This is a genomic window from Micromonospora sp. NPDC048986 (assembly GCF_040649335.1).
Classification (GTDB): Bacteria; Actinomycetota; Actinomycetes; order Mycobacteriales; family Micromonosporaceae; genus Micromonospora; species Micromonospora alfalfae.
Genome location: NZ_JBEZFJ010000011.1, coordinates 115,344 through 229,085 on the forward strand (window position 1 = coordinate 115,344; position 113,742 = coordinate 229,085).

General features: G+C 71.8%; 104 protein-coding genes and 2 riboswitches (2 of these 106 running past the window's edge). Of the genes, 53 read left to right on the forward strand and 51 right to left on the reverse strand.

Translation table 11 applies throughout. The annotated features are described in order from the left end of the window. A protein-coding gene (locus tag AB0B94_RS22500) for a family 16 glycosylhydrolase (protein ID WP_357283253.1) crosses the window boundary here: on the reverse strand, positions 1-865 show its 5' portion. 395 nt of this gene lie to the left of the window's left edge; the window shows 865 of its 1,260 coding nt (coding positions 1-865); the start codon lies at positions 863-865; its stop codon lies off the left edge, out of view. Between the two features lie 379 nt (positions 866-1,244). Between AB0B94_RS22500 and AB0B94_RS22505 the strand changes: the two genes are divergently transcribed. Continuing rightward, positions 1,245-1,643, forward strand: a complete 399-nt coding sequence (locus AB0B94_RS22505) for a hypothetical protein (RefSeq protein WP_357283255.1) — start codon at positions 1,245-1,247, stop codon at positions 1,641-1,643. Between the two features lie 18 nt (positions 1,644-1,661). Here the strand turns inward: AB0B94_RS22505 and AB0B94_RS22510 are convergent, their stop codons facing one another. From AB0B94_RS22510 to AB0B94_RS22520, 3 genes are all read right to left on the reverse strand, one after another. Continuing rightward, on the reverse strand, positions 1,662-3,128 hold the full coding sequence (locus tag AB0B94_RS22510) for an aminotransferase class V-fold PLP-dependent enzyme (protein WP_357283258.1): 1,467 nt from the start codon (positions 3,126-3,128) through the stop codon (positions 1,662-1,664). Then, positions 3,118-4,800 (reverse strand): ATP-binding cassette domain-containing protein, encoded by a 1,683-nt coding sequence (locus AB0B94_RS22515; protein ID WP_357283261.1) that lies wholly within the window; start codon positions 4,798-4,800, stop codon positions 3,118-3,120. The genes AB0B94_RS22510 and AB0B94_RS22515 overlap by 11 nt, the downstream gene beginning before the upstream one ends. Before the next feature lie 112 nt (positions 4,801-4,912). Next, positions 4,913-5,533 carry a TetR/AcrR family transcriptional regulator gene (locus tag AB0B94_RS22520; protein WP_238669265.1) on the reverse strand — a complete coding sequence of 207 codons (621 nt, stop codon included), beginning with the start codon at positions 5,531-5,533 and terminating at the stop codon, positions 4,913-4,915. A 68-nt stretch (positions 5,534-5,601) separates the two neighbouring features. Between AB0B94_RS22520 and AB0B94_RS22525 the strand changes: the two genes are divergently transcribed. Both AB0B94_RS22525 and AB0B94_RS22530 read left to right on the forward strand, forming a co-directional pair. Beyond that, positions 5,602-6,318: an SDR family oxidoreductase gene (locus AB0B94_RS22525; protein ID WP_357283264.1), complete on the forward strand. Its 717-nt coding sequence runs from the start codon at positions 5,602-5,604 to the stop codon at positions 6,316-6,318. A 30-nt stretch (positions 6,319-6,348) separates the two neighbouring features. Beyond that, on the forward strand, positions 6,349-6,579 hold the full coding sequence (locus AB0B94_RS22530) for a 4-oxalocrotonate tautomerase family protein (RefSeq protein WP_357283267.1): 231 nt from the start codon (positions 6,349-6,351) through the stop codon (positions 6,577-6,579). A 106-nt stretch (positions 6,580-6,685) separates the two neighbouring features. Here AB0B94_RS22530 and AB0B94_RS22535 read toward each other — a convergent pair whose 3' ends face one another. After that, positions 6,686-7,519, reverse strand: a complete 834-nt coding sequence (locus AB0B94_RS22535; protein ID WP_357283270.1) for an alpha/beta hydrolase — start codon at positions 7,517-7,519, stop codon at positions 6,686-6,688. Continuing rightward, on the reverse strand, positions 7,516-8,100 hold the full coding sequence (locus AB0B94_RS22540; RefSeq protein ID WP_357283273.1) for a TetR/AcrR family transcriptional regulator: 585 nt from the start codon (positions 8,098-8,100) through the stop codon (positions 7,516-7,518). Before AB0B94_RS22540 ends, AB0B94_RS22535 begins: the two co-directional genes overlap by 4 nt. 134 nt (positions 8,101-8,234) lie before the next feature. On the opposite strand from AB0B94_RS22540, the gene AB0B94_RS22545 reads away from it, so the two are divergent. The 8 genes from AB0B94_RS22545 (at position 8,235) to AB0B94_RS22580 (ending at position 18,384) form a co-directional block, all read left to right on the forward strand. After that, positions 8,235-9,410 (forward strand): alcohol dehydrogenase catalytic domain-containing protein, encoded by a 1,176-nt coding sequence (locus tag AB0B94_RS22545; RefSeq protein ID WP_357283275.1) that lies wholly within the window; start codon positions 8,235-8,237, stop codon positions 9,408-9,410. 535 nt (positions 9,411-9,945) lie between these two features. Next, positions 9,946-11,493: a multiple monosaccharide ABC transporter ATP-binding protein gene (mmsA, locus tag AB0B94_RS22550; protein ID WP_357283277.1), complete on the forward strand. Its 1,548-nt coding sequence runs from the start codon at positions 9,946-9,948 to the stop codon at positions 11,491-11,493. Continuing rightward, complete coding sequence (gene mmsB / locus AB0B94_RS22555) at positions 11,490-12,788, forward strand: multiple monosaccharide ABC transporter permease (protein ID WP_357283280.1); 1,299 nt, start codon at positions 11,490-11,492, stop codon at positions 12,786-12,788. Before mmsA ends, mmsB begins: the two co-directional genes overlap by 4 nt. Positions 12,789-12,840: 52 nt before the next feature. Further along, positions 12,841-13,944: a sugar-binding protein gene (locus AB0B94_RS22560; protein WP_357283283.1), complete on the forward strand. Its 1,104-nt coding sequence runs from the start codon at positions 12,841-12,843 to the stop codon at positions 13,942-13,944. 112 nt (positions 13,945-14,056) lie between these two features. Next, positions 14,057-15,319: an ROK family transcriptional regulator gene (locus AB0B94_RS22565; RefSeq protein ID WP_357283285.1), complete on the forward strand. Its 1,263-nt coding sequence runs from the start codon at positions 14,057-14,059 to the stop codon at positions 15,317-15,319. A gap of 111 nt (positions 15,320-15,430) precedes the next feature. Further along, positions 15,431-16,399, forward strand: a complete 969-nt coding sequence (locus tag AB0B94_RS22570; protein ID WP_357283288.1) for an ATP-binding cassette domain-containing protein — start codon at positions 15,431-15,433, stop codon at positions 16,397-16,399. Further along, positions 16,396-17,226: an ABC transporter permease gene (locus AB0B94_RS22575; RefSeq protein WP_357283291.1), complete on the forward strand. Its 831-nt coding sequence runs from the start codon at positions 16,396-16,398 to the stop codon at positions 17,224-17,226. Before AB0B94_RS22570 ends, AB0B94_RS22575 begins: the two co-directional genes overlap by 4 nt. Positions 17,227-17,295: 69 nt before the next feature. Continuing rightward, on the forward strand, positions 17,296-18,384 hold the full coding sequence (locus tag AB0B94_RS22580; protein ID WP_357283293.1) for a crosslink repair DNA glycosylase YcaQ family protein: 1,089 nt from the start codon (positions 17,296-17,298) through the stop codon (positions 18,382-18,384). Between the two features lie 48 nt (positions 18,385-18,432). Here the strand turns inward: AB0B94_RS22580 and AB0B94_RS22585 are convergent, their stop codons facing one another. From AB0B94_RS22585 to AB0B94_RS22595, 3 genes are all read right to left on the reverse strand, one after another. Beyond that, complete coding sequence (locus AB0B94_RS22585; RefSeq protein WP_357283296.1) at positions 18,433-19,422, reverse strand: transporter; 990 nt, start codon at positions 19,420-19,422, stop codon at positions 18,433-18,435. Further along, the gene (locus AB0B94_RS22590) at positions 19,419-20,309 is read right to left on the reverse strand and encodes an ABC transporter ATP-binding protein (protein ID WP_357283299.1); all 891 of its coding nucleotides are present in this window, start codon (positions 20,307-20,309) and stop codon (positions 19,419-19,421) included. Before AB0B94_RS22590 ends, AB0B94_RS22585 begins: the two co-directional genes overlap by 4 nt. Positions 20,310-20,394: 85 nt before the next feature. Then, complete coding sequence (locus tag AB0B94_RS22595; RefSeq protein ID WP_030335957.1) at positions 20,395-20,802, reverse strand: GntR family transcriptional regulator; 408 nt, start codon at positions 20,800-20,802, stop codon at positions 20,395-20,397. Positions 20,803-21,067: 265 nt separating this feature from the next. On the opposite strand from AB0B94_RS22595, the gene AB0B94_RS22600 reads away from it, so the two are divergent. Both AB0B94_RS22600 and AB0B94_RS22605 read left to right on the forward strand, forming a co-directional pair. After that, positions 21,068-22,336, forward strand: a complete 1,269-nt coding sequence (locus AB0B94_RS22600; protein ID WP_357283303.1) for an Nramp family divalent metal transporter — start codon at positions 21,068-21,070, stop codon at positions 22,334-22,336. 107 nt (positions 22,337-22,443) lie between these two features. Next, on the forward strand, positions 22,444-22,581 hold the full coding sequence (locus AB0B94_RS22605) for a hypothetical protein (protein WP_357283305.1): 138 nt from the start codon (positions 22,444-22,446) through the stop codon (positions 22,579-22,581). Here the strand turns inward: AB0B94_RS22605 and AB0B94_RS22610 are convergent, their stop codons facing one another. The 3 genes from AB0B94_RS22610 to AB0B94_RS22620 all read right to left on the reverse strand — a co-directional run bounded on the left by AB0B94_RS22610 (position 22,582) and on the right by AB0B94_RS22620 (position 26,421). Further along, positions 22,582-22,854 carry a hypothetical protein gene (locus AB0B94_RS22610; RefSeq protein ID WP_091401262.1) on the reverse strand — a complete coding sequence of 91 codons (273 nt, stop codon included), beginning with the start codon at positions 22,852-22,854 and terminating at the stop codon, positions 22,582-22,584. It abuts the gene before it with no gap. Between the two features lie 152 nt (positions 22,855-23,006). After that, a complete protein-coding gene (locus tag AB0B94_RS22615; RefSeq protein WP_357283309.1) occupies positions 23,007-25,325 on the reverse strand; it encodes a M64 family metallopeptidase in 2,319 nt (772 codons plus the stop codon). Positions 25,326-25,455: 130 nt separating this feature from the next. Continuing rightward, positions 25,456-26,421, reverse strand: coding sequence for a hypothetical protein (locus AB0B94_RS22620; protein ID WP_357283311.1), 966 nt, complete (start codon positions 26,419-26,421; stop codon positions 25,456-25,458). Positions 26,422-26,566: 145 nt separating this feature from the next. On the opposite strand from AB0B94_RS22620, the gene AB0B94_RS22625 reads away from it, so the two are divergent. From AB0B94_RS22625 to AB0B94_RS22640, 4 genes are all read left to right on the forward strand, one after another. After that, positions 26,567-27,679, forward strand: coding sequence for a hypothetical protein (locus tag AB0B94_RS22625; protein ID WP_357283313.1), 1,113 nt, complete (start codon positions 26,567-26,569; stop codon positions 27,677-27,679). Positions 27,680-27,708: 29 nt separating this feature from the next. Then, entirely contained in the window at positions 27,709-28,758 is a 1,050-nt protein-coding gene (locus AB0B94_RS22630) for a nitronate monooxygenase (protein ID WP_357283317.1), read from the forward strand. Positions 28,759-28,825: 67 nt separating this feature from the next. Continuing rightward, positions 28,826-29,917 (forward strand): SRPBCC domain-containing protein, encoded by a 1,092-nt coding sequence (locus AB0B94_RS22635; RefSeq protein WP_357283320.1) that lies wholly within the window; start codon positions 28,826-28,828, stop codon positions 29,915-29,917. Positions 29,918-29,930: 13 nt separating this feature from the next. Beyond that, positions 29,931-30,566 (forward strand): hypothetical protein, encoded by a 636-nt coding sequence (locus AB0B94_RS22640; protein WP_357283322.1) that lies wholly within the window; start codon positions 29,931-29,933, stop codon positions 30,564-30,566. A gap of 45 nt (positions 30,567-30,611) precedes the next feature. Here the strand turns inward: AB0B94_RS22640 and AB0B94_RS22645 are convergent, their stop codons facing one another. After that, positions 30,612-32,648, reverse strand: a complete 2,037-nt coding sequence (locus tag AB0B94_RS22645) for a glycosyl hydrolase family 28-related protein (protein ID WP_357283324.1) — start codon at positions 32,646-32,648, stop codon at positions 30,612-30,614. 219 nt (positions 32,649-32,867) lie between these two features. Here AB0B94_RS22645 and AB0B94_RS22650 point away from each other — a divergent pair, with 219 nt between their 5' ends. The 3 genes from AB0B94_RS22650 to AB0B94_RS22660 all read left to right on the forward strand — a co-directional run bounded on the left by AB0B94_RS22650 (position 32,868) and on the right by AB0B94_RS22660 (position 34,924). After that, positions 32,868-33,962: a PIN domain-containing protein gene (locus tag AB0B94_RS22650; protein WP_357283326.1), complete on the forward strand. Its 1,095-nt coding sequence runs from the start codon at positions 32,868-32,870 to the stop codon at positions 33,960-33,962. A gap of 219 nt (positions 33,963-34,181) precedes the next feature. Next, positions 34,182-34,403, forward strand: coding sequence for a hypothetical protein (locus AB0B94_RS22655; protein WP_030335934.1), 222 nt, complete (start codon positions 34,182-34,184; stop codon positions 34,401-34,403). Between the two features lie 362 nt (positions 34,404-34,765). Continuing rightward, positions 34,766-34,924: a hypothetical protein gene (locus AB0B94_RS22660; RefSeq protein ID WP_357283328.1), complete on the forward strand. Its 159-nt coding sequence runs from the start codon at positions 34,766-34,768 to the stop codon at positions 34,922-34,924. Between the two features lie 171 nt (positions 34,925-35,095). On the opposite strand, the gene AB0B94_RS22665 is transcribed toward AB0B94_RS22660, so the two are convergent. The 4 genes from AB0B94_RS22665 to AB0B94_RS22680 form a co-directional block, all read right to left on the reverse strand. Continuing rightward, entirely contained in the window at positions 35,096-35,644 is a 549-nt protein-coding gene (locus AB0B94_RS22665) for a DUF1062 domain-containing protein (RefSeq protein ID WP_357283331.1), read from the reverse strand. A gap of 222 nt (positions 35,645-35,866) precedes the next feature. Further along, positions 35,867-36,928 carry a Gfo/Idh/MocA family oxidoreductase gene (locus AB0B94_RS22670; protein ID WP_357283335.1) on the reverse strand — a complete coding sequence of 354 codons (1,062 nt, stop codon included), beginning with the start codon at positions 36,926-36,928 and terminating at the stop codon, positions 35,867-35,869. A gap of 101 nt (positions 36,929-37,029) precedes the next feature. Further along, positions 37,030-37,695, reverse strand: a complete 666-nt coding sequence (locus AB0B94_RS22675; protein ID WP_357283337.1) for a response regulator transcription factor — start codon at positions 37,693-37,695, stop codon at positions 37,030-37,032. Next, positions 37,683-38,975, reverse strand: a complete 1,293-nt coding sequence (locus AB0B94_RS22680; RefSeq protein ID WP_357283339.1) for a sensor domain-containing protein — start codon at positions 38,973-38,975, stop codon at positions 37,683-37,685. Before AB0B94_RS22680 ends, AB0B94_RS22675 begins: the two co-directional genes overlap by 13 nt. Before the next feature lie 162 nt (positions 38,976-39,137). On the opposite strand from AB0B94_RS22680, the gene AB0B94_RS22685 reads away from it, so the two are divergent. The 3 genes from AB0B94_RS22685 (at position 39,138) to AB0B94_RS22695 (ending at position 42,308) form a co-directional block, all read left to right on the forward strand. Then, positions 39,138-39,833, forward strand: a complete 696-nt coding sequence (locus tag AB0B94_RS22685) for an SDR family NAD(P)-dependent oxidoreductase (RefSeq protein WP_238669294.1) — start codon at positions 39,138-39,140, stop codon at positions 39,831-39,833. Next, complete coding sequence (locus AB0B94_RS22690; RefSeq protein WP_357283344.1) at positions 39,830-41,461, forward strand: MFS transporter; 1,632 nt, start codon at positions 39,830-39,832, stop codon at positions 41,459-41,461. The genes AB0B94_RS22685 and AB0B94_RS22690 overlap by 4 nt, the downstream gene beginning before the upstream one ends. Before the next feature lie 79 nt (positions 41,462-41,540). Next, complete coding sequence (locus tag AB0B94_RS22695) at positions 41,541-42,308, forward strand: TetR/AcrR family transcriptional regulator (protein WP_357283346.1); 768 nt, start codon at positions 41,541-41,543, stop codon at positions 42,306-42,308. Positions 42,309-42,338: 30 nt separating this feature from the next. Here AB0B94_RS22695 and AB0B94_RS22700 read toward each other — a convergent pair whose 3' ends face one another. Beyond that, the gene (locus AB0B94_RS22700; protein ID WP_357283349.1) at positions 42,339-43,157 is read right to left on the reverse strand and encodes a helix-turn-helix transcriptional regulator; all 819 of its coding nucleotides are present in this window, start codon (positions 43,155-43,157) and stop codon (positions 42,339-42,341) included. Between the two features lie 134 nt (positions 43,158-43,291). Here AB0B94_RS22700 and AB0B94_RS22705 point away from each other — a divergent pair, with 134 nt between their 5' ends. The 3 genes from AB0B94_RS22705 to AB0B94_RS22715 all read left to right on the forward strand — a co-directional run bounded on the left by AB0B94_RS22705 (position 43,292) and on the right by AB0B94_RS22715 (position 47,710). Then, positions 43,292-44,233 (forward strand): SDR family NAD(P)-dependent oxidoreductase, encoded by a 942-nt coding sequence (locus AB0B94_RS22705; protein ID WP_357283356.1) that lies wholly within the window; start codon positions 43,292-43,294, stop codon positions 44,231-44,233. 97 nt (positions 44,234-44,330) lie between these two features. Then, the gene (locus tag AB0B94_RS22710) at positions 44,331-45,533 is read left to right on the forward strand and encodes a low temperature requirement protein A (protein ID WP_357283359.1); all 1,203 of its coding nucleotides are present in this window, start codon (positions 44,331-44,333) and stop codon (positions 45,531-45,533) included. An 8-nt stretch (positions 45,534-45,541) separates the two neighbouring features. Further along, positions 45,542-47,710 carry a hypothetical protein gene (locus AB0B94_RS22715; protein WP_357283362.1) on the forward strand — a complete coding sequence of 723 codons (2,169 nt, stop codon included), beginning with the start codon at positions 45,542-45,544 and terminating at the stop codon, positions 47,708-47,710. A 41-nt stretch (positions 47,711-47,751) separates the two neighbouring features. On the opposite strand, the gene AB0B94_RS22720 is transcribed toward AB0B94_RS22715, so the two are convergent. The 3 genes from AB0B94_RS22720 to AB0B94_RS22730 form a co-directional block, all read right to left on the reverse strand. Then, entirely contained in the window at positions 47,752-48,150 is a 399-nt protein-coding gene (locus AB0B94_RS22720; protein WP_357283365.1) for a hypothetical protein, read from the reverse strand. Next, on the reverse strand, positions 48,147-48,596 hold the full coding sequence (locus AB0B94_RS22725) for a hypothetical protein (protein ID WP_357283369.1): 450 nt from the start codon (positions 48,594-48,596) through the stop codon (positions 48,147-48,149). Before AB0B94_RS22725 ends, AB0B94_RS22720 begins: the two co-directional genes overlap by 4 nt. Positions 48,597-48,961: 365 nt before the next feature. After that, a complete protein-coding gene (locus tag AB0B94_RS22730; RefSeq protein ID WP_357283373.1) occupies positions 48,962-49,840 on the reverse strand; it encodes an alpha/beta hydrolase in 879 nt (292 codons plus the stop codon). Positions 49,841-49,977: 137 nt separating this feature from the next. Between AB0B94_RS22730 and AB0B94_RS22735 the strand changes: the two genes are divergently transcribed. Next, positions 49,978-53,271, forward strand: a complete 3,294-nt coding sequence (locus AB0B94_RS22735; protein WP_357283378.1) for a BTAD domain-containing putative transcriptional regulator — start codon at positions 49,978-49,980, stop codon at positions 53,269-53,271. A gap of 114 nt (positions 53,272-53,385) precedes the next feature. Next, positions 53,386-54,960, forward strand: coding sequence for a Na+/H+ antiporter (locus AB0B94_RS22740; protein ID WP_357283384.1), 1,575 nt, complete (start codon positions 53,386-53,388; stop codon positions 54,958-54,960). A gap of 7 nt (positions 54,961-54,967) precedes the next feature. Here the strand turns inward: AB0B94_RS22740 and AB0B94_RS22745 are convergent, their stop codons facing one another. From AB0B94_RS22745 to AB0B94_RS22760, 4 genes are all read right to left on the reverse strand, one after another. Then, a complete protein-coding gene (locus AB0B94_RS22745) occupies positions 54,968-55,711 on the reverse strand; it encodes an amino acid ABC transporter ATP-binding protein (RefSeq protein WP_357283389.1) in 744 nt (247 codons plus the stop codon). Further along, complete coding sequence (locus AB0B94_RS22750) at positions 55,708-56,481, reverse strand: amino acid ABC transporter permease (RefSeq protein ID WP_357283395.1); 774 nt, start codon at positions 56,479-56,481, stop codon at positions 55,708-55,710. Before AB0B94_RS22750 ends, AB0B94_RS22745 begins: the two co-directional genes overlap by 4 nt. 39 nt (positions 56,482-56,520) lie before the next feature. Continuing rightward, entirely contained in the window at positions 56,521-57,429 is a 909-nt protein-coding gene (locus AB0B94_RS22755; protein ID WP_357283400.1) for an ABC transporter substrate-binding protein, read from the reverse strand. Between the two features lie 268 nt (positions 57,430-57,697). After that, positions 57,698-57,809: riboswitch (SAM riboswitch) on the reverse strand. A gap of 85 nt (positions 57,810-57,894) precedes the next feature. After that, a complete protein-coding gene (locus AB0B94_RS22760; RefSeq protein WP_357283403.1) occupies positions 57,895-59,835 on the reverse strand; it encodes an amino acid transporter in 1,941 nt (646 codons plus the stop codon). A 174-nt stretch (positions 59,836-60,009) separates the two neighbouring features. Here AB0B94_RS22760 and corA point away from each other — a divergent pair, with 174 nt between their 5' ends. Next, a complete protein-coding gene (gene corA, locus AB0B94_RS22765) occupies positions 60,010-61,140 on the forward strand; it encodes a magnesium/cobalt transporter CorA (RefSeq protein WP_357283408.1) in 1,131 nt (376 codons plus the stop codon). Positions 61,141-61,155: 15 nt separating this feature from the next. On the opposite strand, the gene AB0B94_RS22770 is transcribed toward corA, so the two are convergent. Next, positions 61,156-61,341, reverse strand: coding sequence for a hypothetical protein (locus AB0B94_RS22770; RefSeq protein ID WP_091401337.1), 186 nt, complete (start codon positions 61,339-61,341; stop codon positions 61,156-61,158). 209 nt (positions 61,342-61,550) lie between these two features. Then, on the reverse strand, positions 61,551-62,066 hold the full coding sequence (locus AB0B94_RS22775) for a 2'-5' RNA ligase family protein (RefSeq protein ID WP_357283413.1): 516 nt from the start codon (positions 62,064-62,066) through the stop codon (positions 61,551-61,553). 78 nt (positions 62,067-62,144) lie between these two features. Between AB0B94_RS22775 and AB0B94_RS22780 the strand changes: the two genes are divergently transcribed. From AB0B94_RS22780 to AB0B94_RS22790, 3 genes are all read left to right on the forward strand, one after another. After that, positions 62,145-62,654 (forward strand): DUF664 domain-containing protein, encoded by a 510-nt coding sequence (locus tag AB0B94_RS22780; RefSeq protein WP_357283417.1) that lies wholly within the window; start codon positions 62,145-62,147, stop codon positions 62,652-62,654. A gap of 80 nt (positions 62,655-62,734) precedes the next feature. Next, the gene (locus AB0B94_RS22785; protein WP_357283420.1) at positions 62,735-63,157 is read left to right on the forward strand and encodes an SCP2 sterol-binding domain-containing protein; all 423 of its coding nucleotides are present in this window, start codon (positions 62,735-62,737) and stop codon (positions 63,155-63,157) included. Further along, positions 63,154-65,220: a glycogen debranching N-terminal domain-containing protein gene (locus AB0B94_RS22790; RefSeq protein WP_357283424.1), complete on the forward strand. Its 2,067-nt coding sequence runs from the start codon at positions 63,154-63,156 to the stop codon at positions 65,218-65,220. Before AB0B94_RS22785 ends, AB0B94_RS22790 begins: the two co-directional genes overlap by 4 nt. Before the next feature lie 42 nt (positions 65,221-65,262). Here AB0B94_RS22790 and AB0B94_RS22795 read toward each other — a convergent pair whose 3' ends face one another. After that, on the reverse strand, positions 65,263-65,766 hold the full coding sequence (locus AB0B94_RS22795; protein WP_357283427.1) for a DinB family protein: 504 nt from the start codon (positions 65,764-65,766) through the stop codon (positions 65,263-65,265). A gap of 126 nt (positions 65,767-65,892) precedes the next feature. Here AB0B94_RS22795 and AB0B94_RS22800 point away from each other — a divergent pair, with 126 nt between their 5' ends. Next, positions 65,893-66,798, forward strand: coding sequence for a DUF72 domain-containing protein (locus AB0B94_RS22800; protein WP_357283432.1), 906 nt, complete (start codon positions 65,893-65,895; stop codon positions 66,796-66,798). A gap of 36 nt (positions 66,799-66,834) precedes the next feature. On the opposite strand, the gene AB0B94_RS22805 is transcribed toward AB0B94_RS22800, so the two are convergent. Continuing rightward, positions 66,835-67,206 carry a hypothetical protein gene (locus AB0B94_RS22805; protein ID WP_357283435.1) on the reverse strand — a complete coding sequence of 124 codons (372 nt, stop codon included), beginning with the start codon at positions 67,204-67,206 and terminating at the stop codon, positions 66,835-66,837. A gap of 197 nt (positions 67,207-67,403) precedes the next feature. Further along, positions 67,404-68,033: a hypothetical protein gene (locus AB0B94_RS22810; protein ID WP_124821501.1), complete on the reverse strand. Its 630-nt coding sequence runs from the start codon at positions 68,031-68,033 to the stop codon at positions 67,404-67,406. A 197-nt stretch (positions 68,034-68,230) separates the two neighbouring features. On the opposite strand from AB0B94_RS22810, the gene AB0B94_RS22815 reads away from it, so the two are divergent. After that, positions 68,231-68,401, forward strand: coding sequence for a hypothetical protein (locus AB0B94_RS22815; protein WP_357283440.1), 171 nt, complete (start codon positions 68,231-68,233; stop codon positions 68,399-68,401). Positions 68,402-68,420: 19 nt separating this feature from the next. Here the strand turns inward: AB0B94_RS22815 and AB0B94_RS22820 are convergent, their stop codons facing one another. From AB0B94_RS22820 to AB0B94_RS22830, 3 genes are all read right to left on the reverse strand, one after another. Continuing rightward, positions 68,421-69,284: an alpha/beta fold hydrolase gene (locus tag AB0B94_RS22820; RefSeq protein ID WP_357283443.1), complete on the reverse strand. Its 864-nt coding sequence runs from the start codon at positions 69,282-69,284 to the stop codon at positions 68,421-68,423. Between the two features lie 140 nt (positions 69,285-69,424). Then, entirely contained in the window at positions 69,425-70,681 is a 1,257-nt protein-coding gene (locus tag AB0B94_RS22825; RefSeq protein ID WP_357283446.1) for a hypothetical protein, read from the reverse strand. 198 nt (positions 70,682-70,879) lie between these two features. Next, positions 70,880-71,581, reverse strand: coding sequence for a hypothetical protein (locus AB0B94_RS22830; protein ID WP_357283450.1), 702 nt, complete (start codon positions 71,579-71,581; stop codon positions 70,880-70,882). 277 nt (positions 71,582-71,858) lie between these two features. Between AB0B94_RS22830 and AB0B94_RS22835 the strand changes: the two genes are divergently transcribed. The 3 genes from AB0B94_RS22835 to AB0B94_RS22845 all read left to right on the forward strand — a co-directional run bounded on the left by AB0B94_RS22835 (position 71,859) and on the right by AB0B94_RS22845 (position 77,208). After that, the gene (locus tag AB0B94_RS22835; protein ID WP_357283453.1) at positions 71,859-73,916 is read left to right on the forward strand and encodes a DNA topoisomerase IV subunit B; all 2,058 of its coding nucleotides are present in this window, start codon (positions 71,859-71,861) and stop codon (positions 73,914-73,916) included. 38 nt (positions 73,917-73,954) lie between these two features. After that, positions 73,955-76,438 carry a DNA topoisomerase IV subunit A gene (locus AB0B94_RS22840; protein WP_238669325.1) on the forward strand — a complete coding sequence of 828 codons (2,484 nt, stop codon included), beginning with the start codon at positions 73,955-73,957 and terminating at the stop codon, positions 76,436-76,438. Between the two features lie 251 nt (positions 76,439-76,689). After that, positions 76,690-77,208, forward strand: coding sequence for a TrmH family RNA methyltransferase (locus tag AB0B94_RS22845; RefSeq protein ID WP_357283458.1), 519 nt, complete (start codon positions 76,690-76,692; stop codon positions 77,206-77,208). Positions 77,209-77,443: 235 nt separating this feature from the next. Here AB0B94_RS22845 and AB0B94_RS22850 read toward each other — a convergent pair whose 3' ends face one another. From AB0B94_RS22850 to pseB, 7 genes are all read right to left on the reverse strand, one after another. Next, entirely contained in the window at positions 77,444-78,079 is a 636-nt protein-coding gene (locus AB0B94_RS22850; RefSeq protein WP_357283461.1) for an alpha-ketoglutarate-dependent dioxygenase AlkB, read from the reverse strand. Positions 78,080-78,239: 160 nt separating this feature from the next. After that, positions 78,240-79,424 (reverse strand): spore coat protein, encoded by a 1,185-nt coding sequence (locus tag AB0B94_RS22855; protein ID WP_357283712.1) that lies wholly within the window; start codon positions 79,422-79,424, stop codon positions 78,240-78,242. Beyond that, on the reverse strand, positions 79,421-80,194 hold the full coding sequence (locus AB0B94_RS22860; protein WP_357283464.1) for a glycosyltransferase family protein: 774 nt from the start codon (positions 80,192-80,194) through the stop codon (positions 79,421-79,423). The genes AB0B94_RS22855 and AB0B94_RS22860 overlap by 4 nt, the downstream gene beginning before the upstream one ends. Next, positions 80,191-82,017 carry a class I SAM-dependent methyltransferase gene (locus AB0B94_RS22865; protein ID WP_357283468.1) on the reverse strand — a complete coding sequence of 609 codons (1,827 nt, stop codon included), beginning with the start codon at positions 82,015-82,017 and terminating at the stop codon, positions 80,191-80,193. Before AB0B94_RS22865 ends, AB0B94_RS22860 begins: the two co-directional genes overlap by 4 nt. After that, positions 82,007-82,855 carry a hypothetical protein gene (locus AB0B94_RS22870; RefSeq protein WP_357283470.1) on the reverse strand — a complete coding sequence of 283 codons (849 nt, stop codon included), beginning with the start codon at positions 82,853-82,855 and terminating at the stop codon, positions 82,007-82,009. The genes AB0B94_RS22865 and AB0B94_RS22870 overlap by 11 nt, the downstream gene beginning before the upstream one ends. Positions 82,856-82,865: 10 nt before the next feature. Further along, complete coding sequence (locus AB0B94_RS22875) at positions 82,866-84,023, reverse strand: aminotransferase class I/II-fold pyridoxal phosphate-dependent enzyme (protein WP_357283474.1); 1,158 nt, start codon at positions 84,021-84,023, stop codon at positions 82,866-82,868. Further along, entirely contained in the window at positions 84,020-85,003 is a 984-nt protein-coding gene (gene pseB / locus AB0B94_RS22880) for a UDP-N-acetylglucosamine 4,6-dehydratase (inverting) (protein ID WP_210816822.1), read from the reverse strand. Before pseB ends, AB0B94_RS22875 begins: the two co-directional genes overlap by 4 nt. Before the next feature lie 364 nt (positions 85,004-85,367). Here pseB and AB0B94_RS22885 point away from each other — a divergent pair, with 364 nt between their 5' ends. Then, the gene (locus AB0B94_RS22885; protein ID WP_357283479.1) at positions 85,368-87,104 is read left to right on the forward strand and encodes a hypothetical protein; all 1,737 of its coding nucleotides are present in this window, start codon (positions 85,368-85,370) and stop codon (positions 87,102-87,104) included. 101 nt (positions 87,105-87,205) lie between these two features. Here AB0B94_RS22885 and AB0B94_RS22890 read toward each other — a convergent pair whose 3' ends face one another. Further along, the gene (locus tag AB0B94_RS22890) at positions 87,206-87,742 is read right to left on the reverse strand and encodes a GNAT family N-acetyltransferase (protein ID WP_357283483.1); all 537 of its coding nucleotides are present in this window, start codon (positions 87,740-87,742) and stop codon (positions 87,206-87,208) included. Positions 87,743-87,815: 73 nt separating this feature from the next. Between AB0B94_RS22890 and AB0B94_RS22895 the strand changes: the two genes are divergently transcribed. The 4 genes from AB0B94_RS22895 to AB0B94_RS22910 are packed head-to-tail and all read left to right on the forward strand — an operon-like array spanning position 87,816 to position 90,600. Continuing rightward, positions 87,816-88,067 carry an acyl carrier protein gene (locus tag AB0B94_RS22895; RefSeq protein WP_091401397.1) on the forward strand — a complete coding sequence of 84 codons (252 nt, stop codon included), beginning with the start codon at positions 87,816-87,818 and terminating at the stop codon, positions 88,065-88,067. Next, positions 88,064-89,344: an AMP-binding protein gene (locus tag AB0B94_RS22900; RefSeq protein ID WP_357283488.1), complete on the forward strand. Its 1,281-nt coding sequence runs from the start codon at positions 88,064-88,066 to the stop codon at positions 89,342-89,344. Before AB0B94_RS22895 ends, AB0B94_RS22900 begins: the two co-directional genes overlap by 4 nt. After that, entirely contained in the window at positions 89,337-90,092 is a 756-nt protein-coding gene (locus tag AB0B94_RS22905; RefSeq protein ID WP_357283492.1) for an SDR family NAD(P)-dependent oxidoreductase, read from the forward strand. Before AB0B94_RS22900 ends, AB0B94_RS22905 begins: the two co-directional genes overlap by 8 nt. A gap of 52 nt (positions 90,093-90,144) precedes the next feature. Further along, entirely contained in the window at positions 90,145-90,600 is a 456-nt protein-coding gene (locus tag AB0B94_RS22910; protein WP_357283496.1) for a hypothetical protein, read from the forward strand. A 26-nt stretch (positions 90,601-90,626) separates the two neighbouring features. Here the strand turns inward: AB0B94_RS22910 and pseI are convergent, their stop codons facing one another. Both pseI and AB0B94_RS22920 read right to left on the reverse strand, forming a co-directional pair. Then, entirely contained in the window at positions 90,627-91,679 is a 1,053-nt protein-coding gene (gene pseI / locus AB0B94_RS22915) for a pseudaminic acid synthase (RefSeq protein WP_357283500.1), read from the reverse strand. A 132-nt stretch (positions 91,680-91,811) separates the two neighbouring features. Beyond that, on the reverse strand, positions 91,812-92,975 hold the full coding sequence (locus AB0B94_RS22920; RefSeq protein ID WP_357283504.1) for a glycosyltransferase: 1,164 nt from the start codon (positions 92,973-92,975) through the stop codon (positions 91,812-91,814). Positions 92,976-93,274: 299 nt separating this feature from the next. On the opposite strand from AB0B94_RS22920, the gene AB0B94_RS22925 reads away from it, so the two are divergent. The 5 genes from AB0B94_RS22925 (at position 93,275) to AB0B94_RS22945 (ending at position 98,305) form a co-directional block, all read left to right on the forward strand. Further along, positions 93,275-94,510, forward strand: coding sequence for an acyltransferase (locus AB0B94_RS22925; RefSeq protein WP_357283507.1), 1,236 nt, complete (start codon positions 93,275-93,277; stop codon positions 94,508-94,510). A gap of 92 nt (positions 94,511-94,602) precedes the next feature. Beyond that, complete coding sequence (locus tag AB0B94_RS22930; RefSeq protein WP_357283510.1) at positions 94,603-95,025, forward strand: hypothetical protein; 423 nt, start codon at positions 94,603-94,605, stop codon at positions 95,023-95,025. A 132-nt stretch (positions 95,026-95,157) separates the two neighbouring features. Next, positions 95,158-95,928: a hypothetical protein gene (locus tag AB0B94_RS22935; RefSeq protein WP_357283515.1), complete on the forward strand. Its 771-nt coding sequence runs from the start codon at positions 95,158-95,160 to the stop codon at positions 95,926-95,928. Positions 95,929-96,212: 284 nt separating this feature from the next. Beyond that, positions 96,213-96,354: riboswitch (cyclic di-AMP (ydaO/yuaA leader) on the forward strand. A 232-nt stretch (positions 96,355-96,586) separates the two neighbouring features. Beyond that, positions 96,587-97,435, forward strand: coding sequence for a C39 family peptidase (locus AB0B94_RS22940; RefSeq protein WP_357283519.1), 849 nt, complete (start codon positions 96,587-96,589; stop codon positions 97,433-97,435). A gap of 123 nt (positions 97,436-97,558) precedes the next feature. Beyond that, positions 97,559-98,305, forward strand: coding sequence for an alpha/beta fold hydrolase (locus AB0B94_RS22945; protein ID WP_357283523.1), 747 nt, complete (start codon positions 97,559-97,561; stop codon positions 98,303-98,305). Positions 98,306-98,309: 4 nt separating this feature from the next. Here the strand turns inward: AB0B94_RS22945 and AB0B94_RS22950 are convergent, their stop codons facing one another. From AB0B94_RS22950 to AB0B94_RS22965, 4 genes are all read right to left on the reverse strand, one after another. After that, positions 98,310-99,980 carry a CDP-glycerol glycerophosphotransferase family protein gene (locus tag AB0B94_RS22950; protein ID WP_357283526.1) on the reverse strand — a complete coding sequence of 557 codons (1,671 nt, stop codon included), beginning with the start codon at positions 99,978-99,980 and terminating at the stop codon, positions 98,310-98,312. Between the two features lie 33 nt (positions 99,981-100,013). Then, complete coding sequence (locus tag AB0B94_RS22955; protein WP_357283530.1) at positions 100,014-101,531, reverse strand: bifunctional cytidylyltransferase/SDR family oxidoreductase; 1,518 nt, start codon at positions 101,529-101,531, stop codon at positions 100,014-100,016. A gap of 146 nt (positions 101,532-101,677) precedes the next feature. Further along, the gene (locus tag AB0B94_RS22960) at positions 101,678-102,454 is read right to left on the reverse strand and encodes an ABC transporter ATP-binding protein (protein ID WP_091402180.1); all 777 of its coding nucleotides are present in this window, start codon (positions 102,452-102,454) and stop codon (positions 101,678-101,680) included. A 34-nt stretch (positions 102,455-102,488) separates the two neighbouring features. Then, on the reverse strand, positions 102,489-103,382 hold the full coding sequence (locus AB0B94_RS22965; RefSeq protein WP_091401422.1) for an ABC transporter permease: 894 nt from the start codon (positions 103,380-103,382) through the stop codon (positions 102,489-102,491). Between the two features lie 180 nt (positions 103,383-103,562). Between AB0B94_RS22965 and AB0B94_RS22970 the strand changes: the two genes are divergently transcribed. The 3 genes from AB0B94_RS22970 to AB0B94_RS22980 all read left to right on the forward strand — a co-directional run bounded on the left by AB0B94_RS22970 (position 103,563) and on the right by AB0B94_RS22980 (position 108,545). Next, complete coding sequence (locus AB0B94_RS22970) at positions 103,563-104,201, forward strand: TetR/AcrR family transcriptional regulator (protein WP_357283536.1); 639 nt, start codon at positions 103,563-103,565, stop codon at positions 104,199-104,201. A gap of 110 nt (positions 104,202-104,311) precedes the next feature. Further along, positions 104,312-106,432, forward strand: coding sequence for a DUF6077 domain-containing protein (locus AB0B94_RS22975; protein ID WP_357283539.1), 2,121 nt, complete (start codon positions 104,312-104,314; stop codon positions 106,430-106,432). Between the two features lie 355 nt (positions 106,433-106,787). Next, complete coding sequence (locus AB0B94_RS22980; RefSeq protein ID WP_357283544.1) at positions 106,788-108,545, forward strand: CDP-glycerol glycerophosphotransferase family protein; 1,758 nt, start codon at positions 106,788-106,790, stop codon at positions 108,543-108,545. A gap of 105 nt (positions 108,546-108,650) precedes the next feature. Here AB0B94_RS22980 and AB0B94_RS22985 read toward each other — a convergent pair whose 3' ends face one another. Further along, a complete protein-coding gene (locus tag AB0B94_RS22985) occupies positions 108,651-108,989 on the reverse strand; it encodes a DUF952 domain-containing protein (RefSeq protein ID WP_357283547.1) in 339 nt (112 codons plus the stop codon). A 113-nt stretch (positions 108,990-109,102) separates the two neighbouring features. On the opposite strand from AB0B94_RS22985, the gene AB0B94_RS22990 reads away from it, so the two are divergent. The 3 genes from AB0B94_RS22990 to AB0B94_RS23000 all read left to right on the forward strand — a co-directional run bounded on the left by AB0B94_RS22990 (position 109,103) and on the right by AB0B94_RS23000 (position 111,608). Continuing rightward, entirely contained in the window at positions 109,103-109,414 is a 312-nt protein-coding gene (locus tag AB0B94_RS22990; protein WP_357283551.1) for a hypothetical protein, read from the forward strand. A 97-nt stretch (positions 109,415-109,511) separates the two neighbouring features. Then, positions 109,512-110,168: a response regulator transcription factor gene (locus tag AB0B94_RS22995; protein ID WP_091401433.1), complete on the forward strand. Its 657-nt coding sequence runs from the start codon at positions 109,512-109,514 to the stop codon at positions 110,166-110,168. Positions 110,169-110,177: 9 nt separating this feature from the next. Next, a complete protein-coding gene (locus tag AB0B94_RS23000) occupies positions 110,178-111,608 on the forward strand; it encodes a HAMP domain-containing sensor histidine kinase (RefSeq protein WP_357283555.1) in 1,431 nt (476 codons plus the stop codon). Positions 111,609-111,618: 10 nt separating this feature from the next. Here the strand turns inward: AB0B94_RS23000 and AB0B94_RS23005 are convergent, their stop codons facing one another. The 3 genes from AB0B94_RS23005 to yaaA all read right to left on the reverse strand — a co-directional run. Continuing rightward, positions 111,619-112,575, reverse strand: a complete 957-nt coding sequence (locus tag AB0B94_RS23005) for a TAXI family TRAP transporter solute-binding subunit (RefSeq protein WP_357283559.1) — start codon at positions 112,573-112,575, stop codon at positions 111,619-111,621. A 64-nt stretch (positions 112,576-112,639) separates the two neighbouring features. Beyond that, entirely contained in the window at positions 112,640-113,392 is a 753-nt protein-coding gene (locus AB0B94_RS23010) for a hypothetical protein (protein ID WP_357283563.1), read from the reverse strand. Positions 113,393-113,497: 105 nt separating this feature from the next. Further along, positions 113,498-113,742: the 3' portion of a peroxide stress protein YaaA gene (yaaA, locus tag AB0B94_RS23015; RefSeq protein ID WP_238669357.1), read on the reverse strand. It continues 553 nt past the right edge of the window; the window shows 245 of its 798 coding nt (coding positions 554-798); its start codon lies off the right edge, out of view; its stop codon occupies positions 113,498-113,500.

Sequence of the window (113,742 nt, forward strand, 5' to 3'; positions counted from 1 at the left end):
CGCCCCCGCCGCCCGAGGTGTAGCTGGACACCCGGACGTAGTCGACGAGCATCTGCTGCGGGAACTGGGTCGAGCCGTCCGGGTAGCCGGGCCAGTTACCACCGACCGCCACGTTGAGGATCATGAAGAAGGGGTGGTCGAACACCCAGCGGCTGCCGCCGAGCCGGGCGGGATCGACCCGGTGGTACTGCACCCCGTCGACGTACCAGGTGATGACGTTCGGCTCCCAGTCCACCCGGTAGGTGTGGAAGGTGTCGGCGAGCGGCGCCCCGAGGGTGCGGCTGCCCGTGATGCCGCCGCCACCGGAGTAGCCAGGCCCGTGCACGGTGCCGTAGACGGTGTTGGGCTCCCGGCCGATGTTCTCCATGACGTCGATCTCGCCAGCGTCGGGCCACCCGCCGCCGGTGCCGAGCATCCAGAAGGCCGGCCAGATGCCCTGACCACGCGGGATCTTGATGCGGGCCTCGAACCGCCCGTAGGTCTGGGTGAAGGTGGCCGCCGTCAGCAACCGCGCCGACGTGTACTCGCAGCGCCCGTAGTGGCACTGGTAGTTGGCGGGATTGTCCCGGCGGGCGGTGATGACCAGGTTGCCCTGACCGTCGTGGACGGCGTTGCTGGTGCTGTTGGTGTAGTACTGCCGTTCGTTGTTGCCCCAGCCGCCGCCGCCGATGTCGAACCGCCACTTGTTCTGGTCGACGGGTGTGCCGGCGGGGGAGTTGAACTCGTCCTGCCAGCTGATGGGGCCGATGGCGGCCTCGGCCCGGTCGGGGTACGCCGGGACGACGAGCGCCGTCGCGGTCGCGACGAGGGCGACGGCCAGGAGTGCGAGGGGACGGAAGCGGAGGCTGGGCCGGGCTGTGAACACGGGAGGCTCCTCAGCTTGGGGTCGGTGGAGGTGGTCTACCAGGTTAGAGAGCGCTCTCTAAAGCGAAGCATGTCGATATGATGTCTTTCTGTCAAGAGTGTTTCCAATATCACGACCGTCCGTTACCGCCCGATGCTGTCCAGTGAGCGGCGAAGCGCCGGGGTCGGTCGACGCCGGTGGCATCGCTCGATGTCTCCGAGTTGGACGACGCCGAACCATCGAAGGAGTTCGGCGCGGCCGAGGGTAACTCGATAGCGGTCGAATCGACCCGTCCTATTGCCGTGGGGCGTCCACGCGGGACAGGATGACGAGGCGTGCCGGAAACTTTCCCGTAACCTGCGCGCTGCTGGTCTCTGTCACAAGGAAGTGGGAGTCAGTCATGAGCGAGGCGTCGACGGCGCTGGGTGTGCGCCTCTACCCGGATCTGGTCGAGCGGGGTGGCCTGGCCCCCGCGCTGATCGAAACTGCTGCCCGCCACGGGCTCGACATCGGCCGGGTGACCGCGCCCGAGCAGGGGCGGGCCCGGTTCACCTGCGCCGAGCTGCACTCCGACGAGGGCGTGGTCTGCGTCGGGCTGGGATCGCAGGCCCGATACTTCATGATTGACCTGCGCGTCTCGGGAGAGGTTCTCGCCCGCGGCGACGTCATGGATCTGGTGCAGGTCGCCCAGGTGGCCGCGGCCTGGCGGGCCGGCCTGACGTTCGCCGAGCTGACCACCCGGTTCCCGTTCATGGAGGAGATCAAGCACCGCCCGGCGCCGGTGGCCCAGGTCAGCTAGTCGGCGGGGTCGGGCAGGTCAGCAGCGCAGCCGAGGTGGCAGTGGTGACTCCGTACCGGCGCTCCGGTTGAGGTAGGTCGACTGGACGAAGTCGACGAGGCGCTCCGCGTCGGTCGCTACCGAGGCCAGTCCGAACGAGACGCGAACCGCGCCACCCGTCGGTAGGCCCAGCGCGGCGAGGTACCTGTCGATCGTGTCGACCCCCGCCAACAGCCGCTGCCGCATCGACGTCCGGCTCATCCCGAACGCGCCCTCAGCGGCACCCGGGTTGCAGAAACAGCCGGTACGCAGGGAGATCCCGGCCGCTGCCGCCTCCCGCGCCACGAGCCGTTCGTCGACCAGCGTGCCGTCCGGATGGCGCAGGTTGAAGGTCACAGTGCCGCCGCGCCCGGCACCCGTCGTCGGCCCGTACACCTGGACCAGCGGCCCGCCGGTATCGTGCCGCATTGTGGCCAGCCGCTCCAGCAGCCACCCGGTGAGCAGGCCGACCCGGGTGTGGACGAGGTCCACGCCGATCGACTCAAGCCAGCGCAACCCGAACTCCACGTCCGGGATGCTCAGAAAGTTGAGCGTGCCGTCCTCGAACGCCGACTCGTCGTCCATCGGCCGGTGCCAGTCGCCCTGCACGCTCACCGCACGGATCGTGCCGCCGGCGAACCACGGCCGGCGCAAACGGGCCAGCGCCGAACGGCGGGCCAGCAGCGCGCCGACCCCGGTGGGGTAGCCGAAGAGCTTGTACCAGCTCAGGCAGACGAAATCCGGCCTGACGACGCTGAGGTCCAGCCGGTTCGTCGGCGCGAAGGCGGCAGCGTCGAGCAGCACGTCGTAGCCGCGCTGGTGGGCCAGCTCCACCCAACCCAGCGGGTGCTGTACCCCGGAGAAGTTGCTCTGCGCCGGGTAGGCGAACAGCCCGCGCCGACCGGGCCGACCCCACCGACGGGCCAGGCCGCCACTGCCGGCGTCGAGCGCCGCGACCAGGTCCGACTCGGCGACCCGCAGCTCCGGCCCGGTCAGCGGCAGGTAGCGCACTGACGCGCGAGCCGACCGGGCGTACTCGCGAATGCCGTTCACCGAGTTGTGGTTGTCCCAGGTGAGCACCAGCGGCGCGGCCCGGCCGAAGTCGTACGCCTCGCCGACCAGCCGGCAGGCGCCGCTGGCGTTCGGGGTGAAAATGACCGCGTACTCGGCCGGGTCGGCGCGGAAGAAGTCGAGCACCGCGCGTCGCGCCGACTCCACCAGCGAGCCCGCCGCCACACTCGTGGGGTTCTCCGAGTGGGGGTTGCTGTAGAGGCCGGCGAGCAACCGGTCGTGGTGGGCGCGCACCTGCGCCTGGGCAGCCACCCCGGCTCCGGCGTAGTCGAGGTACACCTGCCCGTCGGTGTCCAGGTGTCGGTACTCGGTGGCGCGCAGCTCGTCGATCCGGCCGGTGGCGGCGTACCCCGGCAGCCCCGTGGGGGAGGCGTGCGGCGTCGGGTCAGGACGCACGACGGGGATCCCGTCGGAGCAGGACCGCCCAGGCCGCGCCAAGAAACAGCAGCACGAAACCGCCGAGCACCAGCCAGTCGATCCACACCGGCCGGGAGAAGCTGTCGCCGTACGTGGCCAGCAGCGGCGGGCCGAGCGGGGAACCGCCGTCGCGCCAGAGCCGCTCCACCGCGGCGGTGTGCCCCAAGCCCTCGAACGCCCACCGGTTGGACATCGCGTAGCTGAGCCACTGACCGCCGACCGCCATGGCCGGCACCGGCAGGATCGCGCCGACGAACAGCACCTGTGGGAAGCAGAGCATCGGCAGCATGAGCGTCGCCTGGGCCGCGTCGGACACGGCCGCCGAGCAGAGCAGACCGAGGGCGAGCGCCGCCGCCGAGGAGAGCAGCAGCGTCGCGTACAGGGCGGCGAAGTCGGCGCCGCCGACCGGCGGTAGCCGGTCCATGCCGCGCAGCACCCCGAGCAGTGCCAGGTCCACCACTGCCAGCAGCGGCAGCAGCACCGCGACCTTCGCCAGCAGGTACGGGACCAGCCGGACACCGGCCAGCCGCTCGCGGCGCAGGATCGGCAGCTCGGTGCAGATCTGGAGCAGCCCGTAGGTCAGCCCGAAGAAGAAGCCGCCGAACGCTATCCAGAACAGGATCATCACGGTCACCGTCGGGCTGGGCCTGGTCGGCTCGAACGCCCCCGGGCGGAACAGCAGCGCGAACATGCCGAGCACCATCAGTGGCGAGCCGAGCAGGATCGCCAGGGTCAGCCGGTTGCGGACGACGATCTCCGCGTTGCGCGCGCTGAGGACCGCCCACTGGCGCAGCCGGCCGACGCGCCGCGGCGGCGTCCCGGCGACGTCACAGTCGGCGCTACGGGGCGGCGGCTCGGCCGGGCGCTGCTCGGCGAAGCGATCGGGCCACTCGGCGGGTTGCGTCGCTTCGTCGAGCCGGAGGTGCACCTCGACCAGGGACCGCAGGCCGAAGAACTCCCGGGCGGCGGCCGGCGCGCCGGTGAACGCCAGCCGGCCCTGACGGGTCAGCACGATGACCCTGTCGCAATGGTCCACGTCGGTGACCTGGTGGGTGGTCAGCACGACTGTGGCACCCGTGTCGGCGAGCGCGCGGAGCGCCCGGAGCAGCTCCACGGCGATCGCCGGGTCCAATCCGGAGGTGGGCTCGTCCAGGAAGAACACGCCGGGCCGGGTGAGCAGCTCGACGGCGATGCTGGCGCGCTTGCGTTCACCGCCGCTGAGCAGGCCGACCGGCGTGTCGGCCCGGTCGGTGAGCCGTAGCTCGGCGAGCACCTCCGCGACCCGGTCACTGATCTCGGCCGGCCCGGTGGTGGAGGACAGGCGCAGCCGGGCGGCGTACCGCAGGGTGCGGGCCAGGGGCAGCTCGCTGTGGATGATGTCGTCCTGCGGAACGACACCGATGGTGCCGGCCGTGGTGGTGCCGTCGTAGGTGACGGTGCCCGCCACCGGTCGCTGTACCCCGGAGAGGATCTCCAGCAGGGTGGTCTTGCCGGCGCCGCTGGCGCCGATGATCGCGACCAGTTCGCCCGGCGCGATGCTCACTGAGATGTCGGTCAGGATCTGGCGACCGCTCCGGACGCTCTGGCCCAGCCCTTGAGCGGCGATGCCGACCCCGGCACGCGGGGGAGACGTGGTCTGCTCGGTCGTCATGTCGAGTGCTCGATCCGGTCGGGGAGTGGTCCGCCTGAAAATCGTGCCTCGTCGATGCTACTGAGCGGCCGCGCGGTGTGCCCGGAGTGGACGGTCAGCGACCGTCGTCCGTTCAGCCGGTGGTGGTCCGCGCCCGCGCCGGCACCTGGAGGAGATCGAGGCAGTTGCGCCACAGCGTCTCCAGCTGGGTCGGGTCGTTGAGCAACTTCGCGAGCAGGACCCGCCCCTCGATCTGCGCGACGATCGATCGGGCGGCCTCCCGGCTGTCGACCGCCGGGCCCGCCAGGCCGCGCTCCTTCGCCTCGACGACGACCTGCTCGATGAGGCTGATCTGCTCCTCGAAGATTTCCTGGAGCCGACCGCGGATCTCCTCGGCCTGGTTGCTGAGTTCGAGGGCGAGGTTGCCGAACAGGCAGCCCGCGACCACGCCGGCCTTCTGCTGGCCGACGCGCTGGACCTCCTCGGTGGCCTCGAACAGGTCCCGGAGCCGCTGTAGCGGGTCGCGCTCGCTGCCGAGCAACTGCTCCCACTGGCGTCGCTGGGTGACCCAGTGCTCGTCGATGACGGTGCGGGCGAGAGCCTGCTTGGACTCGAAGAAGTAGTAGAAGCTGCCCTTCGGCACGCCTGCCGCCGCGCAGATCTCGGCCACGCCGAGCGCCGTGTAGCCGCGCTGCTCGATCAGCGTGGCGGCCGCGTCGAGGATCTTGTTCTTCGCGTCACTGGTTCGACCCATGCCTCGACGATACACGACCGGTCGGCTAGCTTTTAGTAGACCAGTCGTCTAGTGAAAGTGATTCCCTCATGAACAGCAGTCAGAACCAGAAGGTCGTTGTGATCACCGGTGCCTCCCAGGGTATCGGCGCCGACCTCGTGGCCGCCTACCGCAAGCTCGGGTACGGCGTCGTGGCGACCTCGCGCTCGATCGGCGCGTCCGACGACCCGGAGATCGTCACGGTCCGGGGCGACATCGCCGAGGCGGACACCGCCGAGCGGGTGGTGCGTGCCGCAGTGGACCGCTTCGGGCGGATCGACAGTCTGGTGAACAACGCCGGCATCTTCGTCGCCAAGCCGTTCACCGACTACACCGACGAGGAGTTCGACACGGTCACCGGGGTCAACCTCGCCGGCTTCTTCCACCTCACCCGACGCGTGCTGCCGCACCTGCTGGCCGGCGGTTCGGGGCACATCGTCAGCATCACTACCAGCTTCGTCGACCAGCCCAGTTCGCACGTTCCGTCGGTGCTCGCGTCGCTGACCAAGGGCGGCCTCAGCTCGGCCACCAAGTCCCTGGCCATCGAGTACGCGGCGCGCGGCGTACGGGTCAACGCCGTCGCGCCCGGCATCATCAAGACCCCGATGCACCCGGTCGAGACGCACCAGACGCTCGCGGGCCTGCACCCGGTCGGCCGGATGGGCGAGACCAGCGACGTCGTCGACGCCGTCCTCTACCTCGAGTCCGCTCCGTTCGTCACCGGCGAGATCCTGCACGTCGACGGCGGGCAGAACGCCGGTCACTGACTCCACCCCACACCGAGAAGGGAGTAGCCGATGCCGATCGTGACCATTCAGATCACTCGCGAGGGCAGCACCGCGGGGACGTCCGCGGCGACCGCCGAGGAGAAGGCCGCCCTCATCAAGGGCGTGAGTGAACTGCTGCGCGACGTCCTGAACAAACCGTTGACGTCGACCTTTGTGGTGATCGACGAGGTCGAGATCGAGAACTGGGGTCGCGGCGGCCTCCCGGTCGAGCAGTTCCGGCAGCGGCAGGTGCCCGAGTAGGCGCGCTGTCGCGGCGTCGGCCGGGTCCAACGCGCCGGCAGCGGGACAGCTCCACGGCGGCGGCCGGTGTGTCACCGGCCGCCGCCGGGCGTTCGGGCGGGTTGGGTCAGACCGGCGGGACCTCGGCGAAGAACTGCCGCAGCGCGTCGGCGACCATTGCGGGTGCCGTCATTGTCACGAAGTGCGACTGACCCGGCCAGACGACGTAGCTTGCCGCCGGGATCGCCTCAGCGAGGGCGTTCATCGTGGTGGGCATCGGCTCCCAGGTGTCCGCGCCGGCCAGCAGGAGAGTCGGCACGGCGATCGAGGACCACCGGCTGATGTCGGTGCTGTCCTGCGCGAGCGCCTCCAGATCGTGCAGCCAGCCGATCGCCGAGCGGCGCGCCTCGACCGGGTCGGGCACCCGATCGCCCGCGCCGGCGGCCATCGCGGCGACGATCTCGGCCGGAACCCGGGTCACGTCGTTCAGGGCCGCTGCCATCGCGGCGGCATCGTCGCGCTCGAAGGCGGCACGGTACCGGTCGAGCAACGGCGCGACCTGCGCCCCGGCCGCGTAGAGCGGCGGCTCGAAGATGGCCAGGGAGCGTACGTCGCGCGGATCAGCCAGGGCGGTGTGCAACGCCAGTGTCGCTCCGTAGGACGCGCCGACGAGATGGACCGGTTGGCCGGGGGACTGCCGGGCGGCCTCGATGACGGCGAGCAGATCGGCGGTCTCGGCCCGGAAGGACTTGGTGCCGGCCGGGACGTCGCTGGGACCGTATCCGCGCCGGGCCGGCAGCCACACCTCGTGCTCCTGGGCCAGGTGCTCCGCGACGCTGGCCCAGGAGTGCAGCCCGCCACCCGAGCCGTGCACCAGGACGACGGGGTCTCCGACGCCCAGTCGTCGTACCACCAGGTGGGTCCCGTCGGCCGACTCGACCGTCTGATCGTGGCTGTTCACTGCTGCTCCTGTTGCTGGGTTGGCCAGTTGCTCAACGTGGTGTGCACCGCGTCGAGGATCGACTGCCACGACGCGTCGACAGCGCGGGGATGCCCGAAACCGTCGACCGTCTCAAGGCTCGCGAAGCCGTGGAAGGTGCTTCGGACGAATCGCATCGCGTCGGTCAGGGCCGGCTCGTCGAGCCCGTATCCGCGCAACATCGCGTAGCTCAGCTCGATCATCCGTAGGTGCCCGCCCGACCCTGTGCCGACCTCGGGCGGCAGCTGAAGCTGGGTGGCCGCGTACTGCCCCGGATGGGCGACGGCGAACGCGCGCCAGGCGTCGGCGAACCCGATCAGGGCCTGGCGGCCGGCCCGCCCCGCCACCGCTATCGCCAGCGCGTCGGCGAACGTGGCCGCGGCCCGGACCGCGACGTGCTCGATCAACGCGTCGCGACTGCGGACGTGCACGTACAGGGCGGCGTCCGAGACCCCGAAGTGCCGGGCGACGGCCGCGACGGTCAACCGGGACAGGCCTACCGAATCCGCGAGCTCGGCTGCGGCGGCCGAGACGCGCGAGCTGGTCAGCCCCTGCCGTGGCATATCAAACCTTTGTTTCACTAGGAAAGAACTTAGGGCTCCTAACATAGCACCGGCACATGCTGCTGGGTCGGGCAGGCATGACCGGCCCAGTCGGGGGAAGACCGGCCGTTCCACAGCCGAACAGGAGAGCCGGGATGAGAGCCGTCGTCTACGCGGACGTCCGGACGGTCGCGGTCCGGGAGGTGCCCGACGCGACACTGGAGGCGGAGACCGACGCGCTCGTGCGGATCACCTCCACCGCCCTGTGTGGCACCGACCTGCACATGTACGACGGACGGACCAGCGCCGAGCCCGGCCTGGTGCTGGGTCACGAGCCGCTCGGCGTGGTGCAGGAGGTGGGCGCCGCTGTGCAGACCGTCCGAGCGGGCACCCGGGTGGTGATCCCCACGCACCTGTTCTGCGGTACGTGTGTGATGTGTGCCCGCGGGCTCTCCGCGGCCTGCCTGCGGGCCCGGGCCGAGGGGCCGGGCGCGGCGTACGGGTACGCGGGGATGGGTCCGTACCGGGGTGCGCAGGCCGACCTGCTGCGGGTGCCGTGGGCCGACGCCAACTGTGTACCCCTGCCCGGCGAGCCGGGGGACGGGTACGAGGACGACTTCGTGCTGCTCGCCGACGCGTTCGTCACCGGGTGGCACGCCGCCACCCTCGCCGAGGTCGGGCCCGGTGACACGGTGGCGGTGTTCGGCGCCGGCACCATCGGTCTGCTCGGCGCCCACGCGGCGCTGCTCCGAGGAGCCCGGGTCGTGTACTGCGTCGACGGGGTCGACGCCCGACTCGACAAGGCCGGCGAGATCGGCGCCGTGCCGATCGACTTCCGTCGGGGCGACCCGGTCGAGCAGATCCGCGCCGACCGGGCCCGGACCGGGCTGCCGCTCGGCCAGGAGAAGCTGGGCGGGGTCGACAAGGTCATCGACGCGGTCGGGTTCCAGGCCCGCGACCGGGAGCACCCCGACCGGGAGCGTCCGAACCAGGTCATCATCGACGCGGCCCGGCTGGTCAACGCCGCTGGCGCGATCGCGGTCGCCGGTGTGTACCCGGACCGGGACCCACACCCCGGGCCTGGCGCGGACGGTCACGAGGATGTGGTCGCGCCGTGGGGAGCGCTGTTCAGCAAGGGGGTGGCCGTTCGGTTCGGTCGTACCCACGACCGCCGCTACACGGTCCTGCTGCGGGACCTCGTCGTCGCGGGCCGGGCCCGGCCCAGCATGATCGTCACCCACCACGGCACCCTCGCCGACGCCCCGGAGTTGTATCGCCACTTCGACCGCCGGGAACACGGCGTGATCAAGGCGGTGCTGCACCCGAGCTGAACGACCTGGGCGGCTGCGTCGGCCCGTCCCGAACCGCGCTTAACGGACGCCAAGGCATGGACCTGCCGTCGGGTGCGCGCCGCTCGGTGACGGCGACCGTCGATGTGTCCGGCCGGCAGAGGCGTGGGTCACATCAGTTGTCCGAGACCCCTGGGCGCGCCGTTCGTACGACGTTGGGCCTGGTGCCGATCATCATCGCTCGATGGCGAGGCGGGTGCGCTGCGTCACCGGCCCGATCCTCCCCGGCGCGTCTTGCCTGGTGGGAAAGCTGCGGGTAGCGGCACGGGTCAATCGGCGCGTTGTCGCAGGTCGGCACCGGTGCTGTGCTCGAACCCGGGGTGCCGGGAGGGGCTGCGGTGGCCGCTGTGGCAGGCGAACACTGTGCCACATCTATATTGCCGGATTGTTACCTTTTCAACAGTCCCTCGCCTTGCGGATGGCCCTCCGGCCGCAATACGTTGCCGTCAACAACAAAACCAAGTGAAGGTTCAACCTTCCGGAGGCAACCGATGACGTTGGCGAGGTGGTACGAGCTATGAGCGACGTGCCCATCCTCCTTGAGATGCGCTCCATCACCAAGGAGTTTCCCGGAGTCAAGGCCCTCTCCGACGTCAACCTGGTGGTTCGCGCCGGCGAGATCCATGCCATCTGCGGCGAGAACGGCGCGGGCAAGTCCACCCTGATGAAGGTGCTCAGCGGGGTGTACCCCCACGGCACCTACGACGGCAAGATCATCTACCAGGGGTCGGAGAGCAAGTTCTCCGACATCCGGGCCAGTGAGAGCGCCGGCATCGTGATCATCCACCAGGAGCTCGCGCTCATTCCAGGGATGTCGATCGCCGAGAACATCTTCCTCGGCAACGAACCGCGCAAGCGGGGCGCGATCGACTGGAAGGCCGCGAACCGGATGGCGCTGGACCTGATGGCCCGGGTCGGTCTGGAAGAGGACCCGGACACCCTGATCAAGGACATCGGGGTCGGCAAGCAGCAGCTCGTCGAGATCGCCAAGGCGTTCGCCAAGGACGTGAAGCTGCTCATCCTCGACGAGCCCACCGCGGCGCTCAACGAGGCGGACTCCAAGCACCTGCTGGACCTGCTGCGCGGGTTCCGCTCCCGTGGCATCACCTCGATCATGATCTCGCACAAGCTGAACGAGATCGAGGCGATCGCCGACCAGATCACCATCCTGCGTGACGGCCGGACCGTGGAGACCCTCGACGTCAAGGCGGACGGGGTCGACGAGGACCGAATCGTGCGGGGCATGGTCGGCCGCGAGCTGAGCAGCCGGTTCCCGGACCACACCCCGAAGATCGGCGAGGTCTTCTTCGAGGTCCGCGACTGGAACGTCCGCCACCCGATCTCCGCCGATCGACAGGTCTGCAAGAACGAGAGCTTCGTGGTGCGCCGCGGCGAGATCGTCGGCTTCGCCGGTCTCATGGGCGCGGGCCGGACCGAACTGGCGATGAGTGTCTTCGGCCGCTCCTACGGGGTGTACGAGTCGGGCACGATCATCAAGGACGGCAAGGAGATCGTGCTGAAGTCGGTGGCGGACGCCATCGACCACGGGCTCGCGTACGTCAGCGAGGACCGCAAGGCGCTCGGCCTCAACCTGCTCGACGACATCAAGACGTCGACGGTGGCCGCCAAGCTGTCCAAGATCTCGCATCACGGCGTGCTGAACGAGGTCGAGGAGTACCAGGCGGCCGAGGCGTACCGCAAGGAGTTGCGGACCAAGGCTCCGACCGTCGACGAGGGCGTTTCCAAGCTCTCCGGCGGTAACCAGCAGAAGGTCGTCCTGGCCAAGTGGATGTTCAGCGACCCGGACCTGCTGATCCTCGACGAGCCGACCCGCGGCATCGACGTGGGCGCCAAGTACGAGATCTACGGCATCATCCAGCGGCTCGCCGACCAGGGGAAGGGCGTCGTCGTCATTTCCTCGGAGCTGCCTGAGCTGATCGGGCTCTGCGACCGCATCTACACCGTCTTCGAAGGCGCCATCACGGGCGAGATCGCCCGGGCGGACGCGAACCCGGAAACCCTCATGAAGCAGATGACCTCGACGAAGAAGTTGGCCACCCGATGAGCCGTATCAGAGACCTTCAGAAGAACCTGTTTGGAGGCACGACCTCCAACGCCCGCCAGTTCGGGATGATCTTCACCCTGGTGGCGATCGTCTTGATCTTCCAGATCTGGACCAATGGGCTGACGCTGCGGTCGGACAACCTGATCGCGCTGTTCCAGCAGAACTCGTACATCCTGATCCTGGCCATCGGCATGCTCATGGTGATCGTCGCCGGGCACATCGACCTCTCGGTCGGCTCGGTCGCGGCGTTCACCGGCATCCTGGTCGCCAAGTCGATGACCGAGTGGGATCTGCCCTGGCCCGCCGCCATCGTGTTCGGCCTCGCCATCGGCGCGGTGATCGGCGCCTGGCAGGGCTTCTGGGTGGCGTACATCGGGGTGCCGGCGTTCATCGTCACCCTGGCCGGCATGCTGCTCTTCCGCGGTGGCAACCAGTTCATCGGCAACGCGCAGAGCGTCCCGGTGCCGGAGGGCTTCCGGGAGATCGGCTCGGGCTTCCTGCCCGAGTTCGGCCCGAACACCGGCTACAACAACGCCACCCTGCTGCTCGGTCTGGCCGCCGCGGTCGCGGTGGTGTGGCGCGAGATCCAGGCCCGTAACACCCGTCGGGCCATGGACGCCGACCCGGCGCCCATGTGGATCTCGATCCTGCGGATGGCCGTCATGGTCGGGGTCATCGCCTTCGCGGCGCTGCGCTTCGCCAGCGGTCGCGTCGGCACCAGCTTCCCGATCTCCGGCATCATCCTGGTGGCGCTGGTCATCGCGTACTCCTTCTACACCCGCAATACGGCCGGTGGCCGGCACATCTACGCGGTGGGCGGCAACTCCCGGGCGGCCGAGCTGTCCGGCGTGAAGCTCAAGCGGGTCAACTTCTTCGTCATGATGAACATGTCCGTCCTGGCCGCGCTGGCCGGCATGATCTTCGTGGCCCGTTCGCAGGCCTCCGGCCCGCAGGACGGCAACGGCTGGGAGCTGGACGCCATCGCCGCGGTCTTCATCGGCGGCGCGGCCGTCGCCGGCGGCATCGGCACCATCAGCGGCTCCATCGTCGGTGGTCTCGTCATGGCCGTGCTCAACAACGGCCTCCAGCTTCAGGGCGTGGGCACCGACAAGGTCCAGATCATCAAGGGCCTGGTCCTGCTGCTGGCCGTCGCGATCGACGTCTACAACAAGCGCCAGGGGCGGTTCTCCATCATCGGGAGCCTGATGCGGCCGTTCCGCCGCGACGACTCCACTCCACCCGCCTCACCGCCGGACGCGGAGCGCGAGCCCGCCAAGGCAGCGGTGTCCGGCTGACGGTCACCGACCTCACCACCCCGTTACACCTCCAGAAAGGCAAGTCCTCACCATGCGTAAATTCTTCGGCACGTCGGTGGTCGCGGTCAGCGCCGCCGCCATGCTGGCCCTCGCCGGCTGTGGTTCCGGCCGCGACGGCGACAGCAGCTCCAGCGGCGACGCCGCCAAGGGCTTCGCGGCCAACTCCCTGATCGGCGTGGCCCTTCCGGCCAAGACCTCGGAGAACTGGGTCCTCGCCGGTGACCTGTTCAGCAACGGTCTCAAGGAGGCCGGTTTCCAGGCTGACGTGCAGTACGCCGGCGCGTCGACCACTGTGGCCGACCAGCAGGCCCAGATCACCGCCATGACCACCAAGGGCGCCAAGGTCATCGTCATCGGCGCGACCGACGCCGCGCAGCTGGCGACCCAGGTCGCGGCGGCGCACGCCGCCGGCGCCAAGGTGATCGCGTATGACCGGCTCATCACCAACACGCCGGACCTCGACTACTACGTGGCGTTCGACAACTTCAAGGTCGGCCAGCTCCAGGGCCAGGCCCTGCTGGACGGCATGAAGGCCAAGAAGCCGAACGGCCCGTACAACATCGAGCTGTTCTCCGGCTCGCCGGACGACAACAACGCCGGTGTCTTCTTCAACGGCGCGATGGACGTGCTCAAGCCGGAGATCGACAAGGGCAACGTCGTCGTCGCCTCGGGTCAGAAGGACGTCAAGCAGACCGCCATCCAGGGCTGGAAGGCCGAGGGTGCGCAGGCCCGCATGGACCAGCTGCTGACCTCGACCTACGGCAACAAGGAGCTGGACGGCGTCCTCTCCCCGAACGACACCCTGGCCCGCGCGATCATCACCTCGGTCAAGGGTGCCGGCAAGGCGGTCCCGGTCGTCACCGGTCAGGACTCCGAGGTCGAGTCGGTCAAGTCGATCGTCAAGGGCGAGCAGTACATGACGATCAACAAGGACACCCGCAACCTGGTGAAGGAGACCATCAACATGGTCAAGGCCCTCCAGGCCGGCGACAAGCCGCAGGTGAACGACACCAAGTCCTACAACAACGGCAGCAAGGTCGTCGACACGTACCTGCTCCCGCCGGTCGCCGTCACCAAGGCGAACGCGGCGGAGGCGTACGCCACCGACCCGAAGCTCGCGCCGCTCACCAAGTAATCACCGCACGGTAGGTAGTAACGCCGATGGGTCCCGGGTCTCCTCTACCGGGACCCATCGTCGTCCCTGCACCCCCGCACCAACCGGCCTCGACCCGGAAGGAGGTCTGACCGTGGCGACACCAGTACGGGCCAGGCCAGCCGGCGTCGGCCGCAACGCCGAATCCCCGCTGCCGTCGGTTCCCGGCGCCAGCCAGGAGGAGATCCGGCGGCAGAATCTCGGCGCTGTGCTGCGCTACGTCCACCTGCACGGACCGACGTCCCGCGCCGAGCTGACCAGCCGGCTCGGCCTCAACCGAAGCACCATCGGCGCCCTCGCAGCCGACCTGGTCACCAGCGGCCTGGTCACCGAGGAGGCGCCGACCACCGCTCGCCGCGCCGGCCGTCCCTCGCTGGTGGTCAGCCCGCGCTCCGACCGGGTCTACGCACACGCGTTGAGCATCGACGCGGACCGGCTGCGTGCCGCCCGGGTCGGCCTCGGCGGGCAGATCCTCGATCTGCGGGAGATCCCCCGACCCAGCGGCATGTCGGCGATCGAAGCCGTCGGGCCCCTCGCCGGCCTGGTCCGCGACATGGAACGCGCGGTGGCCGGCGACGCGCTGCTGGTCGGCGGCGCCGCCGCGGTCACCGACACCACCCGCGACCCGGACGGCAGGCTCCGGATCGCCAGCATCGACGAGACGTTCGCCGCCGCGCTGGAGGCGGAGTTCAGCTCCGGCCCCGGCTTCGTGGCGGGGGACCTGGCCGACATCGCCGGCCTGGCCGAGCACGTCCGGGGCGTCGCGGTCGGCATCGACGACCTCATCTACCTGCATGGAGACCTGGGCATCAGCGCCGGCATCATCGTCGGTGGCCGACTGGTGATCGGCCACCGGGGTCACAGCGGCAAGGTCGGCCACATGGTCGTCAACCCCAATGGCCTGCCGTGCGGCTGCGGTTCACGCGGCTGCTGGGAAACCGAGATCTCGGAAGCCGCGCTGTTGCGGCACGCTGGCCGTGACCCGAGCGACCGCGCGGCGGTGGCCGAGGTGCTGCGCGCCGCGGCGGCCGGCGATCCGACCGCCCGCGCGGCCGTCGAGCAGGTGGCGGACTGGCTCGGCTTCGGCGTGGCGAACCTGGTCAACGTGGTCAACCCGGACGCCGTGGTGTTCGGTGGCTCGCTGCGCGACATCTTCACCGCCGGTGCGGACGTGGTCCGGGACCGGCTCGACACCATGCCACTGCCCGCCTCCCGCGAGCACCTGCGGTTGCGCGCGGCGGCGCTCGGCCGCGACGCCGTCCTGATCGGCGCCGCCGAGTTGGCGTTCGACAAACTCCTGGCCGACCCGTTGAACGTCGGCGTCGTGGGCCAGGTCGGGACCGCCGAGCCCGCCTAGTCGCCCGACTTCCCGCCCGGTGCCGGCGCGGCGCCGCCGGCCCTTCATGCGGCTGTCCGTACGCGCTATCGTACGTCGTACGGTGGCAGGCGGATTCGGGAGGGGAGCGCTGTGACGACAAGAGCCGACGCGATAGTGGCGCAGGGGCTGCGCAAGCGATATCGGGACCGGTACGCGCTGGACGGGTTCGACCTGCGGGTGCCGCAGGCAACGGTGTGCGGCCTGCTCGGCCCGAACGGGGCCGGCAAGACCACCTCGGTACGGATCCTCTCCACCCTGCTCCGACTCGACGAGGGTCGCGCCGAGGTGGCCGGCTTCGACGTGACCCGCCAGCCCGACCAGGTGCGTTACCGCATCGGGCTGGTGGGGCAGCATCCCGCCCTCGACGACGCGCTGAGCGGCCGGCAGAATCTGGTGCTCTTCGGCCGGCTGTTCCACCTGGGTCGCCGCCGGGCCCGTCAACGGGCGGTCGAGCTGCTGGAACGCTTCGGTCTCGCCGACGCCGCCGAACAGCCGGTCAGCACGTACTCCGGCGGCATGCGCCGACGGCTCGACCTGGCGGCCGGCATGATCCTGGCCCCCGCGGTCCTCTTCCTCGACGAGCCCACCACCGGGCTGGACCCGCGTGGCCGCAACGAGGTGTGGGAGTCCGTCCGGGAGTTGGTACGCACCGGCACCACGGTGCTGCTCACCACCCAGCAACTGGACGAGGCGGACCAACTCGCCGACCGGATCTCGGTGGTCGAGGCCGGCCGGGTGATCGCCGAGGGAACTCCGGACGACCTCAAGACCCGCCTCGGCGGCGATCGCATCGAGGTTGTCGTCGCGGCACCGAGCGACCTTGCCGCCGCCGTCTCGCAGATCCGCCGGGCGGCCGACGACGAACCGACAGTCGACGTGGACCGGCGGATGGTGAGCGTCCGGGTCGGTCACCAGGCCGGTGCGCTCGTCGACGTGTTGCGGGCACTCGACGCCGTGAACGTCGCGGTGGCGGACGTCGCGCTGCGCCGGCCAACCCTGGACGACGTGTTCCTGCACCTCACCGGGGACCGGGCGGCGACCGCCGAGGTGGCGGCATGAGCGCGGTGAGCATGCCGGCTCCGCCGGTGGACCTGACGCCCGGCCGGCCCACCCTCCTGGCCGACAGCGGCACCCTGATCTGGCGCGGCCTGGCCCGGTGGCGACGCGATCCCGGCCCGCTGATCGCCTCGCTCGGCTTCAACATCCTGATAGTGCTGATGTTCGCCTACCTGTTCGGTGGGGCGTTGCAGGTGCCCGGCGGTGGGAGCTACCGAGAGTTCCTGATGCCCGGCATGTTCGTGATGACCATGGTCTTCGGCATCAGCCTCACCACTGTCGCCGTCGCCGAGGACCTGGAGCGCGGGGTGACCGACCGGCTTCGATCGATGCCCGTCTCGCCGCTCGCGCCGCTGGCGGCCCGGGCGGTGGCCGACATGCTGTTCGCGCTGGTCACCCTCGGGGTCCTGGTGCTGACCGGTCTCGCCATCGGGTGGCGGGCACACGGCGGGGTCGGCGTCACGCTGGCGGCGGTGGGCTTGATCCTGCTGCTGCGCTTCGCCCTGATCTGGGTCGGCATCTTCCTCGGGTTGGTCACCCGTGGGCAGACGGCAGTGGTGGCCGTGCAGACCCTGGAGTTTCCGCTCGGCTTCCTCTCCAACGCGTTCGTCGCACCGTCCACCATGCCCGCCTGGCTCGGTGCGGTGGCCGCGTGGAATCCGTTGTCGGCGACCGTCGGCGCGACCCGTGAGCTGTTCGGCAACCCCGGTTGGGGCGGCGACTCCTGGGCGGCGCAGCACCACCAGTTGCTGGCGGTGCTCTGGCCGCTCGTCCTGGTCGCGGTCTTCCTGCCACTCTCGGTCGCCAGGTATCGACGGTTGGCCGGCTGAGCCGCGCGGACGCGGGGTTCGACTTTCTGGGCCCGATCGGTGTCGGTGGTCGTCATGAGGATCAGCGGCGTGGATGCGCACCGACTCGATCGGGCCCAGGCGCGGCGGATCGCCATCCGGGCCCAACTGCTGGCCGCTCCGCGTCCGACCGACCTGCTGGCGGTGGTCCGCCAGTTGACCCTTGTGCAGATCGACCCCACCGCCGCCGTCGCGCCCAGCGCCGACCTCGTCTGCTGGAGCCGGCTCGGCTCGTCGTACCAGCCAGCGCAGATGCGCGAGGCCCTCGAACGGGACCGGACGCTCTTCGAGCACCAGGCGATGGTGCGACCGATGGACGACCTGGGGCTCTTCCTCGCGGCGATGGCGGTGTCACCGGGTCATGAGCGCCACCGCGAGTGGCTGCGCGCCAACGACTCGTTCCGACGGGACGTCCTCGACCTGCTCGGCCGTTCCGGTCCGTTGCTCTCCCGCGACATCCCGGACACGAGCGCCGTGCCCTGGCCGTCGTCGGGCTGGACGAACAATCGCAACGTCACCCAGATGCTGGAGTTCCTGGTCCTGCGCGGCGAGGTCGCGATCGCGGGCCGCCAGGGCCGACAGCGGCTCTGGGACGTGGCCGAGCGGGTCTACCCGGCCGACGTGCCCGTCATCGAGCTGGAGCAGGCGCGCCGGCTTCGCGACGAGCGACGGCTGCGGGCGCTGGGCATCGCGCGGGCGAGGGCGGTGATCGTGCCCGGCGAGCCGGCCGAGGTCGGTGACGCCGGCGAGCCGGCGATCGTCGAGGGCGTCGCGGGGGAGTGGCGGGTGGACCCGGCCGCGTTGGGTCAACCCTTCACCGGGCGTACGGCGCTGTTGTCACCGTTCGACAGGCTGGTGCACGACCGGGTCCGCCTCGCCGACCTCTTCGAGTACGAGTACGTGCTGGAGATGTACAAGCCCAGGGCGGCCCGACGGTGGGGCTACTTCGCCCTGCCGGTCCTGCACGGCGATCGGCTGGTCGGAAAGGTGGACGCCACGGCGGAGCGGCGGCGCGGCACGCTCACTGTGCACGCCGTCCATGAGGACGTGCCCTTCACCCCGGAGGTGGCCCGGGCCGTGCACGAGGAGCTGCACGACCTGGCGTCCTGGCTGTCGCTGACCGTCGAGGGCCTGCGCTGACGGGTGATCGCCGAGGCCCCCGCTCCCCGACGACCACCCGTCGCCCAGCTAGGCGATCCGGCGGACCCGGCGCACCGCCAGGTAGAGCAGCAGCACGGCGAGGGCGACGAAGATGCCCGTCTCGATGCCCTGGAACAGCCAGAACCGGTCCGCCGGCTGATAGAGCTGCCAGTTGTACGCGCCCGGTTCGAGGCCCAACTCGGACCCGCAGACCCGACCGTCCGGCCCCTTCCCGCCCGGCGGGCACTGGATCCGGGTGTCCTCTGCGATCATCGTTCCGTCCGGGTTGCGCACACCCTGGGTGAGGATCCAGTCCCCCCGGCTGACCTCCGGTGGCCCTTCCCCCTCGATCGGGAAGGTCTGGGTGCGGGCCGGCTGGTAGTGCGGCCGCGCCAGGATCTCGACCGCCGCCCGTACGCCGATGAACCCAGCGAGGGTGATGCCCATGGCCGGCAGCATCCGCTTCCACATCGTGCCGGCGAAGACGCCCAGCGCCACGGCGAACAGGGTGTAGCCGATCGGGACGATGCCCTGCAGGTCGAAGACGATCATGCCGAGCCGGCCCTCGTACGTGGCCTTGGTCAGCGGGTCGACCCACCACGACATGCCCAGCCCGTAGATCGCCGCGAGGACCACGACGGCCCCGCCCACCAGCCCGAACTTCACCAGCGCCCAGCGGGTCCGGCCGACGCCCTGGGTCCAGACGAACCGGTGCGTGCCGTGCTCCACCTCCCGGGCGACCAGCGGTGCACCCCAGAACAGGCCGACCAGCACCGGCAGGGTGATCAGCAGTACGGCCACCAGGTTCAGGCCGCTGTACTGGTTGCCGAAGCGGCGGAAACCCGCGTCGCAGGCATCCCTGGTCGCCGCCGCCACATTGGTGTCGGAGAGCTGGCGTGCGCAGTCCACCAGCCCGAGTTCGGCGAAGGTGTGCCGCATCGCCAGGCCGATCGGCACCAGTAGGGCGGCCAGCGCCGCGAGCGCCAGCAGGGTGTAGAACGCCTGCTTGCGGTGTTGCCGCCAGGTCAGCCAGATCATGCTGCCACCCCCCACTCGCTGTGACTGGTCTGCGTGGTGCCGTCGGCCAGGTAGGCCAGCACGACGTCCTCCAGGCTGACCTCGCGGACCGTCCAGGCCGGATCGGTGATCGGCCCGTCGGTGCGGACAAGCAGTGTGGACTGCCTGTCGGTGTGGCTGGCCCGGAGCACTGCGGCGACGCCCCCGATGGCGCCGCCGTCGTGCCGTGGCCCGACGAGCTGCCGGTGCTCGGTGACCAGGTCGTCGACCGCGCCGGTGAGCTGCACCTGAGAGGCGTTCAGCACGATCAGGTAGTCGCAGACGCGTTCCAGGTCGGCCAGCAGGTGCGAGGAGAGCAGGACTGTGGTGCCCGACTCCGCGACGCTGCCCATCAGCGACTGGAGGAACTCCCGTCGAGCCAGCGGGTCGAGGCTGGCGACCGGTTCGTCGAGCAGCAGCAGCCGGGGCTGCTTGGCCAGTGCCAGGGCCAGCGCGACCTGGGCCCGTTGCCCGCCGGAGAGCTTGCCGACCGGCTTGTCCGGTGGAATGCCGAGCTGCGCCAGCCGTTGGCGGGCCAACGCCGCGTCCCACCGCTTGTTCAGCTTGCCGCCCGCGGTGACCAGCTCGGCCGCGGTGAAGTCCCGATACAGGGGGGTGTCCTGGGCGACGAAACCGATGTCGGCCAGGCCCTCCGTGTCGCCGTACGGGGACCGGCCGAACACCCGGACCGTGCCGGCGTCGGGCTTGAGCAGCCCGACGGCCAGGTGCAGCAGCGTGCTCTTGCCCGCGCCGTTCGGCCCGACCAACGCGGCGATCCGGCCGGCCGGCAGATGCAGTGAGCAGTCCCGCAACGCCCAGGTGCTGCCGTACCGCTTGCCGAGCCGGTCTGCTTCCAAGACCATGTCCATCCCTTGTCCTCTCGTTCCGTTCACGCCACCGCTTCGCGGTCGCGCGAGCGCTCGCGGTGCCTCATGGTTCGTTCGGTCTGCTCGCTCACGCGGGCTCCTTCTGCGGGGCGTCGTCGGCGAGGGTGGCGCGCAGCGTCGTCTCGACCAGGGCGATGACGTCCTCCGCGGTGAGACCGGCCGCTTGCGCCCGGTGCAGCCAGGCGACCAGGTCGTCGCGCAGCTCGGCCTGGTTGGGCAGGGACGCGCCGGCCAGGGTGCGCTGGACGAACGTGCCCACCCCGGGTCGGCCGCCGACCAGACCCTCGATCTCCAACTCCCGGTACGCCTTCAGCACCGTGTTCGGGTTGATCGCCAGGGATTGCGCGACGTCCCGGACCTTCGGCAACTGGTCGCCCGGTGTCAGCAGGCCAACCCGTAGCGCCTGTTTCACCTGCTGCACGAGCTGCATGTAGGTGTTCACCTTCGACCGGCTGTCCAGTACGAACTCGATCACTCCCGATGATCCTTCCTGTTGTCCTACGACAGTAGGACTAATAGACAGCTTCATCGGTGACCCACCGGCTGTCAAGCCCGGCGCGGCAGGTTCTGGTCGGGCACGGCGCGTCTCGTCCGGCGCGCCGCGTGCTGGCCGGCGGCGCATCGGGTCCCGACCGGCGTGGTGGGCCGACCCGGTGGCACCGGCAGGCCACCGGTTGGCCCCCAAGGGTCAGCCCGCGGGGAAGGGAGCGGCAGCGATCCGCGTGGACGGGAGGTGTTCGATGGTCACCAACGAACTGACGACGTCGAGGGCGACTCCGCTACAGGCCGCTCGCGCCCGGGGTCGCGTACGTGGACGGTTGATCCTGCTCGGCCCGGCGTTCGTCGCCGCCGTCGCGTACGTCGACCCCGGCAACTTCGCCACCAACTCCGCCGCCGGCGCCCGCTACGGCTATCTGCTGGTCTGGGTCGTGGTGGTGGCCAACCTGATGGCGATGCTGGTGCAGACGCTCACCGCGAAGCTGGGTCTGGCCACCGGGCGCAGCCTGCCCGAGCTGTGTCGGGAACGCCTACCCCGGCCGGTGAACCGGGTGATGTGGGTGCAGGCCGAGCTCGTCGCCATGGCCACCGACCTGGCCGAGGTGATCGGCGGTGCGGTCGCCCTGTACCTGCTCTTCGGCATCCCCCTACTGCCCGGCGGAATCATCATCGGCACTGCCGCGTTCGCCGTGCTCGCCCTGCGCTCGCGCGGGTACCGCGCCTTCGAGGTCGTCATCGCCGTCCTGCTCGGGGTGATCGTGCTGGCCTTCGCCGCCAACCTGCTCGCCTCCGGCTCCGACCCCGCTTCGGCCATGGCCGGTCTGGTGCCTCGTCTACAAGGCACGGACAGTGTGCTGTTGGCCGCCGGCATCCTCGGCGCGACGGTCATGCCGCACGTCATCTACGTGCACTCCGCGCTCACCCGCGACCGCATTCCCGCCGCCGACGACGCCGAGCGTCGGATCCTGTTCCGCGGCCAGCGCACCGACGTGCTGCTCGCCCTGAGCGCCGCCGGCGCGGTCAACCTCGCCATGCTGCTGATCGCCGCGGCCAGCTTCCGGGGCGGCGGCCCGGGCGGCGCGGACAGCCTGGAGGGGGTGCACGCCGGGCTCGGCCAGACCATCGGGACCGCCGCCGCGTTCGGGTTCGCCGTCGCGCTGCTGGTCTCGGGGCTCGCCTCCACGAGCGTCGGCACCTACGCCGGAGAGGTGATCATGCAGGGCTTCCTGCGTCGGCGGGTGCCGCTGCTGCTGCGTCGGCTGGTCACCCTGCTGCCCGCGCTGGCCGTGCTCGCCATCGGCCTCGACCCGACCCGGGCGCTCGTGCTGTCCCAGGTCATCCTCAGCTTCGGCATCCCGTTCGCGCTGATCCCGGTGGTCGCCTTCACCCGCCGACGCGACCTGATGGGCAACCTGGTCAACCACCCGCTCACCACCGCCGCCGCGTCAGTGGTGGCCGTGCTGGTGGTCGCGCTCAACGCGTTCCTCCTCTGGCAGGTCGTCGCCGGCTGAGCCGGCTGGCCGGAATCGCCGGCTGAGCCCGGTCCGGCTGCCTGGTCACGGACACCCGGATGGGCGTCATGCCGGTGAGTCATGCTGATGACTCACCGGCATGACCCGTGAGAGACCATGTCGGCGGCCGGGCCGGGCCGGGCCGGGCCGGGTGGGGCCGGGTGGGCCGGGCGCGTACCGAGGGCCGCCCCGCCCTGGCGTCCGAAGCCGGCGGGGTGGCCCGAGCCGGCCTGGGGCGGGTGTGATCAGGTGCGACGTCCTTCGTCGCGGGCCGGGATCTCCTGACGCTGTTCGAGGGCGTCCGCCGGGTTGGCGTCGGCCGGCAGCGACGTCACCTCCTCGAGCGTGCCCGCCGGGAAGGCGCCCTGCTCGGCCAGGTCGGCCTCGGCCGCCTCCGGGTCCACATCACCCGACACCCGGTCCGGCGGTCCGACATCGAACGCGTCCTGCCGTTGTTCCAGGGCATCCGCCTCCGGCGGAGGGAACGTGCCGCCCTGTTCGTCCCGGTACGTGCTCATCGCAGCCTCCCACCCGGCGGGTGTCGACATGCCGCCGGGCCGCTGCCTACCCGCCAGCGACGCACTCACGCCGCCCCGCTGCTCAAGATCTGGAACGTTCCCGGCGGAAGCAGCACGTTCCCGGTAGTTGCGCTGATCCCGACGGCTGATCGTCATGCCGCCGGCGGCAGGGCGCGACGGCAATGGCCCGCTGCCGGATTCCGCACCGTGGTGGGTGCCCCCAGGTCGACAGGGGCCGGGCCGACCGAGCAGGTCAACGCGCCCACCTCGCCGCCGGCGAGGATGGGCGCCGATGCGGTGCCGGTCAGCGCCAGCGGCCCGGCCACCCGGGCCCCCACCATCGTGACGTGGTCGCTGGTGGCGGTCAGCGCCACCGCGCCGCGTACCTCGGTGTTCAGCACCTCGACGGCGGTGGCGCGGGACGCCGTCAGGTTTCCGGCGATCGACGAGCCCTGGGCGACGAGTGCGGCGCCGGGCGCGACGGTGACCGGGCCGGTCACGGTGGCCGCGCGCAGGCAGGTGACACCGGCGGCGACGGTCAGCGGGCCGGCGTGCCGGCCGCTGACCACTGTGGTGCAGGTCGGTGGCGGCGGGATCAGCGTGGCCACGAACGCGCGGGCCGGCCCGACGTTGCCGACGGCGTCGATGCCCCGGTACTCGACGCGGTGCCGGCCGTACCCGGCAGACCGCTCGGCGAACGGGGACACTGACAGGCCGCCCGAGCCGAGGTTGCCGTAGACCAGTCCGTCCACGTCGGTGCCCGTGGCGGTGAACAGGAACGGGGATCGGGCGTCGGTGGGCCAGCCGTAGTAGTTGTGCCACCCGTCGCCGTCGAGCCGGAACTCCGAGGTGACCTGGCCGGTGCCGTCGTCGGTGCCGGTCAACCCCATGGTGAACGGGGCGTTGTACACGTACTCGGTGGGTCGGCCGGGCCGGGTCGTGCTGAGCAGCGGTTCGGAGAGGGCGTACGCCACGTCGGGCCGCGTCGCGTCGACCGCCCAGGAACGGGTCACCGCCCTCCCGGTGCCCGGCTCGCTGACGCGCGCGGTCAGCCGGTGGGTGCCCCGCGACAGGCGCAGGGCGCCCAGGTCCACGTCCCGGTCGGTGCCGGTGTCAGCCACCGGTCGGCCATCGAGCGTCCAGCGCACGCGTGGCGCCCGATCGGTGGGCTGGCTGGTCCGCACGTACACCACGTCGTGCGCGCCGACCGGCCGGTCGGTCGCTGTGGACGCGGTGATCGCCAGCGGCGACTGCACCGTCGGGGTACGCACCGCGGTGTCCACGGTCCAGGAGCGGGTCTGGGTCAGCGCCGGTGAACTGCGGACCGCCGGGTCGCGGACGAACTCCGTCGGGTCGCTCACCGTGGCGGTCACCGTGTGCCGGCCGGGGGAGAGCCGTAGTTTCCGCAGGTCAAGGTGGCGGGCGTTGCCGGTACGCGGCACCGCCCTGCCGTCCACCGACCAGGTCACTGTCAGCGCGTGGCTCACCGGGTGCAGGGTGTCCACCCAGAGCAGCCGGTCCGCGCCGACCGCCTGATCGGTGGCCGTGCCGCCCTGCACGATGCCGACCCGGGCGGCGATCCGTTCGGTCATCCGCTCCCGGCCGACCTGGTCGAAGTAGAAGCCCAGGGACTTCATCATCGAGTGCCGGCTCGGTCGCCACACCCCACGCTGGAGGTACAGGCCGCCCTCGTGGCGGCCGATCGTTCCGCCCGCCTCGCTCGGCTCACCCAGCCAGCGCCACCACTTGGCCCGGGTGTCGCGCATCTGCCGCTCGGTCAGGACCGTGTGGTGCACCGAGTCCGGTTCCGGTCCGCTGTAGGTGTCGCCCGGCACCCCACGGCCGTAGTAGTCGTACTCGTCCTGCAAGCCACCGAGCGAGTGCCCCAGCTCGTGCGGGCTGATCAGCGCGGAGAGCGCGTTGCCACCGGAGGCGGTGGCGTTGCTGCCGCCGGCCCCACCGTAGGTGCCGCTGTTGGCCAGCGCGATCAGCTGGCGGTTACCGGGGTTGGTGCCGACGGCCAGGTCGGCGTACGCGTTGGCGGCGGTGCCGTCGACAGTGAGCAGGCGTTGCACGCTCGCCGGGTTGCAACCACCCCAGAAGCCCATGCCCAACGCGGTGTCGCGCCGCGGCTCGGACAGGCCGGGGTCACAGTCCACTCCGGACTCCGCCGAGACGATTTCCACGGCGTAGACGTTGAAGTAGCTGCGGTAGGACTTGAACGGCTCGATCGTCCACAGGGTGTTGAGGTGCCGGTCCACGTGTGCTCGGAAGGTCGGTAGGTCGGCCGCTGTGTAGCCGTCGCCCAGCAGCACCAGGTTGAACCGCGTCGCCGGGTCACCGGTGACCTGGATCGGCACCACGGTGGCGTCGGCCACCGGGACGGCGGCCGGTGTGGCGGCGGCCGGTGTGCCTACCGTCAGTCCCGCCGCGGCGAGCGCCGCGACACACAATCCCGCTCTGATCCGCACCCTGTGCCCCTTCCATGGCCGGTCGGCCCGGCGGTGCCGGGCCCGGCAGGGGCGCCGTCGTCCGGGCCTGCCGCGACAGTGGACATCTCGGACCGTACCGGTCTGCGCACCGACTGGTAACCCTCGGCGGTCAGTCGGCGGTCGCCTCGGGCGCGCTGCTCCGGCGGGTACCGGCGGCCAACCCCAGCGCCAGCAGCACGCACACCGCGCCGACCAGGAAGAGCAGCGAGGCGGCCGGCTGGCCCAGCCACTCCCAGTACGGGTGCCAGGCCGGGTGCGGCTCGCCGAGGTGGTGGTGCACCCACTGCGGTGCGGCCAGCAACACCGGCAGCCACCACAGCACAGTGGCCACACCGATCAGGCCGTTCACAGTGCCGCGGCTACGGCGTCCGTCGGTGCGTCGGCTGGCCCAGCCGAAGACCAGCCAGCCGGCCACCGCGCCCAGCACCGTGCCGAGCACTCCGGCGGGGATCACCAGTGGCGGTGGCGCGCGGTGCAGCTCGACCGAGAGGTAGCTGGCGTCGACGGCTGTCTGCGAGGAGATCGAGGCGTTCAGGATGGTGTCGCCACGTCGGGCGGTCAACGCGGTGTCGGTGACCGCCCGTGGGGTGGCGCAGATCTTGTCCGCGCAGCTGACCCGGTCGGACACCTGCGGTTCGTACACCCGCCAGCCGGCACCCGTCAGGCGCTCCCGGGCCACAGTGACGATCTGCTCGGCGGGCACCGGTGGGGCGCCGAGGGCGCCGGCGGCGGTGGCGCTCTCCTGATACTCGCCGCCGTCACCGAACACCAGGGTCTTGACGGTCCCCAGGCGCAGCGCGTGCCCGTAGACGACGAAAAGCGCCGGCGGGGTGTCGATCTCGCCCAGGTCGTGGCCGGGAAAGACCTCGGTGAGGATGGCGGCGGCCTCGGCCCGGTCAGGTTGCGGTCGGGACGTCTCCCAGGCGGCCCGGCTGGCCAGTGCGCCGGTGAAGAGGCCGCAGACGACAGCGGCGAGCGGCACCCACGCGACGGCGACGCCACCGGCCGGGCGGCCGAGGCGGCGCAGCAGCCGTCGTCCGAACCGGGTGGCCGGCGCGGTGTCGCTCACGGACATGTCCACCCTCCGGCGTGAAGATCAGGCGGAGCGACAGTACATCGACCAGGGGTTGCGGCGCGTCCCCCCGTTGACCGTCGGCCGTGGCCGGGATCGGCCAGGATAGGCGGGTGGCCGGTCACGGCCGCGACGAGGAGGGTGGGCGATGCGGGTACGCGGACGGTCGACCTGGGGGCGGCGTGCTCGTGCGGGGGCGGTGGTGACCGCGTTGCTCGCGGGCCTGGTGCCGCCGGCAGTGGTGCTGGTGCCGGGCGCCGCCACGGCGGGCGCGGCGGCGGGGACGCCGGTCTGCCAGGTGCGCGACGACCGGCTGCGCGAGATCTCCGGGATGGCCGCCACCGACGACGGGTACGTGGTGATCAACGACGGGGCCGACGACGAGGCCCGCCGCCGGATCTTCTTCCTCGACCAGCGTTGCGATGTGGTGCGCACCGTCTCCTTCCCGTCCCGGCCCCGCGACACCGAGGACCTGGCCATTGGCCGGGACGGCACCGTCTGGGTCGCCGACATCGGTGACAACGACCGCTCCCGACCGACTGTCGGGGTGTGGCGGCTCACGCCGGGGGCGAAGCAGCCGGTGCTGCACCGGATGACCTACCCGGACCGTCCGCACGACGCCGAGGCGCTGCTGCTCGACGCGTCCGGTCGGCCGCTGATCGTCACCAAGGGCGGCAGTGGCACTGTGTTCCTGTACGCGCCGGCGACAGCGCTGCGGCCGGACGCGACGACGCCGCTGACCGCGCTCGGCCAGGTGACACTGCCTTCGACCACTACCAGCAACCCGTTCTCGTTCCTGGGGCGCGGCGTGATCACCGGCGCGGCGACCGCGCCGGACGGACGGCGGGTGGTGCTGCGCAGCTACGCCGACGCCTTCGAGTACGACGTGCCCGACGGCGACGTGGTCCGCGCGTTGACCACCGGCACGCCGCGGATCACCCCCTTGCCGGACGAGCCGCAGGGCGAGTCGATCACCTACAGCCGCGACGGTCGTTCGTTGCTCACCGTCTCCGAGTCCGCCGGTCAAGCAGCCGGCACCCGTTCGACGATCCTGCGCTACCCGGCCACTGCCAGCACTGTCACCGCCGCGCCCGCCACCGAGTCCGTCGACCCGGTGTCGCCCACTGCGGTCCGTCCGGCCGCCGGAGAGGTCGGCGGGGGGAGCGGTCGGACCTGGCCGTTGGCCCTCGGCGCGGGAACGCTGCTGGTCCTGCTCGGGTTGGCAGGCGTGCTGCGGTGGCGGCACACCGCGCGCCGGTGAGCGGGCCACGCCTGCGGCAGGATGGGGCGATGTCCGTCCTGTCCACGTTGCGCCACCCGATCATCGCCGCCCCGATGGCCGGTGGCCCGTCCACGCCCACGCTGGTGGCCGCCGTGTCCGCAGCGGGTGGGCTGGGCTTTCTCGCCGCCGGGATGATCGACACCGGCCGGCTGCTCGCCGACGTCGCCGAGGTCCGTGCGGGTACCGATCGGCCGTTCGGTGTGAACCTCTTCCTGCCCGACCCCGGCGACGTCGACGAGGCCGCCGTCAGGGCGTACGCCGAACGACTCGCCCCGCAGGCCGCGCAACGCGGCGTGCGCCTGGGCGAGCCGGTGGGCGGCGACGACGCGTACCCGGAGAAGCTGGCCGCGCTGCTCGCGGACCCGGTCCCGGTCGTGTCCTTCGTGTTCGGGCTGCCCGACCGGGCGGCGGTGACCGCCCTGCGCGAGCGGGGCACCGAGGTGTGGGCCACCGTCACCCGCCCGGACGCCGCGAGCGCCGCCGCCGACCTGGGTGTGGACGCGGTGGTGGTGCAGGGCACCGAGGCCGGTGGGCATCGCGGCGGCCTGCCGGACGACGACGACTACGGGTTGCTGCCGCTGCTTCGGCTGGCCGCGGCCCGCTGTGACCGGCCGTTGGTGGCCGCGGGGGGCCTCGTCGACGGCCCCTCGGTGGCCGCCGTGCTGGCTGCCGGCGCCGCCGCCGCGCAACTCGGCACGGCCTTCCTGCGTTGCCCGGAGGCGGGCAGTTCGCCGATGCACCGGGCGGCGGTGGCCAGTACCGCGCCGACCGCGTTGACCCGGGCGTTCACCGGCAAGCGGGCCCGTGGCGTGGCGAACGACTTCCTGCGCCAGCACGACGCTGTGGCACCGAGCGGTTACCCCCAGGTGCTGCACCTGACCCGTCCCCTGCTCGCCGCTGCCCGGCGCGACGCGGACGCCTCGGTGGCCAACCTGTGGGCCGGGCAGGCGCACCCGCTGGCCCGGGACGTGTCGGCGGCGCAGGTGGTCGCCGAGGTGAGCGCCGACGCCCGGGCCGCGCTGGCCACAGTGGTCGAGCGGTCCAGCCGCTGGGGCTGACCAGGACGCCGGCAACCGGCTCGGGCGGGCGGGACAGGCCGGTCGGGCAACCCGTTAGAGTCTCGCCGTGATCGAGATCGGTGCGCAGGTCGACCTGTCCCACCCGGCTGAGCGGGTCTGGCGCGCTCTGACCGATCGGGAGTTGCTCGGCCGGTGGTTCGCCGAGGCCGAGATGGTCGAGGGCGTACCGGACCGGATGCTGCTGCACACCGCCGACCTGCCCGGCTTCGAGGCCAACGTCGAGGTCGAGGTGACCGAGCGGCAGGAGCCGGACCTGCTCGTGCTGGCCTGTGACGAGGCCGGTCGGCTCAGCGAGCTGACCTGCACGGTGACGACGACGAAGCAGGGCTGCCGGCTGGAGCTGCGGGAGGTCAGCACGCACGGCGCGTGGTCCGCCGAGCAGCACGAGCCGCGCGGGCAACAGCTCCGCCAGGCGCTGACGGTTCGGCTGCCGGCCATCCTCGACTGGCTCGCCTTCCAGCAGGTCGACCTGCGCCGGGCCGACGGTGGGATGACAGCGGAACTGCCGCTGATCGGCGTACGCGGCAAGGCCGGCCGCAACCCTCGTCGGCGGCGGACGCTGGTCGCCGTGGTCGCCGGGGCGGTGCTGGTGGCGGGGACCGCGGCATGGGTGACGTTGCCGCCCGACTCGACGCCGACCGCCGCGCCCGCGCCGACCGCGACCGCGTCGCCGACCGTGACGGCCGCCAGGACCACAGTCACGTCCACGGCTACCCCCTCGGCGCGTGCCTCCCGGGCAACCGCGTCGGCGACCACCCGGCCGAGCCGGACCCCGTCGGCGAAGCCCTCGCGGACGCCCGCGTCGGCTGCGCCACCTCCGCCACCGGCACCCGTCACGGCCCGCTACGAAACCGAATCCGACCGACTGTTCGGCTACACCGGCGAGATCGTGGTCGGCAACCCCGGCGGCGCACCGGTGGCGGACTGGGCTGTGGTGGTCACCCTCGCCGAAGGCACCACCGTCGACGACGTCGACGGCGCGAACTGGCGACAGGACAGGCGGGTCATCACCTTCACCGGGGCCGCCCTGGCGGCCGGGGGGTCCCAGACGATCAGCTTCGACGTCCGCGACAGCCGGCCGAAGGCCCGCGAACCGGAGAGCTGCACTATCGGCGGGCAACAGTGCGCGGGCCTCTGACTAGGCTGCCGTCATGGCACTGCTGCACAGGGCGACCCTGCACCCCACGAAACTGGACCTGCTGACGGCCTGGCTGCCCGACCGACAGTGGTTCGCCGGACCGACCGGCGTCGAGGTGGTGAGCCGGGGCGCCTACCGCTTCGACGACCCGGCCGGCGAGGTCGGCATCGAGACGATCCTGGTCGCCGCCGGCGACGGGCCGGTCCACCATGTCCCGCTCACCTACCGTGCCGCGCCCCTCGACGGCGCAGACGGCTGGCTGGTCGGCACCACCGAGCACTCGGTGCTCGGCCGGCGCTGGGTGTACGACGGCTGCGTCGACCCGGTGTACGCCGCCGCGCTCGCCCACGCGATCCTCACCGGCGGCGGCCAGGCGGAGCAGTACTTCGAGGTCGACGGCCGGCGCGAGGTGCGTGAGCCGACAGTGACTGTCGTCGTCGACGGCGTTGTCGACGCCCAGGTGCCGGCCGCCGGCGCGGTGCGACGGGTGGTCGACGAGGACCGCACGCTCATCGAGACCGACACCGTCGAGCTGGTCGTCGTGCGCCGGCCGGGGCCCGGGGCGGACGGGCCGGCCGGCGGCACGCTGAGTGGCAGGTGGGACGGTCAGTCCACGGCGGTGCCGCTGGCGTACGCCAGGACGCGCTGATCTGTGCGCGGTGGGCGGCCCGAGCGATCGGGCCGCCCACCGCTGTCACCACTGCGCCGGAGGCGGGGGCGGTGACACGGGCGGCCGGTCGTCGCAGGTGATGGTGTTTGGCAGCAACCACGGCGCGAGCCACCCGCCGTCGTTACCGCCCAGGTCGGTCACCGTGAACTCGGAACCGGCCGGGGTGAAGTGGAACGATCCGCAGTTGTTGACGCCGACCGCGCCAACGTTGCGGGCGTCCACGTTGGCGAACGAGGCGGACCCGGCCGCGCGGGCGCTGACCACCGAGGTGCCGGTGCCGTCGACCCGGACGTCCCGGAACCGCGCATCGGAGATCGAGTAGAGATCCTTCACCGGCCAGTCGCTGACCAGCATGATCGCGTTGTACGTGTTGTCCAGGTACGCGTCGCCGGTCACCTCGATGGGCGTCTCGATGCTGCGATCCAGGGCGAAGACCCAGATCGCGCCCAGCCCGATGTTCCAGTTCAGCTCGTACGTGCCGGCGCGGGCGGTGGTGTTGTTGGTGAACCGTAGGTGCCCGGTGAACGGCTCCGCGCCGAAGCGGGCCCCGGCGTGCAGGCCACTGCCCTCGCGTACCGGGTCGGCGACCAGGTTGTGCGAGACGGTGGTGTCGGTGCCGCCGTAGATGGCGATGCCGTTGGCCAGCGTCGGTGACTGCACGGTGTTGTGGTCGAACGTGTTCCGCGCGTTGGCCGTCTTCTCCGACCACATCGCCAGGCCGTCGTCGCCGGTGTTGCGGACGAAGTTGTGCGACACGAGGGAGTCGGTCACGCCGGTGTGGAAGTTGAGCGCGTCGGCGATCTGGTCGACGACGATGTTGTTGGTGACCCGGACGTTGCGCATCGGGCCGTCGAACCACAGGCCCGCCTTGGTGTGGCGCAGGTGCAGCCCGTCGATGGTGGAGTCGCTCATCGCCCCGCCGATCGCGTTGACCTGGTCGGTGTCGATGCGCTCGCGCACGTCGCCCTCGATGGCGAAGCCGGAGAGGTGCACGTTGCGGCTGCCGCCGTCGGCGGCGTCCCTACCGTAGAACCCGACTCCGGTGTGCACCGAGCCGTCCGGCGCGGGAGTCGGCAGTGCTACCTCGCGGCCCTTGATGGTGGTGTACCAGTTGCCGGCGCCCTCGATGGTCACGTCGTCGACGATGATGTGCCGGTTCACCTGGTAGGTGCCCGGCGGGATGTAGACCTTCAGGTGGGCGCGCCGGGCGAACGCGATGGCCCGGTCCAGTGCGGCGGCGGAGTCCCGCCGGCCGGTGGGGTCGGCGCCGAACGCGAGCACGTTCGCGGCGAGCAGCCGGACGTGCGGCGGCGCTACCAACTCGGAGTCGAGCAGGTCGATGACGGTCCAGGCGGCGGTGCTACCGGGCGGCGCGGTGAGCCGGACCTTGTCGCCGGCGGAGTAGGTACGTCCGAGCAGCAGCCGCTGCTCGTCGTAGAAGTGGGTGGGCCGGAACGGCTTGTCGATGCTCGGGTACGGGGTGGTGGCCGACGGCACGCACTGGCACTCGGTGATCCACCAGTCCGGGTGCAGCAGCCCGGCCTGGGGGTCGTTGGTGAACGGGTACTGGTTGTAGAGCCACGAGTACTGCGACGTGAGTGTCATGGTGCGCAGGTGTTTGCCGTTGACGGCGACCCGCAGCGGCGCGGTGATTCCACCGCCCTGCGGCGCGTCCGGGATGCTGTAGCGGACGGTGATCCCGTTCGCCGCGCTGGGCAGGACGAACTCCACGTACTGCCCGGGGGTGAGCCGGACCGCCCGGCGGCCGGATGCCTCCGCGGGCAACGTGTAGGCGCTCCGGTCGGGCCCGATGATCTCGCCGTTGGTGCGGGCGTTCTCCGCTTCCTGCTCGAGGAAGTCGACGTCCGCGCCGCGTCCGGCGACCAGCGCCGGATCGAGGGCGGCCCGGGTGACCACGGGCTGCGTGCCGGCGGAAGCGGGTGGACTGGCGGCGGCCCCTGTGGGCCCGGCGACCAGTACGGCGAGACCGGCCGCGAGCGCGACGGCGGTGCCGCCGGGCCGGCCGGGGCGTCCCCGCGCCGGCGTGAGGCTGCGAAACATCGGTGACCCTCCTGGGTGGGTGGTGGTGGAGGTCCGCCCGGCGTTCCCCCGACGCCCGACATTGATCGTCATGATGCAGCACTGCACAGGGCACTGCAAGACGCCTATCGAACAACGAAAATAAACGACTGTCAGGCCGCAAGAAACGGACGGTCGTCGAGTTGAGGTGTCGCGCGTCGCCTGCCCCGACCAGCTCACGCCCGGCGTAGGCTGATCCGCGTGGATCAAGAAGACCGGATTGCCCTCTTCCTCGACTACGAGAACCTCGCGTTGGGCGCGCGCGACCATCGCGGCGGCGCGGCCTTCGACTTCCGGCCCATCGCCGACGCGCTGGCCGAACGAGGTCGGGTGGTGGTCCGCCGGGCGTACGCCGACTGGTCCTACTTCGACGAGGACCGCCGGATGCTCACCCGGTCCCACGTCGAGCTGATCGAGATCCCGCAGCGGATGGGCGCGTCCCGTAAGAACGCCGCGGACATCAAGATGGCGGTCGACGCGATCGAGTTGGCGTTCGAACGCGACTACATCTCCACCTTCGTGATCTGTAGTGGTGACAGCGACTTCACCCCGCTGGTGCACAAGCTGCGCGAGCTGAACAAGCGGGTCATCGGCGTCGGGGTCGAGGGGTCCACCTCGGCGCTGCTTCCCCCGGCGTGCGACGAGTTCCTCTACTACGACCGGCTGGAGGGCGTGGACATCCCGCCGGCCCGTGGCCGGCGCGCTCGTCCCACCACCCGGCAGGCCGGCGCGGAGCAACGCCCACCTGAGCCGGAGCGGGAGCACGAGCCGGAGGTGGACCGGCGGCCGGCGGGGGAGGAGCCCGGCCGCGACGCCGACGCCCTCGCCGTGCTCGTCGCCCAGTCGGTCGCCGGGTTGCAGGGCAGCGCCAACGGTGAGGTCACCGCCTCCCGGCTCAAGCGGACCCTGCTGCGCAAGGACCCGACCTTCAGCGAGTCCGACTACGGCTTCCGCACCTTCGGCGAACTGCTGCGCCACCTCGCCGAGCGCAACGTGATCGAGTTGGCCGAGGGTCCGGCGAAGGGTGACCCCGAGGTCTCGCTGCCCGAGCACGGCGACCGGGAGGTGGCCTTCGGCCTGCTCCGGGGCGTCGTGGCGGACCTGGGCAGTGGCGGCAACCCGGTGGCGTTGTCCGGGTTGAAGAACCAGGTGCGCCGGGCCCGCCCCGACTTCAGCGAGAAGAAACTCGGCTACCGCAGCTTCCTGCAGTTCTGCAAGGCCGCCGCCACCGCCGGCGTACTGGAGCTGCGCTGGAGCCCGGAAGCCGACGACTACCTTCTGACGACCCAAACCTGACCTCCCGCCCCGTCTCGACATCGGCTGGGGACGGGAGTTGCGGGGAGGGTGCAGAGTGGGGCGGGGTTCCTGATTCGCAAGTCAGGAGCGGGAGAACCGCCCGTTATGGTTTCGAACCGTCAACGGTTGGCCCGAAATGCGCCTGGATTGTCGCCCTTGCCCCGGTCCGGGCATACCTGCGCCGTACCCTCGGCGCGGGAATTGCTATACGGTCGGCGAATGAAGGTGGAGGAGCACTGGTGGAACGGAGACACGACCCCGCGCGGGCGCCGGGACGTGTACATCCGTACTGACGGGCAGGGTTGGGAGGTCCGCGCCCAGATCGGTGGGGCGTCGGGTCGTGAGCGGGTGCAGCAGTGCCCAAGCCGGGCCTCGGCGGCCATCCTCGCCGACGCCTGGCGCGGCACCCACCCATCCTGGCGCGAGCTGAAGCAGCGCTGATCCGGCACCGGGCCGGGTCGGCAACGCTCCCGGGCTCCAGCCCGGCGCGCCGCCGACCGGCCCGGCGCTCGGTAGCCACTTACCAACTCGGCTGAAATCAGCTCGCAGGTCATCTCTTCTGCAGCATGACGGAAGCAACGTCTGCCAGAAGCGCCAGCGCCCAGCCCAATCGCGGGCAGCGGTTGTGTACTTCCTGGTGGGCCGGCTCAACTACTCATCAGTGATCAAGTGATGAAAAGTAGGTCCCGGGCAGCGGATTGAGCTTTTTTCATCACTTGATCACGGGATTGCGGCGGTTTCCGTGTCTCCGCCCTCAGGCGGGGTACACGGAGGTCCGCCGGTCGCGCCCGATGGAGGTCCCCATGTCGCAGGGTCCCGAGGAGGAGAACCCCACGCTCGACGAGGAGATCCGGGAGGCCGAGCGGCGGCTCGCCGACCTCGCCACCTCCTCGGACGACGCGTTGACCGACGACGACGCCCGGGTGCCGGACGAGGCCCGCTCCGAGCGGAACGCGGACTAAGAAGGACCGAACCGGACAGCAGGCGTGATCCACTCGACTTCGGTGAAACTGCGGTGTTGGAGGCGGTCTGATACCGCGTCTTCACGGAAACCGAGTCGATCAACGTGCTGGTAGCCCAAGGAGCTGCCAAGGGCCTGCCCGGCGTCGTGCCGGACAGGCCCCGAGGGCGGGTCAGCGCTTGAGCGTGAAGGCGAAGTCGCCGGAGAGCTTCCCGCTCAACCGGAGCGCCGAAACCACCTTCCCCTCCGCGATGAGCCGACCGACTTCGCCCCGTGACAGACCGAAACCGTCAGCGATCAGTCGGGTCGGTCGGACCGGGATTCGCGCCGCGTTGCGGACCGCGACGTCGATCACGTCGAGGTCCAGGTGATCCGATCCGCCGGTGTCGAGACGCCAGGCGTCGTCCCAGTCCAAGGCGAATCGGTTGCGGTGCTGGACGTCCGGATCCTGGAGCAGCTCGGCGATCAGGCCGCGATCGTTGGCGTGGAGCCGGTCCAGCAGCTCGGGTGGGATGGTGCGCACCGTCATCCGGTCCAGAACGGTGAGCTTCGCCGTCTCCCCGCACTCGGTGCAGAGCACGAGAAGCCAGACGTCGATGAGCTTGTGGTTGGCGTTGACCCGGAACTTGCCGCTCGCCCGAAGGCATCGGGAAGCGCACGCGTGGCAACGGCGGCGAACGATGGGCAGGCAGGTGGGCACGACGGCCCAATGAATGAGCACAGAGGTACACCGGTTTCAGTGAGAAAGTCCGCAGCAAAAAGGAGCGCGGCGCACAGGCGCGACGCGCGACAGATCAGCTCTCGGGAGGTCTCACAGGGTGTACAACGGCACGTCCTTGCCTAGACGACCTGGTTGCGCAGCACGGTAACGGCGCACGGCGGCACCGCTCCACCGGTTTTTGCGTACGCGTCAGGAGCCCGGGTGGCGGGACGTGCGAACCGCTCAGGCGGTCGGGACCGGCAGCACCACGCCCTCGGCCGCCGACCGGTGGGCCAGCTCGATCAACTCGACAGTGTGGACGGAGTCCCGCGGGTCCACCGGCATCGGCGCGCCGTCGCGCAGCGCAGCCGCCACCTGGGCGTAGAAGCTCTGGTACGCGCCGGGTTCGGTCGGCACCGGCCGCAGGTCACCGTCGACGCCGAGCAGGCCGTAGCGGTCCGGCGGGACCTCGCCCCAGCCCGGCTGGTCCGGTCGGCCACCGTCGTGCAGCGCCGCCTCCTGCACGTCCAGCCCGTAGCTGGTGTAGCCGGCCCGGTCGCCCAGCACCCGCAGGCGCGGCCCGAGCTGAGCTGTCACCGCGCCCATCCACAGATGCGAGTGGACCCCGTTGGCGTGGGTCAACGCCACGAAGGCGTCGTCGTCGACGGCCGCGCCCGCGCGGCGACGATCCACCTCCGCGTAGACCCGCTCGACAGGGCCGAACAGCTGCACCGCCTGGTCGACGAGGTGGGCGCCGAGGTCGAAGAGGGCACCGCCGGCCTCCTCCGGACCGGCGAGCTCCCGCCAGCCCGGCTTGATCGTCGGACGGAATCGCTCGAACCTCGACTCGAAGCGCAGCACCTGCCCCAACTCGCCCTGCTCGACCAGGCGGCGGACGGTCAGGAAGTCGCCGTCCCAGCGCCGGTTCTGAAAGACCGTCAGCGGCACCCCACGCTCGGTGGCCTCGTCGATCAGCACGCGGCCCTCCGCGGCGGTAGGGGAGAGGGGCTTGTCGACGACGACAGGCAGGCCGGCGGCGAGCGCCGCGCGCGCCATCGGCACGTGCTGCCGGTTCGGCGTCGCCACCACTACCAGGTCCAGGGCATCCGGGGTACGCCACAGCTCGTCGGCGTCGTCGACCAGGCGGGCGTCCGGGAAGTGCTGCCGCGCCTGCTCGCGTCGCTGCGGATCACGGGTCACGATGGCGTCGAGCCGCAGCCCGGGAGTCGCCGCGATCAGCGGCGCGTGGAACACCCGGCCCGCCAGCCCGTACCCCAGCAGACCAACCCGCAACGCCTTCGCCATGCCGTGCCCCCGTCTTGATGGTCGGCGCCCTGACCTGGCGTCGTACCGCTGAGGAGAATCTACGCCGAGGGCGGTCGGGCCCGATCTCGGCCCAGCGCCGGTCAGGTCACCGGGTCGGCGCGCAGGTAGGTGAGGACCGCGAGCACCCGCCGGTTGGTGTCGTCGCTGGGGGGCAGGTCGAGCTTCAGCAGGATGTTGCCGACGTGCTTGCCGACCGCTGCCTCGCTGACGTGCAACCGACCGGCGATCGACGCGTTGGACCGCCCCTCGGCGAGCAGCGCCAACACCTCGCGTTCCCGGGCGGACAGCGCGGCGAGCGGGTCGCGGGGGCGGTGCAGAAGCTGCCGGACCACGTCCGGGTCGATGGCGGTGCCGCCAGCGGCGACCCGGCGCAGCGTGTCGACGAACTCGGTGACCTCGGCGATCCGGTCCTTGAGCAGATAGCCGACACGCTGGCCGTCGCCGCTGTCCAGCAGCGCCGCCGCGTACCCGGTCTGCACGTACTGGCTGAGCACCACGACCGGGAGGTCCGGTCGCTCGGTGCGCAGCGTGACCGCCGCGCGCAGCCCGTCGTCGCGGCGGCCCGGCGGCATCCGAATGTCGGTCAGCACCAGGTCCGGCTGGTGGTCGCGGGCCGCCGCCAGCAGATCCGATGCGGAGCCGACGGCCGCGCACACTGTGAAGTCGAAGCGGGTCAGCAGCGCGACCAGACCCTCCCGCAGCAGCACCTCGTCCTCGGCGAGCACCACCCGGGTCACCGACGACATGGCAGCTCCACCCGGACCACTGTAGGGCCGCCGGGCGGGCTGGACAGCAGTAGCCGGCCGTCCACGGCGGCGACCCGGTCGGCGAGCCCGGTCAGGCCGCTGCCCCGGGCCGGGTCGGCGCCGCCGTTACCGTCGTCGGTCACCTTGACGACCAGGTCACCGCCGGCCCGGGTGAGGCGTACGTCGGCGCGGGTCGCCCTGGCGTGCCGGGCCACGTTGCCCAGCGCCTCGGAGACCACGAAGTAGGCGGTGGTCTCCACTATCTCCGGCAGCTCGTCGTGCGGGTCGGCGTGCACGGTGACCGGGATGGTGGCGGCATCGGCCAGCTCGCGTACGGCGCCGGCCAGGCCCAGGTCGGTGAGGCTCTGCGGTCGGATGCCGTGCACCAACTGCCGCAACATCACCATCAGACCCCGGGCCTGGTCGTGCGCCACCGCGAGTGGTCGGGAGGCGGGGGAGTCCTCGGGTACGTCCAGCCGGGCCAGCCCCAGCTGGAGGGTGAGACTGGTGAGCCGCGGCTGTGCGCCGTCGTGCAGGTCGCGCTCGATGCGGCGGCGTTCGGCCTCGTACGCGCCGACCAGTCGGGTGCGGGAGCGGGTGACCTCGCGCAGCGCCGCCGCGTCCACCGGCCGGGCCAGCACCCACCGCGCCACGGCCGCCTGGACGGCGGCGAGCAGACCGACGGCGTACCAGAGCACCGGGATCAGCAGCACCCCCACGATCGCGTACGGAATGGCTTCGCCGGTGCTGTCGATCGGCTGCCAGATCACCACCGGCTGGTTGGCGTCGCCGGCCAGCCAGGGGCTGGAGATCATCCCGAGGTCGAGCAGCACCAGCACCAGGAACACCCAGTACGCGACCGGCGTGAACCCGCCCAGCCAGAACAGGTACGCCACCTCCCGCCAGGCGGCGGCGCTGCGGTAGCGGGCGACCAGGCCCGGCCACGGCGACGAGGGCAGCGGACGGTTGTCGACCAGCCGGACCCGCCACCGCTCGACGGCGGCCACCGGGAAGCTCACGATCGGAGCCAACGCCAGCAGGGTGAGGCTGCCGATCGCCAGGAACAGCAGCAGCGCGATGCTCGGCGGTCGACCGTGCAGGCGCAGCGAGTTGGCGGCGGCCAGCAGGGGCGCGCCGATGACGAGCAGCCCGACGCCGAGCACGCCGGCGATCGGCACCGTCGTCACCAGGTAGGCCAGCGCGCGCCAGGGCCACGCGGAGAGCAGCCAGCGGCGGCGGCGTAGCGCCTCGGCCAGGTGCGAAGGGTGTTCCGTGGTCATGCAGCAGACGCTAATCGGGAGCGACCGGGTGCCCCAGCCGTCCAGATCCACTCTTCGGGGTATGCCCAGCACTACCGGCGAACGGGTGTGCGGGATCCGGAAACGGGAAGAACGCGCCGTCACGCGCCCCGCGTGACCTGTGCTGGCGGCGGCTGGAGAGACATGGGTGCCAGAACCTTCGTGGTGGTCGGCGGGACCAGCGGTCTCGGCCTCGCGGTGGCCCGACTGCTCGTCGACGAGCATCAGGTGGTGGTGTTCGGCAACGTGCCGGCCGAGGTCGCCGCCGTGACCGACGAGCTGGGTTGCGACGGCGCCGTCTGCGACATCTCCTCCTACGAGCAGGTCCGCGACTCCTTCGCCGAGGTGGTCGAGCGCTACGGCGCGATCGACGGGGTGGCGGCCTGCGCCTCCATGTGGGCGGGCGGCGACCTGGGGGACCTGTCGGTGGAACACATCCGGCGGGCCGTGGAGATCAACGTTCTGGGTATCACGTACCTGCTGCGGGAGGCGGTGCAGCACCTGCACCGGCAGGGTCACGGCAACGTCGTCTACATCGGCGCGCTGGCGCTGGCGGCCCCCCGGCCCGGCATCCCCGTCTACCGGGCCACCAAGAGCTACGGCAACAGCCTTGTCGATTCGCTGGCCGAGGCCCAGCACAGCAACCGGGTGAAGGTGATGCAGCTGCATCCCGGGCCGATGCCGACTCGGCTACAGGAACGGGTGGGCGCCGAGTTCCTGGACGAGGTGTACGCCATGCCCGAACAGGTCGCCACCGAGGTCGTCCGGCTGCTGCTGCTCGAACCCGACGACCTCTACGTCTCCGGTGAGCGCGTGCTGCGCGCGGACGGGCGGTGGTGACTGCCGCAGCCGGACCCGCCGACCGTCCGGCCTCGGCCTGGGCGCCGCTGCGGACGGCGGTCTACCGCAACCTGTGGCTGGCCCTGCTCGCCGCCAACATCGGCACCTGGATGCAGACCGTCGGCGCGCAGTGGCTGCTGATCAACCATTCCAACGCCTCCACCCTCGTCGCGTTGGTGCAGACCGCCAGTCTGCTGCCGGTGCTGCTGCTGGCGTTGCCCGCCGGGGTGCTCGCCGACAGCTTCGACCGCCGGCACCTGCTGATCGCCGTGCAGCTGTTCCTGGTGGCGGTGGCGGTGGCGTTGGCGCTGCTCACCCTGACCGGCCGGATGCCGCCAGCACTGCTGCTGACCCTCACCTTCGCGTTCGGGGTCGGGCAGGCGTTGACCCTGCCGGCCTGGGCGGCGGTGATCCCGGAGCTGGTGCCGCAGGAGCAACTGCGGTCGGCGTCCGCGTTGGGTTCGATAAGCGTGAACGTGGCGAGGGCGGTCGGGCCAGCGGTGGCCGGCGTGCTGATCGCCCGGACCGGCGTCGCGCCGGTCTTCGGCATCAACGCGGTCGCCTTCGGGATCTTCGCGTACGCGCTGTGGCGCTGGCGGCCCGGCAACGCCCGTGCGGTCGAGGTGCCCGAGCGGTTCACCGCCGCGCTGCGGGCCGGCAGCCGCTACGTCCGCCACTCGCCGACCGTACGCCGGCTGTTGCGCCGTGCACTGGTCTTCGTGGTCCCGGCCAGCGCGCTGTGGGCGTTGCTGCCGTTGGTGGCGAGTCGGCGGCTGGGGCTGGGCTCCGGCGGGTACGGGGTGCTGCTGGCCGCTCTCGGTGTGGGCGCCATCGCGGGTGGCGTGCTGCTGGCGGTGATCCGCACCCGGCTGTCGGCCAACCAGCTCCTGCTGATCGCCGGGGCGCTGTTCACAGTGGCGCTGACAGTGGTCGGCACCGTGCGGGTGGTGCCGCTGGTGCTGCTCGCCCTGCTGCCCGCCGGGGCGGCCTGGGTGACGGTGCTGGCCAACGTCAACGCCGAGATGCAGCTCTTCCTGCCCAGTTGGGTACGGGCCCGGGGCCTGGCCGTCTACCAGGTGTGCTTCGCCGGTGGGCAGGCGGCCGGCGCGCTGCTCTGGGGGTTGGTGGCCGACATGGGCGGGCTGGTCCTCGCGTACCTGGTGGCGGCGGTGCTGATGCTTGGCGGCACCCTGACGAGTCGGATCTGGCCGTTGCCGGACCTGCGGTCGGTGAACCGGGAACCGGCGGCGTACTGGCCACAACTGCACCTGGCGCGCGAGCCGGACCCTGGGGTGGGGCCGGTGCTGGTGACGGTGCAGTACACAGTCCGGCCGGAGCGGGCCCAACGGTTCCTGGCGGCGATGGACCTGGTGCGTGGCGCGCGGCAGCGGACCGGCGCGATGCGCTGGGGGCTGTTCCGCCCGGCCGAGACGGTGGACCGGTTCGTCGAGGTGTATCTGGTGCCGTCCTGGGACGAGCACCTGCGCCAGCACGGTGGCCGGTTGACCGGTGAGGACCGCGCGGCCGAGCAACGGGCCCGGGAGCTGACCGACGGAGAGCCGGAGGTCCGACACCTGGTGCCCGCCGCCGCCGGACCGACGCTGTCCGACGACAGCGAGGCGCTCTGACAGCGCGCGGGGACCGGGGAGCAGCCCGCCGGCCGTGCGGGCGTACCGCGTACGGCCGCGTTGTTAGGATGGCCGCACCATGGCTAGTGAGCGCAAGGCGACCGCGGACCCGGCCCGCAGCCTGGCCCTTCTCTGGCGCACCCGGGAGCCGACCAGCCGCAGCGCCGGTCCGGCGCTCAGCGTCGACCGGATCGTCCGGGTCGCTATCGACATCGCCGACGCGGAAGGGCTCGACGCGCTGACCATGCGCCGGGTCGGTGAGGCGCTGGGGGTCGGCACGATGTCCGTCTACACCTACGTGCCGGGCAAAGCCGAACTCGTCGCCGTCATGATCGACACCGCGTACGGCGAGATGCCGCGCCCCGCCGTCGAGGGCGACTGGCGAACCAGGCTGGACCGGATCGCCCGCGACAATCTGGCGCTCTACCAGCGGCATCCCTGGATGCTGCGGGCCGAGACGACCCGACCGGTGCTCGGCCCGCACCTGATGGCCAAGTACGACTACGAGCTCGCCGCGATCGTCGACATCGGGCTCACCGACGTCGAGGTCGACGCGGTGCTCACCCTCGTGCTGGCTCACGTGAAGAGCGCCGCCCGGGCCGCCTCCGAGGTGGTGGACCTGGAGCGCGAGACCGGCATGACCGACAGTCAGTGGTGGCAGTCGCACGCGCCCTGGCTGGAGACCTTCCTGAAGCCCGGCGCCTACCCGACCGCGTCCCGGGTCGGCACCGCTGCCGGCCAGCAGCACGGCGCCGCGTACGGCCCGGAGTACGCGTTCGAGTTCGGTCTGCAACGCGTCCTCGACGGGATCTCGGTGGTGGTCGCCGAGCGGGCGGCCAACCGGTAGCCGGCCCCGGGTCGGGGGGAGCCGGCGACGCTAGCGTGCTGCCCGTCGAGCCAGCCGGGCCAGCGAGCGCGCCGACGGGCTGCCCGGCTCGGCGTGGTAGACCACCAGCGACTGGGTGGTGCCGCTGATCGTGAGCTTCTCGTAGCGCAGCGCCAACTCGCCCAGCTCCGGGTGCTGGAACACCCGCACGCCGCCGCCCGCCCGGGCCGTGACGTCGTGCCGGGCCCACAACCGCCGAAACCGTTCGCTGCCAGCCGTCAGCTCCTCCACCAGCTCGATCAGGCGGGGGTCGTCCACCTCGGGGCCGACCTGTGCGCGCAGACCGGCCACCGCGTTCGCCGCGACCGCCGTCAGAGCCGGGTAGAGCGCCGGCACGCTCGGGTCCAGGAAGACCGCGCGCAGCAGGTTCACCCCGGCGCTGAAGATCGGCGCCAGTGCGGTAGCGGCGGTGTTGGCGAAGAGCACGTCCAGGTGTCGACCGTGCACGAAGGCGGGCGTCTCGGCCCAGGTGCCGACCAACTGCCTGATGCCCACCGGCACCCGCTCCGCCGGTCGCGCCGCCCGGCGGGAAGGCACCGGCCGGGCCAGACCGTGCAGGTGTGCCGCGGCGTCCGCGTCCAGCCTCAACGCGCGGGCCAGCGCCTCGACCACCTGAGTTGACGGGTGCCGGTCACGCCCCTGCTCCAACCGCAGGTAGTAGTCCGCGCTGATGCCGGCGAGCAGGGCGGCCTCCTCGCGCCGCAGGCCGGGCACCCGCCGACGGCCGTGCGCGGGCAGGCCGACGTCACCCGGCCCGATCAGCTCGCGCCGGGCACGCAGGTATTCGCCCAGCGGGCCGGCCGTGCTCACCCGCCCATCGTAGGAGCCGCCACCGACCGCCGCCCTGCCTGGTCCTGCCACTACCAGGAAAAACAGGGAACCGGCTAGCACCTGCCACCGGGGTGACAGTGTCGGGGTAAGCGTGATCGAGAGACGGGACAGCAATGACAGAGCGCATCACCACCCCCTTCGGTTTCGCCTCGACCGCCGACGAGGTCATCGCCGGGGTCGACCTGACCGGCAAACGGGCCGTCGTCACCGGCGGTGCCGCCGGTATCGGCATCGAGACGGCCCGTTCGCTCGCCGCCGCCGGCGCCGAGGTCGTGCTCGGGGTCCGTCGGGTCGCGGCGGGTGAGCAGGCCGCCGCCGACATCGCGGCCAGCATCGGCGCGGAGCGGGTCACCGTCCGCGCCCTGGACCTGGCCAACCAGGATTCGGTACGCCAGTTCGTCGCCGGCTGGGACCAGCCGCTGCACATCCTCGTCAACAACGCGGGGATCATGGCGTTGCCCGAGCTGGAGCGCACCGCCGAGGGCTGGGAGATGCAGTTCGCCACCAACTTCATGGGGCACTTCGCGTTGACCGTCGGCCTGCACGACGCCCTCGCCGCGGCCGGCGGCGCACGGGTGGTGTCGGTCAGCTCCAGCGGCAACCTCTTCTCCCCGGTGATCTTCGACGACCTGCACTTCGCGTTCCGGCCGTACGACCCGCTGCTGGCCTACGGGCAGTCGAAGAGCGCCGAGGCACTGCTCGCCGTGGAGGCCACCCGCCGCTGGGCCGGCGAGGGAATCTACGCCAACGCGCTCAACCCGGGAGCGATCGCCACCGGGTTGCAGAAGCACACCGGTGGGCTCAAGTCGCCCAAGGAGATGCACAAGACCCCGCAACAGGGCGCGGCCACCTCGGTGCTGCTCGCGGCATCCCCGCTGCTCGACGGCGTCGGTGGTCGCTACTTCGAGGACTGCACGCAGGCTCCGGTCGTCACCGAGCGGCCCGCTGACTACAGCGGCGTGGCCGCGTACGCGGTCGACACCGGCAACGCCGAGCGGCTCTGGAGCGTGGCGGCCGACCTGATCTCCGAGCGGACAGTCACCACGGGCCGCTGACCCGGATGGTCGGGCTCGCCGGAACCCGCCCGTACCCGGTCGTGCAGGTGGTACGACTGGGTCGGCGGTGGCCGCTGCGGGCCCGGGAAGGATGGCGATGGCGAACGGGCTTGCGGAACGGTTGCTGCAACGGCGGGAGAGTCCGCACAAGGCGTCGTTCCTGGAGCTCTTCTTCGACCTGGCGTTCATCTTCGCGCTGACCCGGTTGTCCCGGGCCCTGCTCGACGATCCCAGCCTCAACGGCGGTTTCCAGGTGTCGCTGATGCTGGCGGCGCTCTGGTGGGTGTGGTTCGTGACCGCCTGGTCGGCGGACTGGTTCGACCCACGGGCCCCGCTGATCGTCGCGCTGCTGCTCTGGGTGATGTTCGGCGGCCTGCTGATGGCCGCGGCTGTGCCCACCGTGTTCGACGAGCACGCCATGGTGTTCGCCGTCGCCTACGTGGCCATTCACCTGGGTCGGGGGGCGATGCTGATCCCCGCGCTGCGCGGGCATCCGCTGCAACTGCGCAGCCTGCGCGTGGCGGTCTGGTTCGCGATCTCCGGCGTGCTCTGGGTGGTCGGGGCGGCGGTGGCCCCGGCTCAGGAGGTGCTCTGGGCGCTGGCCCTCATCATGGAGTACACACTGGCGCGGCTGCGCTGGCCGTTTCCCTGGCTCGGGCGGAGTACCTGGCCGGAACTCCGGGTGAACGGCTCGCACCTGTCCGAGCGGTACCAACAGATCTTCATCATCGCCCTGGGCGAGCTGATCCTGATCTCCGGCGTCACCTACAGCCAGTCCGGCCTGGACCGGGACAGCACTGTGGCCTTCGCCCTGGCGTTCGCGACAGCGGTGGCCCTGGCCCGGCTCTACCTGGTGCCCGCCGGCGGGCGGCTGGGCGCCAGGATCGAGGCGGAGGGCCCGCCCGGCAGCCGGTTGACGCTGATGGCGGGCTACCTGCACCTCGTCATGATCGCCGGGGTGCTGGCCACCTCGGTGGCCATGGAGATGACGATCGACGATCCGGGCGAACGCGACTCGGGGCAGTTGGCAGTTGGCGTCATCGGCCCCGCGCTGTTCCTGACCGCCCGGATCCGGCTCGCGGCGCTTGTCGACGGCAGCCGGCCCTGGGCGCGCCTGGTCGGCGTGCCGGCCATCATCGTGGGCGGGCTGGCCAGCGTGCGGTTCTCGCAGCTCGTCAGCAGCGCCGTCGTCGCCGGAGTGTTGCTGCTGATCGTCCTCCTCGACGCGATGCCGGGACTGTGGCGGTTCGTCAGCGAGTCCGCGGAGAGCGACCAGCCCGACCAACGGCGATCCGGATAGCTGCCCCCATGCCGGAGCAGGAACCGCGACACGGCGACCAACAGCGACGACACGACGTTGTGGAGTTGCGGGTGCACGGCGTCTCCGGGGCGGACCCCACTGTCATCCTCGACCAGCCGCAGGTTCGGCAGGTCGCCGGCGACGGCAGCGGGGGCTTCCACCGGGCCGCCCGCTCGGGCGGCGTCGGCCCGGACGGGGTGACGGTTGAGGCGTACCGCTGGGGTGATCTGCCCACCGGCACCGTCGGCCGGACGCTCGCCATGGTCTTCCTGCTGCCGTTCATGCTCAGCAACGTGGCGGTGTGGATGCGCCCCACCGGCCGCCGCCGCGCCGCCGCGGTCAGCGTGCTGTGTCGGCTCCTCGCGCTCAACCTCACAGTGCTGTACGTGGTGTCCATCGCCGGGGTCGCCCTCGACCTGCTCGCCTGGCGGTGCCTCGGCGCGTCCCGCTGCCGCCCGCCCTTCGACACCATGGGCGGGCTCGACGGCCGGCACGTCGGGCAGCGGCTGGCCGTGTTGGCGCTCCTGCCGATCGCCGCCATAGCGGTCCTGCGCCTCCTCGGCACCCGGCGGCCAGGTCCGGCCGACAACCCACTGTGGGCGGTGGAGCCGCTGGTGCATCGACTGCGCGCGATCCATGTGGCCGCGGCGCTCGCCGTACTCAATGTCGTGCTGCTCACGGCCCGTCGCGCCAGCGGCGCGACGTTCTCCACGACGCTGCTGCTGGCGCTCAGCGCGGCGGTGCTGCTGGCCTGCGTTGGTCTGCTCGCCACTCCGGGGATGATCGACCGGGCGGCTACCGCGCGAACTGCCACCTGGACCGCCCGCACCGCGGGTGTGGTGGCGGCCGTCCTGAGCGTGACGACCCTCATCACAGTGGCCAGCGACCGGCGGGACTGGTCGTCGGCGGGCGGACTTCCCGGCTACGGCGGGATCGCCGGCGGGGCGCTGCTCGGCCAGATGGTCTTGTTGGCGCTGCTCAGCGGGGCGGTGCTGGGGCACCACGGTCGGGTGGGCGGCCGGGCCGCGCTGCCGGGTGGCCTGGGCGCGGCGGTCCTCGCCGCCCTCGCGGTCGGCCTGACCGGCGCGCTCTCCGCCGGCCTCGTCTACCAGACGGGGGAGTTGCTCGGTGGCTACCGCGCTGACGGTGGGCCACCGCTGCCGTACCGCTGGACGCTGCTGGCCTTCTTCCTGCACGTGGTCGCGGCGGTGCTGCTCTGCGGCGCGATGTCAGTGGTGTCGCGGCGGCGTCGGCGGCGTGCGGCGGCGGCGATCACCGCCCGTGACTTCCCGGTAGTGCCGCCGGAGGCGGTCGGCCGGCTACGGCTGACGACGAAGACCATCGCCCGGGCGCGGTTCACCGAGTGGTTGGGTCTGCTGGCGGCCACGTACGCGGCGCTCGCGGTGGTCGGAGTGACCACGAGTCTGGTGGGGGGCACCGGACGCGAACCGGAGGAGTTGACCCGGCATCTGCTCGGGCTGCCGGCCGACGCCGTCCAGATGGGGCTCAGCGGGGGCAGTTACCTTCTGGCGGCGTTGTTGCTCACGCTGGTGACAGGTGGCGTGTTCGCCTATCGGACCGCGTGGTTTCGCCGGCATGTCGGCATCCTGTGGGACCTGGGCACCTTCTGGCCCCGGGCCGCGCACCCGTTCGCCCCGCCGAGCTACGCCGACCGGGCGGTGCCGGAGTTGGCCGACCGGATCAGCCAACTGGCCGAACGACACGACGGGGTGTTGCTCTGTGGGCACAGCCACGGGTCGGCGCTGCTCGCCCTCGCGGTGCTGCGGCTGCCCCCGCGGGTACGTCAACGGGTCGCACTGCTCACCTACGGGTCACCGCTGGACCGGCTGTACGCCCGGCTCTTTCCGGCCTACCTCAACGAGCAGGTGCTGCGCGAGGTGGGGGAGCGGGTCGAGTGGCGGTGGATCAACCTCTGGCGGGATACCGACCCGGTCGGCGGCTGGGTCTTCGCCGCACACCGCCCCGGCGATCCGGCCCCCGATCCGGCCGATCCGGCCAGCCAGGTCGACCGCCGGTTGCGGGACCCGGCGCACCTGCTGGCGGCACCGGGGGAACGGTGCGCGCCGCCGCTGCGGGGGCACCATCCGGGCGAGACCGACCCCGAGTTCCGGGCGGCGGTGCGCGAACTCACCGAACGCCTTCGTGGTGCCGGCTGAGCCGGCGGCCGTGAGTCGGGCCGTGCGGGACACCACTTCCGTCAATGGTCCATCTCGGGAATCCGGTCGGACTCCGCCACCGTCATCCGGACCTTGCGCAGCGTGGCGTCGGGGGCGCGGATCGCGGTGCGCCAGCGATCCAACGTCCGGGTGAGCACCCTGACCACGAACTGCAACTGGTTGACCTGTTCGCGGAGCGTGCCCAGCTCGGACCGGGCGCTGAACGCCTCGCCCTCCAACTGGGTGATCCGGGTCTGCAACGGCTGCACGAGCGTGAGGGCGGCCTCGGTGAGCGTGTCGGCGGCATCGGCCTTGAACTTGCCCCTCTGCGCCACGACGGTGGCGATCGCCGCCAGGCCGGTGCCGCCGCCGAGGATGCCGAGCACGCTGAGCGCCACCTGCACCCAGTGCGGTGCGGTTGGCGCGGGTGCGGTAATCACGTGACACCTGCCTGCAACTGTTCGTAGGTCACAAATTCGCACGCACGGGCCAGGCGACGAAGGTCGATAGCGATCTGCGTGGCCCGCCAGAGTGACCCGACGGTCACCGCCATCACGAACGACGTGGCGACGATGGAATTCCTGCCCGACATGACCAACACGGCTACCGCGTACATGCCCGTGATCGTGCCGAGCACCAGCACCGACGCGAGTTCGAGGCCGAGCCCGGTGGAGAGCCGGCCGGGCCACAGGATGCCCAGTAGTCCACCCACGCCCACAGCGATCAGACCCAGCTCCCAGGCGACCTGGATGGGCTCCGGCATCGACACCTGAACTGACGTCGGCCGGACATCGAGGGCCATCATCAGGATGCCGCAGAGCGGTGCCGCGGCCAGGACAGCGATCTCGTACGGCTGGTGACGGGATCGGATTCGTAGGGTTCCCACGGCAACTCCTTGGTCGAGGACCGGCGTCCGGCAGCGCTCGGTGGACCAGTGCCGTTCGGTGGGTCGCGACGTCGAGGCGCGGTTCGTGCGGCCAAGCCCGGTGGTGCGTTGCCTGTGGACGGTCGTTGGGCGAGAAGATGGAGCGACACGACGTCGTTGGCTGCCGGTATCTGCCTGTGTAGCACCGATGACCGGTTGCCGTCCACCTGGTGCAGCGTCGCGTTCCTGCAGGTCAGAGCCCGTTACTGGTTGGTTTTGCACATCGGGCGGTAAAGCGCGGCGACCCGGCCCGCACGCCCGGCCGATGACGCCGAGTGTCGGATATCTTGCTCAAGGTGAGCGTGCTGGGCCGGGCCGCCGATCAATCAACGGGCGAGCAGGGCGCGTAACGCCCGGAGCACCTCGGCCGGGGCCTCCTCCGCCATGAAGTGTCCGCAGGTGACCGTCTGGTGGTCCAGGTCCGGCGCCCAGGCCCGCCACACCGCCGCCGCGTCGTAGCCCAGCGCCGCGCCCCAGTCCTGTTGGAGCACCGTGACCGGCATCCGCAGCTGGTTGCCGGCCGTCCGGTCAGCGGCGTCGTGGGTGACGTCGATCCCGGCGGACGTCCGATAGTCGGCGACGATCGAGGGAACGGCGTCGCGGGACGCGCGCAGGTACACGGCCCGCACCTCCGCCGGCAGGGCCTCCGGATCACGGGTCCAGACGTCCAGGAAGTGACCGAAGAAGGCGTCCGGGCTGCCGGCGATCAGCTCTTCGGGCAGGCCGGGCGGCTGCGCCATCAGGTAGAGGTGAAACGCCACAGCGGCGCTGGCGCCGTGCAGCACGTCCCACATGTCCAGCGTGGGCAGCACGTCGAGCAGGGCCAGGTGACTGATCGCCGCCGGATGGTCGAGGCCGGCGCGGAACGCGACCAGGGCGCCCCGGTCGTGCCCTGCCAACGCGAACCGCTCGTGACCGAGCGCGCCGGCCAGCGCCACGATGTCGGCGGCCATGGTGCGCTTGGCGTACCCGGTGCCGTCGGTGTCGACGGGCTTGGCGCTGTCGCCGTAGCCGCGCAGGTCGGGGCAGATGACCGTGTGGTCGGCGGCCAGATCGGCGGCCACGTGCCGCCACATGAGGTGGGTCTGCGGAAAGCCGTGCAACAGCACGATCGCCGGCCCGGAACCGCCCACAGCGGCGTTGAGCGTCACGCCGTCGGCGACCGTGACGCGTCGGTAGTCGAATCCGTTGATCTTCGGGTCCACTGGGAACCTTCCTGGTGAGCAGTGCCGGCGGGGCGGTGGCCCGTCGCCGTCGTACCGCACCGAGCCTGCCCGGCGGTGATCAGCGGCCGGTCAGCGTCGGATCAGTGCCGGCCGGGCCACCGGCCTAGATTGGTGCCATGACCAGGCAGCTGACGGCGCCCGTCGCGGTGACCTTCGGCGTGCTCGGGCCGGTGATCGCCGCGACCGAGCGCGGCCCGGTCCCCCTGCGGGGACACCGGCAGCGCCTGGTGCTGGGCCGCCTGTTGATCGCCCACGGTCGGGTGGTGCCGGTGGATCGTCTCGTCGACGACCTGTGGGAGGTCGCGCCGGACGGCGCGCTGGGCGCGATCCGGACCTTCGTGGCCGACCTGCGTCGGGCCCTGGAACCCGACAGACCACCCCGGCAGCCGCCCCGGATCCTGGTCACCGAGCCACCCGGGTACGCGCTGAAGGTCGCCCCGGACGCGGTGGACGCCGGACAGTTCGAGGCGGCAGTCGGCGAGGCGGCCCGGCTGCTGGCGGCCGGACGTCCCGCGCCCGCCCTGGCCGCGCTGGACGCGGCGCTCGGCCTCTGGCGCGGGCCCGCGTACGCCGACTGCGCCAACGAGTCCTGGGCGCTAGCGGAGATCAACCGGCTGGACGAGCTGCGGATGCTCGCCGTCGAGCGGCGGGCGGAGGCGCTTCTGGCGGTGGGTCGACCGGACGAGGCCGCCGCGGACCTGCCGGAGCACCTGGCCAGCCATCCGCTGCGCGAGGACGCCTGGCGGCTGCTCGCGACGGCCCGGTACCGCGCCGGCCGGCAGGGCGACGCGCTGGCCGCGCTGCGGGAGGCCCGCCACGTGCTGGTGACCGAGCTGGGCGTGGACCCGGGGCCCGAACTGCGACGGTTGGAAGCCGACATCCTGGCCCAGGCGCCGCACCTCGCCCCGGCCCTCGATCGGGCCAGCCCCGGCCTCGGGGAACCCGCTGCACCCGTCCAGGCGGAGCAGCGCCCGTTCGTCGGCCGCGACGCCGAGCTGGAGCGGCTCAGGCGCGCCGCCGAGGCCGCGTCCCGCCGCCGCCAGCCCGCCCTCGCCCTGCTCAGCGGCGACCCGGGTGCCGGGAAGACGGCGCTGGCCGAGGCCCTGACCCGGCGACTCGCCGCTCAGGGCTGGGTCACCGCATGGGGGCGCAGCCCGGAATATGAGGGGGCACCACCGGCGTGGCCGTGGACCCAGATCACCGACGCGCTCGCCGGGCCCGCCGCCGTCGCCGTCGTCGCCGACCCGGAAGACGGTTCGGCTGACCCCGCCACCGTGCGGTTCCGTCGGCACCGCGCGGTGGCCGCGCTGATCTCGACGGTCGCCGACCAAGAGCCGGTCCTGCTGGTCCTCGACGACCTGCACCGCGCCGACGGCGACACCCTGGACCTGCTGACCGCGCTGCTCACCGGCCCGCAGCCGGCCAGCGGGCCGGTGCTGATCCTCGGCACCTACCGGGCCACCGAGATCAGCCCGGAGCTGACCGCCACCCTGGCCCGCGCCGCCGGGCTGGAACCGGTCCGGGAGTATCTTGCCGGCCTGCCCGCGTCGGCGACCGGCGAGCTGGTCGGCGCCATCGTCGGGGCGGAACCGGACCCGGCCACCGCCCGGGCGATACACCGGCGCAGCGGCGGCAACCCGTTCTTCGTCCGCGAGCTGGCCCAGCTGTTCGCGAGCACGGGCCAGGCGGGGTTGGCCGCCGTGCCGCCCGGGGTACGTGACGTGATCCGGCACCGGTTGGCGCAGCTGTCCGCCTCGACCCGCACCGTGCTGCGGCAGGCGGCAGTGCTCGGTCGGGACCTCGACCCGGACGTGCTGGGCGCGTTGGCCGGTGACCCGACGGCGGCGCTGGACGCCGTGGACCGCGCCCTGGCGGCCGGGTTCCTCACCGAACGAGAGTCCGACGGGCGGCTGCGCTTCACCCACATCCTGGTCCGCGACACGCTCTACGCCGACCTGTCCGCGCCGCGCCGGGCCGCCTGGCACGCGGCCGTCGCCGAGGTACTGCGACAACGGGAACCTGTCGAGCCGGCGAACCTCGCGTACCACCTGCTGCGCGCCGGTGGGCCGGCCCACGCCGCCGAGGCGTCGACATACGCCCAGGTGGCGGCCGAGCGGGCCGAACGGGGCGGCAACCCGCACGAGGCGGCCCGGCTGTGGGGCCAGGTGATCGAGGCGTACGACAGCGCCGGCGGGGTCGAGCCGCGTGGGCGGGTGACAGCGCTGCTCGGCCTGGGGCGGGCGGTGGCCGTGACGGGCCGGCTGGCCGAGGCGCGGCTACGGCGCGCCGAGGCGATCACGGTCGCCGAGTCCACCGGCGATGCCGTGCTGATCCAGGAGGCCCTAGCCGGCTTCGACGTGCCCGCCAGTTGGACGCGCAACGACGACGACCTGCTCTCCGGGCACATCGTCCGAGCCGCCGAACACGCCCTGACCGCGCTCGGCCCGACCGGCTCGGCGCAGCGCAGCCGGCTGCTGAGCACCCTCGCGCTGGAGCTGCGCGGCACCACACACGATCGGGGCCGTCGCGCCGCGGCCGAGGCCGAGACGATCGCCCGCGACATCGGCGACCCCGGGCTGTTGGCCTTCGCGCTCAACGCCCGCTTCATGCACGCCTTCCACAGCGTCGGTCTGGCCGACGCGCGGGCCCGGATCGGCGTGGAACTGGTCGAACTGGCCGCCCGGCACCACCTGGTGACCTTCGAGGTGCTCGGCCACCTGGTCCTGGTCCAGGCCAACTGTGCGCTGGCCGACCGGCCCACCGCCGACGCGCACGCCCGCGCCGCCGACCGGCTCGCCGAACGGTACGAGCTGCCGTTGGTCGGTGTCTTCACCCGGTGGTACGCCGCGCTGCGCCTGGCGCTCGACGGGGAGTCGGACGCGGCGGAACGGGCGTACCGCTCGGCTGCCGAGCGGGCGAACGCCGACGGCATGCCGGGGCTGACCCAGGGGTTGCTCCCGCTGGCCCTGCTCGGTCTGCGACTGGCCGACACCATCGGCGCCGACCGGCCGACCGCCGGGCTCGGCGCGGACGACTGGGCGGACCTGGACTGGGGTCCGCACGAGCCGTGGGTCCGACCGTTGCTGCTGGTCGCCGCCGACGAGCGGGACGCCGCCGCGGCCGCCCTGCTGACGCTTCCCGAGGGGCCGCACGATCTGCTGCGTGAGGTGCGGCTCTGCCTCGTCGGTCGGGCGGCTCGCGCCCTCGACGACCGGGCCACGATGACCCGGGTCCACGCCGAGCTGCTGCCGGCCGCCGACGAACTGGCCGCCGGCAGCGGGGTGCTCACCGTCGGCCCGGTGGCCGGGCACCTCGCCGACCTGGCCGCCGCGCTGGGTCGGCACGAGGAGGCGGCCGAGCACCGTCGTACGGCTCGCGCGGTGAGCGCGCGCGCCCGCGCAACCGCCTGATCCGACCCGAGGACCCGGGCGACTTGCCGGTTTCCGCCGGAACCCACCGGCGGGTGCGGTCAGATGGAAGCACCGGCGCGTGCACCGTCGGCAGTGGTCCGAGGGGGGGTATGCGTGGAGGCGCTCATCCTGATCGTGGCGCTGGGCGTCACAGTCCTCGTCGGCACCACCCTCGGCGGCCGGTACCGGGTGGCCCCGCCGGTTCTGCTCATCGCGTTGGGCGTACTGCTCGGACTCACGCCGCCGCTGTCCGAGGTCACCCTGGAACCCGACCTGGTCCTGTTGATCTTCCTGCCGGCGATCCTGTACCGGGAGAGCCTCACCATCAGCCTGCGGGAGATCCGGGCCAACCTGCCCGTGATCGGGCTGCTCGCCGTGGTGCTGGTGGTGCTCACCATGGTCACTGTGTCGTTCGCCGCGCAGGCGTTCGGGGTGAATCCCGCAGCCGCCTGGGTGCTCGGCGCGGTCCTCGCGCCGACCGACGCCGCCGCGGTCACCGGCCTGGCCAAGCGGCTGCCCCGGAAGCTGCTCACCACCCTGCACGCGGAGAGCCTGATCAACGACGGTACGGCGCTGGTGGTCTTCGCGGTGGCGGTGGGTCTGCTCAGCCACAGCGCCGACCCGGGCGTGCTGGGCGTCGGCGAGGAGTTCGTCGGCGCCAGCGTCGGCGGTGTGACAGCCGGTCTGCTGGTGGGGGCCGCCGTGGTGCTGATCCGCAAGCGGCTCGACGATCCGCTGCGCGAGGGCGCGTTGAGCGTGCTGACACCGTTCGGTGCCTTCCTGCTCGCCGACTCGGTGCACGCCAGTGGGGTGCTGGCGGTGGTGGTCGCCGGCCTGGTGTTGGCCTACGCCGGCCCACGGGTGATCCGGGCCCGGTCCCGGGTGCTGGCGTACGCGTTCTGGGACCTGTCCACCTTCCTGATCAACGGCGGTCTGTTCGTCCTGCTCGGCACGCAGATTCCCCGCGCGGTGCGGGGCATCACCAGCACCTCGCCCGGGCGGGCTCTGGTGATCGTGCTGGTGGTCACAGTGGTCGTGATCGGCACCCGGCTTCTCTTCGTCTACCTGACCGCGCAGGCCGCGAGGCTGCGGCGGCGCCGCATCATGGACCCGAGCCAGGGGCCGTCGAGCTGGCGGGTGGGGACCGTCGCGGGCTGGTCCGGTTTCCGGGGCGCGGTCTCGCTGGCCGCCGCCCTGGCCGTTCCGACGGTGATGGTCGACGGTCGACCGGTGGTCGAACGCGATCTGATCATCTTCGTCACCGCGCTGGTGATCGTCCTGATCATGCTGCTTCAGGGCACCACACTGCCGTTGGTGGTCCGCTGGGCCGGGCTGAGCGGCGACCCGGAACGCGTCGACGAGGCCCGCAACGCCCGGCGGCGCGCCACCGAGGTGGGCCTGGCCGCCCTACCGCGGGTAGCTGCGGAGATCGGTGCCCAGGATGACTCGGTGCGTCGGCTGGAGGCCGAGTACCGGCGGCATCTGGCGGACCTCAACGAGAGCGGCGGGAACACCGCCGAGGAGCGCCGGCTGGAACGCCGACTGCGCCTCGGCGTCCTCGCCCACAAGAGGCGGGAGGTCACCCGACTGCGCGACAACCGGGAGATCGACGACCTGGTGCTCCAGGAACTCCAGGCCGCGCTGGACAACGAGGAGATCCGGCTGCTGGGGCGAGGACCCAACGAGTGACCCAGGCTCAGAGCACCTGGTCGAGGAACCGGCGAAGCCGCTGATGCTCGGCCCGCTCGAAGATCGCCTCGGGTGGGCCGGCCTCCAGCACCACGCCCCGGTCCATGAAGGCGACGGTGTCGGCTACCTGCCGGGCGAAGCCCATCTCGTGGGTCACCACCACCATCGTCATGCCGGCGGCGGACAGGTCGGCCATCACCCCGAGGACGCCCTTGACCAACTCCGGGTCGAGCGCCGAGGTGGCCTCGTCGAAGAGCATCACCTCGGGCCGCAGCGCCAGCGCGCGGGCGATCGCCACCCGCTGCTGTTGACCACCGGAGAGCTGCGCCGGGCGGGAGTTCGCCTTGCCGGCCAGCCCCACCAGCTCCAACTGGGCCCGAGCGACGGTCTCCGCCTCGTCCGCATCGAGCTTGCGCAGCCGGCGCAGCGCCAGCGTGACGTTGCGCAGCACGCTCATGTGCGGAAAGAGGTTGAACTGCTGGAACACCATGCCCACCCGCTGCCGCAACACGTCCGGGTCGTCGCCCAGCACGCTGCGCCCGTCCAGCAGCACGTCGCCCCGGTCCGGTTCGATCAGCCGGTTGATGGTGCGCAGCAGTGTGGACTTGCCAGACCCGGACGGCCCGATGACGCAGGCCGTCGCGCCCCGCGGCACCGAGAGGTCGACGCCGCGCAGCACCCGGTTCGGTCCGAAGGCGAGGTGCACGTCGCGTACGTCGAGGCTGACCGAGGTCGTCGTGGCGGTGGTCATCGCCGATCTCCTTGGGTCGCGGCGTACGACAGGATGTCGTCGTCCTCTTCGGTCGACACGGTGGCCGGCCGACCGTTGCGCAGCCGCCTGTCGATCCAGTTGACGACGTGCGTCAGCGGAACTGTCAACGCCAGGTAGCAGAGCCCTGCCAGCAGCAGTGCCGACTCGTTGCCGGTGGTGGCCGCGTAGTCCTGCCCGATCCGGAACAGCTCCCGCTGGCTGGCCACCAGGCCGAGGAAGTAGACCAGGCTGGAGTCCTTGATCAGCGCGATGAGCTGGTTCACCCAGGCCGGCAAGACCCGCCGGATGCCCTGCGGAATGATCACCAGCCGCATCGAGTCGGCCCAGGAGAAGCCGAGCGCCCGGGCACCTTCCAACTGGGCGGCCTCCACCGACTGGATGCCCGAGCGGAAGATCTCCCCGATGTACGCGGCGGCGATGAGCGACAGCGCCAGGATGCCCAACGGGTAGGGATCCGGCCCCCAGACCTGCATGCCCAGCGGGGCCAGCCCGACGCCGATCAGCAGGATCGTCGCCGCGGCCGGCAGCCCCCGGAACACGTCGGTGTAGACCCGTGCCGGCCAGCGCAACCAGCGGCTGCGGGAGATGCCCGCGACGGCCAGCAGCAGGCCCAGCACCGAGCCGAGCAGGGCGGCGGAGACCGCCAGGATCAGCGTGTTGGGCAACCCGACGGTCAGCATCTCGGGCAGCGCCTCGCGCATCGCGTCGGCGTCGAAGAAGGTCTCCCACAGGGTGCTCAACGGATCCATCGGTCGCTCCTCCTACCGCCCCGCTCGCTCGTCACCGGCTCAGGAAGCGGTCGACGCGGACGCCGACGGCCCCGTCGGCACAGCCGACACCGACGGCGTGGCCGACGCGGACGGGGCCTTCACCGTGCCGCTGCCCGGTGTGAAGTCCGCCGGGATCGGCCGACCCGGGTAGTACTGCGCCTGCAACCGGCTCCAGGTGCCATCGGCGATGACCTCGTCGAGGCTCTTGTTCAGCGCCTCGCGCAGCTTGTCGTTCCCCTTGGCCACCGCGTACGCGGTCGGTGCCGGGCTGAGCTGCTTGGCCGCCACGGTGATCTTGCCGTTGCTGTCGGCGGCCGACTTCTCGCCGATCTCCGCCGGCGCGATCCAGGCGTCGGCGGTGCCCGCCTTGAGCTGGTTGATCGCACCGTTGTAGTCCGGCACCCGCACCGGGTTGAGCTGCTTGCCGGTGGCGTAGTCGTCCTGGACGGTGCCCTGCACCACCACGACCCGCTTGCCGGTGAGCTGGTCGAAGCCGGTGATCGGCGAGCCGGCCGGGACGTCCAGGCCGAAGTAGCCGAAGTCGTAGCCGTTGCCGAAGTCGACTGTCTTCTTGCGGGCCTCGGTGATGGTGATGGAGGAGCTGCCCACGTCGAACTTGCGGTTGTTCACCTGGCTGAGCAGCGCGGAGAAGTCGGTGCCGACGAACTCGACGGTGAGGCCGAGCTTGCCGGCCACGGCGGTCAGCAGGTCGTTGTCGAAGCCGGTGAACCTGCCGTCCTTGAGGTACACGTTCGGCGGGGCGTCGGTAAGCGTTCCGGCGCGCAGCACACCCGCCTGGGCCAGGCGGTACGGGTTGGCGGTGGCGTCGGACGAGCTGTCGTCGCCGCAGGCGGTGAGGGTGGTGGCGGCCAGGATCGTGGCCGCGCCCAGGGCGGCGGCACGGGTCAGGGCAGGAAGGAATCGCACTGGTGTCTCCGAGTGTGGTGTCTGGGCGCGCACGTGCGCCACCGACGGCACGCCCGATGGGCGTACCGGTGGGAAAGGAGCTGGGGAAGGGGGTGCTAGAGCGCGGTGCCGCGACGACAGGCGGCGCTGCACATTCGCATCATGTCCACGTGCCGCCGCCGGATCAGTGCGGGCGAGGGTCGACCGGTGCGGGAGTCCGCGACGTCGGTCGGTGGGGTGGTGCGGAGGATGCGCATGGTTCTCCCGGGTCTGTGCTGACCTGGGTGCCAGGCCACGCTTGCACCGACGTCCTGCCGGTGCCTGGTCTTCACCCGGGGCACCCCACCGCGGAGGAGGGTTGCCGGCCAGCGAGCCGGGGCTTCGCGCTGGCGCTCATGACCTGCGCCGAGGCTAGCAGCACGAACGGGTGGATCGTCCAGTCGGTATGACCACGCTCACTGTGCGCGACGGCTGTCGACTCGCAGGTCAGCCGGCGTGCACGTGCGGTCGACGGTGCGGGTCGGGCTCCTGGCGGCGCAGGATCTCCCGGGTCACCGAGGCGATGGCGCCCTGTCCGAACGCCAGGTAGCGCAGGAAGTTGCGGGTTGGGCCGCCCTCGGACCACTCGAAGTAGATGTGGGGGCGGTGACGGCTGCGGTCACGGATCTCCAGCAGCAGGGCGGCGAGCGCGGTGGGCACCGACGAGCTGGCCAGGCTGAGCACCGGGAAGCGGCCGTCGACCACGCTGCCGCGGACCAGCAGCTCGGTCTCGAAGTCGGACGGGTCGGTGACAGTGACCTCGACGAAGATGACGTCGCTGTCGTCGGGAAAGTCGTTGTCCGCCATGGTCTGCGCCAGCTTCGCGTGGTACTCCACCTCGTCGCGCCGGTCGGGTTCGTGCGCGATGAGGCGGATCCGCCGTCCGGCGCGTTCGTCGATCATCCGGGCCGCGGCGTGGTCCAGCTCGACGTGGTCGACGCGCAGCTCGTAGGCCCGCATCAGCCGGGACAGCGCCGACACCAGGATGATCCCGCCGATGAAACAGCCCGCGATCTTGACGCCGCTCGGGCGCTCCACCACGTTCGCCAGCGTGGTGTAGACGAAAATCACCGCGATGACCCCGAACGCGATGGTGCGGCCGCGCTGACGCTGCCGGAGCGCCGCGAGCGTCACCGCCGTCGCGGCCGAGGTGATCAACACCAGGACCCCGGTGGCGTACGCGCCGCCCTGCGCGTCCACGCTGGCCTCGAAGATGATCGTGATCAGGAACGCCACGGCGGTGAAGACCAGCACCAGCGGCCGGACGGCTCGCGCCCAGGTGGGCGCCATGCCGTAACGGGGCAGGTAGCGCGGCACGAGGTTGAGCAGACCAGCCATCGCGGATGCCCCGGCGAACCAGAGAATTCCGATGGTGGACAGGTCGTAGACGGTGCCGAACACCTCGCCGAGGTGGGCGTGCGCCAGGTAGGCCAGCGCGCGCCCGTTCGCCGGCCCGCCCGGCTGGAAGGCCTCCGGCGGAATGAGCACTGTGGTCGTCACACTGCTGGTGATCAGGAAGACGCTCATGATCACCGCCGCGGTGGTGAGCAGCCGGCGGGCGCCACGGATCCGGCCCAGCGGTTGGGCCTCCGAGTCCTGCGGATCACCCCGTACGCTCGGCATGACCGCCACCCCGGTCTCGAAGCCGGACAGGCCCAACGCCAGCTTCGGAAAGACCAGCAGCGACAACCCGACCACCAGCCACGGATCACCGTGCCCGGTGGTCAGCGCGGTGGTCCAGTCACCTACCGCGCTCGGGTGCGTCACCACCCGCCACAGCGCGTCGGCCACCACCACGGCGTTCAGCGTCAGGTAGACCGCGACCAGCACGACGGCGATCCCGATGGCCTCGGCGAATCCCTTGAGGAACACCGCGCCCAGCAGCGACAGCAGCAGCAGCGTGACCAGCACCTCGTGACCCTTGAGCCCGCTCGGCCAGAACGGGTTCTCGTCGATGTGCGCCGTCGCGTCGGCGGCCGAGAGGGTGATGGTGATGATGAAGTCGGTGGCCGCGAAACCGAGCAGCACCAGCACCAGCAACTTGCCCGGCCAGTAGCTCAGCAGGCGTACCAGCATCGCGATGGAACCCTCACCGTGCGGGCTCTCCACCGCCACCCGCCGGTAGACCGGCAGCGCCCCCAGCAGAGTCACCAGCACCAGCACCACAGTCGCCACCGGTGAGAGCGCCCCGGCGGCCAGCGCCGCGATGCCCGGCTGGTAACCCAGCGTGGAGAAGTAGTCGACACCGGTCAGGCACATCACCTTCCACCACGGGTGGTGCCGGTGCTCCGGCGGGCGCCCGTGCGGCCCCGGGTGCTGCACGGCCTGGTCCGAGCCGGCGTCGAGCAGCCACCCCCGCAACCGGCCGGCGCGTCTGTCGACAGTCACCGGCGCGTCCCCCGTCATCCCAACCCCGGTCACCGTGAGTATCCGCCCGTCGGACCGGCCCCGTCCGCCGGTGTGCGGAACACAGCCGACGCCACTGCGGGTTTCAGGGCCCAGGACACTGGGGAAGCAGCGCCCCGGGCTGGATGGGACGGCACCCGGGGGAGGGGACAGGGCATGGTCGGCGGCCGTCGCTTCCGCCCGGGTGATGGCTTCGGACGCCAACTCGACGAGTACGAGACGACTGTCGGCGTGGCGCCGTCCGCGGAGTCACCCGGCGCGTCCCACGGCGGCCTGGTGGACAGCGCGGTCTACCTCCGGGGGCACCGGTTCGCCTCGCCGTCCGGCCTCGCCGAAACGTACCGCTGTCTGCAGGAGCAGGACGGCGCGATGGCCTGGATCGGGTTGTACCGGCCGGACATCGAGCAGATCACCTCGCTGGCGCGGGAGTTTCGGCTGCACGACCTGGCGGTCGAGGACGCGATCAACGCCCACCAGCGGCCCAAGCTGGAGCGGTACGGGCACACCCTGTTCGTGGTGCTGCGCGCCGCCCGCTACGACGACCTCCGGGAGGAGGTCGAGTTCTCCGAGCTGCACCTGTTCATCGGCCCGGGTTTCGTGGTCACCGTGCGACACGGAGAGGCGCCCGACCTGGCCGCGGTGCGGCGGCGGCTGGAGACCGAGGCGCAGATGCTCGCCCGCGGGCCGGAGGCGGTCCTCTACGCGATCCTCGACCAGGTCGTCGACGGGTACGCGCCGGTGGTGGCCGGGCTGGAGAACGACATCGACGAGATCGAGACCCAGGTGTTCGGTGGCGACCCGAACGCCAGCCGCCGCATCTACGGGCTCAGCCGCGAGGTCATCCAGTTCCAGCGGGCCGCCCGTCCACTGCTCAGCGTGCTCGACGCGCTGGCCGACGGCGCCGGCAGCGCCAGCGCCGACGAGGAACTGCGCCGCTACCTGCGTGACGTCACCGACCACCTGACCCAGGTGGTGGAGCGGGTGGACGGTTTCCGGCACCTGTTGCAGAACATCCTCACCGTCAACGCCACCCTCGTCTCGCAGCAGCAGAACGAGGAGATGCGCAGCCTCACCGCGGCCAGCTACAGCCAGAACGAGGAGCTGAAGAAGGTCTCCTCCTGGGCGGCGATCCTCTTCGCTCCCACGCTCATCGGCACCGTGTACGGCATGAACTTCGTCCACATGCCGGAGCTGAACTGGCGCTTCGGCTACCTCTTCGCGCTGCTGTTGATGCTGCTGGTCTGCGGCACCCTCTATGTGATCTTCAAGCGGCGCGGCTGGCTCTGAGCCGCGCGGCCGGGATCACTCGATGCCGCGCAGGATGTGCCGCTCGTCCTCGACGTCGTCGTCGCCGGCACCGATCCGGCCGAGCAGTACGGCGGCCGCCCAGATCGTCAGTGGCGTGGCCGCCCCGGTCATTCCGCCGCCGGTCCGGTCGTCCCGGGTCTGGCTCCGCTCCGTGCGCGGTGGCCTGCGCTGAGCCTGCATGGGCCCTGCCTCTCCTCGTCGAAGCCGCCGTGGGCGGCGCGGGGTGACCCCGCGCCACACCGGCCGGGCGGACCGCCTACGAGCAGCCCACCACCGGTACGACAGCCACCCGAACCTTCCCACGCCCGGCCACATCCGCACCGCTTGTTTTCGGGTTTCCGACTGTCGCCCGCCAAACCGGACATTACGCCTCGACGGTCGAGGCGCGGTCAAGGCAGCGGGTAGGCGATGCCGCGCGCGTGGTCGGTGAGCGCCGCGCCGACCACTGTCGCGGCCAGCGGCAACACCTCCAGACAGCGGCGCACCGCGGCGGCCATCAACGTGTTCGGCACCCGCATGGAGAGCGTGCAGTGCGGCACCCACCGCCCCGGCTGGTAGTGCTCGGCGAGGGCGATGCCGGCGGCGGCGAGCCGGTCGTGCACCAGCCGGTGGTGCGCCAGCAACTCCGGCGTGGGTGCCGGGCCGAGCCAGAGCACCCGACCGACGAACTGACCCGCGTGCTGGAAGTCGAGCCGCAGCGGGGCGGCCACCACCGTCCCTTTCAGCGCCTCGGCGACCTGCTCCCTGTCGAAACGGGGCGCCACCATGAGCGAGACGTGCGGACGGTGGCGCCGCTCCAGCAGCGAGCGCATGCTCTGCACGCCCTCGGCCTCCAGGGCATCCCAGAGCACCCGGATCCGGCGGGTGGCGTCCGGGTCCAGGTACAACTCCACCGCTGCGACCATTCGATCACCGTAGCGGCAGAGGTTTGCCCGTCCGGGTCCGGCGGTACCTGTGGGGGAACCGACCAGGAAGGCGTACCCGTGGACGTGAGTGACCTGCTGACCGAGGCGTACGACCGGCTCCCTGACCTCGTCCGCGCGGCCGTCGACGGCCTCAGCCCCGAGCAACTGCGCCACCGGCCCGCCCCGGGCGCCAACTCGGTCGGCTGGCTGGTCTGGCACCTCACCCGGGTGCAGGACCACCACGTCGCCGACCTGCTCGACGCCGAGCAGGTCTGGGTGAGCGGCGACTGGGCGGGTCGGTTCGGGCTCGCCGCCGACCCCGACAACACCGGCTACGGGCACTCGCCCGCGCAGGTCGCCGCGGTGCGGCCGGAGAGCGCGCAGGCGCTGATCGACTACTACCAGGCGGTCGGGGCGCGTACCGGAAGCTTCCTGGCCGGCCTGGGCCCGGCGGACCTGGACCGCGTGGTCGACGAGGCGTGGGACCCGCCGGTCACTCTCGGCGTCAGGTTGGTCAGCATCGTCGACGACGACCTGCAACACGTGGGCCAGGCCGCCTACGTGCGTGGCCTCATCGAGGCGGGCTGAGGCGGTCCTCACCCTTTCCAGGTGAGCCGGGCTCACCCCGACGCGGGTGATCCTGCGGGAAACCGTGGGGAGGGGACCCGATGGGCGCGACGGCGGAGCAGTACCTGCGACAGCTGGACACCGGTCGGCGGCCCGACCTGCCGGAGACCACAGCGGGGACGCTGCGGTTGGATGTCCGCGACGACGGCAGCACCGATCACTGGTACCTGACCATCGCCGACCAGCGGGTCCGGGTGGCCCGCTCGGCCGACGACGCCGAGCTGGTGGTGCGGGCCGACCGGGCGGTCTTCGATCGGATGGCCAGCGGCGGGCTGCACCCGGGCGCGGGCCTGTTGCGCAACGAGCTGACCGTGCAGGGCAACATGCAACTGCTGATGCTGCTGCGGCGGATCTTCCCCGGGCCGGACGGCGCCCGTCATCCGCACGAGCTGGGCCGGGCCGCGCTGGCTGGCCGGGCCGGGCACGCCGGGCCCGCGACGACCGCTCGGGATGAGCGGTCGTGAAGCAGGAACTGGTGCACCTCATCGCGGGCAACGTGTTCGCCATCAGCGACGCCCAGGGCGACATCGAGGCCGAACCGCAGGCTCCGTCCGGACTCTTCGCGTACGACACCAGATTCCTGTCCCACTGGGTGCTCAGGATCGACGGCGAACGGATCAACGCGCTCTCCCGCGACGACCTCACCTACTTCGAAACCCGGTTCTTCCTGGTCCCCGGTGCGGCGAGCCACTACGTCGACGCCGACGTGTCGATCATCAGGCACCGTTCGGTGCACGACTGCTTCCACGAGAACATCACGGTGCTCAACCACTCGTCGCGGCCCGCCGAGTTCACCGTCCGGGTGGAGATGGCCAGCGACTTCACCGACATCGTCGAGGTCGGGCAGCTCGGGCAGCTCCGGCAGCGGGCCGTCGAGGTCACCGCCGACTCGGCGAGCCAGCGGCTCGTGCTGCGCTACCAGCGGGACCGGTTCGTCCGCGAGACCACAGTGCGCAGCACTGTCCCCGCAGAGGTGGACGAGCGGGGGATGACGTTCCGGATCCGGATCGAACCCGACGGGCAGTGGGAGACCGATCTGCACGTCGGCGTGACAATGGGCGGCGTGGAGGGCCGGGATCTCCGCGCCGACCTGCAGTCGCACCAGCAGACCGTACGGACGGGGATGCGCGAGGACCTGGCGCAGTGGTTGGACCGGGCGCCGCAGCTGGTGGCCGAACGCAAGGGCCTGGAGGAGCTCTACCAGGGCAGCCTCGCGGACCTGGCGGCGCTGCGCTACCAGCCGCTGTCGTACCGCGAGCGGGTGCCCATCGGTGGTCTGCCGTGGGCGATGGGGTTGTGTGGCCGCGACGCCCTCATCACCTGCCTCCAGACGGTGGCCTTCACCCCCGAACTGGCTCCGGCGACGCTACGGATGCTGGCGCTCATGCAGGGCGGCCAACTCGACGACGCGTTGGACGAGGAGCCCGGCAAGATCCTGGCCCAGCTCCGGTACGGCGAGACGGGGGTGTTCAGCGACCGGGTGAGCGCGCTCTACTACGGCGCGGCGGACACCACACCGCTCTTCGTCGTGCTGCTCGACGAGTACGAGCGCTGGTCCGGTGACGCGGACCTGGTGCGCGAGCTGCGCCACCCGGCCCGGATGGCGCTGGACTGGATCGACGAGTACGGCGACCTGACCGGGGACGGCTACCTGCGCTACCAGCGCCGCAACGAGCGCGACGGCACGATCAACCAGTGCTGGAAGGACTCCCCGGACGCCATCGTCGACGCCCACGGTCGGCAACCCGCCTTTCCCCGCGCCACCTGTGAGTTGCAGGGCTACGCGTACGACGCGAAGCGGCGTGGCGCCCGGATGGCCCGGGAGTTCTGGGGCGACCCCGCGTACGCCGACCGGTTGGAACGGGAGGCGGAAGCGCTGAAGGAGCGCTTCAACAGGGACTTCTGGCTGCCACACCGGGAGTACTACGCGTTGGCGCTCGACCCGTACGGCGAACCGGTCGACGCGCTGGCCTCCAACATCGGGCATCTGCTGTGGAGCGGGATCGTCGCGGACGACCGGGCGGAGGCGATCGCCGAGCACCTGGTCGGGCCGCGACTGTTCAACGGGTGGGGAGTACGCACGTTCGCCACGGGGCAGCGCACGTACAACCCGGTGGGCACGCACCTGGGCGCGGTGTGGCCGTCGGACAACGCGCTGATCGCAGCCGGGTTGCGCCGCTACCGCCTCGACGTGCAGGCGGCCCGGATCGCGGACGGCATCTTCGACATGGCGCAGACGCTCGGTGGCGCGGCGCCGGAAATGATCGCCGGCTACGAGCGCAGCCTGACGACCTACCCCGTGCAGTTGGCGGCGAGCTGCCGCCCGCAGGCGTGGTCGTCGGGAGCGTTGCTGATGCTGCTCGGCACCATGCTGGGCCTGCGACCCACCGGCGACAACCTGTTGGTGAACCCGGCGGTGCCGGAGGGGTTCGGTCGGCTGGAACTGCTGGACATCCCGGGCCGTTGGGGTCACTCCGACGCCTACGCGAGAGACCGGACCACCGAACGCCGGCACCGCCTGCGGTGAGGCGGTGCGGCAGCGCTCGGCCGGCGACGGTCGGTGTCGGGGTCAGCCCATGGTCTTGGCGCCGTCGATCGACTCCCGGAGGATGTCGGCGTGCCCGGCGTGCTGGGCCGTCTCGGCGATCAGGTGCAGCAGCACCCGGCGGATCGTCCAACTCGCACCCGCCTCGAACCAGGGCGCCTGCGGCAGCGGGTGCGCCGCGTCCAGGTCGAGCGTGGCGGCCAACTCGTCGGTCCGGGCGGCCACCTCCTGGAAGCGCTCGACGAGCCCGGCGAGGGTTTCGCCCGGCAACATCTGGAACTGACCGACCCAGTCGATCTCCTCGCGGCCCATCGCCTCCGCGCCGCCGACGGCGAAGAGCATCCACCGGTGCTCGACGCCGGACACGTGCTTGATGAGGCCGCCGAGGCAGAGCCCGCTGACGGTGGGGCGGCTGGCCGCCTGCTCGTCGGTGAGCCCGTCGACCGTCTGCAGGAGGAAACCGCGGTGCCTGCGGAGTGTCTGCAGGAGGTCGGTGCGCTCACCGGTGAGCTGCTCAGTGCTGGTCATGCCGCCACCCTTCGTTGATGTCTACCCGCTGCCACCGTAGGGCGCGGCACCGACACTGTGCGGGCACGACACCGCTCGCCCCGCCAGCGGTTGCCGATCGGCGCCGGTGGCGGTCCACTGGATGACATGGGTGTGATTAAGGTGGGCACGTCGTCCTGGGCGGACCAGTCCCTGCTGCGCTCCGGGTGGTACCCACGCTCGGCCAGCACGCCGGCCCGCCGACTGGGCTTCTACGCCAGCCAGTTCCCGATGGTCGAGGTCGACACGTCCTACTACGCCATACCGGTGCCGGAGACGACCCAGGGCTGGGTGGACGCCACACCTGACGACTTCACCTTCGACGTCAAGGCGTTCAGCCTCTTCACCGGTCACCCGACACCGGTCGCCGTGCTGCCCCGGGACCTGCGACCGGTCAGCGGCCCGAGCCGGATCCGCCGCCGAGACCTGCCGGAGCCGGCGTACGACGAGCTGTGGGCCCGGTTCCACGCGGCCCTCGACCCGATCGCGGCGGCGGGCAAGCTCGGGGTGGTGATGTTGCAGTTTCCGCCGTGGCTGGTGCGCAGCCCCGCGGCCGAACGGCGGATCGTCGAGCTGGCGCAGCGCTGCCGGCCGTGGCGGGTCGGTGTCGAGCTGCGGCACGGCTCCTGGTTGGACGACGACGGCGCCGCGGACACTCTGGATCTGCTCCGCGCCCACGACCTGTCAGTGGTCTGCGTCGACATGCCACAGGGGCACCCGTCGTCGGTGCCACCGATCCTGACCATGACGGCGGAGCCGGCGATCGTCCGGTTCCACGGTCACAGCGACGCCTGGGGCGAGGGCGACAAGCAGGAGAAGTTCCGGTACGCGTACGCCGAGGACGAGCTGCGGCACTGGGCCGGGCTGCTGGCCGAGTTCGCCGATGCCCCCGCCGAGCTGCACGTGCTGTTCAACAACTGCTGCGCCGGGCAGGCCCAGCGCGACGCCACCAGGCTGGCGCAGGTGCTCGCCGAGACGATGCTCGTCGAGCAGGCCGTCCCGGCGACCGGCTGATCGCGGCACGTCCCGCCCGGCCGGGCAGCGGCCCGCTCAGGACCGCCGTCCCCGGCTGCGCAGGGCGTCCTGGGTCGCCTCGCCGATGTCCGCGTCGTCGGGGAAGCTCCGGCCGCTGGGGGCGGGATCGGGTGGGGCACCCGGCCCGGCCATCGTCGTACGGGTCGGCTCCACCGACCCGAAGCCGTGTCGTCCCGCCGGGTCGGACCGGCCCGCCGGAGCACCCGCGCGTCGCTCCCCGCGCCGCCCCTCGGGCACCGCGGTCTCCTCGCTGCCCTCGTCCATCGGTGAGTCGTCGTCGGTGCCCCAGGGCGCGTCGGCGTCGAAGTCGTCGCCGGTGCCCCACGGTTTGGTCGCCTCCGGCTCCAGCCGGTCGTTGTCACCGCTGCGTCCCTTGTGCGCCGTCATGGCCACCCCGCTCGTCGGTCCGCCGCCGCCGGCGGACGATGTGCCCTCCCCGGACCGGGGCAGCCGGCCCGAGTGCGGCGTACGACAGGTCGCCGGCACGCCGCCGCGCGCGGGATCCGTCGTCGCTGCGGTGCGCGCGTAGGGCCGGCCAGCGCCTCGCCGTCGAGGTGGCGGCGGGACGCCGGCCGGCCCGACGTTCAGCGTCCGGCCATCGCCATCGGCCGCTTGCCGTTGCTCATTCCCGCCATCTTGATCATGCCCTTCGAGGCGCCCTTCATCCCACCGGCGCGACCGAGCATCCCGCGGAACACCTGGCCGGGCTTCTGCTGCTCACCCATGTACGCGGTGACCACCACCAGGGTTCCGGTCAGCGCCGGAATGGCCCACTGGAGCAGCTTCATCTGCCGCTGTGACGAGGCCACGCTGGCCGGGGTCTGGTGGTTCGGCTCGGTGGCGCCGCTCACCGACGGACCGCCCGCCTTCTCCAGCCGCATGCCGACCAACCGGCTGTAGCCGGTGACCGCCAGCGCGCCGATGGTCAACGCCGTCTTGATGGCGCTGGCCCGGCCCACGCCGGACTGGGCCGCCACCCGTGGGCTCTCGGTCACCAGCTCGCCGACGGCGCCGGCGAGATGGGCGCCGATCGCGGCCGCGTTGACCGGTGTCCACTTGGACCATCCGGCCGAGGCGACCGGGAGCCGCTGGGTCGAGTCGCTGATTTTCGCCGCTGCGCCGTTGACGCCGAAGGCACCCATGAGGGAGCCGCCAAACCAGGCCGCCAGGCCCAGATCGTGCATCGAGCGCAGTGCGGTGTGCCGTTCGGACATGTGATCCCCTTCCGCCGTGTCGGGCGGTGCGGCTTACCCGCCGGTCGGGCAGCTAACCCCGCCCCGCCTGGGCCGATCCGCCCCGTGGCGGGCAGGTACCGGACATCGGTGGCGTCGGTGGGTCGGCATGGCCGGGGCAGGAGTCGTTCGCCCGGTGGCGGGTAGATCCCGAGCGACGCCGACGAGAGGGGAACGCGATGTCGCAGCCGGACGAGAGCCGGGAGAAGACCCCCAAAACAGACGCGGTGCTCATGCACCCCGACAACGACCCACACCGGAGCACCGCAGAGGTCGCGCCCCGCAAGGAGCACGGCGAGATCCAGGTGGAACGCGACGGTGAACTGGTGCCGCTGGACCAGGACGAGTGAGCCGACCGGTCGGTACGGCTCAGCGGGGCGGCAGGTCGCCGGCGAAACCGGCGATCCGCCGTGCCAGCGGAACGCTCGCGCGAACCCAGGTGAAGTGGTCCAGCGTCGCACCGGCCTGCGCCACTGAGTACCGCTCCCGGGTCACCGGCGCGCCGGCGAGCTTCGCGCACAGGTGATCCATGGTCTCGTGCGGGGTGAACTGGTCGTCGTCCACACTGACTGCCAGCACCGGGGTCCGCACCGCGCGGACCGCCGCCTCGGTGTCCGTACCGTCGAGCCGGGGAAATCGGCCGGTTCGCGCGGTGTGGGCCCAGTCGCGGATCACGCCGCGTGCCTGCCGACCGCCGAAGCCCCAGCCCGGCCAGACCCCGAGCAGCGCCGCGGTGGCGGCGATCCCATGGGTGTAGGGCAGCACGCCGAGGCCCCGTCGACCCGGGTAGGTCCGCCAGTACGGGATGCCGACAGCGATCAGCGCCAACCCGTCCACCTCGTCGCCGCCGTGCAGGGCGAGGTGCAGCAGCGCGGCCTGCCCGCCGAGCGAGTGCCCGAGAAGCAGTCGGGTGCGTCCGTCCAGTCGTGGTTTGAGGGCGGCCAGGACGACGCCCACGTCGTCGGCCAGTTCGGCGTAACCGTGCCGGTCCGCGCGGCTCGGCGCGGGCGTGCTCGCCCCGGTGCCGCGCAGGTCGGCCACGACCACGCCCAGCCCGGCAGCGCGCAGCGCGGCGGCGAAGGGCCGGTAGTACCGGGCCCGGACCCCCATCGCGGGCCAGATCACGACCATCGGCGCACCCGGCGCTCCGGCCGGCTCCGGGTAGACCTGCACACCCAGCCGGCCCCCGTCGACCTCGACGAACTCCTGCGCGTACTCCGCGTCCCCGTTCATCGGCCCAGCCTACGGCCTGACATTACCGCCGGGTAGCAGTCGGCCACCGGCTCGGCGGCCGGTGTGCGGCTGCGCCGCGCGCTCCGTGGACACGACGGAGGGCCCCGCCGACCGGCGGAGCCCTCCGATGGACGCTGGGCTCAGGAGACCGAGATCGCCCCGTTGCTGGCCCGGACACAGGCCACCGAACGGGCGCTGGTGGAGGCCGCGCCGCTCAGGCACTGACCGAGGACCTGGTGCCCGGTGGCGTTCGGGTGCCACGACTCCTGGCAGGTCTGGAAGTAGCTGACGCAGGTGTTGGCGATCCGCTGAATGGCGATCTTGTCCTTACCGGCGAGGCTGGTGACGAAGGTGCCGGTCGCGCCGTCCTGAAGCCGGATCGGAGTGGCCAGCGCACCGCTCGGGCTGCTGGTCTGCTCGCAGAGCCGGGCGCCGTTGAAGGCCTGCTGCACGCTCAGGTACACCAGGTCGTCGGCGGGGAACTCGGCGGCGAGAGTGTCCCGGGTGGACTTCACGATGCTGCCCAGACCCTGCGAGAAACGGTGCCCCGGCGCCAGGCTGGCCCGGTGGATCGGGCAGCCGGCCGCGTACCGCTCGGCACCCAGGTCACGGAACTTGTCCCGGGTGTCGTCCCGGCTGTCCTCCTCGTGGAACTGCTGGTTCAGGTCCAGCGGCAGCGGGTTCGTGTAGTCCTGGAACACCACCCGGTGCTGCCCGTCCGCGTCCACCTCGTCGAGGGTGGTCAGGATCTGGCGTACGGCCGCTGTGGTCTCCGCGGTCGCGGCGCTGAGCTGCGCGGCGGTGGCCAGGTCGGCGTCGCTGCACGGCTTCTGCTCGACCGGCCCGTTCAGGTACGCCCAGAACTCCCACCAGCCGGTCCAGGCGTCGGCGATGAACCGGTTGGCGCACTTCTCCGCGACGCTGCCGAAGGTGAACGAGCTGTTGTTGGAGCCGAGGCCGACAAGCACCAGGTCGATGTCCTGGGTCTGCGCGACGGCGCGCAGCTGACTCAGCTGCGAGGCGACGGTACGACCGTTGGTCCGCGCCTGGGAGGCGTTGGCGATGTCGTGCGGCTGCCCACCGGAGCAGGCCAGGTTGAACCGGTTCTGGATGCCCGGCAGGTTGGCCTGGTGGAGCGAGGCGTTCGCCGAACGGTGGCAGAAGTACGCGTTGTTGTTCGCCGCCGTCCAACCGGGGAAGCCCTGGCTGACTCCGTTGACGTCGACGACAGGGGTGTACGCCCCGGCGCCCTCGCCGCTGATGAAGCTGTCACCGAGTGCCACCGCGGCGGTGGGCAACGCGGCGGACGCGGGTGCGGGCAGCGCGACGGCGGTCGACAACGCGGCCATGGCGATCGTTAGTCCCGCGGCGAGCGCGGTACGCCGGAACCTGGGCATGGGGCCCCCATCCATCGAAAGATGAAAGATTCTCTGAGAGCGCGATCAGATCACCCCGGCGCGACGGGCGTCAATGGCCCGTAACAGATTCGTTCGAGGAAGGACACGCGCACGTAGGCATGAGGGTCTACGGCGTCGTGAGTGGACCCGCGCTCCGGGTTGCCGAACCCACCGACGCGCGCCCGTCGGCGCGGAGAGTCAGTGACCGGCGGGGCGGTCGTGGCGGTGCAGCAGGGCCGTGCCCACGGCGTTCAGACCGACACCCCAGACCAGGAGTACGCACAGCCACTGCACCCACCGCAGCGCGCTCATCTGCCCCGAGAACAGGTTGCGCACGCTGCCGAACGGGGTGAGCCACGGCTGCGCCGGACGGAGGGCGTCCACGGCACCCAGCAGCGTGAACAGCCCCAGCGGCAGGATGATCGTGGCCAGGAACGCCACCACCACCGAGCGCAGCAGCAGGCCCAGGCCGGTGCCCACCAGACCGGCGGCGATCTGCACCAGCACACCGCCCACCGCGGTCGTCCCGGCGAACCGCCACGGGTCGTCGGCGACATCGACCGGGGCGAGCGCCAGCGTCGCGGCGCAGATCAGCACACCGGCCACGCCGATGACGACCGCTGGCAACCCCACCGCGAGCACTGTGGGCAGGACCGGAAGGCGGACGGGCGCCCGGCGCAGGTCACGCACCAGCAGGATGCCGAAGAGCGGGGTCGCGACCGACATCAGGCTCTGCACAGTGCGCGAGAGTTCGGTGAAGCTCCGGTCGGCGGGAGCCGCCGCCGCGACCAGCGCCACGGCGGCCAGCAGCCCCGCCGCCAGGGTGCCCACCAGCAGCCACCGTCGGGTCCAGGTGCCGAGGGAGCGCCGCAGGGCGGCGTCGAGAGTCGTCGCGTCCATCTCGACCGCCTCCTGATCTCCTCGACCCGGACGGCGTGCACCCCGCGCGCAAACCGGCCGCGATCATGAGCGAGCATATCGGCGACGCTGTCTCTGCGTGGTCCCGTGATCACCCGCCGGCTGTTCGTTGGCTCACGTCCGCAGGGGCGCGCGCGGCGGGTCGCGTAGGTCCTCCGGTGGTTGTCCTAGCCTCGGGCTAGGCTCGCTGCGGCGCGCCACGCCGGCTGATGTCGCCGGTGACCGGCAGCACACCGCCGAGACCGGGGAGTACGACCAGTTGACCGCAGAGCCTGACACCCTGTACGGGGCCGATGACCTCACCCACCTTGAGGGGCTGGACGCTGTCCGCAAGCGGCCCGGCATGTACATCGGTTCCACCGACAGCCGTGGCGTGGGTCACCTCGTCAACGAGATCCTCGACAACTCCACCGACGAGGGTGTCGCCGGTCACGCCAGCCACGTCGAGGTGATCCTGCACGCCGACGGCTCGGTGCAGGTCGACGACGACGGCCGGGGCATTCCCACCGACGTGCACGCCAAGTCCGGCATCTCCGGTGTCGAGTTGGTGCTGACCCGGCTGCACGCCGGCGGCAAGTTCGGCGGCTCCGGCTACAAGACGTCCGGTGGTCTGCACGGCGTCGGCGCATCGGCTGTCAACGCGCTGTCCCGCCGCTTCGACGTGACCGTCCGCCGGGCCGGCAAGGTCCACGCGATGTCGTTCCGGCACGGCGTCCCGGGCATCTTCGACGGCGACGGGCCGGACGCCCCCTTCACCGCCGGCCCCGGGCTCCAGGTGACCGGCGCCATGAAGCGCGGCCAACGCACCGGCACCTCGATCCGCTGGTGGCACGACGCCCGTTACTTCGAGACCGGCGCTGCGCTCGACGTCGACGCCGTCCGGATGAAGCTCCGCAACACCGCGTTCCTGGTCCCCGGCGTGACCTACCTGCTGCGCGACCTGACCGGCGAGACTCCCGCCGAGGAGCGGTTCCACTACCCCAACGGGCTCAGCGACATGGTGGAGTTCCTCGCTCCGGCCGGCGACCGGCCGGTCTCCGGCACCCTGCTGGTCAACGGCGAGGGCACCTACCGGGAGAACGCCGCCGACGCCAACGGCGTCATGCAGTCCAACGTGCAGCGGCGTGCCGAGGTCGAGGTGGCGTTCCGGTGGGGCACCGGTTACGAGCGCACCGTCGAGTGCTTCACCAACACCATCCGCAACGCGCACGGCGGCACGCACCGCAAGGGGTTCGAGCGGGCCCTCGTCCGTGCGCTCGCCGACGCGATCCGCAACACCCGTGGTCTGCTCAAGGCCAAGGAGGAGCCGCCCACCCTTGACGACGTCCTGGAGGGGATGACGGCGGTGGTGCACGTGCGGATCCCCGAGCCGCAGTTCACCTCGCAGACCAAGGATGAGCTCTCCACCACCGGCATCACCAAGGTTCTCCAGTCCCTGGTCGACGCGCACATCAAGGCCTGGCTGGAGGACCGGCGCACCAAGGCCGAGGCGCGCACCGTCCTGCAGAAGATCGTCGACGCCGCCCGGGTGCGACTGACCCAGAAGCAACAGAAGGACGCCGCCCGGCGCAAGACGGCCCTGGAGGGCGCGTCCATGCCGCCGAAGCTTGTCGACTGCCGGGCCACCGGCATCGACCGCAGCGAGCTGTTCATCGTCGAGGGTGACAGCGCCCTGGGTACGAGCCGGATGGCCCGTTCCTCGGAATACCAGGCGCTGCTGCCGATCCGCGGCAAGATCCTCAATGTGCAGAAGGCCAACCTCCAGCAGGTTCTGGACAATGCCGAGTGCGCGGCCATCGTGCAGGTCCTCGGCGCCGGCTCGGGGCGCACCTTCGACCTCTCCGCGCTGCGCTACGGCCGTGTGCTGATCATGGCCGACGCCGACGTGGACGGCGCGCACATCCGGACGCTGCTGATCACCCTGTTCGCCCGGTACATGCGGCCGCTGATCGAGGCGGGTCGGCTCTACGCCGCGATGCCGCCCCTGCACAAGATCACCACCAAGGGGCGCAGCCCGCAGACCGTCTACACCTACACCCAGGCCGAGATGGAGACGACGGTCCGCAAGCTGGAGAAGGCCGGCAAGCAGATCGTCACGCCCATCCCACGGTTCAAGGGTCTCGGTGAGATGGACGCCGACGAGTTGTGGGACACCACGATGAATCCGGCCACCCGGGCCGTCCGCCGGATCACCCTCGACGACGTCGACGCCGCCGAACGCATCCTCGAACTGCTGATGGGCGAGAAGGTCGAGCCGCGTCGCAACTGGCTCATCGACTCCGCCGACCGCGTCGACCGGGATGCGATCGACGCATGAGCGCCGCTTCCGTTCCCGTTCCAGTGGAGAGCTGAGTCATGGCACGCCGTAAGGAAAACAAGGTCGACCTCTCCTCGTTCGACCAGGCCGGCGCGCGGGTCTTCGACAACCCGCTGGTCACCGAGGTCTCCGACTCCTACCTGGAGTACGCGTTCTCGGTCATCCACTCCCGCGCCCTGCCCGACGCCCGCGACGGCCTCAAGCCGGTGCACCGGCGCATCCTCTGGTCGATGTACGAGCAGGGCTACCGCCCCGACCGCGGGCACGTGAAGTCTGCCCGAATTGTCGGGGATACAATGGGAAAGTACCATCCGCACGGCGACACGGCGATCTACGACGCCATGGTCCGCCTCGCGCAGGACTTCTCCCTCAACGTGCCCCTCATCGACGGGCACGGCAACTTCGGCAGCCCCGACGACGGCCCTGCCGCCTCGCGGTACACCGAGGCCCGGATGTCCCGCGAGGCCATGCTGCTCGTCGGTGAGCTGGGCGAGGACACCGTCGACGTCGAGCCCAACTACGACGGGTCGCTGACCCAGCCGACAGTGCTGCCGGCGGCCTTCCCCAACCTGCTGGTCAACGGCGCGTCCGGGATCGCGGTCGGGATGGCCACCAACATGATCCCGCACAACCTGGCGGAGGTCGTCTCGGCGGCTCGCTGGCTGATCAACCACCCGGACGCCACCCTGGACAAACTCATGGAGTTCGTCCCCGGCCCCGACCTGCCCAGTGGTGGGGTGCTGCTCGGCCTGGACGAGGTGCGCCGGGCGTACGAGACTGGTCGTGGCGTGGTGCGGATGCGCGGCAAGGTGGAGATCGGCCCGATCGAGGGCAGCCGGGGCCGTCAGGCGATCACAGTGGTCGAGCTGCCCTACGGCGTCGGCGCGGAGAAGGTCATCGCCGCGATCACCAACGAGGTCACCAAGACCAAGCGGCTGACCGGCATCGCCGACGTCAAGGACCTCACCGACCGCGAGAGCGGCACCCGGCTCGTCGTCGAGTGCAAGGTCGGGGTCAACCCGCAGGCGCTGCTCGCCGACCTCTACCGGCTGACCCCGTTGGAGCAGTCGTTCGGCGTCAACAACCTGGTCCTGGTCGACGGGCAGCCGCGCACGCTGGGCCTCAAGGCGCTGCTGGAGGTCTTCCTGGCCCACCGCTACGAGGTGGTCACCCGGCGCACCTCGTACCGCCGGCGCAAGCGTCAGGAGCGGCTGCACCTGGTCGACGGTCTGCTGATCGCGTTGCTGGACATCGACGAGGTGGTCCGGCTGATCCGGGGCAGCGACGACGCGCAGGCAGCGAAGGACGGGCTGATGAGCCGGTTCGGCCTCTCCGACATCCAGGCGACATACATTCTGGACACTCCGTTGCGCCGGCTGACCAAGTTCGACCGCATCGAGCTGGAGGCCGAGCAGGAGCGGCTGCGCTCCGAGATCGCCGAGCTGAGCAAGATCCTCGACGACGAGCGGGTGCTCCGGAAGGTGGTCTCCGACGAGCTGGCGGCAGTGGTCAAGCAGTTCGGCACCGAACGTCGGACGACGCTTGTCGACGGTGACCTGAAGGAGGTGCTGGCCGCGTCCGCGCCGGCCGGCCCGCTGGAGGTCGCCGACGACCCGTGCCAGGTGATCCTCTCGGCGACCGGGCTGGTCGCCCGGACCGCGGCCGAGTCGGAGGAGAGCTCCGAGGGGCGTCGCCGCAACGGCCGGGTCAAGCACGACACGGTACGCGCCATCGCGCACTCCACCGCCCGTGGTCGGGTGCTGCTGCTGACCAGCGCCGGTCGGGCGTTCAAGGTCGACGTCCTGCCGCTGCCGGTGCTGCCCGAACAGGCGGGCACCGTGTCACTGCGCGGCGGTATGTCGGCGGCCGAGCTGGTGCCGTTGGCGGCGGGAGAGACCGTCGTCGGCCTGGCCCCGCTGGGCGGTCAGGCGGAGGGCTCACCGGGGCTGGCGTTGGGCACCCGGCAGGGCGCGGTGAAGATCTGCTCACCGGAGTGGCCGGTGCGCTCCGACGAGTTCGAGGTGATCGGTCTGCGCGACGGTGACGAGGTGGTCGGGGCGACCTGGCTGACCGACGGCACCGAGACACTGACCTTCGTCACCTCGGAGGCGTCGCTGTTGCGCTTCCCCGCCGGGTTGGTCCGGCCGCAGGGCCTCAAGGGCGGTGGTATGGCCGGCATCAACCTGCCGGCCGGGGCGCGGGTCGCGTTCTTCGGCGCGGTGCGCACCGACGACCCGGGGCACGGCGAGCCGATGGTGGTCACCTCCACCGGCGCGACGGTCAAGGTGACGCCGTTCAAGGCGTACCCGGCGAAGGGCCGGGCGACCGGCGGCGTGCGCGCGCACCGCTTCCTCAAGGGTGAGACGGACGTGGCCGTCGCCTGGGTGGGCCCGCGACCGGTCGGCGCGACCGCCACCGGCGACCCGGTGGAGTTGCCCGCCGCGGACCCACGCCGCGACGGCAGCGGCTTCGCGGTGATGCTCGGCCCGACGGTGGTAGGCCACCTGATCGAACGCGACTGACCCGCCCACCTGCGCCGTCGCCCGATCATGTCCGGCGTGCCAGGTCCGCCGAAGATCGTGCTCGATCCTGGACGTGGTGGTGTCACCGACGCGGTGATGCCACTCGATCCCGGATCGAGCACGATCATGCGGGGTGGGGTGTCCGTCAGCGCGGTATGGTGGTGCCCTCTGTTGTCGGTGAGGGTCCGGGTGCACCGCGAAGCGCCCCTCAAAATGATCTCTTCTCTGTCCGGCGGAGTCGCCGGCGCGGCGTGAGCGCCGCCATCCGGGTCCGGCCGAGGCGTGAGCTACGGGCCGCCCGCCGTCCCCGGCCACACCGCTGTTGGGGTCACCTGATCGCCGCGCCACTCTGGCCGCTGCACGGCGCGAACCTGGGCACCCTGTTGCGCACGTGCGACGCGGTCGGCGCCTGCCTCGCCGTGCCACCGTTCCGCTGGGTGGACGAGGCAGTGGCCCGAGGCAACACGCTACGGCGGCCGGGCTGCGTCCACCGGGTCGGCAGCCCGCTGCGCTGGCTGGCCGCCGAACGGGCCGCCGGCAGCCGGATCCTCGGGGTGGAACTGGCCGACGAGGCCGTCCGGCTCGGTGACCTTCCCGCCGCTCGGGGCCGTACCGTCGTCCTGCTGGGCCACGAGGCGACAGGCATCCCGCCCGAGGCGCTCGATCAGCTGGACGCGGCGGTGGAGATTCCCATGGTCGGTCACGGCCACAGCCTGAACGTCGCGGTAGCCGGCTCCCTGGTCCTCTACAAACTAGCCGGCCTCCTCTAGCCCGACGCGCCCCCGCGCCCCGCAACGCGCCCCCGCGCCCCGCAACGCGCCCCCGCGCCCCGCAACGCGCCCCCGCGCCCCGCAACGCGCCCCCGCGCCCCGCAACGCGCCCCCGCGCGCCGATCTTGCACTTTCTGCGCCGACAATTTACTTCAAAAGGGGCGTATGGGCGTCCGAAAGTGCAAGATCGGCGCGCGGGGGCGGGGTGCGGGGCGGGGTGCGGCGGGGCGGGCGGTTAGGCGACGTTGTGGGGGCGGAACTGGACGCTCACCCGGGGCCCCACGGGGCGGGTGGTCTTGGGGATGGCGTGTTCCCAGGTGCGTTGGCAGGAGCCGCCCATCACGATCAGGTCGCCGTGGCCCACCGGGAAGCGCAGGCTCTCGCCGCCGCCGCGGGGGCGCAGCAGCAGCGGTCGAGGTGCTCCGAACGACACGATCGCGACGACCGTGTCGGTGTGCGCCGACCGGCCGATGGTGTCGCCGTGCCAGGCCACGCTGTCGCGCCCGGACCGGTAGAGGCACATGCCGGCGGTGACGAAGGGTTCGCCCAACTCGGGCGCGTAGTGCCCGGTGAGCGCGGCCCGCGCCGCGGTGAGCACGGGGTGGGGGAGTGGTCTCGCGCCGTCGTACCAGCAGAGCAGGCGGGGCACGTCGACCTCGGAGTCGAACATGGTGCGCCGTTCGGCACGCCAGGGCACCTCGGTGAGCAGGGTGTCGAGGACCGTGTCGGAGCCGCGCACCCAGCCGGGGAGGTGGTCGACCCAGGCGCCTCGGCTGAGCTGGTGCCGGCGGATCTGGCCGGGCAGCGGCCCCAGGGCCGGCCCGGCGTCGGCCAGGTCGAGCATCGACGGCTGGTAGGCGGCCTGCGTCATACGGCCACCCTAGCAGCACTTTCGTACACCCGTGCTAGCGGTGAATCCTGCGGGCCGGCTGCCTCTCGGCAAGATCGTGCTTGATCCTGGATGTAGTGGTCTGCCGCGCGTTCGAGGGGACTGTTTCCAGGATCGAGCGTGATCTTGGCCTTGCGCGCGGTCAGCCCGGGACGGTGGCGGCGCGTACGGCGTCGAACACCGCGTCCACCACCCGCGCCCGGCCCTGCCCGTCAACGGTGGACCAGGCGCGCGCGGCGAGGGTCGCGCGCCGCTGCGGCGAGCTGAGCAGCCCGTGCAGGGTCCGCGCCGCCGTCGCGCGCGCGGCGCGTCCGGCGACGCCGGCGGCGGTCAGCTCCGGCAGCTCGCCGAGGCCGGCGGCCAGGCCGTGGCGCACCACCCGGGTGTACGACTCACGTTGGTTGTCGACCACGCAGACCAGTGCGCTGGCTGCGCCGAGGCAGCAGAGTTCCCAGGTGGACGTGCCGGCGGCGCTGACCACCAGGTCGGCTTCGGTGATCAGTGCCGGCAGCGAGGTGGTGGGCGGGACCGGTCGGATCGTCTGTCCCCGGCCGGGGGCGACATCGTCGACCGCCGCCTCGATCTCGGGTCGCCCGACGATGACCGTGAGGTCCATCGGGTGACCGGTGGCCGCCAGCACCCGGGTCAGCACCGGGGCCGCGCCGACCGCGTCGGTGCCGCCGAAGAAGGCCAGCACCCGGGGGCGACTGACCGCCGCAGCGGGTGGGGCGACCGGCGGCCGGGCGCTGATCACTGTGTCACGCAGCAGGGCGTATCCGCTCCCGGCAAGCAGCCGGCCGGGCTGTTCCGCCCCGGACCCCGGCCCCGGCTGTGCCGCCCCGGACCCCGGCCCCGGCTGTGCCGCCCCGGACCCCGGCCCCGGCTGTGCCGCCCCGGACCCCGGCCCCGGCAGGGCCGCCCCGGACCCCAGCCTGGGCTGTTCCGCCCCGAAGTTCTGGTCGAGGTAGAGGTCCGCGACCTGGCCTCGGCTGTCGCCGTCGATGATGGCGAGGGTGTAGACGCCGGCGGCGCGCAGGGCGCCGGCTCCGGCCGGGTCCAGTTCGTAGGAGTCGAGGACCAGCACGTCCAGGTGGTGTCGGCGGGCCGCCTCGACCAGTTCGGCCGCCGAGTCCGGGCCGGGGAGTAGCGGGATGCCCCGCGCGGCCAGCTCCGCGGTTGCCCAGTCGAGCCGTTCGACGGTGCCGAACACTGTGACGTCGGCGCCCCGGGCGAGGAACTCCTCGGCGAGCGCCAGGCAGCGGACGAGGTGGCCGACGCCGCGCCGTGGCCCGGCGTCGCAGCGGAACCCGACCCTCAGGGCGCTCAGGACTCCTCCAGGTGCTTCTGTCGTACGTCGGCGTTGAGTGCGCGCAGCCGAGGCTGACCGTCGAGCCAGTCGGCGAGCTTGGCCAGCGGCACGCTGACGTCACCGAAGTGGTCGATGATCGCGCTGACCAGCGCCCAGTCCTGCTCGGTGTCGAGGGTGAGCCGCAGCGCGCAGCGGTCCGGGGTGAGCGTCACCCCGAGCACCCGGAACAGCTCCGGGTGGGTGTACGCGTACGAGGTCACGTGCACCCGGTGGTGGTCGGTGGCGAGCCGGTCCAGGGTGCGCAGCGTCTCCGCACGGATGATCTCGACGTCCAGTCCTCGGGGCAGGGTCCGGGCGATCGACGTGCTGGCGTAGTCCAGTCCGGGGACCGCCCGGTACACCGACGCGACCACTGTGATGATCTCCGGGTCGAGCAGGGGGCAGTCGGCGGTGAACCGCATGACGGCGTCTCCCGGGTGCGCCGCGAGGGCGCCCACGAACCGGTCCAGCACGTCGTCGACCGACCCGCGGTGGCACGGCACGTCGAGCCGCGCGCACTCGGCGGCCACCGCGTCGTCGACCGCGTCGGTGCTGGTGGCGACGACCAGGTCGGCCAGGACGCCGCTGTCCCGGGCGGCCCGGACGACCCGGCCCAGCACGGAGCGTCCGGCGAGCGGGCGGAGCACCTTGCCGGGCAGTCGGGACGAACCCATCCGCGCCTGCACGATGCCGACGATCCGTGGCCCCGCGTCGACGGTGGCGACCCCGGGCACCGGTACGGCGGTCACTGCTGCTCCTCCCGCTTCGGGGTCAGCACCGCGGTGGCCCGACGCTTGGCCGCGCGGGCACCACGCTTGGCCAGCCGGGCCGGGGTGATGGCGAGTCGGCCCACCCGGTAGCTGAGCGACCCGCTGAGCAGGCCGATCGTCGTCTCGGCCCGGCGTAGCGCCCGTTCCCGCGAGGTGAGCAACTCCTCGGTCCACGCGGTCAGCGCGGTCAAGCGGGTGAGTTCCTCGCGCTGGCGCAGCCACGCCTCGCGTAGCTGCTGGTAGCTGTGCCCACCGAGCGGGGGATCGGTCGGCGCGACGGCCTGCAGTTCGGTGGCGAGGCCGACAGTGGCGTCGGCGTCCAGCCCGTGCAGCGCGGCGGCGATGGCCGCCTCGACCTCGACCGCCTCGCTGACTGTCGCCCGGTCGAGGTTGTGGCCGGCGAGTCCGCCGAGCACCACTGTCAGGCCCGCGATGTCGAGAGTGGACGACCACGGGTGGGCGTACCCGCCGGTGAGCAGGCCCGCCGCGAAGCGCCACAGCCCGCGGGCGAGCACCACGTCGCCGGGCAGGTCGGCGGTGGCCCGCCAGCTGGGGTCGAGCACCGCGTACCGCTCGCCGTCGACCACCACGTTGTCGGTGCCGGCCAGCGCCGCCGCGCCGGCGATCCGGCCGTCGCTGTCGGCCTGCTCGGCGAGCCAGCCCGCGTACCCGCGCAGCAGCGCGCGCACCGTGGCCAGGTCGCGGCGCAGGGCCGCGTCGAGCAGCAGGGTACGCAGCAGCCGGCCGGACGGCACCGGTCCGGACAGCGCGTCGGCGTCCCGGTAGGCGGCCTCGCGGCTGGCGAACGGCGCGACGGCCGGCGTCGTCGCGTCGGTGGGCGGGACGAGTCCCCAGCGCCAACCGGAGGGGCCGTGCAGCACCTCCAGCACGCCGATCCCGGGGCGACCGGTCTGCACGAGGGCCACCGGCAGGTCCGCCTCGACGGTCGGCGTGGTCGGGTCCGTGGGATCGGCGGGCCGGTGGGCGAGGGTCAGCCAGCCCGGTGCGAGGTCGGCGGAGCGCCCGGCGTGCAGCGCGTCCACCGCGAGCCGGGCCGGGTCCTGGAGCACTGTGGCGTTGGTGAAACCCCCGGCGCAGGCGCCGTGCAGCACCGCGTCGAACAGGCCGGAGCCCGCGTCCCGGTCGAGGTGGTCGGCGTCCAGCAGCGCCGTCGGGGTGCTGACATCGGGGTACGCGGCCCAGCACGCGGCCGGCCGTAGCCCTGCCGCGCCGAGCCGCTCGCGCAGTTGTTCCCGGTTGGCCGGGTGGGCCCGGTCCAGCACGCCGCCGATCACCCAGGCGGAGTCGTCGCGGCTGGCGTACCAGGGGGTGGTGTCGACCAGCCGGTGCAGGCCCAGTGGGTTGTCCAGGCGCAGCAGCAACGCGCCACCCGGTCGCACCGCGGCGACGAGTCGCGCCAGCACACCGTCCCAGCCGAGCCGGGTGCCCTCCACCGACTCCACCGGGTCCAGCCCGGCAGCCGCGATCACCACGTCGTACGTCTCGTCGTCGGGCAGCCCGGCCGGACCACCCACCACCACGCGGGCGGCCCGGTGCGCCAGCGCCACCGCGTCCGGGTGGCTGCGCAGCAGGCAGGTGACCTCGGCGTGGGTGAGCTGGTCGAGCAGCGCCGGGTCGTGTGGACCGGCCACCAGGACCCGGGCGCCGGGCGGGACCAACCGGGCTGCCAGCGCGGCGAGCGGCCCACCGTTGGCCAGCCGTTCCTGCGGCAGATCCGACCAGGCCAGCATCTCGCCGCCCGGCAGGGTGATCCGGTCGGCGGGTGCCGTCTCAGTCGTCACGGTCTTCCTCTTCCTCCTGGAGGTTCGCCCAACCGAGCAGCTCGCGGAGCTCGGCCGGCGTGCAGCGGTGGTCGGTACCCAACTCTGCGCGGGCGATCTCGACAGCGGTGGGCAGGTCGACAGTGGTGCCGTGCAGCTGCGGCCACTGTCGTCGGATCCGAGCGGTGCCCCCGAAGGTGGGGTCCTCATTGGACAGGATCATCGGGTCGCCGTAGACCGCCGGCTCGCATCCGGCCGCGATGCCGTAGAAGATCGCGCTGGTCAGCCGGTTGGATGCTACCCGGCGGTGACGGCGCAGCTCGGTGAGCTGCCGGTCGAGGAACTCCGGATCGGTGTCCTTCCACCAGTGCCCCCGGTAGCCGTGGCAGATCACCCGGAACCCGGCGCGCTCGTAGAGCCGGCGCACGTTGCGCATCCGGTACTCGTGCCAGTAGAGGCAGACAGTGACCGGGCCGGGCTCGGTGTCCTGGATGAGAGCGATCAGTTTGCGGTGGTCGCCCTTGACGTGCTGACCCTCCCAGCCGTGGAACGGGTACCAGATCGTGCCCTTCCGCTCCTCGACCGGTGGTTCCTCGGGTCGCAGTGCCAACAGGTAGCTGAACGGCGCGCCGATGACGACCACGTTGCGTCGCCCCACCGACCAGGCCCGGCGGCGGGTCTGCTCCGACCAGAGCAGGCTGGGGGTGCGTTCGGCGTACGGGTGGCCGGGGGCCAGGCCGTCACCGATGTTCCAGCCGTGCTGCACGTACCCGTTGATCCGGGGTGGGTGCCGGTCGCCGAGGCCGGCGTACCGGGCCAGTACGTGCGCGTGGCCGTAGAAGTGGTTGGCGTGGTGCATCAGGTTCCCATCAGGCGGCGGAACGCACCGAGCCGCCCCGTAGCGCGGCGGTCAGCGCGTCGATGACGCGGTCCTGGTCGGCGTCGCTGAGCCCCGGGTAGAGCGGCAGCGACAGCTGCTGGGAGTAGAACAACTCGGCCACCGGGCAGGACCCGCGCCGGTAGCCCAGGTCGGCGAAGGCCGGGTGCCAGTGCACCGGGATGTAGTTGACCTGCACGCCGATGCCGGCGGTCCGCATCCGGTCGTACACCTCTCGGCGTCGTCCGTCGAGCACCCGGATCGGGTAGAGGTGCCAGGCCGGGTCGGCCCACGACCTGCGCGTCGGCAGCAGTACGCCGTCCAGGTCGGCCAGCGCCTCGTCGTAGCGGGCGACCAGGGCGCTGCGGCGGGCCGTGAACTCGCCGAGCCGACGCAGTTGGCTGCGGCCCAGGGCGCAGAGCACGTCCGGCAGCCGGTAGTTCAGCCCGAACTCGTGCACCTCCTGGTGCCAGCCGCCCTCGTCCGGGAAACGCAGGTCGTCGCGTTCGCGGACCACGCCGACGCCACGGAACCGGCGGGCCCGCTTCAGGACCTCCGGGTCCAGCGCCGCGACGGCGCCACCCTCGGCGGTGGTCAGGTTCTTCGTGGGGAAGAACGAGAACGTGGTCAGGTCGGCGAGTGAACCGACCGGCCGACCGTGGTACGTCCCGCCGATCGAGTGCGCCGCGTCGGCGAGCAGCAGCGCGTCGCTGCCCTCGACCGACTTGCGCAGCGCGTCGTAGTCGGCGGGGTGGCCGGCGTAGTCGACGGCGGCGACGACAGTCGTCCGCGAGGTGACAGCGGCGGCGGCCGCCGCCGGGTCGAGGCAGAACGTCTCGTCGTCGACGTCGGCGAACACGATCTTCGCGCCGAGGGCGACAGCGCTGCTGGCGGTCGCCACGAACGTCATCGGCGGGACGACCACCTCGTCGCCCGGCCCCACCCCGGCCGCCGCGTACGCCACGTGCAGCGCCGCGGTGCCGTTGGAGACGGCGGCGACGCCGACCCCGCCGGTCCACCGGGCGAGGTCGGCCTCGAAGGCGTCGACCTGCGGACCGGTGGTGAGCCAGTCGCCGCGCAGCACGTCCGCGACGGCTGCGACGTCGTCCTCGCTGATCGACTGCCGGCCGTACGGGAGCATCTGAGTCATCCGTTGATGCCGAGCATGTCGCGCAACTGCTCGACGGTGAGCCACTCGTCGTTGGTGTCCGACTGGTAGGCGAAACCGTCCGGGACCGGGTCGCAGTCGACCGGCGCCTGGTAGCCCCAGGTGGCGATGGTCGGCTGGACGATGAACCGGCCGTCGGCGCGCAGCGTCCGCCGGCTGTCGTCGGGGGCGATCATCTCCTCGTGCAGCTTCTCGCCCGGCCGGATCCCGATCTCGTGGGTGGTGGCGTCCGGGGCCACGGCCTCGACCAGGTCGAGGATGCGCATGCTCGGGATGCGCGGCACGAACAGCTCGCCGCCCTGCATCTGGTCGAACGAGTCCATGACGAACTGCACGGCCTGGTCCAGGGTGATCCAGAAGCGGGTCATCCGCTTGTCGGTGATCGGCAGGCTCTTGCCCTCGGCGGCCAGCCGGCGGAACAGCGGGACCACCGATCCGCGGCTGCCCACCACGTTGCCGTAGCGCACCACCGAGAACCGGGTGGGGTGCTGGGCGGCGTAGTGGTTGGCCGAGACGAACAGCTTGTCGCCGACCAGCTTCGTCGCGCCGTACAGGTTGATCGGGCTGGACGCCTTGTCGGTGGAGAGGGCGATGACCTTCTTGACACCGGCCTCGATCGCCGCGTCGACGACGTGCTGTGAGCCGGTGATGTTGGTGGCGATGTACTCCGAAGGGTTGTACTCCGCGGTGTCCACCTGCTTCAGCGCGGCGGCGTGCACCACGTGGTCGACGCCGTGCATGGCCCGGGTGAGGCGGTGCCGGTCCCGGATGTCGCCGATGAACCAGCGCAGCCGCGGGTCGTCGCCAAGTTGCTGGCGCAGCTCGTACTGCTTGAGCTCGTCGCGGGAGAACACCACCACGCGGGCGGGGTCGGCCTCGTTGAGGATGTGCCGGAGGAACGTCCTGCCGAAGGAACCAGTTCCCCCGGTGATCAGAATGGACGATCCATTCAACTCACTCAATGTGGTGCTCCCGTGTTCGTGGATGAACGAGCGGCCCTGGGCCGGCCGACCGGGGTGACACGCTAGCCATGGCGGGTTAACTCCCCGGCGCTCGTGGGTGAACCACAACCTCTGCTCCCGTGAATGCCGAACACCGCGTAGGCGAACACTTCCGACCGCCCCGGATGTGGGCTGACCTGGCCGGATCGGGCCGTTACAGTGACCGCGCGAACGACCCGGCGGTCCGGCGCGCAGCCGGTACCCACGTTCACCCGAATCCACACCGGCTCGGTGCGAACGGGCCACAGCGGGCGTCACCGACGCCGGCCGGCAGGCCCGTCGGATCAACGCGGGCCCGGTACGGCCGGCAATTCTGGAGGCGTTCATGGCACCCGGTAGTGACGTGACCGAACGGCCGGCGGTGGTGGCCGAGACGCCGAGCGGCCCGCCCGCCCGACGTTGGCTGGTGCCGCTGCTGCTGCTCGCCGGTTGGGTGCTCAGCGTGGCCTGGCGCATGTGGTGGTCCCGGCACATCGTGCTGCCGATCGCGCACACCGACGAGGACAGCTACCTGAACACCGCCCGCGCGTTGGCCGGCGGTCCGGGGGGTTTCAGCAGCGAGAACGACCTGCTGCGCCGGGTCGGCTACCCGATGCTGATCTCGCCTGCGTTCCTCGGGGACCGGGACTTCACCGACAGCTACCGGGTCGTCCAGCTGATCAACGCGATGGTGAACTCGACGCTGCTGCCGCTGGCGTACCTGTTCGGTCGTCGCCTGTTTCAGCTGCGTCGCTCGTACGCGCTGCTCGGCGCGGTAGCGGCGGCGACCCTGCCGGCCACCGCCTTCTACGCGGGCGTCGCCATGATCGATGCGGTGATGGCGCCGCTGGTGGTCGCCTGGCTGCTCGCCGTGCACCGCTGGATCACCCGGCCCGGCCCGCTCGCCGCCGCCACCGTGGGCCTGCTCGTCGGCGGGTTCCACCTGCTGCACTCGCGTGGCCTGGTGATCGTGGCAGTGCACGCCGGGTTGGTCCTGCTGCTGTTCGTCCGCCGCCGGATCAGCCCGCCCGTGGTGCTCGCGGCGCTGCTGCCGGTGCTCGCCCTGGCGCTCGTCAACGAGGCCGCCATCCGTCATCTCGGCGGCAAGGTCTACCTGCTCGGCAGCACTCCCGGCGGCAGCACGCTCGACGCGGTCGCCTCCGCCCAGGGCGTGGTCCGGGTGAGCGCCGCGGTCACCACCCAGCTCTGGTACCTCGTGGTGATCACGTTCGGAACGGCCGGGGTGGCCTGGGCCGGTGCCGTCCGCGAGCTGTGGCGTCCACGGCACGGTGACGCGGCCCGCTGGACGATGGGCGTGGCGCTCGCCGTGACCGTCGGGGTGGCCGGCGGCGCGTCGGTGATCCTGTCCGGCATCACCGGCAAGCCGCTGGACGCGATCTACGGCCGCTACGTGCAGATGCTGGCGCCGTTCTGGCTGCTGGTCGGGTTGGGGGTGCTGTTCACCGCCGGGTGGCGGGTGGTGTTGCGCCGGGCGGCCGTCGCGGTGGCGTTGCTGGTCGGTGGCGGCGCGCTGATCGCGGCCCGACTCGCGTACGTGGCCGGCCAGGGCCACCAGTTGCGCTACGGCGGTTTCAGCGCGCCGGACCTGGCGGCGTTGACCGGGGGCTGGCGTGAGCTGCGACCGGTGGTCGGGTCGCTGGTCGGCATCGCCGGCTGTGTGCTGCTCGTCGCCACGGTCCGGTTGCCCCGCCTGCGGCTGCCGATCCTCGGCGCCGTCGTGGTGGCCAACCTCATCACGATGCAGGTGATCGACCAACGGATCGTGCGCCCGGCCGCCGAGAGCACCGCCCCGACGCCCCGGGTGGCCGACGTCGGCGTCCGCCCCGGCGAGCGGGTGTGGGCCTCGACCGGCGTGCACTACGTCCTGCGGTTCAACCTCAGCCACCAGGTGACCTGGAGCGACGTCCGGTGGTTCGGCGACAAACAGCCGCCGGCCGCGGCGCAGGTCGTGTTCGCCCGCTGGGCGCCCGGGGAGGTCGACGACTGGGACGGCGCGGCGTACGGCTTCGTCCGACTCGGCGGCAACCCGGAACAGCACTGGGCCGCCTGGCGGCGGGCCTGACCCACCGCATCCCGGTGGACACCGTTGTTCGTTAACGGCGGATGTCCACCGGGAGCACTGCCGGTTAATCGTTTCCGTCTATTGCGGAAAGGGTCCGACAATCAGCGTTGGCGGCGGTCCGCCCGGGCCAGTGAAATCGGGATGACGGTGATTTCCCGGCCGCCGGACAGCTCCTGGCGCGGGTTGCCCTCGACAAATCGGAAACGTCGGTTCATCTGTCGTACGACGGTATTGTGGCCGAGCACCTCGCCGTCGAGTCGGTCCAGGTGAAGCCCGTCGAAGGCGTATTCGACGGCCTCCCGCATGACCCCCAGCCAGGCGGGCAGTGTCTCGCCCCGCCCGTCCAGCCCGTCGGCGTCCAGGTAGAAGCCCCACGCGCCGGTGCGGGGGCCGTCCAACCGCAGGTCGAAGAAGGTGACCACACCACAGGGCCGGTCGTCGCGGACGTACACCAGCACTCGCCGGGACGGGTCGTCGCGGACCGCCGCCCACCACCGGTCGTGCTCGTCGGCGGTGATCTCGTGACTGGTCTTGCTGACCTGTCGATTGGTTTCCTGATTACGCCAGGACAACATCAGATGAACGTCGTCCGTCGTCGCTTCGCGTAGCACGTGCGTCTCGCTTTCCTGGCTGTTCACGTCGGGTTCCGGCACCTTACCCGGGCCCACCGGGAAATCAGATATGCATTCGTTGGGTTGTAGACTGCGACGCATGAACGAATTGAGTCGCGCGCAGATCCGCGACCTCATGGCTCAGGTGCTCAAGAATCAGGACAAGGAGCTGCCCGCAGACGACGCGGCGCAGTTGCGGGAGATCGGCTTCCGGTCGCTCGACTTCTCCGAACTGGCCCTGCGGGTGGAGGACGAGACGGGGGAGGAGCTCAACTTCGACGCCCCCGGGCTGCGTCGCATCGCCACCGTCGGGGACGTCCTCGACTTCCTCGTCGAGCTTCAACACCAGTGACCGTCGCGACGTCGCGCCACCCCACCCGCGCCAACTCGGAGCCGGCCGGTGTCGACAACCGGCTCGTCGTCGGTGGCGCCGCGCTGACCTGGCGTTCGCTGCCGACGCCCACCCTGCCCGACCCGACGGCGGTGCTCGCCCGCTCGGCGGCGCACGCGCTCACCGCGGCGCGCCAGCACGCCGTGCACGGCACCGAGCTGCTGCTCAGCACAGTGGGCCGGGTCGACGCGGCGATGCGCACCGAGCTGCTGGAGGCCGGGTTCACCATCGGCGTCCTCGACGACGACGGCGTGCACCCGAGCGCACCGGCCCGGCCGCGAGCCGCCGAGCCGGGCCGGCTCTGGCTGCTGACGTCGGGCTCCACCGGGCGCCCGAAGCGGGTCGGGCACACCCTCGACACGCTGACCACGGTGCGGGCCGACCAGCCTGAGCGGACCTGGCTCTGCCCGTACGCCCCGGGCACGTACGCCTGGTGGCAGGTCGTCACCCTGTCGCTGACCCAGCCCGGCCAGCACCTGGTGGTGGTCGAGCCCGACGAGTTGGACGACTGGCCCACTGTCGCGGCCGCCCACGGGGTGGACGCGGCCTCCGGCACCCCGACCTTCTGGCGGCGCACCCTCTACCGCGACGCCGCGGCGCTGGCCCGAGTGCCGTTGCGCCAGATCACCCTCGGCGGGGAACCGGTGGACCAGGCGATCCTGGACCAACTGCGGGAGGTCTTCCCGACGGCCCGGATCTCCTGGATCTACGCGTCCTCCGAAGTGGGGGCGTCCATTGTGGTGCACGACGGGCGGGCCGGATTCCCTGTCGACTGGCTGGACCGGGAAACCCCGGGCCGGCCGACGCTCTCCGTCCGCGACGACGAGCTGGTGGTCACCTCCCCGTACCACGGGGCCGGTCTCGCCGGCCCGATCCGCACCGGGGACCGGGTGCAGGTGCTCGACGGCCGGGTGCTGATCACCGGCCGACGTGAATCCGACGAGATCAACGTCGGTGGTAGCAAGGTCTCCGCCGGTGTGGTCCGCGGCGTGCTCGCCGGTCATCCGGCGGTCGCCTGGGCCCGGGTGACCGGCCGTCGCGCCCCGGTGCTCGGGCGGATGGTCGTCGCCGAGGTGGTTCTCGCCGCCGCCGACCCGTCCGGCGCCGACACCGGTGTGCCGGACGAGGCAGCGCTGGTCCGCTGGTGCGCCGACCGGCTCCCCGAGCACGCGGTGCCGCGCCGCATTCGCGTCCTGACCGACATTCCCGTCAAGGAGACCCTGAAGAGCGATGTCTGAGCCAGCCGACACCCAGCTCGTCCCGCCCAGCTCCGTGGTCCTCGTCTCCGGCGGTTCCCGTGGCCTGGGCCTGGCCATCGTCACCGACCTGCTCGACGCGGGCGTACGCGTGGCCGCGTTCGCCCGCACCATCACCCCGGAGTTGGAGAAGCTCGCCGCCGAGCACCCGGACCGGGTGCACATCGGCTCGGTGGACGTCACCGACCTGCGCGCGGCGCAGAGCTTCGTCCGCGAGGTGGAGCAGCGCCTCGGCCCGATCGACGGCATCGTCAACAACGCCGCAATGGGGCAGGACTCTCTGCACGCGCACACCGCAACCGACGACATCGCCCGGATCATCGAGACCAATCTGACGGCCCCACTGCAGCTGACCCGGTTGGTGATCCGCCGGATGCTCGCCAACGGGCTGCGCGGGCGGATCGTGAACATCACCTCGATCTGCGGGCAGCGCGGTTTCCCCGGCCTCGTCGCGTACTCGGCCACCAAGGGCGGCATGGACGCCGCCACCCGCTCGCTCGCCCGCGAACTGGGCGGCCGGATGCTTGTCAACTCGGTCGCGCCAGGGTTCTTCGCCTCGGAGATGTCCGCCGTGCTCGGTCCGACCCAGCTCGACCAGATCGTGCGCCGCACCCCGACCGGTCACCTGACCGAGCCGGTGGAGGTCACCCCGGTGGTGCGGATGCTGCTGCGCGAGCACACCAACATCAACGGCCAGGTCATCGTGGTGGACGGTGCCGCCGCCATCTGACCTGCGGCCGGTTCCCCTGCCTGTGCAACCGGCACGGCACAGCGGGGCGGCCGTGCCGCGTCCGGTGCCGGGGCTGCTCGCCGCCGCCGAGCAGCATCTGCGCATCGGGTCGCCGGCCGCGATGGCTGACGCGGTGACCCGCAGTCACCTCGACGATGGACGGTGTGTCGGCTGGTACGGCCCACCGGCGCCCGGCTGGCGGGTGGCCATCGATGCGGAGCGCGCCGACGCCCCGGTGCCCCCGGCGCTGGCCCGCCGGTTCGGCGCGGCTGACTTCTGGGCCCGCTGGACCAGGGCCGAATGCTGGTGCAAGTTGGCCGATGTGTCGGTGATGGCCTGGTGGCGGCGCCATGGTCTGGGTTCGCCGGCCGGCGGGTCGGCGCTCTGGCGGACTCTCCGGGTGGCCGACCTGGTGGTCACCGTCGGCTTCGCCCCGACCCTCCCACCCCGCGATCTTGCACTTTCTGACGCCGAATCGCGGCTTACACGCCTTTCGTCGGGACAGTAAACGCACGATCGCGGGGCGGGGGCGGGTTAGATCAGGTTCCAGGTCAGGGGGGTGCCGCGGGGGACGTCGGTGGCGAAGGTGCGGCCCAGGACCCGGTCGATCTCCACGGGCGCCAGCCCGCCGGCCGGTCGGATCGAGCGGACGTTGTGCGCGGTCACCGGATCGCCGGCCCGGACGTCCTCGACCACGAAGAGCGACCGGCGGAACCGTAGCCCCTCCCGCTCGGCGGGGGTCGGTCCGACAGCGGTGCCGCCCAGCGCCTCGTACGCGCGGCCGGACTCGGCGACCAGGGCCGTGAGCTCCGCCGGGTTCAGGGAGAAGTCCGAGTCCACGCCGCCGTCGGCCCGGTCCAGCGTCACGTGCTTCTCGATGAAGCAGGCGCCGAGCGCCACCGAGGCGACCGCCACCCCGATGCCGGGCGTGTGGTCGGAGAGCCCGACCGGCACGTCGAACGCGCCGGCCAGCACCGGCAACCGACGCAGGTTGCTGTCGGCCGGCGGCGCAGGGTAGGACGCGGTGCAGGCCAGCAGGACGATCCCCGCCGCGCCGGCGGCCCGGGCGGTGCGCACCGCGGCGTCGATCTCGGCGACAGTCGCCATTCCGGTGGAGATCACCATCGGCTTGCCGGTGCTGGCCACCAGTCGGATCAGCGGCAGGTCGACCAGTTCCGACGAAGCGATCTTGTACGCGGGCGCGTCCAGCGACTCCAACAGCTCCACGGCGGTCGCGTCGAACGGCGACGAGAAGACGGTCAGGCCACGCTCGCGGGCCCGCTCGAAGATCGGGGCGTGCCACTCGTACGGGGTGTGCGCGCGTTCGTAGAGGCGGTACAGGTTCTCCCCGCCCCACAGCTCGTGCCCGCTGGAGATCCGAAAGGCCGGGGTGTCGACGTCGATGGTGATGGTGTCCGGCCGGTACGTCTGGAGCTTGAGCGCGTGCGCCCCGCTAGCGGCCACCGCGTCGACGATGGCCAGCGCCCGGTTCAGATCGCCGTTGTGGTTGCCGGACATCTCGGCGACCACCAACGGCCGCTCCCCGGCACCGACCGCGTGCGGTCCGATCTTGATTGTCGCTGTCATTCCGACCTCTGCTCAGGTACGTCCGCACCGGGGTGCGGTGGTGCTGTCGTCGTCCACCCGGCGGGCGGACGACCTGGGAAATCAGGGCACCGGGAGCCGCCCCGGCTCCCGGCGTGCTCAGCCCTGGGTCGTTCACGGCAACCGGCCGACGGCCAGCGCGTCGCGCCGCTCCGGCGCGAGCCCACCGTCGCGCGTCGGCCCGGCGCCCGCCCCTCGCCCCGAGTCCTCGTCGGCGGCGAGCGAACCGCCCTCGGTGCCACCCACCGGGGCGGACCGACGCAGGCGACCAGCGACCCGGTGGGCCCGGCGCAGCGCCGAGTACGCCACCCAGTCACCCCGCCCGACGAGGCGGTGCTTGAGCCCGGTCACGCCCGGGGGCAACGGGTAGCCGCCGGTGGGCAGGTAGCGACGGTAGTGCGCGGCGGCCCGGTGGAAGAAGTCGCGCCGCAGGTGTGGGTGCAGCCGGCCGTCGTTGCCCACCACCACCAGGTAGTGGCTAATCATCAGCTCGAACAGCTCGGCCTGCAACCGCTCGTCAGGGTGCTTCCGGGCGACCCAGTCCATCAGCCGCTCGTACTGGGTGAAGGCGTCGAAGTGCCGGCCACTGCGGGTGGAGGTGATCGCGCCCTGGCGGCCCTGGCGGTACAGGTAGCAGACCCGGTCCAGCACGGAGATCTTCTCGGCCCCGATCAGCAGGGGGTGGCTGAACGGGATGTCCTCGTACCAGCCGGGGAAGAACCGCAGCTCCAGCTCGCGCATGAAGTCCCGGCGGACCACCTTGTTCCAGGCGGTGTGCTGCACCCGCAGCAGCTGCGGCTGGTCGGCCAACCGGGTCACGCCGGTGATCCCGCCCAGCAGCGGGCTGCTCGCGTCGACCTCCCGCCGGCCGTCCTCGTGCACCCGCAGGTGGTCGAGCATCAGCACGTCGGGCTGGTGCTGGCGAAGCCGGTCCAGCACCGCGGCGATCGTGCCGGGTGGCAACCAGTCGTCGCTGTCGACGAACCAGACGTACCTGCCGGTGGCCACGTCGAGCCCGGCGTTGCGGGCCAGCCCCAGACCCACGTTGCTGCTCAGGTGCACCACACGCACGCCGTCGCGGCTGACCGCGTACGAGCGGAGCATGTCGCCGCAGCCGTCCGGGGAGGCGTCGTTGACGGCGATCAGCTCGACCGCGTCCGACTCGCCTGCCGGGATGTCGGACCGGATCGACTCGAGGCACTGGTAGAGGTACGCCTCGACGCCGTACACGGGCACGACGATGCTCAGCAGCGGTGCGTGCGTCGGCTCATTGACCACGTCCGCCACCTTCGACGACCCGGGTGGCCGGCCTCGGAACCTGACGTTGCCGCCGATGGTGGACTCTCTGAACTCCCGCCCAGCGGAAGGTTAACGCCGCGCCGGTGGGCGGTTTCCGGCCCGGGGAACGCGGGCTCGTGGGGCGGGTGGGATGCGTCCGGTTCACCCGGGACTGACCCGGTAGGGTGCCTCGGTGCGGCCCTGCCGGGTCGTCGTGGGCGTCGCCGTCGCGCCGTCCGACGCCGCGACGAGGAGGCTACGACCGTGTTGGTGACCCTGCCGAGCGCCGGGATCCCGGCATGACGAGCGTCGCCGCGACGTCGGCCGCCCGGCCCGCACCGACCCTGTCCCGGCTGCCCTCGCTGACCGGGCTGCGGTGGATCGCCGCTCTGCTGGTCTTCGGCTTTCACGCCGGCACCATGCGGATCATCGCCGAGCCGGACTACAAGGCCGTCGTCGACGCGCTGTTCACCCTCGGTCTCTCCGGGGTGCAGTTCTTCTTCATCCTCAGCGGTTTCGTGCTGGTCTGGTCGGCCCGCGAGGGGGATTCCCGGCGTACCTTCTGGCGGCGGCGGATCGCCAAGATCTACCCGAACCACCTGGTGCTGTTCGCGGCGACGCTTGCGGTCGCCTGGTGGTTCGCCGACCCGGTCCTGCCGGCGGCGGCGTTGGAGAACCTGCTGCTGTTGCAGGCGTGGGACCCCCGTCCGGGCTGGTTCTACAGCATCAACACCGTCAGCTGGTCGCTGTCCTGTGAGTTCTTCTTCTACCTGTGTCTGCCGCTGGCGCTGCCACTGCTGCGCCGGGCCAAACCGAAGCTGCTCTGGGCGCTGGTCGTCGCGCTGCCGCTGTTGATCCTCGCGCTCTGGCCGGCGCAGGAGTTGGTGCCGGAGGTGAGCCGCTGGTGGTTCACCCAGATCTTCCCGCCGGTGCGGTCGCTGGAGTTCTGGCTGGGCGCGGTGGCGGCCGAGTTGATGCGTCGGGGGCTCTGGCGCGGCCCCGGTCTGACAGTGGCCAGCGCCATCTTCGTGGTCACCTGGGTGGCGGCGGCGCAGTGGATCCGCGCCGAGCTGTGGACCACGCTGCTCGCTGTCGCGTACCTCTTGGTGATCACCGCGGCCGCGGACGCCGACGTGCGGGGTCGGCGCTCGCCGTGGCGGTCCCGGCCGCTGGTCTGGCTCGGTGAGGTGTCGTTCGCCTTCTACCTGGTGCACGTGCTGGTGATGACGAGCGTGCTGCGCTGGAACGGGACCTGGGGGATCGGCTTCGCGGGCTGGCGTGGCCCGGCCGTGGTGCTCGGCTTCCTGGCGGCGAACCTGATCCTCGCCGGGCTGCTGCACCGCTTCGTCGAAACCCCGATGATGCGCCGGCTCGCGCCGCGCCGAGCGGCCCGTCCGGCGCCCGTCCCCCGACAACGTGCGGGCGGCGGCGACGACGCACCCGACAGTGCAAGCAGCGCCCGTGGTGAGGTCGACGGACCTGCCGGCGAGGTCGGTCAGGCCGGCGGACGACCAACCTACGTCGACCTGCGCTGACAACGTCCACCCTGGTCAACAGGGTCGGCGCGGCGTGATCCGACACGCCCGTGGTCGGTGCGCCCGGGTCGGCGCGACGGTAGCGTTGGGGCGTGCTTCCGGTCGCGTTCACCTGTCCGCTGTGGTGGGTGGCGCGCTGGGCGACCCGGGTGCTGACCAGCCTCGCCGTCGTCGCGGCCCTGGCGCTCGGCGCAGGCCCGGCCACGGCCGCCACGCCACCACCCGGCCCGGTGCCGACGTCGAGTGCGGTGCCGGCCAGCGTCGCCGCCGGCTCGCTGGCGGCCTCCTACCGGCACTCCGGGGCACCCCGTGCGGCCCGCCCGGCCCTGGCGATGGCGCCGCAGGCCGCCGAAGAGGCGATCCCGACCTGGTCGATCGACGCGCCGGTGGTGCTCCCCGGCGATCAGAACACCATCGTGGCCGGCGTGCTGCCGGTCCGCGCGGCCGAGGCTGACCTGCCGCCCCTCGTCGATGCCGCGAGCGGTCGGGCTTCCCGGGCCCCACCCGGGCGCTGAGTCACCGGGACGACCGTCCCGTCACCGCGCCCTGTCGACCCACCCGCTCTCTGACCCGCCGCCCCGTGGCCACAGTGGCCCGCTGGTCGGCGTGGCCCCCCATCGCACTGCTCTCTCCCCGAGGTGCCGACCATGGAGACCGTCGTCTTCTACCAGTTCGTGACCGAGGTGCCGCGGGCCGCCGCCATCTGGTCGACGCTGTTCCTGCTGACCCTGGGCCTGCTCACCGTGCTGGCCGCCCGTCCCGAACGGGACCGGCGCACTGACGACCCGCTCCCGGCCGGGCCCACTGCTCGGGAGCTGGCCGCCGCCGAGGCCGTCGACAGGCGCCGCTACGCCGAGGAGGTGGCCGTCGCCGCGGCCGGCGCGGCCACCACAGCCAAGCGGCGACGCGCCGCCTGGCTGACCGCTCAGGAGCAGTTGGAGCGGGCCTGGATCGGGTACGACGAGGCGGACACCGCCGCGCGTCGCTTCGCCGGCGCGGGTGCGCTGCCCACCCCGCAGACCCCGCACACCCCCGCCGAGTACGCCGCCCGGGAACGCTATCTGCACCGGGCGGCGATGGCGGCGTACTGGCGGGGCGACCTGACCATGGCGCAGCTCGGCGACGTGTTCGGGCACCGGCGCTGCTGGGATCCCCGGCGACACCCGGTCGAGCAGGAGGTGCTGATCAGCCGGGTGGTCAGGGATGCGCGGCTGGCCGACTACCAGGTGGCCGCCGACAGCGAGCGGGCCGCCTGGCGCGACGCGGAGCTGGCCGCCGAGTCGGCTCGTGCCCTCGCCGAGGAGGCGTACGCGGCGGCGGCCCGGCTCCGCCCGACGGTGGTCCCCGCCCGCCGCACTGTGGCCGGGGCGCTGCGTCCCGCCGTCGTGGCGCTGTGGCGCCCGGCCCGGGTGGGTTGAGCCCAATCCGTGATGTGAGGCCGGTCACCCACTCGTGAATTAGGACGTCCGACGCGATCGGCGGGATTGTTCTCGCGATTGTGGGCGCGTTCTCTGCGGCCTGTCCGGTTGTCGCCCGCAGGCGTCGCCGTAACCGGTTGTCCCATCGAGTCACATCATCGGCAATACGCGCAGAAATTGTCGCGCCGATTGGGGTTTACGCAGGTGAACCTGGCTTGGCAGGGCGCGGAGCCGCCAGTACTGTCGTCCTGTCCGATGCGGTAACCGATCGCAAGAGGCGACGCCGCATCGACCCGCTTAATCGTGATCAACGAACCGGGGATCCACCAGTAAGTCCGGGGTGAATCCGCGAGCCACGTCCCGCGGTAGGGCGATCTTCCCGCCCGAATCCGTCAGCTAACCCGGTAGGCGGTGTCGGAAGGAGTCAACTCCTCGTGCAGCACCTTTCCACCCCTCGGTTGTTCCCTCGCCTCCACGGCGCGGCGATGCACCCGCTCATTCGTCCAGTGACGGTGAGCTGACCCCCCGGGTCATCGCCTTCCCCGCCCGGCCGCGCCGGGCGTTCCCCTGAGCGGTTCACCATCCGCGGACCAGAGTCCGCGCGCTGGCGCCTGCCCGGATACCGGTCCTGCCCGGTGTGCCGCTCGCCCCCCGATCCGTGGAGGACCCCGTGAAGCACACCCTGAAGCGTCAGCTCCGCCGCCTCGCCACCGAGCGCCCGTACCAGATCGTCGCCGCGTCCGCCGCGGCCCTGGCGATCGCCACCACCACCGGCGCCCTGCTCACCACTGCCGACGACGCCCCGGCCGGCCAGCGCACCGCGACCACTGTCGCCGAGATGCGCAGCGACGTCGCCGCCTCCCGCGGCGAGGCCCGGGAAGCGTCCCCCTCGGCCAGCGCCGCCCCGACCACCGCCGCCCCGGCCACCAGCGCCGCGTCCCCCGCCGCCAAGGCCAGCAGCAACCCGGACCTGACCCGTAAGCCGACGCCGCCGAAGCCGCCCGCGACCAAGGTGCTCGACTACGACTACGAGGCGCAGAACACCTACTACAACTGCGGCCCGGCGGCCACCCGCAACGCGCTCAGCGCCGCCGGCATCGACCGCACCCAGGAGCGGCTCGGCGCCGAGCTGGGCACCACCGAGATGGGCACCAACTCGGCCGAGGACACCACCCGGGTGCTCAACGCCGAGGTGAAGGGCTCCCCGTACCGGACCCGGATGTTCCCCGGCGCGCCCAGCCCGGCCCAGATGGACCGCCTCCAGGCCGATGTGGTGAAGGCCATCACCGACGGCCGCGGCGTGGTGGCCAACGTCGTCGGGGACGCCACCGACACCGACGGCGGCTGGCACTCCTACGGCGGCGGGCACTACATCGCCGTCGTGGGCTACAAGGACAACGGTCGCACCGTGCGGATCGCCGACTCGGCGAACCCGGCCGACCCGTCGTACTGGATCACCACGATCGACCTGGCCAACTGGATCACCAGCCGGGGCTACTCCGCCTGACCAGGGCACGCTGACCGCCGCGGGCGCCGTCCCCCACAAGGGGCCGGCGCCCGCGGCGTTTGTGCGCGCGGTCCGCCGTCGACGGCTCTCGTACCAGGCCGTGAACCGTGGGACACTGCGGCCGTGGTGGAGAAGACGGGTGGTCACGCCGGCCGCGGGCCGGTCCTGCTGCTGCTGCACGGCATGGGAGCGACAGGGGACGTGTGGTTGCCCTGGGCACCGTACCTTGAGCGGCACTGGCCCGGGCGGTGGCTGGCACCGGACCTCGCCGGCCACGGCTGGGCGTCGCCGCTGCAGTCGTACTCCTTCGCGGGCTTCGCCCAGCAGATCGCGCAGGCCCTCGCCCCCGACGACCGGCTGGTCGTGCTCGGGCACTCGCTGGGTGGGGTGGTCGGCCTGGCGCTGGCCGCCCGCGCCGCCGGAACGCCGGTGGACGCGGTGGTCGGGCTGGGCATCAAGGCACAGTGGACAGCCGCCGAGCTGACCCGCGCGGCCGAGGTCGCCGCCCGTCCGGTGAGCTGGTTCGCCAGCCGCGCCGAGGCGGCTCGCCGCTACCTGCGGGTCTCCGGGCTGGCCGGCCTGGTCTCCCCGGACCACCCGGTGGTGGACGCCGGGCTGCGTCAGGTCGACGGCCGGTGGCGCCTCGCCATGGACCCGAGCGCGTTCGCCGTGGGCGAGCCCGACCTGGCCGGGCTGCTGGCGGCGACCGACGTGCCGGTGGTGCTGGCGCGCGGGGAGAACGATCCGATGGTCACCGACGAACAGCTCAAGGAGTACGGCGTGCCGGTCGCCACGCTGCCCGGTCTCGGCCACAACGCGCACGTGGAGGACCCGGCGGCGGTGCTGGCGCTGCTCGACCCGTACCGCTGAGCGGCTACGTCGGTGTGGACGCGGCCAGTGTCTCAGCCGGTGCCAGCTCCCGGCGGGCGGCGGTCAGGAACGCCTCGGCGTACGACTCGGCCGGGAAGTCGCCCAGGTAGCGGCGGCGGGTGGCCCAGCGGGCCTCGGCCAGCGGGTCGGTGTCCAGCAGTGCGGTCAGCACCTCGTCCACGTTGGACATGTCCCGACGCAACACGTAACCCGACCCGGCCAGCGGGAACCGCTGCACGAACCGGTCGCCCTCGTCGCCCATGTCGGTGACCGCGTACGGCTTGCCGGAGTAGAGGAAGTCCGAGATCACGCCGGACACGTCGGAGACCAGCGCGTCGGCGGAGTTGACGCACTCGGTCAGGCTCAGCTCCCGAGCCGACGCGCCGACCACGTGCTGGCGGCCGGTGCGGGCCCGGTCGGCGACGAGCAGCTCGGTCAGGCGGCCCAGTTGGCGGGCCGACGCCGGGTTCTGCGTGGTGTACGGGTGGGCTCGCAGGATCACCGTCGCGCCGCGCTCCAACAGTCGACGCAGCAGGCTTTCGGCCACCGGCAGCGAGCAGTAGTCGGCGTCGGCGTTGTGCCCGGTCCAGGTCGGCGTGTAGAGCACAGTCGGGTGCGCCAACCCTCTTGCGGGCTCCGGGCGTACGTCGATCGACTCGACCTGTGGGCGACCCACCACCACGAACTTGTCCGCCGGGATCTGCACTCCGGCGCGGGCGTACCTGTCGATCGCCGCCTGCCCGGCCACGAAGATCCGGTCGAAGATCCCCGACACCGGGTTGGCGCTCGGCGCCTTGTCGCTGTCGCCGTGGTGCAGCTGGATGTGGGTGAGCTGGGTGAAGCGGACACAGTGGCTGTTCTTCGCACCGTGGTTGACGTAGAACGCCGCCCGCAGGGTCGGCACCAACGCCTCGTCCAGCGCCCCCAGGGTGGGGCAGTAGACCACTGGCGCGTCGGTGGCCGCCGCGATCGGGGCCAGGAACTCCGGCTCACGCAGCACGACCAGGAACGGCCGGCCGATCCGTTGCAGGTACGGCAGCCACATGGTGACCTGGTATTCCGAGCCGGGAGGCGCGGAGAAGTAGAGCAGGAATTCGGGCTGGTGCCGGCGCAGCGCGGCGGCCACGGACCCGCCCCCGGACCGTGGACGGAACCGTCGCCGGGCCAGGTCCAGAGCGACCGCACCGGCGCCCGCGCCGACCAGCAGGCTGGCGGCCAGCGCCACACCGGCCGGCAGGGCGAGCGCGGCGGCGAGCGCCACGGCGGCGAGCAGCCCGAGCAGGGCTGTGCCGAGCCGGTCGGCGATCAGTGGCGTCCAGGCGCGTACCGGAAGGTTGGCCGCCCGGATCTCCAGAGCACCGGCGGTGCGCAGCGGCCCCACCAGCAGCACCAGCCCCAGCAGGACCAGCCCGGTGGCGACAAGCGCGAGGTCGAGCCCGTCGTCCAGTCGCCGGGAGTAACCGACCATGATCGCCCCGGCGATCAACCCGGTCTCCGCCACCAGGTCGGCGCTGGGCCGGATCCGCTGCTCGGCGGCCGAGGCGGCCAGCGCGGCGACCGCCAACGCCAGCCCCCAGCCGGTGGCGCCGGTCAGCGCCAGCACGACAAAGGCCAGCACTGCCAACCCGGTGGTCAGGCACCGGGCGGCCAGCTTTCGGACCAGGTCGCCGCGCATGTCGCTCCGTTCGTGGTTCCGCAGCCGTCGACGTCAGTTGGTGGACGTCGCGCCGGCCGGTGCCTCGACCCGATCCGACCCCGACTGCGTCGGCACGCTCGGCGTGGGCCCGTCGCCGGGCGCCCGGCGTACGTCGATCACCTGACCGGTCAGGTCGGAGATCAGCACGTCCAGCGACGACTGGGCGACGGCCTCCGCGGCGAGCAGGGTGTGCTCCGGCTCCTCGCCGAAGGCCCGCGTCCGCATCGGGGTGGCGGTGCGCTCCGGGTTGATGCAGTTGACGCGGACGCCCACGTCGGCCCACTCGTCGGCGAGCGCCTGGGTGAGGTTGACCAGGGCGGCCTTGGTGGCCGAGTAGAGCGCGTAGCGGGCCCGGCCCCGGGTGTAGGAGCTGGAGGTGTAGAGCAGCAACTGGCCCTTGGTCTGCTGGAGGTACGGAAGGGCCTGGCGGGCGATGGTCACCGGGCCGACGAAGTTGACCTGGAGCAGTCGGTCCATGGTCTCCTCGTCCATCTCGGCGAGGGCGCCCTTCTCCAGGATGCCGGCGGTGACCACCACGTGGTCGATCCGGCCGGTGGCCTCGAAGGCGGTCGTCAGCGCGGCCTCGACGTCCTCGGCCCGCTCCACGTGGGTGCCCGTGCTGGAACGGCTGAACGGGAAGACCTGGGCGCCGTAGCGCCGGGCCAGCTCGGTCAACTCGTGGCCGATGCCGTAGCTGCCGCCGAACACCACGATGGTCCGGCCGGTCAGCTCCTCGCTGTAGCTGCGGTGGTCGGTGAGTCGGGGCGCCTGCGCGGCGGCGAGTTGGAAGAGCTTGTCCGCCAGGTGCACGTCGACCGGGTGGGTGACCTTGATGTTCTCGTCCGAACCGTCGATCACCTTGATCGGGGTGCCGGGCAGGTAGCGCAGCACCACGCCACAGTCGTCGGTGGCGGCGAAGTCCCTGTCGTCCTCGGCGATCTGGTACGCCGCCCGGATCGTGGGGGAGCGGAACGCCTGCGGGGTCTGACCACGGCGCAGCCGGGAGCGCACCGGGATGTCGGTGATGCAGTCGTTCTCGTCGACCTGGATGATCGTGTCCGCGGAGGGGATGGCCACGTCCACCGCGTCGTAGCTCCAGAGCGCGTTGACGCACTCGCGCACGATCCGGCCGCTGAGCAGCGGGCGCACCGCGTCGTGGAAGAGGATGTTGCAATCTTCCGGGCCGACAGCGTCCAGCGCGATCCGGGTGGTGGCGTTGCGGGTGTCACCACCCTCGATCACCTTGGTGACCTTGCGCAGGCCGGCCTTCTCGACGATCTGCTGGGCGTCCTCGACGTGGCCGGTGGCCATCAGCACGATGATCTCGTCGATCTCCGGTGCCGCCTCGAAGACCGCCAGGGTGTGCTCGATGATCGGCTTACCGGCGATCTTCAGCAGCTGCTTCGGGATGCCGAGGCCCAGTCGGGTCCCGGTGCCGCCGGCCAGAACCACCGCCACTGTCCGTGCGGGCCGCCAGGGCGTCGGGGTCTCCGCTTCGGCGTCCGGGCCAGGGGTCTGGTCCTGCGTCATTGCCGGATCCTCACTCTCAGGGATGCGTTAACGGAAGGTTCCGCCCGAGCGGCGACGGAATGAACCTTAACGCGCGGACCGCGTCGCCCCAACGCGGGCGACGCGGTCCTCGGGTGCCATGTCGGCGCTGAACGTTCGGCGGAACTCTACTTGCTGTTCGCGTACGCCTCGTACGCCCGGATGACCTCGTCGGTGGGGCCATCCATCCGGATGACGCCCGATTCCAGCCAGATCGTCCGTTCGCAGGTGTCCCGTACGGAGGAGAGCTGGTGGCTGACCAGGAACACCGTCCCCGCGCCCTCCCGAAGCTCCCGCACCCGCTGCTCGCTGCGCTTACGGAAGCCCTTGTCGCCGGTGGCGAGCGCCTCGTCGATGAGCAGCACGTCGTGCTTCTTGGCGGCGGCGATGGAGAACCGCAGCCGGGCCGCCATGCCCGACGAGTACGTCCGCATCGGCAGGCTGGCGAAGTCACCCCGCTCGTTGATCCCGGAGAAGTCGATGATCCCCGCGGCCTGTCTGGCAACGTCGTCGGGGTGCATGCCCATGGCCAGGCACCCGAGGACGACGTTGCGCTCGCCGGAGAGGTCGTTGAGCAGGGCGGCGTTGACGCCCAGCAGCGACGGCTGCCCCTGGGTGTGGATGGCGCCCCGGTTCACCGGCAGCAGACCGGCGATGGCCCGCAGGATTGTCGACTTGCCGGAGCCGTTGCTGCCGATCAGCCCGATCGCCTCACCCCGGTACGCGGTGAAGGAGATGCCCTTGACCGCGTGCACCTCCCGGACGTTCGGCGCATGGGTGCGCTTGACCAGCCGGCGCAGCGCTGCCACCGGCGTGGTGCCACCGGCGGCGCCCTGGTGCACCCGGTAGATGATGTGCGCGTCGTCCACGACCACCGTCGGGATGCGCTCCTGGGTTCGGGTCATCGTCGCGCTCGCCTCGGTGGGAGCGTCGAAGTGATCAACCACGGCCGTACTCCTGTTCGCCGCGCCAGAAGTAGATGAAACCGCCGATGCCGGCGACCAGCGCCCAACCGGCGCCGACCAGCCAGAGCTGGGTCAGCGACTCGTTGAGCAGCGGCGCCTCCTCGAGCAGCGCGTACCGCGCCAGCTCGATGTAGACCAGCAGCGGGTTGTACTGCACCAGTGTCGTCGCCCAGCCGGGCAGCCGGTCGAAGAGGCTGACGCTGTAGAGGACGCCGGAGCCGTACATCCAGGTCCGCATGATGAACGGCATTACCTGCTTCAGGTCGCTCGACTTGGCGCCCAGTCGGGCCACCAGCAGCACCACGCCGGCGTTGAACACCGCCTGCAGCAGCAGCGCCGGCACCAGCAGCAGCCACTCCCAGGTGAGCGGCTCGCCGGTGACCAGCACGATGCCGACCAGCACCACCATCGAGGCCAGCAGTTGCTGGAACTGGGTGATCGTGGTGGACAGCGGCAGGCTGGCCCGGGGGAAGTGCAGCGCGCGGATCAGCCCGAGGTTGCTGCTGATCGACTGGGTGCCGGCCAGGACCGCGCTCTGGGTGAAGTTGAAGATGAACAACCCGGTGGTCAGGTAGGCGATGAAGTTCGGGATGCTGTTCTGTGCGAGCACCACCCCGAAGATCAGGTAGTAGACCGCCGCGTTGGTCAGCGGGGTGAGCACCTGCCAGAGCTGACCCAGCTTGGCGTTGCTGTACGAGGCGACGAGCTTGGCGTTGGCGTACGCGGCGATGAAGTGCCGGTAGGCCCAGAGTCGGCGGCTGTACTCGACGAGGCTGGGTCGCTCACCGGCGACCCGTAGCCCGTGCCGAGCGGCCAGCTGCGCCTGGGTCAGGCCCGTGTCGGGGTCGACCAGCGCGGTGGTGGCCATGGAAATGGCGCTCCGATCTTTCGTGCAGACGGGGGTTGCTCGCGACGATCGAATCCTAGTGGGAAATTTGCGCGGGGCGCCGCCTCGTCGCTGCGAGGACAGTAGTCCGAAACACGTCGGGACGCAACCGTACCGTCGTTGCGCTACGCTGTCCGGCGTGACCTGCGATAAGAGCCCTCGATGACCACCGAAAAGAGGCGGGTGCCGGCCGGTGCCGCGGTGCTGCGTGACGAGATCACCACGGCGATCCGCCGGGCGCTGATGCAGGAGCTCGCCGCGGTCGGCTACGGCCGGCTCTCCATCGAGGCGGTGGCCCGGCGGGCCGGCGTCAGCAAGACGGCGATCTACCGACGGTGGAGCTCGAAGCTGGACCTCGTGCTGGAGGTCGTCGCCGCCGCGGCACACGGCAAGCTCCCCGCACTGGACACCGGCACGTTGCGCGGTGACCTCGCGCTGCTGTTCCAGGCGGTGGCGCACGCGCTGCGCCACCCACTGGCGTCGCAGATCATTCCGGATCTTCTGGCCGAGGCGGCGCGCAACCCCAGCATCGACGCGACACTGCGTCAGGTGCTGCGCGCCCGGCAGCAGGAGATCGGCGGTCACCTGGTCACCCGGGCCGTGCAGCGTGGCGAACTGCCCGCCGAAACGGAGCTGGACGCCGCCGTCGACCTCATCGTGGGGCCGCTCTACTGGCGGCTCGCCATCGCCCGTCTCCCACTCACCGACGGCTACCTCGACAATCTTGTCGAATCAGTGGCGGCCGGGCTGGGCGCCGACAGCGCGCTGCCCCGTCCACGGGCGGCACCGGTCTCCGGCTGAGCACGCCCGCGACACCCCACCACACGGAAAATGGTTCGGCTACCGGTCTCCGCTACGCTGCCCCATTGACACCCGGCCGTAACCGTGCCGAAGCCCGCCCTGCTCCCCAGATGAGAAGGACACCCGTGGCCAACGTCGACAGCATCGCCGTCGCGCCCACCGGTTCGGACCCGGCACCGAGGTCCGACCAGGCTCCCCAGCCCTCCAACGGCACCGGCCGGACCCCGACGGCCCGGGTCCGCGCGCTGGTCGCGGCGGCCCCGGTGCTGCTCACCGACGGCGCCGTGGTGGCGTTCGCGCTCTGGACCGTTCTCTACCACCTGGCCTTCCTGTTCGGCCTGGCGCCGTCGGCGACGTTCCTGATCTGGGCCGGCGGCTGCCTGGTGGTGCTCGCGGGTTGGCTGTGGCGCCGCCGCCGGGGCCGTGCGGCTTCCGCCGCTGGTGGTCCTGCTGATCAGGAGGTCGTCGAGGGCGCCGCCCCGACGTATCCGCGTCCGCTGTTCGCAGTGGTGCTCGGCGCGGGCACGGTCGCCGCGGTCACGGCAGGGCTGACCACCGTCAACGACGGCGTCGGGGAGGCAATCCCCTGGTGGATCCCGGGTGGCTTCGGCGCTGTCGCCGCGGCGGGGGCCATGTTCCTCGTCCGACGTCGCTGGCTCGCCACCCCGGCCGGCGACGCCCCGGCGGCCGCCGCGACCCCGCTCTCGTCGGCGTACGCGGTGATCGTTGCCGTCCTGGCCGCGATCTCGGGGCTCTTCTTCGCCCGCAACTCCGTCGACGACGCCTTCTTCCTCGGTAAGTCGGTCTGGGTGGCCGAACGCGACGAGGTGCCGCTGCGGGATTTCCTGTTCACCGACGGCGTCGCACCGGCGATGAACTCCCAGCCGCCTGTGCCCTCGATCGAGGTCTTCTACGGCGCCTTTGCCCACGTCTTCCACCTGCACGCCGCCTCCGCCACGTGGTACATCGTGACGCCGGTCATGTCTGTCCTGGCGGTGCTCGCCCTGTGGCGGCTGGTGCAGCGCTGGGCGCCGCGCCGCGCCGTGCTCGCCTTCAGCGTCGCTGTGGCCTACCTCTACCTGGTCGCCGGCGAGGACGCTGCCCTCGGCACCTTCCACCTGACCAGGCTGCACCAGGGCAAGACCATGTTCGTGGCGGCGGTCGTTCCGCTGATGTGGGTCTACCTGACCGAGTGGTTCGACTCGCGCTCCCGCCGAGGGCTGATCCTCATCGCGGCGCTCTCCATCGTGGCCACCGGCCTCTCCACCACCTCCGCCATCGTCCTCCCGCTGCTGGTCGGCGGCGCGGTGTTCGCGATGATGCTGGTCGGCCGCTGGCGGGACGCGATCCTGGCCGGGGCGGCCGCGCTGGTCTACCCCCTCGGCGCGACGGTCTGGTCACGGCTCAACGCCGGCCCCATCACCGAGAACGCCGCCGCGGCCTTCTACGACGCTGAGGTCACCTACCGGCGGACCATCCTGTTCGGTGTGCTCGGCGTGATCGGTGGCCTGGCCCTGTGGCTCGGCCCCCTGGTCACCCGTCGGCGGACGCCCCAACTGCTCGTCGCGGGCAGCACATTGGCGATGAGTGTGCTGCTCTTCCCCGGTGTCCTCGAGACGCTCAACAGCCTGACCGGCATCGGCGTCGTGCTCTGGCGGATGCCGTGGATGTTCGCCCTCCCGGCGGTGATCGGCATCCTCTGCACCGTCGACCTGCCGCGCCTGCGGGCGTTCGGGAGCGCCGCGATCGCTGTGGCACTGGTCGCTGGCTTCGCCGTCCTCGGCACGCCCATGTGGTCGCCGAAGAGCTATGTGACGGTGCACGAACAGCCGGTCTGGAAGCTGCCCCAGCAGCGCAAGTTGATCGTCTTCTGGATGACGCGGCTCGACCGGCCCGACGGCGTGGTGCTGGCCCCGTCCACTCTCATGCACACCGCCCCGATGGTGACCAGCAGGATGCGGGTGGTCAGCCCCAACGACCGCTACCTGCCCGACTACGGCATCGACTCGCCGTTCGCCCAGGACCGGCTGAAGTTGGTGGCGCTCGCCAACGGCAAGCCGGAGCTCGCGCCGGTCCCTGAGCTGGCCGGCGCGATCGAGCGGCTCAATGTCACCACCATCTGCGTCTATTCCGGCAACCAGGTGGCCCGGGATCTGGCTCCGCAGCTGGGTTTCCAGCAGTTCGCCACGCGCAAGCGGCCGGGAGCGATGACCTGTTTCCGTCGCGGATGAGGCCTGGCACCCACCCCTCGCGCACAGCGCGTGGCGAGGCGCGCCGGACCGTACGGCTACCGAGTTTCTGACCGGAAAGGGCATTGATACCTGAGCGGCGTCCCGATGTCCCCTCGCGTTAAGGTCATAGGTGCACGAGCGGCACGCAGGGGATGTGGTCACCGCCGTGCGGGCTGTAATGCGGGAGTTCAGACATGGGTTGAGGCTGCCAGCTGTCGACAGCTGTCCAGTTCCGCAACAGTCACTCAAGGTGATGGCGGCGAACCGGGCGCGACGCCTCAGTTTGTCCTCGTCGGGTTATGCCGTGACGAATCCAGGCCCTGCCCGTAACCGATCTAGTAGGGAGCGAAATTCGTTGTTCGGCACGTTGACAGGACGCCTCGGGGTGGCCGCCCAGAGTGCGCTACTGGTACTGGCCTACCTGGTCATGCTCGTCGGTGGCGTATTCGGTTGGGTCGGCCTGTTCGCCGTCGCCGGGTTGGCCGCCATTCTCGGCGAGTTCGCCGTCGCCCGCTGGTCACCGCCATCGCACCTGCTGTTGGAGAAGGTGGGCCTGCACTGGTCGTACCGGCAACTGACCCGCGACCTCGCCGCCGTGTTGCTGGTCGTCGCCGAGGTACGCCTCAGCGGCGGCGAGCTGACCCTCCTGCTGGTGCTGCCGGCCGCGGTCTGGGTCGTGTCGGTCTTCGCGGGTGCGCTCTCCACCATGATCGAGCGTCGTAACCCGCTCTCCGCCATGGTGCGCAACATCGAGCTGGGTCCACTGTCCAGCGCCCCCCAGCCGCCCGCCTGGGCAGCGGCGGTCGCCGGTGACCGGATGCCCCTGCTCAACCTGCTGCTGGTGCCGGCCGGCGTGGCCGCCGCGGTGCAGCACGATCCGACGCCGTTCTTCGTGGCCGGCGCGGTGGCGGTCGTGGCGACCGGTCTGGTGGGCGCCATCATCGCGCTGACCTGGCTGCGGGGTCGGGGCGCCGGGCAGGGCCCGTTGCTGCCGGCGGTCCAGCGCTGGCTGGACAACTACCGGCCGGAGGTGGCGCTCTACTTCGCCGGCCCGGCCAAGGACGTCTACCAGGCGAACATGTGGCTCGCCCCGGCCGAGGCGCTCCAGCAGCGCGCGGTGGTGCTGATGCGCAGCCGGGAGGCGTTCCTGGAACTGGCCGACACCCGGCTGCCGGTGATCTGCGTACCGGCCGGCGTCGACTTCATGAACCTCGACCTCGGCGGCATCCGTGCGGCGCTCTACGCCGCGAACGTGGGCGCGAACATCCACATGCTCCGCGAGCCGGGTACGAAGCACGTCTTCGTCGGGCACGGCGACAGCGACAAGCAGGCCAGCGTCAACCCCTACAGCAAGGTGTACGACGAGGTCTGGGTCGCCGGCCTGGCCGGCCGGGAGCGCTACGCGCGGGCCGGCGTGGGAGTGCTCGACTCGGACATCGTCGAGATCGGTCGACCGCAGCTCGCCGGGGTGCACACCTTCGGCGCCGAGTCGGTGGACCGGCCGTTCACAGTGCTCTACGCGCCCACCTGGGAGGGTTGGCTCGACGACGACCCGTACCACACCTCGCTGGTGCTGATGGGTGAGCGGATCGTCAAGGGACTGCTGGCCACGAATCCCCGGGTCCGCCTGATCTACAAGCCGCACCCGCTCACCGGTTCGCGGTCCAGGGCGGCGAAGGCAGTGCACGACCGGGTCGTCACGGCGATCCGCGCGGCCGGCGGCAACCCGGACGCGTCCTCGCTGGACGGCACCGAGCACCTGGTGGTCACCGGCCGCACGCCGGCGCTGTTCGACTGCTTCAACCAGACCGACCTGCTGATCAGCGACGTGTCCAGTGTGGTGTCCGACTTCGTGCAGAGCCAGCGGCCGTACGTGGTGGCCAACCCGGCCGGCCTGTCCGAGGACGACTTCCGTCGCGAGTACCCGACGGCGCGGGCCGCGTACCTGCTCTCCAAGGACTGCGGCGAGCTGGAGAAGATCGTGTCGGTCACCCGGGCTGGTGACGACCCGATGACCGAGGCCCGCCGGGAGCTGAAGACCTACCTGCTCGGCCCCGCCGAGGCGAACCCGATGGACCGGTTCCAGCAGGAGATCGACCGGCTCTGCCACTGAGCCCCGTCGCTGCGGCACAGCGCCCGGCCCGACACTGTCGGGTCGGGCGCGTGCGTGTCAGCCGGTAGGGCGGCCACGGATCAGGCCAGCAGGGTGGCCACCGGGTCAGCCCAGCAGGGCGGCCACCGCGTCGGCGGCCGGAAGGCCCGCCGGCAACGCCCGCGCCGCCACCACCGCCGCGACCGGCAGCGGGCCGTACACGTGCGGGAAGAGTTGTCCGCCGCGCGACGGCTCCCACCGCAGCGCGTCGCCCAGTCGCTCCTCCTCGACGCTGAGCAGAGTCAACCCGGTCTCCCCGGTGAAGTGCCGCCGTGCCGTCTCGACCACCTGGTCGGCCCCGGAGAGATGGATGAACCCGTCCTGCCGGTCGACAGCGGAACCGGTGAAGGAACCGGCGGCGAGGGCGTCGTCCCATTCGGCGCTCGACAGCAGTTTGTAGATCACCACGGCAGCTTACGGTGCCGTGGTCGGCGCGCCCGCCCGGTTTTCGCCGGTACCGCCGCGCCCGTCGCCTCCCGCCGGGCATGCTCAGGTCAAGGGCCGCGGAGGGATGGGCGATGCAGAGCTACGACGATGACTGGACCGACAGCCAGCGCGCGCTGTACGACGAGTGCTACCAGGCCGGCGGCGAGTGGGCCGATGACCCGGACACGTCGTCCGACGACGTGCAGCACGTGATCAACCTGGCCGAGTCGGACGACGACGCCTTCCAGGATGCCGAGATCGACTATCCGGCCCTGGTCGACGCGGTCACCCAGGCCAGCGGGGTCAACGTCACCAGCGTGCCGGCCAGCCACGAGGACCCGGGCTTCCGCGGGTTCACCGACGGCGTCCGGGACGCCATCGCCGACGACACCTTCGGCCTCTAGCGTCCGCTAGCCCACCCAGCGCGGGTGGGCGGCCTCCCGGTCCGCGCTCACTTCTGCCACCATTCGCAGAACAGCGCTGCGAGGGACGGGGGCATGGGTGCGGATCCTGCTGGTGGAGGACGACCGCCGGGTGGCCGCTGCGCTGTCCTCCGCCCTCACCCGCCGGGGGTACGAGGTCGAGCACGCCGCCACCGTCGCCGCCGCGCTCTCCGCCGCCCCCTGTGACCTGGTGCTGCTCGACCTGACCCTGCCCGACGGGGACGGCACGGACCTGTGCCGGGAGCTGCGTCGGCGCAGCAGTCAGCTCGGCATCATCGCGGTGACCGCCCGGGGTGAGGAACGTGACCGGGTGCTGGGTCTGCGCCTGGGCGCGGACGACTACGTGGTCAAGCCGTTCTCGATGGTCGAGTTGCAGGCCCGGATCGAGGCGGTGTTGCGCCGCGCCGCGAACGCCGCGCCCGAGCGGCACCTCATCGAGGCCGGGCCGGTCCGCATCGACGTGGCCGCGCGGACGGTGACAGTCGACGGCCGTGCCGTCACGTTGACCCGCAAGGAGTTCGACGTGCTGCTCTCGCTGGCCCGCCAGCCCGGGGTGGCGGTGCCCCGCGATCGGATCCTGCTCGACGCCTGGGGCACCACCTGGGCCGACCGGCACACCGTCGAGGTGCACGTGGGGTCGCTGCGCGGCAAGCTCGGCGACGCCCGCCTGGTCGAGACCGTACGCGGCGTCGGCTACCGGCTGCGCGACGCGTGAGGAGCTGAGGTGCGCCGTCGCCTGGTGATCAGCTATCTGCTGCTGATGGTCCTCGTCCTCATCGCGTTGGAGACCCCACTGGCCGCCACCATGGCCAGCCGCGAGACCGAACGGGTCCGCGCCGACCGGCTCGCCGACGCGACCCGGTTCGCCTCGCTGGCCGGCCCGGCGTTGCGCGACGGCGGGCCCGGCCCGATCGAGTCGGAGCTGACCAGCTACGACGACCTGTACGCGATCACCGCCGCGATCGTCGACCGGGACCGGAACATCCCGGTCTCGTCGCCGAGGTGGCAGGCCAGCCCGGGGACCACGACGGTGCTGGACGTCGCGCTGTCCGGGCAGCAGACCAGCGCCCCCGAGTCGGTCTGGCCCTGGACGACCGACCCGGTGGTGGTGGCGGTACCGATCAACGACGGGGGTGAGGTGCTCGGAGCGGTGGTGATCGTGACCCCGGCCGACCCGATCCGCCGAGCCGTCGTCGCGTGGTGGCTGCTGCTCGCCCTGGCCGGCCTGCTCGCCGTGCTGGCCTGCGTGCTCACCGCGTTCGGGCTGGCCGGTTGGGTGCTGCGCCCGGTCACCGAACTGGACGCGGTCACCCACGAGATCGCTGAGGGCGACCGGGGCGCCCGGGTGCAGCACCGGTTGGGACCCCCGGAGCTGCGCCGCCTCGCGGCCAGCTTCAACCACATGGCCGACGTGGTCTCCGATGTGATGGACCGCCAGCGTGCCTTCGTCGCGCACGCCAGCCACCAACTGCGCAACCCGCTCACCGCGCTGCGGCTGCGGGTGGAGGAGTTGGGGCCCAGCCTCACCGACCCGGACGGCCGGTCCGAGCACCAGTTGGCCCTGGAGGAGACCGACCGGCTCGCGCTGGTGCTCGACGCGCTGCTGACCCTCGCCCGGGCCGAACGGGAGGAGAACGAGCGCGTCACAGTGGACGCCGCCGCGGTGGCCGCCTCCCGGGTGTCCGCGTGGGCGCCGCTGGCCCGGCACCGGTCGGTCGCGTTGCGGCTGGCCACGACCGACGCCCCGGCGTACGCGCAGACAGTGCCGACCGCCGTCGACCAGGCGCTGGACGCTCTCATCGACAACGCTGTGAAGTTCAGCGGGGCGGGCGGGACGGTGACGGTGACTGTGGCGCGCCGCGACGGCGGGGTGGCGCTGGAGGTCCGCGACTCCGGCCCCGGCATGACCGAGAGTCAGCTCGGCCAGGCGACCGAGCGGTTCTGGCGGGCCCCGGACGCGCAGAACGTGGAGGGAGCGGGGCTCGGCCTGACCATCGCCGCCGTGCTGGTGGACGCCTCGGACGGGCGGCTCACCATGCGCCCGGGGGAGTCGCGGGGGCTGATCGCCGCCCTGTGGTTCCCGACGCCGACAGTTGCGGTGGAGCCGGCGGAGGAGGAACCGGCCGCCGACCTGCGGCCCTCCCCGGCGCGGTGAGGGTCGGCCGTCACGGTTTGGTGGCGCGGTACCAGGACGCCGCGCCGGGGTGCAGCGTCAGCGGCGCGGTGACGATCGCCGAGCGGGGGCTCATCCGTCCCGCCGCCGGATGGGCGGCGGCCAGTTCGGCCCGGCGTTCCATCAGCAGCCGGGTCACCTCGCGGACCAACGGCTCCGGCAGGTCGGCCCGGACGATCAGGTAGTTCGGGTCGGCCACCGTGGTTACCGCGTCCACCCCGTACACCGAGCGGGGGATGTCCCGGGAGACGTAGACCTGGCCGTAGCGTGACCGCAGCGGCTCGGTCCACTCGCTGAGGTCCACGATCCGGATGGCGCTGGCGTCTGCCAACTCCTCGATGCCCCGCACCGGCAACCCGCCGGAGAAGAAGAACGCGTCGATCCGCCCGGAGCGCAGCGCCGCCACCGAGTCGTCCAGTCCGAGCCGTTCCCGGCGCACGTCGTCGCCACCGAGGCGGGCCACCTCCAGCAGCCGGGTCGCGGTGATCTCGGTGCCCGAGCCGGCCGCGCCGACGGAGACCCGCCGGCCGCGCAGGTCGGCGACAGCGCGGACCGGGCCGCCGCTCGTGGTGACCAAGTGCAGTTGGTCGTCGTACACCCGGGCGACGGCGTCGACAGTGGGACTTCCCGCCGTGCTGGCGGGCAGGACATCGGCCTGGGTGAAGCCCAGTTCGGCCCCGCCGGAGCCGACGAGTTGAACGTTCTCCGCCGAGGCGGCGGTGATCACCACGCTGGCCCGCACGTCGGGGAGTTCCCGGTTGAGGATCGCCGCCAGGGACTGCCCGAACGCGTAGTAGACAGCGGTGGGGCTACCGGTGGCGATCCGGATCGACGTCGGGTCGATCGGGGTGTCCCGGCAGCTGGCGATGGCCAGGTTCGCGATCAGCAGCACCGTCGACAGGGCGGCCAGGCCGGCGCGGCGTGACGAGGTACGACTCACGCGGTGCACTGTGCGCCGTCGGGCGGGTGCGCGCAAGCCCGGGTTCGCGATGCGCCGGACGGTCGGAACCCGATCAACAGGCCGCGCGAGCTGCCGGCGCCAGGCCCGCGCCCCGCGCCGACGCCGGGGGCACCCCGCGCGCCGTCGCCGTCCCGGGTTCCGCCATCGGACCGCGCGCCGGCTCCAACGCGGCGCTGCGCAGGATCCGTTGCCGGTCCGGGCCGTCGGCCACGCTGACCAGGAAGCAACCGGTGCCGGGGCGGAGCCGGGCCGGCACGTCGAGCACTGCCGCGCCCCGGATCAGCACGGCGGCCAGCTCCCGGTCGGTGAGCCGCACGCCGAGGATGTGCCGCCGGACGTGCCGTCCGGCGGCCAGCAACGCCGAGCGCCAGGCTGCCTCCGCCAGGCGGGTCACCAACCGTCGGCGGGCCGGTGAGGCGCCGGGCAGCGGCCCGCCGAGCAGCTCGCGTCGCCCCTGCCACCAGCCCGCGTCCAACATCCGGGTGTACGCGCCCTGGTGCTCCCGGGGCACCCACAGCCGGTGCAGCTCGTAGCGGCGACGCAGGCCGCCGACGGCCACCTCGTGGGTGACCGGGATGTCCAGCCGGTTGAGCAGTTGCCGCATCCGCTGCGCGGCGTCCTCCCGGTTGAACTCCACCCCGGCGGTGTGCTCGGCGCGTACCGCGTTGGGCCGGGCGGCGGTCGGTGGCGGTGTGCACCGCAGCAGGCAGGCGGCCTCGAACGCGTCGCCCAGCGTCAGCCAGCCCAGCGGGGATGGGGTGGTCGGGGTGTGGGGCCGGTCGAGCAGGGCGGGTTCGTGGGTCAACGGAGGCTCCCTTGTCGGAGTCTGGGTTGCCCTACCGTGGCCCCTGGCACGCCGTTACGGAACTCCTCCGGCCCAGCCTTGAGCAAATCTTGCGGCTGGGTGCCGCTAAAGGTCGGTGACCACCAGATCCACCTGGCGCACCCGGCCCGCGGCGGTGGCTTGCTCCAGCACTGTGTGCTTCAACTCCCGCAGGGTGCCCACCAGCTCCGCAGCGGTGCGCGGACGGGCGCCGGCGACGAGCAGGTCCCGGACCAGACGCCCCTTTGTCGCCTTGTTGAAGTGGCTGACCACGGAGCGGACCGGCACGCCGTCGACCTCCCGCTCGTGCAGAACCCGCACTGTGACAGTGC

Bases quoted from the DNA above. Each gene is read 5' to 3' on its own strand.
- AB0B94_RS22505 (WP_357283255.1), top strand. From the start codon at position 1,245: ATGAGCGAGGCGTCGACGGCGCTGGGTGTGCGCCTCTACCCGGATCTG.
- AB0B94_RS22515 (WP_357283261.1), bottom strand. From the start codon at position 4,800: ATGACGACCGAGCAGACCACGTCTCCCCCGCGTGCCGGGGTCGGCATC.
- AB0B94_RS22520 (WP_238669265.1), bottom strand. From the start codon at position 5,533: ATGGGTCGAACCAGTGACGCGAAGAACAAGATCCTCGACGCGGCCGCC.
- AB0B94_RS22525 (WP_357283264.1), top strand. From the start codon at position 5,602: ATGAACAGCAGTCAGAACCAGAAGGTCGTTGTGATCACCGGTGCCTCC.
- AB0B94_RS22530 (WP_357283267.1), top strand. From the start codon at position 6,349: ATGCCGATCGTGACCATTCAGATCACTCGCGAGGGCAGCACCGCGGGG.
- AB0B94_RS22540 (WP_357283273.1), bottom strand. From the start codon at position 8,100: ATGCCACGGCAGGGGCTGACCAGCTCGCGCGTCTCGGCCGCCGCAGCC.
- AB0B94_RS22545 (WP_357283275.1), top strand. From the start codon at position 8,235: ATGAGAGCCGTCGTCTACGCGGACGTCCGGACGGTCGCGGTCCGGGAG.
- mmsA (WP_357283277.1), top strand. From the start codon at position 9,946: ATGAGCGACGTGCCCATCCTCCTTGAGATGCGCTCCATCACCAAGGAG.
- mmsB (WP_357283280.1), top strand. From the start codon at position 11,490: ATGAGCCGTATCAGAGACCTTCAGAAGAACCTGTTTGGAGGCACGACC.
- AB0B94_RS22560 (WP_357283283.1), top strand. From the start codon at position 12,841: ATGCGTAAATTCTTCGGCACGTCGGTGGTCGCGGTCAGCGCCGCCGCC.
- AB0B94_RS22575 (WP_357283291.1), top strand. From the start codon at position 16,396: ATGAGCGCGGTGAGCATGCCGGCTCCGCCGGTGGACCTGACGCCCGGC.
- AB0B94_RS22585 (WP_357283296.1), bottom strand. From the start codon at position 19,422: ATGATCTGGCTGACCTGGCGGCAACACCGCAAGCAGGCGTTCTACACC.
- AB0B94_RS22590 (WP_357283299.1), bottom strand. From the start codon at position 20,309: ATGGACATGGTCTTGGAAGCAGACCGGCTCGGCAAGCGGTACGGCAGC.
- AB0B94_RS22600 (WP_357283303.1), top strand. From the start codon at position 21,068: ATGGTCACCAACGAACTGACGACGTCGAGGGCGACTCCGCTACAGGCC.
- AB0B94_RS22610 (WP_091401262.1), bottom strand. From the start codon at position 22,854: ATGAGCACGTACCGGGACGAACAGGGCGGCACGTTCCCTCCGCCGGAG.
- AB0B94_RS22620 (WP_357283311.1), bottom strand. From the start codon at position 26,421: ATGTCCGTGAGCGACACCGCGCCGGCCACCCGGTTCGGACGACGGCTG.
- AB0B94_RS22625 (WP_357283313.1), top strand. From the start codon at position 26,567: ATGCGGGTACGCGGACGGTCGACCTGGGGGCGGCGTGCTCGTGCGGGG.
- AB0B94_RS22630 (WP_357283317.1), top strand. From the start codon at position 27,709: ATGTCCGTCCTGTCCACGTTGCGCCACCCGATCATCGCCGCCCCGATG.
- AB0B94_RS22640 (WP_357283322.1), top strand. From the start codon at position 29,931: ATGGCACTGCTGCACAGGGCGACCCTGCACCCCACGAAACTGGACCTG.
- AB0B94_RS22645 (WP_357283324.1), bottom strand. From the start codon at position 32,648: ATGTTTCGCAGCCTCACGCCGGCGCGGGGACGCCCCGGCCGGCCCGGC.
- AB0B94_RS22655 (WP_030335934.1), top strand. From the start codon at position 34,182: ATGAAGGTGGAGGAGCACTGGTGGAACGGAGACACGACCCCGCGCGGG.
- AB0B94_RS22660 (WP_357283328.1), top strand. From the start codon at position 34,766: ATGTCGCAGGGTCCCGAGGAGGAGAACCCCACGCTCGACGAGGAGATC.
- AB0B94_RS22670 (WP_357283335.1), bottom strand. From the start codon at position 36,928: ATGGCGAAGGCGTTGCGGGTTGGTCTGCTGGGGTACGGGCTGGCGGGC.
- AB0B94_RS22675 (WP_357283337.1), bottom strand. From the start codon at position 37,695: ATGTCGTCGGTGACCCGGGTGGTGCTCGCCGAGGACGAGGTGCTGCTG.
- AB0B94_RS22680 (WP_357283339.1), bottom strand. From the start codon at position 38,975: ATGACCACGGAACACCCTTCGCACCTGGCCGAGGCGCTACGCCGCCGC.
- AB0B94_RS22685 (WP_238669294.1), top strand. From the start codon at position 39,138: ATGGGTGCCAGAACCTTCGTGGTGGTCGGCGGGACCAGCGGTCTCGGC.
- AB0B94_RS22695 (WP_357283346.1), top strand. From the start codon at position 41,541: ATGGCTAGTGAGCGCAAGGCGACCGCGGACCCGGCCCGCAGCCTGGCC.
- AB0B94_RS22705 (WP_357283356.1), top strand. From the start codon at position 43,292: ATGACAGAGCGCATCACCACCCCCTTCGGTTTCGCCTCGACCGCCGAC.
- AB0B94_RS22710 (WP_357283359.1), top strand. From the start codon at position 44,331: ATGGCGAACGGGCTTGCGGAACGGTTGCTGCAACGGCGGGAGAGTCCG.
- AB0B94_RS22715 (WP_357283362.1), top strand. From the start codon at position 45,542: ATGCCGGAGCAGGAACCGCGACACGGCGACCAACAGCGACGACACGAC.
- AB0B94_RS22735 (WP_357283378.1), top strand. From the start codon at position 49,978: ATGACCAGGCAGCTGACGGCGCCCGTCGCGGTGACCTTCGGCGTGCTC.
- AB0B94_RS22745 (WP_357283389.1), bottom strand. From the start codon at position 55,711: ATGACCACCGCCACGACGACCTCGGTCAGCCTCGACGTACGCGACGTG.
- AB0B94_RS22750 (WP_357283395.1), bottom strand. From the start codon at position 56,481: ATGGATCCGTTGAGCACCCTGTGGGAGACCTTCTTCGACGCCGACGCG.
- corA (WP_357283408.1), top strand. From the start codon at position 60,010: ATGGTCGGCGGCCGTCGCTTCCGCCCGGGTGATGGCTTCGGACGCCAA.
- AB0B94_RS22770 (WP_091401337.1), bottom strand. From the start codon at position 61,341: ATGCAGGCTCAGCGCAGGCCACCGCGCACGGAGCGGAGCCAGACCCGG.
- AB0B94_RS22775 (WP_357283413.1), bottom strand. From the start codon at position 62,066: ATGGTCGCAGCGGTGGAGTTGTACCTGGACCCGGACGCCACCCGCCGG.
- AB0B94_RS22785 (WP_357283420.1), top strand. From the start codon at position 62,735: ATGGGCGCGACGGCGGAGCAGTACCTGCGACAGCTGGACACCGGTCGG.
- AB0B94_RS22795 (WP_357283427.1), bottom strand. From the start codon at position 65,766: ATGACCAGCACTGAGCAGCTCACCGGTGAGCGCACCGACCTCCTGCAG.
- AB0B94_RS22800 (WP_357283432.1), top strand. From the start codon at position 65,893: ATGGGTGTGATTAAGGTGGGCACGTCGTCCTGGGCGGACCAGTCCCTG.
- AB0B94_RS22805 (WP_357283435.1), bottom strand. From the start codon at position 67,206: ATGACGGCGCACAAGGGACGCAGCGGTGACAACGACCGGCTGGAGCCG.
- AB0B94_RS22810 (WP_124821501.1), bottom strand. From the start codon at position 68,033: ATGTCCGAACGGCACACCGCACTGCGCTCGATGCACGATCTGGGCCTG.
- AB0B94_RS22815 (WP_357283440.1), top strand. From the start codon at position 68,231: ATGTCGCAGCCGGACGAGAGCCGGGAGAAGACCCCCAAAACAGACGCG.
- AB0B94_RS22820 (WP_357283443.1), bottom strand. From the start codon at position 69,284: ATGAACGGGGACGCGGAGTACGCGCAGGAGTTCGTCGAGGTCGACGGG.
- AB0B94_RS22825 (WP_357283446.1), bottom strand. From the start codon at position 70,681: ATGCCCAGGTTCCGGCGTACCGCGCTCGCCGCGGGACTAACGATCGCC.
- AB0B94_RS22830 (WP_357283450.1), bottom strand. From the start codon at position 71,581: ATGGACGCGACGACTCTCGACGCCGCCCTGCGGCGCTCCCTCGGCACC.
- AB0B94_RS22840 (WP_238669325.1), top strand. From the start codon at position 73,955: ATGGCACGCCGTAAGGAAAACAAGGTCGACCTCTCCTCGTTCGACCAG.
- AB0B94_RS22850 (WP_357283461.1), bottom strand. From the start codon at position 78,079: ATGACGCAGGCCGCCTACCAGCCGTCGATGCTCGACCTGGCCGACGCC.
- AB0B94_RS22870 (WP_357283470.1), bottom strand. From the start codon at position 82,855: ATGCACCACGCCAACCACTTCTACGGCCACGCGCACGTACTGGCCCGG.
- AB0B94_RS22875 (WP_357283474.1), bottom strand. From the start codon at position 84,023: ATGACTCAGATGCTCCCGTACGGCCGGCAGTCGATCAGCGAGGACGAC.
- AB0B94_RS22885 (WP_357283479.1), top strand. From the start codon at position 85,368: ATGGCACCCGGTAGTGACGTGACCGAACGGCCGGCGGTGGTGGCCGAG.
- AB0B94_RS22895 (WP_091401397.1), top strand. From the start codon at position 87,816: ATGAACGAATTGAGTCGCGCGCAGATCCGCGACCTCATGGCTCAGGTG.
- AB0B94_RS22905 (WP_357283492.1), top strand. From the start codon at position 89,337: ATGTCTGAGCCAGCCGACACCCAGCTCGTCCCGCCCAGCTCCGTGGTC.
- pseI (WP_357283500.1), bottom strand. From the start codon at position 91,679: ATGACAGCGACAATCAAGATCGGACCGCACGCGGTCGGTGCCGGGGAG.
- AB0B94_RS22925 (WP_357283507.1), top strand. From the start codon at position 93,275: ATGACGAGCGTCGCCGCGACGTCGGCCGCCCGGCCCGCACCGACCCTG.
- AB0B94_RS22935 (WP_357283515.1), top strand. From the start codon at position 95,158: ATGGAGACCGTCGTCTTCTACCAGTTCGTGACCGAGGTGCCGCGGGCC.
- AB0B94_RS22950 (WP_357283526.1), bottom strand. From the start codon at position 99,980: ATGCGCGGCGACCTGGTCCGAAAGCTGGCCGCCCGGTGCCTGACCACC.
- AB0B94_RS22955 (WP_357283530.1), bottom strand. From the start codon at position 101,531: ATGACGCAGGACCAGACCCCTGGCCCGGACGCCGAAGCGGAGACCCCG.
- AB0B94_RS22960 (WP_091402180.1), bottom strand. From the start codon at position 102,454: ATGACCCGAACCCAGGAGCGCATCCCGACGGTGGTCGTGGACGACGCG.
- AB0B94_RS22965 (WP_091401422.1), bottom strand. From the start codon at position 103,382: ATGGCCACCACCGCGCTGGTCGACCCCGACACGGGCCTGACCCAGGCG.
- AB0B94_RS22970 (WP_357283536.1), top strand. From the start codon at position 103,563: ATGACCACCGAAAAGAGGCGGGTGCCGGCCGGTGCCGCGGTGCTGCGT.
- AB0B94_RS22975 (WP_357283539.1), top strand. From the start codon at position 104,312: ATGAGAAGGACACCCGTGGCCAACGTCGACAGCATCGCCGTCGCGCCC.
- AB0B94_RS22990 (WP_357283551.1), top strand. From the start codon at position 109,103: ATGCAGAGCTACGACGATGACTGGACCGACAGCCAGCGCGCGCTGTAC.